Origin of the sequence: Pseudomonas sp. 28 E 9 (assembly GCF_900004785.1) — a bacterium.
In the GTDB taxonomy this organism is placed as follows: Bacteria; Pseudomonadota; Gammaproteobacteria; order Pseudomonadales; family Pseudomonadaceae; genus Aquipseudomonas; species Aquipseudomonas orientalis_A.
On the sequence record NZ_CVTK01000054.1, the window covers coordinates 263,016 to 378,358 of the forward strand.

Consider the following 115,343-nt stretch of genomic DNA (forward strand, 5'->3'; position numbering starts at 1 on the left):
TCAGTCAGGCGATTGCCGTGGGTGATGCGTTGCTCTTCGCCCTGCAACTCATGGTGCGACTCGCCGCCCACCGTAACCCGGCGCTGGTTATCGACCTGCACCTGCTGGTCACGCAACACGTGCTGGGTCCAGTCGCGCTGGGCGCGCAGGTAAATTTCCTCGGCGCCCTTGCGGTCCTCGATGCGCAGTTCGTTGTAGCCGCCACCACCGGGGCTGCTCTGGCTGCGAAAGATACTGCGAGTCTTGTCCGCCGGCAGATCGAGGGGCAAACGATTCGCCGCGTTGGGCAGGCAGCCCATCACCAGCGGCATGTCCACGTCGCCATCGACGAAGCCCACCAGCACTTCCATGCCGACGCGCGGGGTCAGCACCGCCCCGTAACGATCATGGGCCCAGCCGCTCGCCACGCGCAGCCAGCAACTGGAGTGTTCGTTGTGTTCCCCGTCGCGATCCCAGGCCATCTGCACCTTGACCCGACCGTATTCGTCGCAGTGCACCTCACTGCCGACAGGCCCGGTGACCACCGCGTTCTGGTAACCCGACAGCTGCGGCCGGGTCATGATCACAGGCGTTCGGAACGGCACCTCCCAAGGCGTCACGACAAATTCGTTGCTGTAGCCTGCGGGCACGTCATCCCCATAAGTCTCAGGCGCAGACTCCTCCAATACTTGCGGCTGCTGCCCGGTATGGTGCAGCTGGGTGACCAGCCACAGGTCATTCCACTCCTGACGCGGGTGATCGGCCATCTTCAGAAACTGTCCGGTGACCAGGGCCGGCTGGTCGCTGATGCCGCTGGCCTGGCGAAAGTCACTGCGATGGCGCTCCAACACACGTTGCGCCAGGTACTTGCCGTGCGCTCGATCCGTAAAATCACCAGGGTAGCGTTGTTCGTCGAGGGTCGGGCGTTGCCCGCTGGAGGCCGTGCCTTCCAATACCAGGCCGGGCTTTTTGAAGTCGTAGGCCCGCAGGTTCACGCCGGCAGTGCGGGTTTCGAGCCGCAACATAAAGCGCTTGATCGCGGGGGCCCCGGCCACCATCCCGGAACCGGCCAAGTAAGACGTGTCCTGGTCCGGCTGCCTGAACACGCTCTGGTCATCGCCAAACACCAGCAAGTGGCGCTCGGGACTGTGCTGAAAGTGGTAGTGAATGCCCGACTCAACGCACAGGCGCTGGATGAACTGCAAATCGGTTTCGTCGAACTGAACACAGTATTCGCGCTCGGGATATTGACCGCTCAGGCGAAACACGAAGGTATCGGCCTGGATTTCCTGAGCCTCCAGCACCCGCGCAATGATCTGCGGCACGGTTTTTTGCTGAAATATCCGTTGGTGAGTGCTGTGTTCCAGATACGCCAACTGCGGTACCAGGGTGATCTGGTAACGGGTCAGGCGCTTGCCCGAATCGCCTTGCGCGACGCGGTAAACCTGGCCATGAATGCCATGGCCCTGAGCGTCGAACCCCAGGAATGCCTGGCGGTGCAGAAGGCTGTCGAGGTCAAGGTCGGGTTGTTCGCTGACCAACTCAAGGTCAAAGCGAAAGGGCAGGCTGATAAATTCATCGCCCATGAATCCATGAACCTTGAAATCACAAGGCTCCCCATCCAGGGTCAGATTGAAGGCACTTTGATTGGCAGGAGCGAACATCCGGTGTTTCTCTGCGAAGGGTGAGTGAGCGATTCTGCAACAGCCGCTTACCGAGTCGGGCACTGCTCCGGAAAATAAGTAAGGTCCTACATCGGCGATGCCGGAATCCTCAAGGTCTGATCGCTCAGGCAAAAAAAAGGCCCGCATCCATCGGACGCAGGCCTTCTTTTCGATGACCGGGCGATCAACGCCCAGCGGTATTACTTGTTGAGGTTGTAATCTTTTTCCGCCGCATCAAAGCGCTCGACCATACCGGCAGTCGGTGCACCCATCTTGCTCACGAAGTAGATCGCCAGGCTGGCGAAGATGAAGCCTGGGATGATTTCGTACAGGCCGAGCAACTCGAAGTGTTTCCACACGATCACGGTGATTGCGCCCACCAGGATGCCGGCCAGTGCGCCGTTGCGGGTCATGTGTTTCCAGATGACCGAGATCAGCACCACAGGACCGAAGGCAGCGCCGAAACCGGCCCAGGCGTAGCTGACCAGGCCCAGCACGCGGTTTTCCGGGTTGGCGGCCATGGCGATGGCGATCAAGGCCACCACCAGCACCATGATCCGACCGACCCATACCAGTTCAAGCTGGGAAGCGTCCTTGCGCAGGAAGGCCTTGTAGAAATCTTCGGTCAGGGCGCTGGAGCACACCAGCAACTGGCAGCTCAGGGTGCTCATCACGGCCGCGAGGATGGCCGACAGCAGGACACCGGCAATCCATGGGTTGAACAGGATCTTGGCCAGTTCGATAAACACGCGCTCAGGGTTTTCGGTCACGGGACCGGCCACCTCGGGATGCGCCGAGAAGTAAGCGATGCCGAAGAAGCCCACCGCCACCGTGCCACCCAGGCACAGAATCATCCAGGTCATGGAGATACGGCGCGCGTTGGCAATCGACTTCACCGAATCCGCCGCCATGAACCGCGCGAGAATGTGCGGCTGGCCGAAGTAACCCAGGCCCCAGCCCATCAGCGAGATGATCCCGATGAAAGTGGTGTTTTTCAGCATGTCGAAGTTGGTCGGGTCCTGGGCTTCGATGGCCAGGAAAGTGGTGTCCACGCCGCCGGTGGCCAGCAATACGATGATCGGCGTCAGGATCAACGCGAAGATCATCAGCGTGGCTTGCACGGTATCGGTCCAGCTGACCGCCAGGAAACCGCCGATAAAGGTGTAGGCAATGGTCGCCGCGGCACCGGCCCACAACGCCGTCTCGTAGGACATGCCGAAGGTGCTTTCGAACAGACGTGCACCGGCCACGATGCCGGAGGCGCAGTAAATGGTGAAGAACACCAGGATCACCACGGCGGAAATGATCCGCAGCAGGCCGCTTTTATCTTCGAAGCGGCTGGAGAAGTAATCCGGCAGGGTCAGGGCGTCGCCGTTGTGTTCGGTTTGCACCCGCAGGCGACCGGCCACGAACAGCCAATTGAGGTAGGCACCGACGATCAGGCCGATGGCGATCCAGCTTTCCGACAAGCCCGACATGTAGATCGCGCCCGGCAGGCCCATCAACAACCAGCCGCTCATATCGGAAGCACCGGCGGACAAGGCTGTCACCACGCTACCGAGGCTGCGACCGCCAAGGATGTAATCGGAAAGGTTGTTGGTGGAGCGATAGGCCATCAGGCCGATCAGCACCATTGCTGCGATATAGATCACGAACGTGATCAGGGTGGGATTGCTAACGCTCATAGAAGTGACGCCCTGGCTTTGTTTTTATGTAGCGACGGTCTGTCAGACCGCTACCGGTAGTAACCGAATAAACGATGCTGAATGCCGCGCATTTATGACTGGCGTTTCCCCAGGAAAGCCGCCAGCCGATGAACCAAACCGTAGAGGTGGTTGCACCTTGGTGCGCGAATGCTATTCAACAATGCAAATAAGGTGCAACCAGTTTCTTGCGAATAAGTTGCACCTGCGCGCATTTGCGCACAAACACTGTGTTTTTGCTCCTTTTCGGAGCAAGAACATTCAATCTCAGAAGCAAATGCACCGACAATCCGCCGATTCGGTCAAAGGCCGGATTTTTTCCGATCAAGCGTCGTAAATTTCATGAACAAAAAGGGTTGCACCCGGTTGCACCTCGCCATGGGCAAAGCTAATCTTGCCGCCAGCAGATGCCACTCGGTAGTGGCACCCATGAGGATAAGAATATGGCTACGACCACCCTTGGGGTCAAACTCGACGACCCGACCCGCGAACGCCTCAAGGCCGCCGCGTCCTCCATTGATCGCACGCCGCACTGGCTGATCAAACAGGCAATTTTCAATTACCTGGAGAAACTCGAGGGTGGTGCAACCCTGAACGAGCTCAATGGCTTGAGCAACAAGGATGCCGATGATGCGGGCGAGGTGCAGGCCGACCACGCGCACCAGTGCTTCCTTGAGTTCGCCGAGAGCATCCTGCCTCAGTCCGTATTGCGCGCCTCGATCACCGCCGCTTACCGTCGCCCCGAGCCGGAAGTGGTGCCGATGCTGATCGAACAGGCCCGTCTGCCGGCCGACATGGCCGAAGCCACCAACAAGCTGGCCGCCACGATTGCCGAGAAACTGCGCAACCAGAAGAGCGCCGGCGGCCGTGCCGGTATTGTTCAGGGCCTGCTGCAGGAATTTTCCCTGTCGTCCCAGGAAGGCGTGGCGCTGATGTGCCTGGCCGAAGCGCTGCTGCGCATCCCGGACAAGGGCACTCGCGATGCACTGATCCGCGACAAGATCAGCACCGGCAACTGGCACCCGCACCTGGGTAACAGCCCATCGTTGTTCGTCAATGCCGCCACCTGGGGCCTGCTGTTGACCGGCAAACTGGTCGCCACCCATAACGAAGCCGGCTTGACCTCGTCCCTGAGCCGCATCATCGGCAAAAGCGGCGAGCCGATGATCCGCAAGGGCGTCGACATGGCCATGCGCCTGATGGGCGAGCAGTTCGTCACCGGCGAAACCATCGCCGAAGCCCTGGCCAATGCGAGCAAGTTCGAAGCCAAGGGCTTTCGCTACTCCTACGACATGCTCGGGGAAGCCGCGCTCACCGAGCACGATGCGCAGAAGTACCTGGCCTCGTACGAACAAGCCATTCATTCCATCGGCAAGGCGTCCCACGGCCGTGGGATCTATGAAGGCCCAGGCATCTCCATCAAGCTTTCCGCCCTGCACCCGCGTTACAGCCGCGCGCAGTACGAGCGGGTGATGGACGAGTTGTACCCGCGCCTCTTGTCGCTGACCTTGCTGGCCAAGCAGTACGACATCGGCCTGAACATCGACGCCGAAGAGGCCGACCGCCTCGAGTTGTCCCTGGACCTGCTCGAGCGCCTGTGCTTCGAGCCGCAACTGACCGGCTGGAACGGTATCGGTTTCGTGATCCAGGCCTACCAGAAGCGTTGCCCGTACGTGATCGACTATGTGATCGATCTGGCCCGCCGCAGCCGCCACCGCCTGATGATCCGCCTGGTCAAGGGCGCGTACTGGGACAGCGAAATCAAGCGCGCCCAGGTCGAAGGCCTGGAAGGCTACCCGGTGTATACGCGCAAGGTCTACACCGACGTTTCCTACATTGCCTGCGCACGCAAACTGCTGTCGGTGCCGGAAGTCATCTACCCGCAGTTCGCCACGCACAACGCCCACACCCTGGCCGCCATCTACCACATTGCCGGTCAGAACTATTACCCCGGCCAGTACGAATTCCAATGCCTGCACGGCATGGGTGAGCCGCTGTACGAACAGGTCGTAGGCAAGGTTTCCGAAGGCAAGTTGAACCGTCCATGCCGCGTGTACGCCCCGGTCGGTACCCACGAAACACTGCTGGCGTATCTGGTGCGTCGCCTGCTGGAAAACGGCGCCAACACTTCGTTCGTCAACCGCATCGCCGACCAATCCATCTCGATCCAGGAGCTGGTGGCCGATCCAGTGGCGAGCATCGAGCAGATGGCGACCGTGGAAGGCGGCTTCGGCCTGCCGCACCCGCGTATCCCGCTGCCGCGTGACCTGTATGGGCGCGACCGCGCCAACTCGGCCGGTATCGACCTGGCCAACGAGCATCGCCTGGCATCGCTGTCCTGCGCCCTGCTGGCCACCGCCCACAACAACTGGAAAGCCGCGCCGATGCTCGGTTGCGCCGCCAGCGAACAACCGGCTGCCGCGGTGCTGAACCCGTCCGACCTGCGCGATGTGGTCGGTCATGTTCAGGAAGCCACGGTCGAAGACGTCGACAATGCCATCCAGTGCGCTATCAGCGCCGCACCGATCTGGCAGGCCACCCCGCCTGCCGAGCGCGCCGCGATCCTGGAACGCGCCGCCGACCTGATGGAAGGCGAAATCCAGCCACTGATGGGCCTGCTCGCCCGTGAAGCCGGCAAGACCTTCGCCAACGCCATCGCTGAAGTGCGCGAAGCCGTGGACTTCCTGCGCTATTACGCGGTACAGGCACGCAACGATTTCACCAACGACGCCCACCGCCCCTTGGGCCCGGTGGTGTGTATCAGCCCGTGGAACTTCCCGCTGGCGATCTTCAGCGGCCAGGTTGCCGCTGCGCTGGCCGCCGGCAACCCGGTACTGGCCAAGCCTGCCGAACAAACCCCGCTGGTCGCCGCCCAGGCCGTGCGCATCCTGCTCGAAGCCGGTATCCCGCAAGGCGTGCTGCAACTGCTGCCGGGCCAGGGCGAAAGCGTCGGTGCCCGCCTGGTCGGTGACGAGCGCGTCAAAGGTGTGATGTTCACCGGTTCCACCGAGGTTGCACGCTTGCTGCAACGCAGTGTGGCCGGGCGCCTGGATGCCCAGGGGCGTCCGATTCCGCTGATCGCCGAAACCGGTGGCCAGAACGCGATGATCGTCGATTCGTCGGCGCTCACCGAACAAGTGGTCATCGACGTGGTGTCGTCGGCCTTCGACAGCGCCGGCCAACGTTGCTCGGCCCTGCGCGTCCTGTGCCTGCAGGAAGATTCGGCAGACCGTGTCATCGAGATGCTCAAGGGCGCCATGGCCGAATGCCGCCTGGGCAACCCGGAGCGCCTGTCGGTGGATATCGGCCCGGTGATCGACGCCGAAGCCAAGGCCGGCATCGAGAAACACATCCAGGCCATGCGCGACAAAGGCCGCAACGTTTACCAGGTGGCGATTGCCGATGGCGATGAGATCAAGCGTGGCACCTTCGTGATGCCCACCCTGATCGAGCTGGAAAGCTTCGACGAGCTGCAACGGGAAATCTTCGGTCCGGTGCTGCACGTGGTGCGCTACAAGCGTAAAGAAATCGACCAGCTCATCGGCCAGATCAACGCATCCGGCTACGGCCTGACCCTGGGCGTGCACACCCGCATCGACGAGACCATCGCCAAGGTGATCGACAACGTCAACGCCGGTAACGTCTACGTCAACCGCAACATTGTCGGCGCCGTGGTCGGCGTGCAGCCGTTCGGCGGTGAAGGCCTGTCGGGTACCGGCCCCAAAGCCGGTGGTCCGCTGTACCTGTACCGCCTGTTGTCGACCCGTCCTACCGATGCGATCGAGCAATCCTTCGTACGTGGCGACGCCTTGACCGCACCCGACCTGCGCCTGCGCGACGCCATGAGCCAACCGCTGACCGCGCTGAAAACCTGGGCCGACACTCATAAGTTCAGCGAACTGAGCGCCCTGTGCACACAATTTGCCGCACAGTCGCAAAGCGGTATCACCCGCCAACTGGCCGGCCCGACCGGCGAGCGCAACAGCTATGCGATCCTGCCGCGCGAACACGTGCTGTGCCTGGCCGAAGTGGAAGGCGACCTGTTGACCCAACTGGCCGCGGTATTGGCGGTGGGCGGTTCGGCGGTATGGCCGGAAACCGAGCTGACCAAGGCCTTGTTCCCACGTCTGCCGAAAGATATTCAGACGAAGATCAAGCGCGTGGCCGACTGGACCAAGGACGACGTGGTGTTCGACGCGGTCCTGCATCACGGTGATTCCGACCAACTGCGCGCGGTGTGCCAGCAAGTGGCGCAGCGTGGCGGTGCGATTGTTGGCGTGCATGGTCTGTCGCAGGGCGAAACGGCAATTGCGCTGGAGCGCCTGGTGATCGAGCGGGCATTGAGCGTCAACACCGCTGCGGCAGGCGGTAACGCCAGCCTGATGACCATCGGTTAAACGCGGTAAAAAATGTGGGAGGGGCAAGCCCCCTCCCACATTTGGCCCCATTTCAATTCCCTGCCTGCGTTTTGCCCCTCTATCACCCAGATCAATCTTGCTATCCACCCTCCATTCGCGCACTTAGACTCAGGCCAATTCCTTCAAAGGTAATCCGCCATGTCCGAGACGCTGCTCAGTTCCCGCAATCTGGCTTTCGAGCTGTACGAAGTCCTCGATGCCGAGGGCCTGACCCAGCGCGAGCGGTTTGCCGAGCACAATCGCGAAACCTTCGATGCCGCCATCAGCACGGCGCGCAGCATTGCCGAAAAGCACTTCGCGCCGCACAACCGCAAGAACGATGAAAACGAACCGCGCTATGAAGACGGCAAGGCGATCCTGATTCCGGAAGTAAAGCCGGCCGTGGATGCCTTTCTTGAAGCCGGTTTTCTCAACGCCGCGCGCAGTTTCGAAGCCGGTGGCATGCAGCTGCCTACATTGCTGTCCCAGGCCTGCTTTGCACACTTCCAGTCGGCCAACGCCGCGTCCACGTCCTACCCGTTCCTGACCATGGGTGCCGCCAACCTGATTGAAAGTTTTGGCACCGAGGAGCAGAAAAAACGCTTCCTGCAGCCAATGATCGACGGACGTTTCTTCGGCACCATGGCCCTCACCGAACCGCATGCCGGCTCGTCTTTGTCGGATATTCGTACACGCGCAGAGCCTGCGGCGGACGGCAGCTATCGCCTCAAGGGCAATAAAATCTTTATCTCCGGCGGCGACCACCCGCTGTCGGAAAATATCGTGCACATGGTGCTGGCCAAGCTGCCCGACGCACCGGCCGGGGTGAAGGGCATTTCGCTGTTTATCGTGCCCAAATTCCTGGTCAACGATGATGGCAGCCTGGGCGAGCGCAACGACGTGCTGCTGGCCGGGCTGTTTCACAAGATGGGCTGGCGCGGCACCACGTCCACAGCACTTAATTTCGGTGATAACGGCAACTGTGTCGGCTACCTGGTGGGCAAACCGCACCAGGGCCTGAGCTGCATGTTCCAGATGATGAATGAAGCCCGCATCGGCGTGGGCATGGGCGCGGTGATGCTCGGTTATGCGGGCTATCTTTACTCGCTGGAGTACGCCCGCGAACGTCCGCAAGGCCGCATGCCGGACAACAAGGACCCAGGCACCGCGCCGGTATCGATCATCCAGCACGCCGATATCAAGCGCATGCTGCTGACGCAAAAAGCCTATGTCGAAGGCGCCTTCGACCTCGGCCTGTATGCCGCGCGGCTGTTCGACGACACCACCACCCTGCCGACCGACGACGAACGCAAACAGGCCCACGAGCTGCTGGACCTGCTGACCCCCATCGTCAAATCCTGGCCGTCGGAGTTCTGCCTCAAGGCCAACGAACTGGCGATCCAGATTCTTGGCGGCCATGGCTATACCCGTGAGTACCCGGTGGAGCAGTACTACCGCGATAACCGCCTGAACCCGATCCACGAAGGCACCCATGGCATCCAGTCCCTGGATTTGCTCGGGCGCAAACTGGCGCAGAACGGCGGTGCCGGGCTCAAGCAATTGATTCGGCTGATCGCCGAGACAGGCGCGCGGGCACAGCAGTACCCATCGCTGACCGCGCTGAGGCAACCACTGGAGCACCTGGTCAGTCGCCTGCAAAGCGTCACCCTCGGCCTGCTGGGCGATCTCGCCCAGGGCAAGGTCAACAGCAGCCTGGCGAACTCGGCGCTGTACCTGAAGGTGTTCGGGCACACGGTGATTGGCTGGCGCTGGCTGGAACAGGCGATTCGCGCCGAAGAAGGACTGGCCAGGGACAACGCGGCCGATGTGGCCTTCTATAAAGGCAAGCTCCAGGCCGCCCGGTACTTCCTGACCTGGGAAGTACCAGGCTGCCATCATGAACTGGCGATTCTGGAGGCACGTGACGATACGTGCCTGGGCATGCAGGAGGCGTGGTTTTAAGGCTGGATTGCCTTGGAAATCACCTCGACCGTGGCGCTGACTTGCTCTTGGTAACGGTCGAGTTCCTGTTGGTGAGCCTGCTGCATTTCGATTTGCTCGGCGCACAGGTTCAGCGCGGCCAGTACCAATAATTTGTCACCGATCAGGGTCGGGTACTTTTTCTTGGTGGTGGCCAGGGAGGCCTTGAGCATAGTCACGGCGTGCATCAGGGTCTGGTCTTCCCCGGCCGGTGCCTTGATCGAGTAATCCTCTCCGAGAATCGAAACGACCTTTATCCCTTCGTTCATGCGCTGACAGGCCCTGCGCTTACACGATCAACCAGTGCCTGGATACGGGCGGCGGTGGCACCGTGTTTTTCTTCCTGTTCCATCAGGTTCAGTTGCAGGCTGTCGTTTTCGTCCCTGGCACGGGCGAGCTCCGCCTTGAGGGATTCGTTGCTGCCCAGCAGGTCTTGATTCTGCTGTACGAGGTCGCTGACCAGTTGTTCCAGTTGGCTGAGGGATGCTTCTAACATTTTGATTTCTCGAGCTTTTAAAAGGGCGGTGACGATAAAGAAAATTCACCTCGGATGCCAGGGTTATCCCCCGGCGCGCAGCCCGATTCCGAAGGCCCGGGCCGCACTTTCGAGCCTTAGTGACTGCAATTACCCAATCTGGTTCCTGAATCGCTGAAACCCCTGGTCAGATGCGACAAAAACGCACAGTCCCTTAAGACTTTAGTCGTAGGGCCGATACGCGATGCACACACCACCTCATGGCCGCACGGATCGCGCTCCCCCCAGGATTCCAGCATGTCTCTTCGTAATATGAATATCGCGCCGAGGGCCTTCCTCGGCTTCGCGTTTATCGGCGCCTTGATGTTGTTTCTCGGCGTGTTCGCGCTGAACCAGATGAGCAAGATCCGAGCGGCCACCGAAGACATCACCCTGGCCAGCGTACCCAGCATCCGCGCCCTCGACGAGTTCACCCAACTGACATTGCGCCTGCGCGTGTTGTCGTACCGCTTGCTCACCAACCGCGAGCCGGACGTGCAGCAAAAGACCCTGGAAGCCTTCGACCTGCGCAACCAGCAGATCCGCACCGCCCAAGGCGTGTATGAAAAGCTGATCGAGACCAGCGAAGAACGTTCGACCTACAACGAATACGTGCGATTGCTGGCTCAGTACCATCAGATCGAAGAGCGTATGAAGAGCCTGTCACGGGCCAATCAGGTCGATGAATTGCGCGCCCTGCTCAATACCGAACTGCTGACCAACTCCGAGCAGGTCAACGGGGTACTCAACCGCCTGCTGGAAATCAACAACGCCATGGCCCTGGACACCAACCAGCAGGCCGAAGACCAGTACAACCTGGCCTTCAACATGGTCGTGGGCCTGCTGGTGATCGCCACCGCGCTGACCCTGTTGTTCGCCTGGCTGCTGACCCGCAGCATCACCGTGCCGATCTCCCAGGCCCTGGAAGCGGCGGAAGAAGTGGCCGAAGGCAACCTCACGCGTCCGATCAAGGTCGACGGCAACGATGAAGCCGGGCGCCTGCTGGCCGCCATGGCCAAGATGCAGGACAAACTGCGCGACACCCTGCAACGCATCGCCGGCTCGGCCACGCAACTGGCGTCGGCCGCCGAAGAGCTCAACGCCGTCACCGACGAAAGCGCGCGCGGCCTGACCCAGCAGAACAACGAAATCGAACAGGCGGCCACCGCCGTCAACGAGATGACCAGCGCGGTCGAGGAAGTCGCACGCAATGCCGTGAGCACCTCTGAAGCCTCGCGCAACGCCACCACCTCCGCCGGCGACGGGCGTGACCTTGTGCAGGAAACCGTCAGCGCCATCGAACGCATGAGCGGCGACGTACAAGCCACCGCGACCTTGATCGGTGAGCTGGCCAATGAATCGCGCGATATCGGCAAGGTACTGGACGTGATCCGCGGCCTGGCCGACCAGACCAACCTGCTGGCCCTCAACGCGGCCATCGAAGCGGCGCGGGCGGGTGAGGCCGGGCGTGGTTTTGCGGTGGTGGCGGATGAGGTGCGCGCGTTGGCCCATCGTACCCAGCAGTCCACCAGCGAGATCGAACGCATGATCGGCAGCATCCAGGCCGGCACCGAGCACGCGGTGGATTCGATGCGCAACAGTACCGAGCGCGCCGAATCGACGCTGAACATCGCCAAGGGCGCGGGGCTGTCGCTGGACACCATCAACACCGCAATTGTCGAGATCAACGAGCGCAACCTGGTGATCGCCAGTGCGGCGGAGGAACAGGCGCAGGTCGCACGGGAAGTGGACCGCAACCTGGTGAATATCCGTGACCTGTCGGTGCAATCGGCGACCGGCGCCAGCCAGACCAGCGCGGCGAGCAGCGAGCTGTCGCGCCTGGCGGTGGATTTGAATGGCATGGTCGGCCGCTTCCGTCTCTGACTGACGGCACTGGCTTGAAAATGTAGGAGCGAGCTTGCCCTGATGCCAGTCTGTAGGAGCGAGCTTGCTCGCGAAAAACGTCAACGATAACGCGTGCTTCCTGAATGAACGCGGTGCCTGTGAGTTTTTCGCGAGCAAGAGCTAGGCGCCCCCCTCGCTCCTACACTGGCATCAGGGCCTGCCCCCCTCCCACATCTGGATCTGTGTAGAACCTTCATTATGGGATTCCCCCCACAAAAGCTTTTTGACAGCGCAGCAATTCAACAGGTTAGAATCCCTGGCACGCAGACTGCATGGTCAGTTTGCGCCCTGTCTTCCCTGCTCTGGAGTACTGCCTTTGAATGCGACGACCATCAACAGCCTGTTCTTGATCGGCGCGTTGCTGGTGAGTGCGAGCATTCTGGTGAGTTCTCTTTCGTCACGCCTGGGCATCCCGATCCTGGTGATCATCCTGGCCGTGGGCATGATCGCCGGCGTCGATGGCGGCGGTATCATCTTCGATAACTACCCGACCGCCTACCTGGTGGGCAACCTCGCCCTGGCCGTGATCCTGCTCGACGGCGGTTTGCGCACGCGGGTGGCGAGTTTCCGTGTGGCGCTCTGGCCGGCGCTGTCCCTGGCTACAGTGGGCGTGCTGATCACCACCGGCCTCACCGGCATGGCGGCGGCCTGGCTGTTTGACCTCAATATCATCCAGGGCTTGCTGATCGGCGCCATCGTCGGCTCCACGGACGCTGCGGCAGTGTTCTCGCTGCTGGGCGGCAAGGGCCTGAACGAACGGGTCAGCGCCAGCCTGGAAATCGAATCGGGCAGCAACGACCCCATGGCGGTGTTCCTCACCGTGACCCTGATCGACATGCTCGCCAGCGGCCAGACCGGCCTGCATTGGAGCCTGCTGACCCACCTGATCCGTGAATTCGGCATCGGCGGCCTGGTCGGCCTGGGCGGCGGCTGGCTGATGCTGCAAATGGTCAACCGCATCAACCTGGCCAACGGCCTGTACCCGATCCTGGTGATCGCCGGCGGCCTGTTCGTCTTCGCCCTGACCAACGCCTTGCACGGCAGCGGTTTTCTCGCCGTGTACCTGTGCGGCCTGGTGATCGGCAACCGTCCGGTGCGCAGCCGCCACGGCATCCTGCATATGCTCGACGGCATGGCCTGGCTGGCGCAGATCGGCATGTTCCTGGTGCTGGGCCTGCTGGTCACGCCCCATGACTTGCTGCCCATCGCCCTGCCCGCCCTGGGCCTGGCGCTGTGGATGATCCTGTTTGCGCGCCCGCTGTCGGTGATGGTCGGCCTGCTGCCGTTCAAGGCCTTCCACAGTCGCGAAAAAGCCTTTATCGCCTGGGTCGGCCTGCGCGGTGCGGTGCCGATCATTCTCGCGGTGTTCCCGCTGATGGCCGGCCTGCCCCATGCGCAGCTGTACTTCAACCTGGCGTTCTTTATCGTGCTGGTGTCGCTGCTGGTGCAGGGCACCAGCCTGCCGTGGGTGGCCAAGTTGCTCAAAGTCACCGTTCCGCCGGACCCGGCGCCGATTTCCCGCGCCGCCCTGGAAGTGCACGTCACCAGCGAGTGGGAGCTGTTCGTCTACCGCCTTGGCGCGGAAAAATGGTGCATCGGCGCCGCCCTGCGCGAGCTGAAAATGCCCGAGGGCACGCGGATCGCCGCGCTGTTCCGTGGCCAGCAACTGCTCCATCCGTCGGGTAGTACGGTATTGGAAGTCGATGATTTGCTCTGCGTCATCGGCCATGAACACAACCTGCCGGCCCTGGGCAAACTGTTCAGCCAGGCACCGCAACGAGGCCTGGACCTGCGCTTCTTCGGCGACTTCGTCCTTGAAGGCGACGCCCAGCTGGGCGCGGTGTCGGCGCTGTACGGCCTCAAGCTGGAGGGTATCGACCCGGACATGCCGTTGAGCCGCTTCATCACCCAGAAAGTCGGCGGTGCGCCGGTGGTGGGCGACCAGGTGGAGTGGAACAACACCATCTGGACCGTCGCAGTCATGGACGGGAACAAGATTGGCAAAGTCGGCGTCAGATTCCCCGAAGGAAGTCGCCCGGGCCCCGGGCTCTTCCTCTAAACTGCGGGGCGACAACGCCCCGATTCTTCACCTTGCTCGACCGGTCTCTATGCCAATCCTGCGCACTTTTCTCGCTACTGCCCTGCTGGGCCTGACCCTTTGTGTCGGCACCGTCCACGCCGCCGACCCGCCCAGTGCCGACGCTATCCAGCAAACCCTGGACAAGCTGCCCGACCGCAAGCTGCCCGACGCCGACATGAAGGCATTGCAGGGCATCCTGCAACAGACCCTGACGTACCTGGCCAACAAGCAGGATTACGAGCAGCGCCTGGCCGACCTCAAACGCCAACTTGAGGACGCGCCGCGCCAGACGGTCGACAACCAGCGCGAGCTGACCCGGCTCAAGGCCACCAAAATCGTCCCGGTGGCCCAACGCTACGCCAGCCTGCCGGTGCCGCAGCTTGAGCAATTACTGGTGCAGCGCAGTACCCAGCAAGGCGACCTGCAAAAAGAGCTGGCCGACGCCAACAGCCTGACCATCGCCGCCCAGACCCGGCCCGAGCGCGCCCAGACCGAGATCAGCAGCAGCCAGACGCGCATCCAGCAAATCAATGCGACCCTCAAGACCGGCAAGGACAACGGCAAAGCCCTCAACGCCGACCAGCGCAACCAGCTCAACGCCGAACTCGCCGCCCTGAACGCGTTGATTCCCTTGCGCCGTCAGGAACTGGCCGGCAACAGCCAGTTGCAAGACCTGGGCAACAGCCAGCACGACCTGATCCAGGAAAAAACCACACGCCTGGAGCAGGAAATCCAGGACCTGCAAACCCTGATCAACCAGAAACGCCTGGCCCAGTCCCAGCAGACGGTGACCCAACAGTCCATCGAAGCGCAGAAAGCCGGCGGCAGCAGCCTGCTGGCCACGGAAAGCGCGGCCAACCTGAAGCTCTCCGACTACCTGCTCAAAAGCACCGACCGCCTCAACGACCTGACCCAGAAAAACCTGCAGACCAAGCAGCAACTGGACACCGTGACCCAAAGCGATTCGGCGCTGGACGAACAGATCAACGTACTCAAGGGCAGCCTGCTGCTGTCCAAGATCCTCTACAAACAGAAGCAGGCCCTGCCGCGCTTGACCGTCGACCGCGACCTGGCCGACGACATCGCCAACATTCGCCTGTACCAGTTCGAGGTCAACCAGCAGCGCGAGCTGATCAGCTCTCCCAGCGCCTATGTGGATAACCTGCTGGCCAACCAGCCGCCGGACGACGTCACCCCGCAATTGCGCCGCACCCTGCTGGAACTGGCGATCACCCGCAGCGACCTGCTGGAGCGCCTGAGCCGAGAATTGAGCGCGCTGCTCAACGAATCCATCACCCTGCAACTGAACCAGAAACAACTGCTCAGCACCGCCACCACCCTGCGCGCCACGCTCGATGAGCAGATGTTCTGGATTCCGAGTAACAAACCGCTGGACACCGAGTGGCTGGAAACCGTACCGGCGCACCTGACCAAGCAAGTCACCACCCTGCCCTGGGCCTCCAGCGTCAGCGAGTTGTATGACGGCCTGACCCAGCGTCCGCTGCTGTTCCTGCCGCTGCTGCTGTTGATCGGCGCGCTGCTGTGGCGGCGCAAGGCGCTGTATCAGCGCCTGAACAAGGTTCACCTGGACATCGGTCACTTCAAGCGCGACAGCCAGTGGCACACGCCGCAGGCGATCCTGATCAATATCCTGCTGGCAATGCCGGTATCCCTGGGCCTGGCGCTGTGCGGCTATGCCTTGCAGATTGACGCCCGTGGGCAGAACGCCAACCTGGGCTCGGCCCTGCTGCAGATCGCCCAGGCGTGGCTGGTGTTCTACACCGCCTACCGCATCCTCGCGCCCGGCGGCGTGGCCGAGCTGCACTTTCGCTGGGAAAAGCCCCAGGTCGAATTCCTCCAGGGCTGGGTGCGCAAGCTCGGGCTGGTGGTACTGGCCCTGGTGGCCGTGGTGGCCATCGCCGAGCACCAACCGGCGGCACTCGCCGAAGACGTGCTGGGCATCGCCGTGGTCCTCACCTGCTACGCCCTGATGGCGTGGTTGCTCAGTCGCCTGCTGCTCAACAGCCCAACCCACGAAAAAGCCTCGCTGTTTCGCAAATCCGTGGGCCTGTTGTTCACCGCCCTGCCGATTGCGCTGTTTATTGCGGTGTGCTTCGGCTACTACTACACCGCGCTCAAGCTCAGCGACCGCTTGATCAACACCTTGTACCTGCTGATGTTCTGGCTGGTGATCGAAGCCACCTTCGTGCGCTGGCTGAGCGTGGCCGCCCGACGCCTGGCCTATGCGCGCGCCCTGGCCAAACGCCAGGCCGCCAAGGAAGCCGGTGAAGGCGAAGCGGTGGTTGAAGAGCCGACCCTGGACATCGAAAAGGTCAACGAACAATCCTTGCGCCTGATCCGCCTCGCTCTGCTCGGCGGCTTTATCGCAGCCCTGTACTGGGTGTGGTCGGACCTCATCTCGGTATTTTCCTACCTGGATAACGTCACGCTGTACGAATACACCAGCGGCACCGGTGCGAATATCAGCATGGTGCCCATCAGCATCGGCGACTTGCTCGGCGCGTTGATCATCATCGGTATCACTTTCGCCCTGGCGCGCAACCTGCCAGGTTTACTCGAAGTGCTGGTGCTGTCCAAGCTGGAACTGGCGCAAGGCAGCGCCTATGCCACCACGACATTGCTGTCCTATGTGATCGCCGGCGTCGGTTTCGTCTCCACCTTGTCCACCCTGGGCGTGAGCTGGGACAAGTTGCAATGGCTGGTGGCGGCATTGTCGGTGGGTCTGGGCTTCGGGATGCAGGAAATCTTCGCCAACTTCATCTCCGGCATCATGATCCTGTTCGAGCGCCCGGTGCGCATCGGCGACACCATCACCATCGGCAACCTGTCGGGCACGGTGAGCAAGATCCGCATCCGCGCCACCACCATCACCGACTTCGACCGCAAGGACATCATTGTCCCGAACAAGACCTTCATTACCGGGCAACTGATCAACTGGTCGCTGACCGACACCATCACGCGAGTGACCCTGAAACTGGGCGTGGACTACGGCTCCGACCTGGATCTGGTGAAGGAGTTGCTACTCAAGGCCGCCAGGGAAAACCCACGGGTACTGAAGGAACCGGAACCCCATGTGTATTTCCTCAACTTCGGCGAAAGCACCCTCGACCACGAGCTGCGCATGCACGTGCGCGACCTGGGCGACCGCAACCCGGTGCTGGACGAGGTCAACCGCTATATCAACCGTGAGTTCAAGAAGCAGCACATCAACATCTCGTTCCGACAGATGGAGGTGTACTTGAAGAACATGCACGGCCAGGAATACAAACTGGTGCCGGTGGAGGACGAACGCAAGACCATCGTCGCGCCCGAGCAGGATGCCCCCGAGCCGCCCGCCGCAAAGGTCGAAGATGCGCCTGAACCCCCGCCGAGCAAACTCGACTAACGAACTGAGCCCCAGCCAAATGCTGGGGCATCCTGCTGGAGATGCCCGGTGAAAGCCCTCGACGAACTGACCTTCGACAACCGCTTCGCACGCCTGGGCGATGCGTTCTCAACCCACGTGCTGCCCGAGCCCCTGGACGAGCCTCGCCTGGTGGTGGCGAGCGACGCCGCCATGGCCCTGCTCGACCTCGACCCGGCCGTGGCCGAAACGCCCGTGTTTGCCGAACTGTTCGGCGGCCATAAGCTGTGGGCCGAAGCGCAGCCGCGGGCGATGGTCTATTCCGGGCACCAGTTCGGCGGCTACACCCCGCAACTGGGCGATGGCCGAGGGTTGCTGCTGGGCGAGGTGTATAACCAGGCCGGCGAGCATTGGGACCTGCACCTCAAGGGCGCCGGCATGACGCCCTACTCACGCATGGGCGACGGGCGCGCGGTATTGCGCTCCTCGATCCGCGAATTCCTCGCCTCTGAAGCGCTGCATGCATTGGGCATCCCCACCAGCCGCGCCTTGTGCGTGATCGGCTCCAGCACGCCGGTGTGGCGTGAGAAGCAGGAGCGCGGGGCCATGGTGTTGCGCCTGGCCCCCAGCCATATCCGCTTCGGGCACTTCGAATACTTCTACTACACCCAGAAACCCGAGCAGTTGGCCGAGCTGGCTGAACACGTATTGAACCTGCATTACCCCGAGTGCCGCGAACAGCCTGAGCCGTATCTGGCGATGTTCCGCGAGATCGTTGAGCGCAACGCCGAGATGATCGCCAAATGGCAGGCGTATGGTTTCTGCCACGGCGTGATGAACACCGACAACATGTCGGTCCTGGGCATCACCTTCGACTTCGGGCCGTTTGCGTTTCTGGATGACTTCGACGCGCACTTCATCTGCAACCATTCCGATCATGAAGGGCGTTACTCCTTCAGTAATCAGGTGCCGATCGGGCAGTGGAACCTCAGCGCGCTGGCCCAGGCGCTGACGCCGTTTATCAGCGTTGACGCACTCAAGGAAGCCCTCGGCCTGTACCTGCCGATTTACCAGGCGCACTACCTGGACCTGATGCGTCGCCGGTTGGGTCTGACCACCGCCGAAGAGGATGATCAGAAGCTGGTGGAGCGCTTACTCAAACTGATGCAGAACAGCGGTGTGGATTACACCCTGTTCTTCCGGCGTTTGGGCGATGAATCAGCGGCGTTGGCCGTGGCGCGTTTGCGTGACGACTTTGTCGACCTGGCCGGTTTCGATGCCTGGGCCGAGCAGTACAAGGCCCGTGTCGCAAGGGACGGGGACGACAGCGAGGCACAGCGCCGCGAACGCATGCATGCCGTGAACCCGCTGTACATCCTGCGCAATTACCTCGCCCAAAACGCGATCGCCGCCGCCGAGTCCGGGGACTACAGCGAAGTGCGGCGGCTGCATGAAGTGCTGAACAAACCGTTTGAGGAACAAGCGGGGATGGAGCAGTACGCGCAGCGGCCGCCGGATTGGGGCAAGCATCTGGAGATCAGTTGTTCGTCTTGACCGCTTAGATAAAGGTCTCCACGGACACCCCGAAACGCTCGGCCAGCCAACGAATCTGACGCACGTTGAGCTGGCGTTTTCCACTCAATATTTCAGAGACGACTGATTGTGCCCCAACTCCCGGAAGGTCGCTCTGGGTGAGATTGTGCTCGCGCATCATGTAGCGCAGCACATCGACCCCGCTGGCGACGGGCATTGGGCGGTGTTCACGGTCATACGCTTCGATCCAGTCACTGAGAATGTCGACCAGGCTCATCAGCGGGCTGTCCTCGTCTTCACCCACGAGGCTCAACAACTCATCCAGACCGCATACCAGTGCGTCGTAGTCCGCCTCGTTTTCCGGCTTGCGCAGCACCGGCGAAACGAACTGCCAGTGTTCTGCCGCTACTTGCATAAGCGCGCTCATCTGTTTTTTTCCTTCCATTTGTCCTTCTCATAGTCGCGGTGGTCCAGCAGGTGCTTGATGTAAACGCGCTGCATTCGATACTGCACCGACGCGATCAACCTCAGCTTGTTACCGCCAATATCAAACACATGAAATTCACCTACCTTGTCCGTGGCGGGAAACATGGCTTTCATTGCAGCGAAGTCCTTGGGGGCGTTGCGCTTGATCACGCGATACCACTGGTCCAAAGCCGTTGCCGAGCGCGGCCATGTTTCCTTTGCTTCCCAGATCCTCTTTTCACTGATGACTCGCATGCAACGTCCCTATCGCATCTTGCTATGGAGGTTAAACCTGATTTCCGGCTATCGCAATTTGCTATAGCCGTAAACAGACCAATGGCGCACAACAGCAAGCCTAGACAGACGACTCATTCGGCGCGGGAGAAACTGTGAGCGAATGAGTCTCTGCACCCAGCCTTGATAAATCTCAGCCCCGGCACCAGATACAACCTATTGGCCAGTCCCCAGGAGCCTCCGATGTCTGAACCTCTCGTAATCCCCTGCCCTCATTGCAACGGTCTCAACCGCATCCCCGGCGCACGCCTGGGTGATGCACCCAAATGCGGGCGCTGCAAACAGCCGGTGCTGTTGAACAAGCCCTTTGAATTGAAACAGGGCGACTACGCCAGCCAGATCAAGGGCGACCTGCCGTTGCTGGTGGATGTGTGGGCTGACTGGTGCGGGCCGTGCAAGTCGTTTGCGCCGGTATTCGAGCAGGCCGCCGGGCAGCTTGAAGGCAAATGCCGGTTGGCCAAGCTGGACAGTGAGGCTAACCAGCAGTTGTCGGCGCAGTTGGGGATTCGCTCGATTCCGAGTCTGATTCTGTTCAGGAATGGCCGGGAAGTGGCGCGCCAGAGTGGGGCCTTTCCGTTGCCACAGTTGATGAGTTGGCTGAGTAGCCAAGGGGTGTGACCAATCCTTGAGAACAACACTGAACAGTGTGGGAGGGGGCTTGCCCCCGATAGCGGTGTAACAGTCACAGATGTACTGACTGACCTATTGCCATCGGGGGCAAGCCCCCTCCCACATTTGACCGCGTTTTAACTTCAGACCACGGAGACTTCTCGGTCCATCATCTGGCTGACCAGCATGACGCCAAGCTCGCTCAGTTGATGGATAGCCAAAGCCACATCGCGGTGTTCACCGGTGAGGTCGTTGGATAGATTGAGCAATAAGGCGCGGACCGAGGAGAAGGTTTCGTAGCTGTTGATCACCAGCGCTTCGGTGGGAAGGTTGGGTGTAACGGTGAATAAATTCATATTTTCGTTCTCTGCCAGGGCCATCGCCTGCTTGCTACTAAACAAGGGGCGGCAGCTGTACGCAGGTTAGTAGACCGGTAGAACGAAAGCAAAACCCGGCGCACCCGAAGGTGCCCTGCGCACAGCTACCATCGACAGGCAAAGACGCCATGCTTTTGGATCGGTGCACATGCTTTCGTCTGAGCGGGCTACTAAACCCGATCACTGAACATTCAGCGACCGGCAAACCTTAGAGACCCCCATCCAGACGCACAAGCCGGCGGATTCTGGCGTAGCTGTAGGCAAGGTTACAAGGCCGATGCCCTGCTGCCAGAGACTTCCTACAGACCTTGCGGGAAAAATCCAAATCCAAATGTGGGAGGGGGCTTGCCCCCGATAGCGGTGGGTCAGCTACAAATACGCTGGCTGACACACCGCATCGGGGGCAAGCCCCCTCCCACATTGAATCTGGGTACCGCTTGAGATCAGGCATTTTCCAGCAGGTTATGCAGTTCCACGAACTGTTGCGTCAGCTTGTGCCGTGGGTCCAGGTGAATCAGCGGCTTGTTCTCCTGGTGCGACTCACGCATGCGCACCGAGCTGGCCAGGTACACCGGCAGCACCGGCAGCCCTTCGGCAATCATTTCGTCGAGTATCTGCTGCGGCAGGCTCGCCCGGGCCTGGAACTGGTTGACCACGATACCTTCCACTTCCAGGCCTTCGTTATGGTCTTCCTTCAATTCTTCGATTTCAGCCAGCAGACCATACAGGGCCTGGCGTGAGAAGCTGTCGCAATCGAAGGGGATCAGCACGCGATCAGCGGCAATCAGCGCCGAAACCGCATAAAAATTCAACGCCGGGGGCGTGTCCAGGTAGATACGGTCGTAGTCCTCGCTCAACTCATCCAGCAGCTTTCGCAGCTTATTGATCTTGTGCTTGGCCTCGAGCTTGGGCTGCAGGTCCGCCAGTTCCGGGGTGGCGGTGATGACATGCAGGTTGTCGAAGGGCGTTTCGTAGATATCTACCTTGTTCTTCTTGGAAAACGGCCCGGAAGACAGGGTTTGCTTGAAAAAGTCGGCGATCCCCATGGGAATGTCATCACCGGTCAGCCCGGTGAGGTACTGGGTGGAGTTGCCCTGTGCATCGAGGTCCACCAACAGGGTTCGATAACCTTCGCTGGCGCTGACCGCCGCCAGGTTGCAGGCGATGCTGGACTTGCCCACGCCGCCTTTCTGATTGAACACCACGCGCCGCATGGAAAAGCCTCCGTGTATCAATGAATAACCCGAGTGTAGAGCGCAAAAGCGCCGGTTAGCTACCTCGTTCATCCATCCGCTGTGCCTGGCTCACAAATGAATGGGAACGTTCCGATAATCCGGTTCGACCTTCTGTCGCACACAGCGCGTAAATTTCAACGACTTATTTGTAATCAATAGCGAACAAATTTTAACCAGTATTTGCTAGAACCCCACGGCACCGGGATAATGCGCGCCATTCGGCCATTGCCCTCTGTCCCGGAATCCGGGGCCATTGGCCGCACATGGAAGCCCGCAGGGGCGGGATAACTTCTCAGTGATCAACTTCAACATCGCCCAATGGCGCGCCTGGGCTCCAAGCCTTGAGAGTGCGGACGACTGGCACGCCTGGTGCCGGGACCCGGTGTTGCTGCCTGTCAGCGACGCGTCCCCCGATGTGTCATTTTTGCCAGCTATGCAGCGCCGCCGCCTGAGCCGCCTGGCGCGCATGGCGTTCAGCGTCGGCTGGCCACTGGCCGAAGGCCTTGAAGACCTGCCGCTGGTGTTCATTTCCCGCCACGGCGAAACCCCGCGCACCCTCGACATCCTCAGCGACCTGGCCAACGAGCAGCCACTGTCACCGACCCAGTTCAGCCTGTCGGTGCATAACGCGGTGATTGGCCTGTGGTCGATCCTGCGCAATGAAACCAGCGAGATGACCGCCCTTGCCGCCGCCGGTGATGGCCTCGAACACGGCGTGCTCGAAGCCGCCGCATTGCTCAACGAAGGCGCCCCGGCCGTATTGCTGATAATTACCGAAGAACAACCGCCCGAGGCGTACGCCAGTTGGATTGCTGACGTGCCCTTCCCCTATGCCCTGGGCCTTTTGCTGACGCCGGGCGACGAGTGGCAACTGGAACTAAACAGCAGCGCTGTCCAACTCACTCACACCCAGTGGCCCCACGCCCTGAACCTGCTGCGCACCCTGCTGACCGAACAGGGCGCCTGCCAACATGCCTGGAAGAACCGAGTATGGAACTGGCGACCCAAGTCCTGAACGACAAACCACGGCAGGCCTATTACTGGCGCCTGTTCGCCACGGCCGCCAGCTTCTTTGTGTTCGGCGTCGGCGGGCTGTGCCTGCGCTTGCTGGTGTTCCCGCTGCTCAGCTGCCTGCCGGGCGACGCCGGGCAGCATCAACGACGCGCGCGCCACACCATCAGTTGCCTGTTCTGGTTCTTCATTCGCCTGATGAAATGGCTGGGCATCCTCACGTACAGCGTCGAGGGCGCGGAGAAACTCGGTCGCCCGGGCCAGATGATCGTCGCCAACCACCCGTCGCTGATCGATGTCGTGTTCCTGATCGGCCTGATGCGTCAGACCAATTGCGTGGTCAAGCAGAGCCTGTTCCAGAACCCGTTCACCCGCGGCCCGGTGCGCGACGCCGGCTACATCAGCAACGATGGCAGCGCCGACATGCTCGATGCCGCTGCCGATGCCCTGCGCGCGGGGCAAACCCTGATCATCTTTCCAGAGGGCACCCGCACCACGCCCGGCGCGCCACCGGCCTTTCATCGCGGCGGCGCGGCGATTGCACTGCGCGGTGCGACGATCATCACCCCGGTGGTGATCAAGGTCAGTCCCACCACCCTGACCAAGGCCGAGCCCTGGTATCGCATCCCCAAGTGCCGATTCCACTTCAGTTTGCGTGTGGGTGCCGATATAGAACCACACGCGTTTGCCGCACTGGGCCCCGCGCCCCAGGCGTCACGCAAGCTCAACGATTACCTGCATCACTATTTCATTAAGGAGCTCGCCGAAGATGAGCGACCAACACCGCCTTGAGCACGACATAAAGACGCTGATCATCGAGGCCCTGGGCCTGGAAGACATCAGCGCCGACGACATCGGCAGCGACCAGACTCTGTTCGGCGAGGGCCTGGGCCTGGATTCGGTCGACGCCCTTGAACTGGGCCTGGCGATTCAGAAAACGTACGGCATCAAGATCGACGCCGACGCCAAGGACACGCGCAATCACTTCACCAACGTGGCCAGCCTTGCGGCATTCGTCACGGCCAGACAGGCAGCTTGAGACCGGACCATGCAAACTCGTGACGATATTTTCAACACCCTGCGCGATGCCTTGGTGGAACTGTTTGAACTGGAACCTGAGCGCGTCACCCTGGACGCCAACCTGTACCAGGACCTGGAAATCGACAGCATCGATGCCGTGGACCTGATCGACCATATCAAGCGCCAGACCGGCAAGAAGATCGCCGCCGAGGAATTCAAGGCGGTGCGCACCGTCAATGACGTGGTTGAGGCGGTGTACCGTCTGGTCCAGCCCGCCGCATGAGCCGGCTGATCGGCCTTGGCCTGTTGCTGGCGGGGCTGCTGTACCCCTTCGCGGTGTATTACGGCACCGAGCATTTTGCGCCCTGGCAATTTGGCCTGCTGTTGGGCAGCCTGTGGTTGCTGCGCGCGTTCACCGCTGCACGACGCCCCGGCAGTCGCTGGATGGCGCTGGTGGTGATTGTGTTTTGCCTGGCGCTGGCCTGGTTCGATAACCCGCAATGGTTGCGCTGGTACCCCAGCCTGGTCAGTGGGTTCATGCTGGCACTGTTCGGCCTGAGCCTGAAATACGGGCCGCCGATGGTCGAGCGCCTGGCGCGCATGACTGAGCCGGACCTGCCGTCGAACGCGGTGCTGTATACGCGCCAGGTCACCGTGGTGTGGAGTGTGTTTTTTCTGTGTAATGGCCTGCTCGCTGCCGCCCTCACCTTATGGGCGCCGCTGAGCTGGTGGACGTTGTACAACGGCTTTATCGCCTACGCGCTGATGGGGCTGTTGTTTGCCGTGGAATGGCTGGTACGACAAAGGGTTCGAGGCCGCGTATGAAAGGTTTGAAACTTGAGCACCTGCTGCTCGAGCCACAGGAACAGCGTCGGGTCACCACTGAGCCGGCGCTCAATCATGCTCAATTGGTGGAGCAGTCGCTGCGCCTGGCGGCCGGCTTGCAAGCGCGTGGCATCCAGCGCCTGGCGGTGCACCTGGAAGACGCCGGCGTGCTGGCGATTGCGTTGCTCGGCGCCTGGCGTGCCGGGGTCGGCGTGTTGCTGCCCGCCGACCTGCAGCCGCAAACCCGTCAACGCTGGGACGCCGTCGTCGATGCCTGGCTGACAGAAGCGGCGGACGTTGAAGCGTTGTACCAGGCGCCTCTGAGCCCAGCCGCCCTCGACCTCGATCGCTGCCAACTGAGCCTGTGCACCTCCGGCTCCAGCGGTGCACCCAAGCGCATCGACAAGTCCCTGCGCCAGCTGGCCAATGAGGTACAGGCGCTGGAGGCACTGTGGGGCGCCGACCTGAAAGACGCCTGCATTATCGGCAGCGTCGCCACCCAACACATCTACGGCTTGCTGTTCCGCGTGCTGTGGCCACTGTGCGCCGGTCGCACGTTTTTGCGCAGGCAACTGGCATTCCCCGAGGACATGCAGCGCGCCAGTCGCGAGCATTCGCCATTCGCCTGGGTGGCCAGCCCGGCGCTGCTCAAGCGCATGGGCGATAACCTCGACTGGCCGGCGCTGAGCCAGGTCTCACGGGTGTTTTCCTCAGGGGGAGCCTTGCCTGTCGAAGCCGCCGGCAGCCTCTATGACCGCTTGCAGCAATGGCCGACGGAAATCCTCGGCAGCTCGGAAACCGGCGGCATCGCCTGGCGCCAGGGCGCACAACCCTGGCAGCCGTTTGCCGACGTGCACCTGAGCCAGGCGGCCGACGGTGCCCTGCGCATCGCCTCGCCCTACCTGCCCGCCGGGCATATCGAACAGACCGCCGACGCCGCGCGCATCCATGCCGATGGCCGCTTCGAATTGCTGGGCCGCCTGGACCGTATCGTCAAGCTGGAAGAAAAACGCATCGCCCTGCCGATGCTCGAACAGGCATTGATGACCCATCCGTGGGTCGCTGAAACCCGCCTGGGCGTGGTGCAGGAAAACCGCGCGTCACTTGGTGCCCTGGTGGTACTGAGCGCCAAGGGCCTGCATGTTCTGCGCAACCAGGGTCGGCGCACGGTGACCCAAGCCCTGCGCCAGCACCTGAGCCAGCATTGCGAAGCCCTGGCCTTGCCCCGCCGCTGGCGCTTGTTGCGCCAACTGCCGCTCAATAGCCAGGGCAAACTGCCCCAGGCCGATATCGAGGCGCTGTTGCTGGCCCCGCGCCCCAAGGCGCCGGACGTGCTGGCGCAGGTCGAAACCGACGGCGAATGGACATTGCAACTGAGCGTGCCGCCCGACCTGGCCTATTTCAGCGGGCATTTTCCAGTCACACCTGTGCTGCCGGGCGTGGTGCAAGTGGAATGGGCCTTCAACCTGGGCAAGCAACTGCTCGACTTGCCGAGCACGTTTGCCGGTATGGAAGTGCTCAAGTTCCAGCAACTGGTACGCCCCGGCGATCACATTCAATTGCACCTGCGCTTTGACCAAGAGCGCGGCAAGTTGTACTTCGCCTATCGCAATGGGGAGGCTGCATGCTCAAGCGGCCGGATCGTGCTGGAGGCTGCGCATGCATAACCCCTGCGCCCTGATCCCGGTCTACAACCATGAAACCGCCGTGCCCGCCGTGGTGCGCAGCCTTCTGAACAGTGGCCTGCCCTGCCTGTTGGTGGACGACGGCAGCAGCCCGGCCTGTGCGGCGGTGCTTATGCAACTGGCGACGCTGGATAACGTCACCCTGCTGACCCTGCCCCGCAACCAGGGCAAGGGCGCCGCCGTCATGACGGGCTTTCGCGAAGCCGCGCGCCTGGGCTACAGCCACGCCCTGCAAGTGGACGCCGACGGCCAGCATGACCTGCGCGAAGTCGAGACCTTTATCGACACGTCCCGCAGGCACCCCGACGCGATCATCTGCGGCTATCCCGAATACGACGAAAGCGTGCCCAAGGGCCGTCTCTACGCGCGCTACCTGACCCACGTGTGGGTGTGGATCAACACCCTGTCGTTGCAGATTCGCGACTCTATGTGCGGCTTTCGCGTGTACCCGCTGGCCCCCACGCTGGCGCTGATGGACTCGGCCTACATCGGCACGCGCATGGATTTCGACTCGGACATCCTCGTGCGCCTGGCCTGGCGCAACCAGCCGATGCGCTGGCTGCCGACCCAGGTGCATTACCCCGCCGACGGCCTGTCGCACTTTCGCCTGTTGCACGACAACGCGCGCATCAGCGCCATGCATACGCGACTGTTCTTCGGCATGCTGGTGCGCGCGCCCGCCATCCTGTGGCGCCGGTGGCAGGCATGAGCGAGCGCAGCAAACACTGGGCCGACCGCGAGGAGCGCGGCAGCTTCCGGCTGATGAAACTCACGGCGTTCGCAGCAAAGATTCTTGGCCGGCGCCTGTTGAGCCCGTTGCTCTACAGCATCGTGTTCTACTTCTTTGTGTTCGGCCGCACCGCGCGCCAGAGTGCCTGGCAATACCAGCAGCGCCTGGCGCAGTGGAGCGGGCGTGCCGAGCTGCAGCCGAGCCACGCCAAGGTCTTCGGCCAGTTCATGGCCTTCGCCGACTCCCTGCTCGACAAGCTCGACGTGTGGAACGGCAAGCTGCGCCTGGAGCAGATCGAGATCAACGACCCGGCGCAATTGCGCGGCCAGTTGCGTGGCGAGCGCGGGCAGATGCTGGTGGGCGCGCACCTGGGCAACCTGGAAGTGTGCCGCGCGCTGGCGGAGATCGGCGAACAGGTGACCATGAACGTGCTGGTGCACACCAAGCATGCCGAGCGTTTCAACCGCCTGCTGGGCGAAGCGGGCGCGACCCATTTGCGCCTGATCCAGGTCAGCGAGCTGGACCCGGCCACCATGCTGCTGCTCAGCCAGCGCCTGGACGACGGCGAATGGCTGGCGATTGCCGGCGACCGCATTCCGCTGCACGGCGGGCGTACGGTGCGCGTGGATTTCCTCGGGCATGACGCCGCATTCCCCCAGGGCCCGTGGCTGCTGGCCGGCCTGCTCAAGTGCCCGGTCAACCTGCTGATGTGCCTCAAGCACCAGGGCCGCTATCGCCTGACCATCGAGCCCTTCGCGCCATTGATCGAATGGAAGCGCAGCACCCGTGAGCAGGTCATCGCCCTGTGGGCCGCTCGCTACGCCGCACGCCTGGGCCAGTTCTGCCTGCAAGCGCCGCAACAATGGTTCAACTTTTACCCTTTCTGGAAGACCGATGACCACGTCTCTTGAGCCGATCACCTTTGGCGAACGCCCCCTGCGCATCGAAGACGTCCTGGCCCTGGCCAACCGTCAGGCGCCCACCCGATTGCAGGACGATGCCGCGTACCGCCGGCGCATCGCCAAAGGCGCGCAGTTTCTTGATTCGCTGCTGGACAAGGAAGGCGTGATCTACGGCGTGACCACCGGCTACGGCGACTCCTGCGTGGTGGCGGTGCCGCTCGAACACGTCGAGGCGCTGCCGCGTCATCTGTACACCTTCCACGGTTGCGGCCTGGGCAAGTTGCTCGATGCTCAAGCCACCCGCGCCGTGCTGGCGGCGCGTTTGCAGTCGCTGTGCCATGGCGTGTCCGGGGTGCGCGTGGAACTGCTCGAACGCCTGCACGGATTCCTCGAACACGACGTGCTGCCGCTGATCCCTGAAGAAGGCTCGGTGGGCGCCAGCGGTGACCTGACGCCGCTGTCGTATGTGGCAGCCACCTTGTCCGGCGAACGTGAAGTGTTGTTTGGTGGCGAGCGCCGCCTGGCCGCCGATGTACACCGCGAACTGGGCTGGGAACCGCTGGTGCTGCGCCCCAAGGAAGCCCTGGCGTTGATGAACGGCACAGCGGTAATGACCGGCATTGCCTGCCTGGCCTTCGCCCGAGCCGACTACCTGCTGCAGCTGGCCACGCGCATCACCGCGTTGAATGTGGTGGCGCTGCAAGGCAACCCGGAACACTTCGACGAACGCCTGTTCGCCGCCAAGCCCCATCCCGGGCAGATGCAAGTCGCCGCCTGGCTGCGCCAGGACCTGGCCATCGATGCACCGACAGCCCCGCTGCACCGCTTGCAGGATCGCTACTCCCTGCGCTGCGCACCCCATGTACTCGGCGTGCTGGCCGACAGCCTGAACTGGCTGCGTTCGTTTATCGAAATCGAACTGAACAGCGCCAACGATAACCCGATCATCGACGCCGAAGAGGAACGCGTGCTGCACGGCGGGCACTTCTACGGCGGGCACATTGCCTTTGCCATGGACAGCCTCAAGACCCTGGTGGCCAATGTCGCCGACCTGCTCGACCGCCAACTGGCGCTGCTGGTGGACGTGCGTTACAACCACGGCCTGCCGAGCAACCTGTCGGGCGCGCCGGCCGACCGCGCAATGATCAACCATGGCTTCAAGGCCGTGCAGATCGGCACCAGCGCCTGGACCGCCGAAGCGCTGAAAAACACCATGCCGGCCAGCGTGTTCTCGCGCTCGACCGAGTGCCATAACCAGGACAAGGTCAGCATGGGCACCATCGCCGCCCGCGATGCGATCCGCGTGCTCGAGCTGACCGAACAGGTCGCCGCCGCCACCCTGCTCGCCGCCAACCAGGGCGTGTGGCTGCGTGCCCAGGCTGACGATGCACGGCCGTTGCCACCGGCACTGGCGGCGATGCACGAAGAACTGGCCAGGGACTTCCCGCCGGTCATCGAAGACCGCGCCCTGGAAGGCGAACTGCGCCTGTGCCTGCAACGCATCGCCGAGCAACACTGGAGGCTGCATGCGTAGCCCCGGCGTGTTGCACTGCGACACTCAAATCCTCGTGCCGTTTTTCGACATCGACACCATGCACGTCGTATGGCATGGGCATTACGTGAAATACCTGGAAGTGGCGCGCTGCGCGTTGCTGGACAAGATCGGCCATAACTACACCGCGATGCTCGACGCAGGCTTCGCCTGGCCGGTGATCGACATGCAACTGCGCTACGTGCGCGGCGCCACGTTCGGCCAAACGATCAATGTGCGCGCCAGCCTGGTGGAGTGGGAGAACCGTTTGAAGATCAATTACCTGATTACCGATCTGGCCAGCGGCGAACGCTTGACCCGCGCCAGCACCGTGCAAGTGGCAGTGGAAATCGCCAGCCGCGAAATGCAGCTTGCATCGCCAACAATATTCACCAACGCCGTCGAAAGGGCCCTGAAATGAGATCCCCTGCAGGAGCGAGCTTGCTCGCGAAGATCGCCAACGATAACGCGGGGCGCCTGACACCCCGTGGGGCCCTCAGGTTTTTCGCGAGCAAGCTCGCTCCTACAGTGGCCGCCGCATTGTTGAGCTTCAGCGCCCACGCCTTCGACCTGCAACAACTGAGCGATCAACTGGCCAAACCCAGCGTGATCCACGGCAACTTTACCCAGGAAAAACACCTGCGCGCCCTGCCCCAGCCGCTGGTCAGCAAAGGCACCTTCGTGCTCGCCAAGGACCACGGCCTGTTGTGGCTGCTCAAAACCCCGCTGCAGCAGGACTATCGCATCAGCGCCCAAGGCATCGCCCGGCGTGACGCCAACGGCTGGCAAGTGCTGCCGAACAAGAGCGCCGGCACCGAGCAGAATCGCCTGTTCCTCGCGGTGCTTCAGGGCGACAGCAGCGGCTTGCAGCGTGACTTCGACCTGCAGCTGCAAGGCCAGGCGCAAGACTGGAAGCTCACGCTGATTCCGCGCTCACTGCTGCTCAAGCAAGTATTCACCCAAATCAATATCGATGGCGGCGCGCTAGTGAAGACCATCGAGCTGCTGGAAACCCAGGGCGACAGCACCGTACTGCGCATGCAGGACAGCAGCGCCGACCAACCGTTGAGCGATACGGAGCAACACGACTTTGCCCAGTGAGCGCCTGCTGCCGCGCCTGTTCCTGATCCTGCTGGTGGCCGTGCTGGCACTGGCCGGCTGGCAGTGGCGTAACGGTGCGCCTTTGTCGGCGAATCTGATGGAGCTGGTGCCCGGCAGTACGCCGGACGCACTGGAGATGCAAGCCGAGCAGCGCATGCAGGAACCGCTGAACCGCGAAATGCTGGTGCTGGTGGGGCATGCCGACCGCCAGCAAGCGCTGGCCATGGCGCAGCAACTGGCCGAGCGCTGGCAAGCCAGCGGTCTGTTTGAAAAGGTGCAATGGAACCTGCAGGCCGACTTGCCGGCGCTGCGCGAACAACTGTTGCGCGACCGACTGGCGATGCTGTCGGCCAAGGACCGCGAGCAACTGATCGAACACCCCGACGCGTTTATCCAGCAACGCGTGCAAACGCTGTTCGACCCCATCGCCGGCTTCAGCCTGGTGCCCAGCCAGGACGACTGGCTGGGCCTGACCGGGCGCATCCAGAACAGCCAGCCGCAACACGGCGCGGTACAGCTGGATATCGGCAGCGGCGCGTTGATCGCCGACGCCGACGGCAAAAGCTGGGTGCTCCTGCGGGCGCGCACCACCGGCAATGCATTCGACATGAACCTGCCGCTGCACGTGGCGGATCTGCTCCAGGCCAGTCGCGCCCAGGCCGGCGAGCAAGGCGTGCAACTGCTCGCCGCCAGTGGTCTGCTCTATGCGGCCAACGGGCAGCAGCAAGCCACACGGGAGATGACCTGGGTCGGCGGCGGTGCAACCCTGGGCATCCTGATATTGCTGCTGCTGGCATTCCGGCGCTGGCGGGTGCTGCTGGCGTTCGTGCCGGTGGTGGTCGGCATGCTGTTTGGCGCAGTGGCCTGTGTGGCGCTGTTCGGCCATATGCACGTGATGACCCTGGTGTTGGGCTCCAGCCTGATCGGCGTGGCGGTGGATTACCCGCTGCACTATTTGTCCAAAAGCTGGAGCCTGCAGCCGTGGCGCAGTTGGCCGGCATTGCGCCTGACCCTGCCGGGGCTGAGCCTGAGCCTGGCCACCAGTTGCATCGGCTACCTGGCGCTGGCCTGGACACCGTTCCCGGCGCTGACGCAAATCGCGGTGTTCTCGGCAGCCGGTCTGGTCGGCGCGTACCTGTGCGCCGTGTGCCTGCTGCCGGCACTGCTCAACGGCGTCGAACTGCGCCCGGCGCGCTGGCCGCTGCGCATCGCCGAACGCTTGTGGCAGTGGCGGGCGGGATTGATCAAGCGCGTGCCCGGCGCCGTGCTGCTGGTGTGGGTGCTGTTGTTCTGCGCCGGCGGCCTGTGGCAATTGAACAGTAAAAACGATATCCGCCAGTGGATCGGCGCGCCGCCGCAATTGCTGCAGGAAGCTCAGGCCGTGGCGCGCATTACCGGGTTCCAGCCCACCAGTCAGTTCTTCCTGGTGCGCGCCGACAATCAGCAGCAGTTGCTGGAGCGCCAGGCCGCCCTGGGCCAGCGCCTGGATCAACTGGTGAATATGGACAAGCTCCAGGGTTACCTGGCGCTGACTCAACTGGTCAACCTGCCCGCCGAACAGCAGCAACTGCGCGATGCGCTCAACAAGCTTGAGCAGCATTGGCAACCGTTGCTGGACATCGGCATCCCCGTCGACGCGCTGCAAGCTGAAGTCGCGCAGTTGCAGGCGCTGCCCACCGAAGACATCGACGCCGCGCTCAAAGGCCCCCTGGCCGAGCCCTGGCGCACGCTGTGGCTGGGCAAGGTAGACGGCGGCGTGGCGGCGATGGTCAGCCTGCAAGGCCTGAACAACCCGGCGTTGCTGCGGGTGCAGGCGGTGGATTTGCCCGGTGTGCAATTGGTCGATCGCCTGGGTGATTTGAACCGTGTGTTTGCCGACACTCAAATCAGCGCGGCCGAATTGAAATTGCTGTCCTGTGGGCTGATCGTGCTGCTGTTGATGCTGCCTTTCGGCTTCACCGGCGCCTTGCGCGTCGTCGCGCTGCCGTTGCTGGCGGCGCTGTGCAGCCTGGCCAGCCTCGGTTGGCTGGGCCAGCCGCTGACCCTGTTCAGCCTGTTCGGCCTGCTGCTGGTCACGGCCATCAGCGTCGACTACGCGATCCTTATGCGCGAGCAGATCGGCGGGGCCGCCGTCAGCCTGCTGGGAACCTTGCTGGCCGCGCTGACCACTTGGTTATCGTTCGGCCTGCTGGCCGTCTCCAGTACCCCGGCGGTGAGCAATTTCGGCCTGTCGGTCAGCCTCGGCCTGGCATTCAGCTTTATGCTGGCGCCCTGGGCCGGGCAACAAAAGCACGCCTTATGAATGTGAATATCGCCAAAGTGGCAAGGAGCCTTCGTGCCCACAGTTGAAATGGAACGTCGCCAGGTGGTGGTGATCGGTGCCGGGCCATCCGGGGCCATCGCGGCCGCGCTGCTCAAGCGCAAAGGGCATGATGTATTGATTATCGAGCGCCAGTATTTCCCGCGTTTCTCGATTGGCGAAAGCCTGCTGTCGCACTGCATCGACTTTATCGAAGAAGCCGGCATGCTCGACGCCGTGCAGGCTGCCGGCTTTCAACTGAAAACCGGTGCGGCGTTCGCCTGGGGCGAGCGATACAGTGCGTTCGATTTCGGTGACACCTTCAGCAACGGCAAACCGACCACCTTCCAGGTGCAGCGTGCCGAGTTCGACAAGCTGCTGGCCGACCAGGCGGCGTTGCAGGGTGTGGAAATCCGCTACGGCGAAAGCATCGTCGGCGTGGATTTTTCCGCCAACCATCGCTACCTGCACGTACGCCGCGAAAATGGCAGCGAGTACCACCTCAAGACCGCATTCGTGCTGGATGCCAGTGGCTATGGCCGCGTGCTGCCACGCCTGCTGGACCTCGAAGTGCCGTCCGGTTTCCCGCTGCGCCAGGCCGTGTTCACCCACGTCGAAGACCGCATCGAACACCCAGGCTTCGACCGTACCAAGATTCTGATCACCACCCATCCCCTGCAGCGTGATATCTGGTTCTGGACCATCCCGTTCAGCAACGGCCGATGCTCGGTGGGCGTGGTCGCGGCCAAGGAACATTTCGACGGCCGTGACCACGATCTGGATGCCTGCCTGCGCAGCTTTATCGACGAAACCCCAAGCCTGTCCGGCGTACTGCAGAACGCCGTGTGGGACACCCCGGCGCGCAGCATCGGCGGCTATTCGGCCAACGTCAAAACCCTGCACGGCCCGGGCTTTGCGCTGTTGGGCAACGCGGCGGAATTTCTCGACCCGGTATTCTCCTCCGGCGTCACCATCGCGATGCGCTCGGCGAGCATGGCCGCCGGCGTGCTGCATCGCCAACTGCAAGGCGAAGCGGTGGACTGGCAAACCGAGTTTGCCGAACCGTTGAAGCGCGGCGTCGACACCTTCCGCTGCTACGTCGAGGGCTGGTACGCCGGGACATTCCAGGACGTGATTTTCCACGCCGGCAGTTCGCCGCAGATTCGCCGCATGATCAGTTCGATCCTCGCCGGCTACGCCTGGGATGAACGCAACCCGTTTGTCAGCGAGCCCAAGCGGCGCCTGCGGATGCTGTCGCAAATCTGTGCGAGTGAGCCGGTATGACCAGCCCTGCGGTTGAAAAGAACTACCTGAGTAAAAACTACGTCGAAGAAACCCGCTTCGGCTTCTGGTTCCTGCGCAGCCACACCTGGCAGCATCATGTGTTGCGCGTGGCGATCGATGACCTGCGCAGCCTGTTCAGCGAACCGCTGCCGGTGGCGCCGGTATTGCTCGACGCCGGCTGCGGCCAGGGTAAATCGTTCAAGTTGCTGCAGCAGGTATTTGCGCCCGCGCGCCTGATCGGCCTGGATGCCGACCCTCACAGCCTGGCACTGAGCCGCGAAGAAGCCACTCGCCAGGGCCTGACCGTGGAGTTGATCGGCAGCGACTGCGCCACCCTCGAGATACCCGACGCCAGCGTCGATATTGTGTTTTGCCACCAGACCTTTCACCACCTGGTCGAGCAGCATCGCGCCCTCAAGGAGTTCTATCGGGTCCTCAAGCCGGGCGGCTATTTGCTGTTTGCCGAATCCACCGAAGCCTACATCGACACCTGGGTGATTCGCTGGCTGTTCCGCCACCCCATGCATGTGCAGAAAAGCGCCGAGCAGTACCTGGACATGCTGCGCGAGCAGGGCTTTGAATTCGGCGCGCAGAACGTCTCGTACCCCTATCTGTGGTGGAGCCGCTCCAGCGATTTCGGCCTGCTGGAGCGTTGGGGCCTGCGCAAGGCGCCGCCGGTCGGCCAGCGCGAGGAAACCCTGGTCAACTGCGTGGCGCGCAAGCCGGCAGAGGCCGCGCGTTCATGATCCGCTGGTTGCTGATGAGTTGCCTGTTGCTGCTCGGCGCGTGCGCCAGCCAGGCGCCGTTGCCGCAAACCCTCCCCGCCCTGAACTTGCCGATGCAACTGCATGTACAACGCCTGGAGGGCGAACTCAGCCAGGATTGGCTGCTGGTGATCCAGCGTGAAGGCACGGCGATTCGCTGGTCGATGATGGACCCGTTGGGCATTCCCCAGGCCCGGCAGAAGTTGATCGACGGCAAGTGGCAGGCCGATGGCTTGCTGCCGCCCAATCCCCAGGCACGAACGCTGTTCGCCGCGCTGTTGTTTGCCCTGGCCTCGGCGGATGACCTGCGTGCGCTGTATCCTGCGGCCCAGGCCATGGACCTTACGCGAACGCTGCCGGGCCATTGGCAAATCGTCTATCAGTCTTCAGAGGTGTTCAGCGTGAACATGGTGGGCCAACCGTTGAGCTATCACATTACCCCGCTGGGCGCGGGCAAATGAGCGCCTACCTCAACGCCCTGGGCGTGATCTGTGCCCTCGGTCGCGGCCAGGCCGAAGTCAGCCGCAGCCTGTTTGCCGGCGACTGTGGCGGCATGCGCGCCGAGAGCGGCTGGGTGCCCGAGCGCGTGGTGCCGGTCGCGGCCGTGCGCGGCGAGCTGGCGCCCCTTCCGGCACAGTTGGGCCAGCAGAGCAGCCGCAATAATCAGTTGCTGCTGGAAGCGGCGTTGCAGATCGAAGACTCGATCCGCCGGGCGATCCACACCTACGGCCCCTCACGGGTTGGCGTTGTGCTGGGCACCAGCACGTCGGGCATCGACGAGGCCAGTCGCGGCATTGCCCACTACCTGCGCGATAACGCCTTTCCCGGCGACTACGACTACCAGCAGCAGGAACTCAGCGCTCCGGCGAATTTCCTCGCCGACTGGCTGCAATTGAGCGGCCCGGCCTATGTGATTTCCACCGCCTGCACCTCCAGCGCCCGTGCGTTGATGAGTGCCCGGCGCCTGCTCGACCTGGGCCTGTGCGATGCGGTGATCTGCGGGGGCGTCGACAGCTTGTGCAGGCTGACGCTGAACGGCTTTACCGCACTGGAAGCGGTGTCTGCCGAGCGCTGCAATCCGTTTTCGGTGAACCGCAACGGCATCAATATCGGCGAAGCGGCGGTGGTGTTCCTGATGAGCCGTGAGCCGGCACCGGTCGCCCTGTTGGGCAGCGGCGCCAGCAGCGACGCGCACCATATCTCCGCCCCCGAGCCCACCGGCAAAGGAGCGTTGCAGGCCATGCGCAAGGCCCTGGCCCAGGCGAAACTCGCGCCCGAGCAGATCGGCTACCTGAACCTGCACGGCACCGCCACCCAGCACAACGACGCCATGGAAAGCCTGGCGGTCGCCAGCCTGTTTCCGGGCGGGGTGGCCTGCTCCTCGACCAAACCCATGAGCGGCCACACCCTCGGCGCGGCGGGCGCACTGGAAGCGGCGTTCTGCTGGTTGAGCCTGACGCACGGGCGAGTCCCTCCCCATGTGTGGGACGGTCACGTCGACCCGGCGCTGCCCGCCTTGCAGTGGGCACACCAGGGCGACACCTTGAAAAAACCTTATTTGATGAGCAACTCGTTTGCCTTTGGCGGCAACAACGTCAGCCTGATTATTGGAGAGGCCCCATGATCGCTTGGCCACTCGCCGAACTGCTGCCCCATGCGGGCGACATGATCCTGATCGACCAGGTGCTGTCGTTCGATGAAGAGCAGGTGCACACCCGTCTCACCGTCAAGCCCGGCGGCCTGTTCAGCCTGGCTGACGGCAGCCTGCCGGCCTGGGTCGGTATCGAGCTGATGGCGCAAAGCGTCGCCGCCTATGCCGGGTGCCGCGCGCGCCAGCAAGGCCACGCGGTGGAACTGGGCTTCCTGCTGGGCACGCGTAAATTCGAGTGCAACGTGGCGCACTTTCCCGCCGGCGTCGAGCTGCATATCCACGGCCTGCGCTCGCTGGAGGACGACAATGGCATGGGGGTGTTCGAATGCCACCTCACCGGCGACGGCATCCAGGCCAGCGCACGTTTGAACGTATTTCGACCGCCCCAGGCGGCCACCTATTTAGATGAATCGAAGGACGAAACGCCATGACTGAATCCGTACTGGTCACCGGCTCCAGCCGTGGCATCGGCCGCGCCATTGCCCTGCGCCTGGCCCGGGCCGGGCATGACCTCGTGCTGCATTGCCGCAGTGGCCGCGCCGAAGCCGACGCGGTACAGCTCGAAATCGAAGCCCTGGGCCGCCAGGCGCGGGTGCTGCAATTCGATGTCGCCGATCGCGCGGCGTGCAAGGAAATCCTGGAGGCCGACGTCGAGCAACATGGCGCCTATTACGGCGTGGTGCTCAATGCAGGCCTGACCCGCGATGGCGCATTCCCGGCGCTCTCGGAAGACGACTGGGACGTGGTGATGCGCACCAACCTCGACGGGTTCTACAACGTGCTGCACCCGGTGATGATGCCGATGATCCGTCGTCGCGCCGCCGGGCGCATCGTGTGCATCACCTCGGTGTCCGGGCTGATCGGCAACCGCGGCCAGGTCAACTACAGCGCCTCCAAGGCGGGCTTGATCGGCGCAGCCAAGGCGCTGGCCATCGAGCTGGGCAAGCGCAAGATCACCGTCAACTGTGTGGCACCGGGTTTGATCGACACCGCCATGCTGGACGAAAACGTGCCGGTCGAAGAACTGATGAAAATGATCCCGGCGCAACGCATGGGCACTCCGGAAGAAGTGGCCGGCGCGGTGAATTTCCTGATGTCGGCCGAGGCAGGCTATATCACGCGCCAAGTGTTGGCCGTGAACGGGGGCCTGTGCTGATGAAACGCGTTGTCGTCACCGGCATGGCCGGCATGACCTCCCTGGGCTGCGACTGGGACACCATCGCGGCCAACTTTCGCGCCAACCGCAGCGGCATCCGGCGCATGGATGAATGGGACCGCTTCACCGAATTGAACACGCGCCTGGCCGGGCCGATTGACGATTTCGCCGTCCCCGCGCACTGGACCCGCAAGCAGCTGCGCAGCATGGGCCGCGTCTCGCGCCTGGCGGTGTGGGCGGCGGAGCAGGCGCTGCAGGACGCCGGTTTGCTTGGCGACGCGTCGATCAAGGACGGGCGCATGGGCGTGGCCTGTGGCTCGTCCACCGGCAGCACCGATGAGATCAAGGCGTTCGGCAACATGCTGCTGAACTCGGTGGCCGAGGGGCTGAATGCCAATTCCTATGTGCGCATGATGCCGCACACCACGGCGGCGAATATCAGCATCTTCTTTGGCCTGACCGGGCGCCTGATCCCCACCTCCAGCGCCTGCACCAGCGGCAGCCAGGGCATCGGTTATGCCTACGAGGCCATCAAGTTCGGCCGTCTGCCGTTGATGCTCGCCGGCGGCGCCGAAGAGCTGTGCCCCACCGAGGCCATGGTGTTCGACGCGCTCTACGCCACCAGCCTGAAAAACGACGCGCCGCAAACCAGCCCACGCCCCTACGACAGCGGCCGCGATGGGCTGGTGATCGGCGAAGGCGGCGGCATGCTGGTGCTCGAAGAGCTGGAACACGCGCTGGCGCGAGGTGCGCATATCCATGCCGAGATCGTCGGTTTCGGCAGCAATGCCGACGGCCAGCACACCACCCGCCCGGAACAGAAAACCATGCGCCGCGCCATGGAGCTGGCGCTGGAAGACGCCGGGCTTGAACCGTCCGCCATCGGCTATGTCAATGGTCACGGCACCGCCACCGACCAGGGCGACATCGCCGAGACCCTGGCCACCAGCAGCCTGTTCGGCAGCCGCATGCCCATCAGTTCGCAGAAGAGTTTCCTGGGCCACACCCTGGGCGCGTGCGGGGCGCTGGAGTCGTGGTTCAGCATCGAGATGATGAATCGTGACCAGTATGTGCACACCTTCAACCTGGACTCGGTCGACCCGCAATGCGGTGAGCTGGATTACCTGCAAGGTGGCTTTCGCCAGATGCACAACGACTACGTGATGAACAACAACTTTGCCTTTGGCGGCGTCAACACCTCGCTGATCTTTCGCCGCTGGTCCTGACTTTTTAATCGATTGGAGAAAACGGAATGTCTTCCCTGCTACGCGCCACCCTGATCGCCCTGGCCCTGTTGACCACCGCCGGTTGCACCAGCAAACCGGTGCTCAACACCCAGCACGAGCTGCCGGCCACGCCCCAGCTCAGCGAAGAAAAAATGAAACAGGTGATCGTCGCCGCCCTGCAAAAACGCGAGTGGACGGTACAACGCCTGAGCCCGCAGTTGGTGCAGGCCGACATCACCGTGCGCGGCCAGTTCTATGCCGCCATCGACATCCGCTACACCCGCAACAGCTACGCCATCAGCTACCGCGACAGCCGCGAACTGGGCTACAAGGACGGCAAGATCCATCGCAACTACAACCGTTGGGTGAGCATGCTGGATCGGGACATTCTGGCAGGGCTGCGCTCGGCGGGGATGCAGTAAGCCAGAAACGACAAAGGGCGCCTTTCGGCGCCCTCTTCACAAACAGGTTGGCTTGTCATCGCCGCTTCCTGCCTGGCTCTGCGATGGCTGGTTGCCCAGGATCCTCAGAGTCTCACAAGCCCCTTTCGGGAACTCGGCCAGTATGCCTGAAAACAGGTTGCCTGCAATCAGTGGCAAAACGCCGTCCATCCAGAGACTGCTTTATCGCAAGCCGAGTGCACTGCGCACCGCCGCTTTTATCGCCATAAACTGGTCATGGGTAAGCTCTGCAATTTTGTAAGTTGGATCGTTCCCACGCTCCACGTGGTAACGCCGCCTGGGACGCTCTGCGTCCCGCCGCGAGTGCATGGCTCCAGCCTTCACCTGGGTGACGCGGAGCGTCACGGGATGCATTACCACGCGGAGCGTGGGAACGATCGGGTGTGAACATACCTACGCCACCGCCCTACGCGTCAACAATTCCACAAACGCTCTCGCCATCGGCGTCTGCGCACCCTTGCGCTGCACCAGCCATACCGCGGTCACCGCTTCCGGGTCCAGCAACGTGCGATACACCACGCCATCGATCCGTATCCGTTGATAGGACGCCGGCAGCACCGATACGCCCAATCCCGCCGCCACCAGACCGATGATGGTCATCGCCTCCCCCGCCTCCTGGGCGACATGCGGGCTGAAGCCGGCGTCACGGCACAGGCTGAGCAGTTGCGCATAGAGACCGCTGCCGTAGGTGCGCGGGAAAAACACGAACAGTTCTTCTGCCAATTGCGCCAGGTGCAAGCTGCGCTCGCTGCCCTGCGCCAACGGGTGCCCGGCGTTCAGTACCGCCACCAGGGGCTCGCGCATCAGCTCGACCACACACAGTGATTCGGGCAACGGCAAAGGCCGCATCAGCCCGACCTGGATCGATTCATCCACCAGCGACTCGGCCACCTCGGTGCTGCTCATTTCCTGCAGGCTCAAGTGCACGGCTGGAAAGGCTTGGCGAAACGCAAAGATCGCCTGCGGGATGCTGGCGTTGAATGGCGCCGACGAAGTGAATCCGATTTTCAGCTCTCCCAGCTCTCCCATCTGCGCCCGTCGCGCGACGTCCGCCGCTTTATCCACCTGCGTCAGCACCAGGCGCGCCTCGTGCAGAAACAGGCGTCCCGCTTCGCTCAGCTCGACCCGACGATTGGTCCGCTCAAACAACCGCGCCCCCACCTCTTGCTCCAATGCCTGGATCTGCTGGCTCAGTGGCGGTTGCGAGATGCCCAGCACCTGCGCGGCGCGGCCAAAATGCAGTTCTTCGGCGACGGCAATGAAGTACCGCAGATGACGTAATTCCATGCACACCTCATTAGGTCGTAGAACCTATCAAACAGGTCGAACAATATATTGGAAAGAATCATTAGCCAGCTATATTCTTTTTCCCATTGTCAGTCCTGGCAGACTTTCCTCCCCGAGGTCCCCCGTGAATCCTGCTGTTGCTCCACTTGCCCAACACACCCCGCCTTCAGCCCTCGATGACGTGGTGGCGCAGCTCAATGACGAGTACATCGAAAAAGGCACGCCGATGTTCATGCGCACGGTGCTGGCGCTGTTCTCCGGCGGGTTTGCCACCTTTGCCCTGTTGTATTGCGTACAGCCGATGATGCCGGCGCTGTCCCACGAATTTTCCATCAATGCCGCGCAAAGCAGCCTGATTTTGTCGGTCGCCACGGCGATGCTTGCCTTCGGCCTGCTGATCACCGGGCCGATTTCCGACAGGCTGGGACGCAAACCGGTGATGGTCGCCGCGCTGTTCTGCGCAGCGCTGGCAACCATCGCCAGCGGCTTGATGCCGAGCTGGGAGGGTATCCTGCTCATGCGTGCGCTGGTGGGCTTGTCCTTGAGTGGCCTGGCCGCCGTGGCCATGACCTACCTGAGCGAAGAGATCCACCCGCAGCACATCGGCCTGGCCATGGGCCTGTACATCGGCGGCAATGCGATTGGCGGCATGAGCGGGCGGCTGATCATCGGTGTATTGATCGACTTCGTCAGTTGGCACACCGCCATGCTGATCATCGGCGGCCTGGCGCTGATCGCCGCGACGGTGTTCTGGAAGATACTCCCGCCATCGCGCAACTTCCGCGCCAGCAGCCTCAAGCCGCGCAACCTGCTTGATGGCTTCGTGATGCACTTCAAGGACGCGGGCCTGCCGTGGTTGTTCCTGGAAGCGTTCCTGCTGATGGGCGCGTTTGTGACCCTGTTCAACTACATCGGCTATCGCCTGCTGGCCGACCCGTATGACCTCAGCCAGGCCGTGGTCGGCCTGCTGTCGCTGGTGTATCTGTCAGGCATCTACAGCTCGGCGAAAATCGGTTCTCTGGCCGACCGCCTGGGCCGCCGTCGCGTGCTGTGGGCCACCATTGTGCTGATGCTCGCCGGCATGGCCCTGACGCTGTTCACCCCGCTATGGCTGGTGGTGCCGGGCATGCTGATCTTTACCTTCGGCTTCTTCGGCGCCCATTCGGTAGCCAGCAGCTGGATCGGGCGGCGTGCGGTGAAGGCCAAGGGACAAGCGTCGTCGCTGTATCTGTTTTGCTATTACGCAGGGTCAAGCATTGCCGGGACGGCGGGCGGGTTCTTCTGGCACTTGGGCGGATGGAACGGGATTGGCGGGTTTATCGTCGCGCTGCTGATTGGCGCGTTGCTGGTGGCGTTGAAGCTGGCGAAGTTGCCGCCGTTGGCGCAGGTCTGAAGGTTTCTGGCTTTTAATGTGGGAGGGGGCTTGCCCCCGATAGCGGTGATCCAGTCAATGAATCTGGTGACTGACACTCTGCTATCGGGGGCAAGCCCCCTCCCACATTTTTGCTCTGTGTTTTATTCGTGGTATTGCGCCGACAGTTCATGCACCGCGCGCAGGAAGGCACCCGCGTGCTCCGGGTTCACTTCCGGGGTGATGCCATGGCCGAGGTTGAACACGTGACCGGTGCCCTTGCCGTAGCTGGCAAGGATGCGGCTGACTTCGGTGCGGATCGCTTCCGGCTTGGCGTACAGCACGGTGGGGTCCATGTTGCCTTGCAGTGCAACTTGACCGCCAACGCGACGGCGGGCTTCGCCAATGTCGCAGGTCCAGTCCAGGCCCAACGCGTCGGCGCCTGCATCGGCGATACTTTCCAGCCACAGGCCGCCACCCTTGGTGAACAGGATCACCGGCACCTTGCGGCCTTCGTGTTCGCGGATCAGGCCGCTGACGATCTTGCGCATGTAGGCCAGGGAGAACTCCTGGTAGGCCGCCGCCGAGAGGTTGCCGCCCCAGGTGTCAAAGATCTGCACCGCTTGCGCGCCGGCCATGATCTGGCCATTGAGGTACGCGGTGACCGACTGCGCCAGCTTGTCCAGCAGCAGGTGCATGGCGTGCGGGTTGTCGTAGAGCATGGCCTTGGTCTTGCGGAAGTCTTTCGACGAGCCGCCTTCGACCATGTAGGTGGCCAGGGTCCAGGGGCTGCCGGAGAAGCCGATCAGCGGCACGCGGCCATTGAGTTCGCGGCGGATGGTGCTCACAGCGTCCATCACGTAGCCGAGGTCTTTGTGCGGGTCCGGGATCGGCAGGGCTTCGATATCGGCCAGGGTGCTGATGACCTTCCTGAAGCGTGGGCCTTCCCCCGTCTCGAAGTACAGGCCTTGGCCCATGGCGTCGGGAATGGTCAGGATGTCGGAAAAGAGAATGGCCGCGTCCAGTTGTGGGTAGCGGTCCAGCGGCTGCATCGTGACTTCGCAGGCGAACGCAGGATTCATGCACAGGCTCATGAAGTCGCCGGCGTGGGCGCGACTGGCGCGGTACTCCGGCAGGTAGCGACCGGCCTGGCGCATCATCCATACGGGCGTGACGTCTACGGGTTGCTTGAGCAGGGCACGAAGGAAACGGTCGTTCTTGAGGGCAGTCATGTCGGCATCCGCAAAAAAAGTGCGGGCATTTTCTCAGAGCGCGACGCAAAAGGCACGGTATGTGCCGTGCCTTTTGTCTATCGGGTCAATTTGTCGCGGACTTGAAAGCGCTGCAAAACAACTGTGGGAGGGGGCTTGCTCCCGATGGCGGTGGGTCAGTCAGTGAATCTGGTGACTGATGCAGCGCTATCGGGGGCAAGCCCCCTCCCACATTTTGATCCCATTTCAACCTGGGATCGGGGTCAGACCTGCAGGTAGTCCAGGATCCCTTCGGCGGCATTGCGGCCTTCGAAGATCGCCGTTACCACCAAATCAGAGCCGCGCACCATGTCGCCACCGGCGAAGATTTTCGGGTTGCTGGTCTGGTGCTTGTACTGGCCCTGCTCCGGGGCGACGACACGGCCCTGGCTGTCGGTCTGGATCGCGAACTGCTCGAACCACGGCGCCGGGCTTGGGCGGAATCCGAAGGCGATGACCACGGCGTCGGCCGGGATGATCTCTTCGGAACCCGGGATCGGCTCGGGGCTGCGACGGCCACGGGCATCCGGTTCGCCAAGACGGGTCTCGACCACCTTCACACCTTCGACGCGGTCTTCACCGACGATGGCGATCGGCTGGCGGTTATAGAGGAATCTCACACCTTCTTCCTTGGCGTTCTTCACCTCTTTGCGCGAACCGGGCATGTTGGCTTCGTCGCGACGATAAGCACAGGTCACCGACTTGGCGCCCTGGCGGATCGAGGTACGGTTGCAGTCCATCGCGGTGTCGCCACCGCCGAGCACCACGACCTTCTTGCCTTTCATGTCGACGAAATCTTCCGGCGACTTTTCAAAGCCCAGGTTGCGGTTGACGTTGGCGATCAGGAAATCCAGCGCGTCGTACACGCCCGGCAAATCCTCACCGGCAAAGCCGCCCTTCATGTAGGTGTAGGTGCCCATGCCCATGAACACGGCATCGTATTCGGCGAGCAGTTGCTCCATGGTGATGTCTTTGCCGATCTCGGTGTTCAGGCGGAACTCGATGCCCATGCCGGTGAAGACTTCGCGGCGATTGCTCAACACGGTCTTTTCCAGCTTGAACTCGGGGATGCCGAAGGTCAGCAGGCCGCCGATTTCCGGGTTCTTGTCGAACACCACCGGGGTCACACCGCCACGTACCAGCACGTCGGCACAGCCCAGGCCCGCCGGGCCCGCGCCAATGATCGCGACACGCTTGCCGGTCGGCTTGACCTTGGACATGTCCGGGCGCCAGCCCATGGCGAACGCGGTGTCGGTGATGTACTTCTCCACCGAACCGATGGTCACCGCGCCGAAGCCGTCGTTGAGGGTGCACGCACCCTCGCACAGACGATCCTGCGGGCACACCCTGCCGCAGACTTCCGGCAGGGTGTTGGTCTGGTGCGACAGCTCGGCGGCGGCGAGGATGTTGCCCTCGGCGACCAATTTCAGCCAGTTGGGAATGAAGTTGTGCACCGGGCACTTCCATTCGCAATACGGGTTACCGCACCCCAGGCAGCGGTGGGCCTGGTCGGCCGAGTGCTGGGGTTTGAAGGGTTCGTAGATTTCCACGAACTCTTTCTTGCGTTGACGCAACAGTTTCTTCTTCGGATCTTTGCGCCCGACATCGATGAACTGGAAGTCGTTATTCAGACGTTCAGCCATGTTAAAACCTCATCAAACTCTTCAGGCGCATATCACTGCGGGTTGGCACGGATGCTGGAAAGCAACGATTTCAGGTTGGCAGCCTTGGGCTTGACCAGCCAGAAACGACGCAGGTAATCATCGAGGTTTTCGGCGAGATTGCGACCCCATTCGCTGCCGGTCTCCTCGACATACTCGTCCAGCACGTGCTGCAAGTGGTTCCGGTAGGATTCCATGGCTTCGCCGCTGATCCGCTGGATCTCGACCAACTCGTGGTTGACCTTGTCGACGAAGGTATTGTCCTGGTCGAGCACGTAGGCGAAACCGCCGGTCATGCCTGAGCCGAAGTTGTAACCGGTCTTGCCCAGTACCGCGACAAAGCCCCCGGTCATGTACTCGCAGCAGTGATCGCCGGTGCCTTCCACAACCGTATGGGCCCCGGAGTTACGCACGGCGAAACGCTCACCGGCGGTGCCGGCGGCGAACAACTTGCCACCGGTGGCGCCGTACAGGCAGGTGTTGCCGATGATGGCACTGTCCTGGCTCTTGTAGACGCTGCCTTCAGGCGGAACGATCACCAGCTTGCCACCGGTCATGCCCTTGCCCACGTAGTCGTTGGCGTCGCCTTCGAGATACATATGCAGGCCGCCGGCGTTCCACACACCAAAACTCTGGCCAGCGGTGCCCTTGAAGCGGAAGGTGATCGGCGCTTTCGCCATGCCCTGGTTGCCGTGCTTGCGCGCGATTTCACCGGAGATGCGCGCGCCGATGGAACGGTCGCAGTTGCAGATATCCAGGGCGAATTCGCCACCGCTGGCGTCGTTGATCGAGGAGCCGGCCATTTCGACCATTTTCTCGGCCAACAGGCCTTTGTCGAACGGTGGGTTGCGGTCCACCTGGCAGAATTGTGGCTTGTCGGCCGGGATGTGATCGCTGCCCAACAGCGGCGTCAGGTCCAAATGTTGTTGCTTGGCGGTCTGGCCTTCGAGCACTTCGAGCAGGTCGGTACGCCCGATCAGTTCTTCCAGCGAACGCACGCCGAGCTTGGCCAGCCACTCACGGGTTTCTTCGGCGACGTAGGTGAAGAAGTTCACCACCATGTCGACGGTGCCGATGTAGTGATCCTTGCGCAGCTTTTCGTTCTGAGTCGCCACGCCGGTGGCGCAGTTGTTCAGGTGGCAGATGCGCAGGTATTTGCAGCCCAGGGCAATCATCGGCGCAGTACCGAAGCCGAAGCTTTCGGCGCCGAGGATCGCGGCCTTGATCACGTCGAGGCCGGTTTTCAGGCCGCCGTCGGTCTGTACCCGCACTTTGCCGCGCAGGTCGTTGCCGCGCAGGGTCTGATGGGTTTCGGCCAGGCCCAGCTCCCACGGCGCACCGGCGTACTTGATCGAGGTCAACGGCGAAGCACCGGTGCCGCCGTCATAGCCGGAGATGGTGATCAGGTCGGCATAGGCCTTGGCCACACCGGCGGCGATGGTGCCGACCCCGGCTTCCGCCACCAGTTTCACCGAGACCAGCGCCTGCGGGTTGACTTGTTTCAAGTCGAAAATCAGCTGCGACAAGTCTTCAATCGAGTAGATGTCGTGGTGCGGTGGCGGCGAAATCAGCGTCACACCCGGCACTGCATAGCGCAGCTTGGCGATGAGGCCGTTGACCTTACCGCCCGGCAGTTGCCCGCCCTCCCCCGGCTTGGCGCCCTGGGCCACCTTGATCTGCAGCACTTCGGCGTTGACCAGGTATTCCGGGGTCACACCGAACCGGCCGGTTGCCACCTGCTTGATTTTCGAGCTTTTGAGCGTGCCGTAGCGCGCCGGGTCTTCACCGCCTTCGCCGGAGTTGGAACGCGCACCCAGGCGGTTCATGGCTTCGGCCAGGGCTTCGTGGGCCTCGGGCGACAAGGCGCCCAGGGAAATACCGGCGGAGTCGAAGCGCTTGAGGATAGATTCCAGCGGTTCGACTTCGGCGATGTCCATCGGCGTGTCCAGGGTCTTCACCTTGAACAGGTCGCGGATCATCGACACCGGGCGGTTATCCACCAGCGCTGTGTAGAGCTTGAACTTGGCGTAGTCGCCCTGCTGCACGGCGGCTTGCAGGGTGCTGACCACGTCCGGGTTGTAGGCGTGGTATTCGCCACCGTGCACGAACTTGAGCAGGCCGCCTTGCTGGATCGGCTTGCGCGCGCTCCAGGCTTCAGCCGCCAGGGCTTTCTGTTCGGCTTCGATATCGACGAAACGCGCACCCTTGATGCGGCTCGGCACGCCACGGAAGCTCAACTCACAGACTTCTTCGGAGAGACCGATGGCTTCGAACAACTGGGCGCCGCGATACGAGGTGACGGTGGAGATGCCCATCTTCGACAGGATCTTCAGCAGGCCTTTGGTGATGCCCTTGCGGTAGTTCTTGAACACCTCGTAGAGGTCGCCCAGCACTTCACCGGTACGGATCAGGTCGCCCAACACTTCGTACGCGAGGAACGGGTACACAGCCGAGGCGCCGAAGCCGATCAACACCGCGAAGTGGTGCGGGTCGCGGGCAGTGGCAGTTTCGACGAGGATGTTGGAGTCGCAGCGCAGGCCTTTCTCGGTCAGGCGGTGATGCACAGCGCCGGTGGCCACGGATGCGTGGATCGGCAACTTGCCCGGCGCGATATGCCGGTCGGTCAGCACGATCTGGGTACGACCGGCGCGCACGGCTTCTTCGGCCTGGTCGGCGACGTTGCGCACAGCGGCTTCAAGGCCGAGGCTCTCGTCGTAGTTCAGGTCGATGATCTGGCGGTCGAAGCCTGGACGTTCCAGGGTCATCAGCGAGCGCCACTTGGCCGGGGAAACCACCGGCGAGCTGAGGATCACACGGGAAGCGTGCTCCGGCGATTCCTGGAAGATGTTGCGCTCGGCACCGAGGCACACTTCCAGCGACATCACGATGGCTTCGCGCAGCGGGTCGATCGGTGGGTTGGTCACCTGGGCGAATTGCTGGCGGAAGTAGTCGTACGGCGTGCGCACGCGCTGGGACAGCACGGCCATCGGCGTGTCGTCGCCCATGGAGCCGACGGCCTCGTAGCCTTGCTCACCGAGCGGGCGCAGCACCTGGTCGCGCTCTTCGAACGTGACCTGGTACATCTTCATGTATTGCTTGAGCTGATCGACGTCGTAGAAAGCCGAACCGTGGTCGTTGTCTTCCATGGTCGCCTGGATGCGCAGGGCGTTCTTGCGCAGCCATTGCTTGTACGGGTGACGGGACTTCAAACGGTTGTCGATGGCGTCAGTGTCGAGGATCTGCCCGGTTTCGGTGTCCACGGCGAGGATCTGGCCAGGGCCCACGCGGCCTTTGGCGATGACGTCTTCCGGCTTGTAGTCCCACACGCCGATTTCCGAGGCCAGGGTGATAAAGCCGTTGGTGGTGGTGACCCAGCGCGCCGGGCGCAGACCGTTACGGTCGAGCAGGCACACCGCGTAGCGGCCGTCGGTCATGACCACGCCGGCCGGGCCGTCCCACGGCTCCATGTGCATCGAGTTGTATTCGTAGAACGCCCGCAGGTCCGGGTCCATGGTCTCGACGTTCTGCCACGCAGGCGGAATGATCATGCGCACGCCACGGAACAGGTCGATGCCGCCGGTGACCATCAACTCGAGCATGTTGTCCATGCTCGAGGAGTCCGAACCCACGCGGTTGACCAGCGGGCCGAGCTCTTCGAGGTCCATCAGATCGTTGGCGAACTTGGTGCGACGGGCCACGGCCCAGTTGCGGTTGCCGGTGATGGTGTTGATCTCGCCGTTGTGGGCGAGGAAGCGGAACGGCTGGGCCAGCGGCCATTTCGGCAGGGTGTTGGTGGAAAAGCGCTGGTGGAACACGCAGATCGCGGTTTGCAGGCGCTCGTCGCTCAGGTCCGGATAGAAGGCGGTGAGGTCCGCCGGCATCATCAGGCCTTTGTAAATGATGGTCTTGTGGGAAAAGCTGCAGATGTAGTGGTCGGTGTCGGCGGCGTTGAGCACCGACGAACGACGACGCGAGGTGAACAGCTTGATCGCCATGTCCTGGTCGCTCAGGCCGTCGCCTGCGATGAACACCTGTTCGATCTGCGGCAGGCGCTCGTTGGCCAGGCGGCCGAGCACGCTGGTGTCGATCGGCACTTTGCGCCAGCCGATCAGTTGCAGGCCGGCGGCGACGATCTCGCGGTTCATGTTCTCGCGAGCAGCTTCGGCTTTGACCGGGTCCTGGTTGAAGAACACCATGCCCACCGCGTATTGCTTGGGCAGGTCGACAGCGAAATGCTCTTTGGCAACGGCGCGCAGGAACTGGTTGGGCTTTTGAATCAGCAAGCCGCAACCGTCACCGGTCTTGCCGTCGGCGTTGATCCCACCGCGGTGGGTCATGCAGGTCAGGGCCTCGATGGCCGTTTGTAAAAGGGTATGACTGGGCTCGCCCTGCATGTGGGCTATCAGGCCGAAACCGCAGTTATCCTTGAATTCATCGGGTTGGTACAGACCTGCTTTCATAGACACTTTCTCACCAGGCTGCCTCTTCTATCGAGGCAAATTTCTTTTCAATTCAACCGGTTACCTTCCACGCCGAACGTACGCCGGCTTAGCGGGGGCAAAAGGGAGGTCATTGTACACACCGACACAGACGCTCACAAATTTAGCGACGAAATGTCGCAAATCTATGTCGCATTTATGAAAGGTTTAAAGCGATATGCTGTGCTAGTCAAAACTTTTTTAATTCTGACCGCTACGACTCAAAAGCTACCGTGACGCAGACACCACAAAGCGCGCGGCCTTCAGGGCTGCACGCTGTTGTCGTTTTTTTGAGGTGCTGGGAGGGCGGCCTGGGTAAGGCCGCCGGATCTTCAGCGAGTTGTCGCGAGTTCTTGTTGAACGCTGGCGACAGTTCGAGGCCAAGGTTTACCAGCCTGAACCTTCGCTGGCAAGGCTTTGATGGCAGAATCGGCTGCGGCGCGGCTTGGGAAGCTGCCGTAGGTGATCACGTAGAGAGGCTTGCCGTTGAGCACTTTCTTGAAATACCGGTACTGGCCGCCCTGCTCTTTGACGAACGCCTGGGCGTTGGCCTCGGAGCTGGTGCCGAGGATCTGCACCACGAAGTTGCCGGTGGGCTGGCTGCTGTACCAACTGCTGCCGGCGGCACCGGCCTTGGCGACGGTGGCGGCAGGCTTTTCAGCAGGCTTGGCCGCTGGCGCCGGAGCCGGAGCCGGTTTGGCAACCGGTGCAGGCTTGGCCGTGGCCACCGTCGGCGCCGGCGTCGGCTTGGCGGCCGGCGCAACCTGGGTGGCGGGGGCCACTGGGGTGGCTGGCGTGCCTGCCGGTACGCCCGCAGGCGGCGCGGTGGTCGTCACGGTTGGCGGCGTGGCGCTGGAGCCTTCCACCGGCACGCCGTCGTCGCCTTCGGAGATGCCACCGGCTTCCTCGGCCAGCGGGCCGCGCATGACCGGTTGGCCGACCATCGGCAGGTTGGTCGGTTGGCCGGAGTTGGCGAATTCGACATTTGGCGTGGGCTTGCCCAGTGGCAACTGCGCCTGTTCGGTTGGCGCGCCAGCGGTGGTCGGCGCCTTGCTGCGGCCTGGAATCAACCAGGCGGCGGCAACGGCGACCACGACAACGGCGGAAATAGCCAATACGTGCTTCTTAGGCATAGTGAACCCCATCTTTGGACGCTTGACCGCAGAGCGGCTGGCAATCATGGCTTCGATCATTGCATCGCGGGCAACCTGATTGATGTTGCCAGGCCAGCCATCGGAGCTTTCGTGAATATCAGAGATCTGCGCAGCGGAGAAAAGTTCGATACCGGCCCCCGCACCTTCGAGGCGCTGAGCCAGGTATTCGCGGGTCTCTTCTTCTTCGTAGGGCTGCAATTCGATGACGTGAAACAGCTCTTGCTCACCGCTGATCTGTTCCAGATCGGCGATCAGCGACGACTCACCGAACAGGAACACATGGGGACGACCTTCCGGCGTACCCGCCGCCAGCGCCAGCAATGCTTCGAGGGCGGATTCATCGAGTTGCTCGGCGTCATCCACCAGCAGGTAGACTTCCTGGCCGGTCAGGCCCAACTGCACCACCTGCTTGAGGATCGCGTTCGGCTCGGCGTTGGCGACGTCCAGCGCCTGCGCCACCTGGCGCAGCACGCCCGCCGCATCACCGGCGCCACGGGCCGAGACCACGACGCTCTGCACCGATTGCTTGTTGGTGCTGGCGACCAGCGCCTGGCGCAGCAATGTCTTGCCGCTGCCCAACGGCCCCGTGACCACCAGCAGCAACTGGCTGTAGCGCGCGAGGTGGTGCAATTGCCCCAGTACCGGCTTGCGCTGGGCAGGGAAGAATTTGAAACCAGGCACCCGTGGAGCGAAAGGGTCGTGGCTCAAGTGATAATGGCCGAGGAACGCCTCGTCGGCATGCAAACTAGTCATCGCGATCTTATTAACCTTTAAGCTGGGCCAGGGCGCGGTAATCCGCTCCCAGCGTGGCCTGTAAAATCTCTTTCGGATAATCGTCGGTCACCACCGCTTCGCCCATGTGGCGCAACAGCACCAGCCGCAGCCGACCGTCGATCACTTTCTTGTCTATTGCCATGTGCTCCAGGAAATCCGCTTCGGTCATCTCGGACGGCGGAATCACCGGCAAGCCGGCGCGCTGGAACAGACGGATCCCGCGATCACGCTCCTGGGCGCTGATCCAGCCCAGGCGCTGCGACATCTCCAATGCCATCACAGTGCCAGCCGCGACGGCTTCCCCATGCAGCCACACACCATAGCCCATGTGGGTTTCGATCGCATGGCCGAAGGTATGACCCAGGTTCAGGGTAGCCCGTACACCGGACTCCCGTTCGTCGGCATTGACCACCAGCGCCTTGGCTGCGCAGGAGCGGGAAATTGCCTCGGTGAGTGCCACCTGGTCGAGGGCGCGCAGGGCGTCCATGTGTTCTTCCAGCCAGGTCAGGAAGGGCTCGTCGCAGATCAGCCCGTACTTGATCACTTCCGCCAGGCCCGCCGACAGCTCGCGGGGTGGCAAGGTGTTGAGGGTGGCCGTGTCGATCAGCACGGCCTGCGGCTGATAGAACGCGCCGACCATGTTCTTGCCCAGCGGATGGTTGATGCCGGTCTTGCCGCCCACCGACGAATCGACCTGGGACAGCAGCGTGGTCGGCACCTGGATAAAGTCCACGCCACGCTGGTAGCAGGCGGCCGCGAAGCCGGCCATGTCGCCGATCACACCGCCGCCCAGGGCGACCACGGTGGTGCGGCGGTCATGCCGTGCGCGCAGCAGGCCATCGAAAATCAGCTGCAGGGTTTCCCAGCTCTTGTGGGCTTCGCCGTCGGGCAGGATTACCGAGATCACCGAGTACGCCGCCAGGCTGCGGTTCAGACGCTCCAGATACAGCGGCGCCACCGTTTCGTTGGAGATGATTGCCACCTGCCGACCGGCAATATGCGGTGCGAGCAGTTCGGGCAGGTCCAACAGACCTTCGCCAATATGGATCGGGTAGCTGCGCTCGCCTAGATCGACCTTAAGTGTCTGCATGTGTCCCCGCGTTGAAGATAGTGTGACGACCGGTAACGCCTGGATCAGACGCTGCCTGATGGCTCTACGCCATGCCCCGCAAGGTCATGGCGCGCCGCCGAGAATAGCGCATTTGCGGCCAGGCTTTAACGGGGTGCCAGCCGTTGCAGGCGCTCAAGAATATCGAGTACCACCATTCGGGGCGGCCGTTCATCGGTTTCCACCACCAGATCGGCGATCTCCCGATACAGCGGATCGCGCAGCGCAAGCAGGTCCCGCAGGGTTTTTTCCGGGTTTGCCGTGCGCAGCAATGGGCGATTGCGATCACGAGCCGTGCGGCCCACCTGCTGCTCGACCGAGGCATGCAGATACACCACCCGACCACCGGCATGCAGGGCGCGGCGATTCTCATCACGCATCACTGCGCCTCCGCCGGTGGCCAATACCACGCCATCGCAGCCGCACAGCTCGGCAATCATTGCCTGCTCGCGGTCGCGAAAGCCCAGTTCGCCTTCCTTATCGAAGATCCATGGGATATTGGCACCCGTGCGCAATTCAATTTCCTTATCGGAATCTTTGAACGGCAGGCGCAGCTCTTTGGCCAGCAAACGGCCGATGGTGCTTTTTCCAGCCCCCATCGGCCCTACAAGAATCAAATTTCGCACAGAATCAACGACTCACAGCAATCGCCTGGTTATTCATGATACGCGGAGTCAGGAATACCAGCAGCTCGGATTTTTTCTCCGACCGCACATCGCGCCGGAAAAGGCGGCCAAGATACGGCACATCGCCCAAAAATGGCACTTTATCTAGCACTTTGCTCTGGGTATTGGAGAAAACCCCGCCGATGACAATGGTCTCGCCATCCTTGACCAGGACCTTGGCATTGACCTCGTTTTTCTTGATCGGCGGCACGTCGTTGAGTTTGTTCAAATAGTCGGGTTCGTCCTTGGTGACTTTGACCACCATGATCACATGATCGTCGGGGGTGATCTGCGGCGTGACCTCCAGCGACAGCGAAGCTTCCTTGAACGAGACCGAGGTGGCGCCCTGGGACGTGGATTCCTGATAGGGAATCTCGGTGCCCTTGAGAATGCGCGCGGTTTCCTTGTCCGAGGTGACCACCTTGGGCTGTGAGACGATTTCGCCGTTGCCGGACTTTTCCATGGCGGCCAGCTCAAGGTCCAGCAGCAGGTTGTCGGTGATAAACGCCAGCCCCAGACCCGAGGTGCCGGTCAGCGAACCCAAATCGACAAAGGGTGAACTGGGTGGGTTCTGCGTTGGCTGCGCGCCATCTGCCAGGGGTTTGGGAATACCGCCGGCGCCCCAATTGCCGCGATTGAGCCGCCCACCCCAGCGCACGCCCAGGCTTTTGTCGTAATCGACATTGGCCTCGACAATGCGCGCCTCGATCATCACCTGGCGCACCGGGACGTCCAACTGCGCCACGATCCGCCGCAGCTCTTGCAGCCGCTCTGCGGTCTGGTAGGCGATGATATTGTTGGTGCGATCGTCCACCGCCACCGAACCGCGTTCGTCGGTCGCGCCTTCAAAGCCGGCCATGGACTGGAACAGCTTGGCCAGGTCCGCCGCCTTGGCGTAATTGACCTGCAGCAACTCCCGGCGCAACGGCGCCAGTTCGGCCATCTGCTTGCGCGCCTCCAGCGTCAGCAGTTCGCGTGCGGCCAATTCGTCGGCGGGGGCCACCAGCAAGACGCCGGCCATGACCCGCTTGTCCAACCCCTTGGCTTGCAACACCAGGTCCAGCGCCTGGTCCCAGGGCACGTCCTTGAGCCGCAGGGTGATCGAACCCTGCACCTCGTCTGCGGCCACCAGGTTCAGGCCGGCGACATCGGCGATTTGCTGCAATGCCGCGCGCAAATCGATGTTCTGGAAATTAAGGTTCAGTGTGTCGCCTGTGTAGCCGGCCGACGATGCGCTTTCGGGCGGCGGCAGATGGATAAGGTCGACGCGATTGGGCACAGCAACAGCCATCGGCACCGTGAACGCTATCCATAGCGCCACGCCGAAGGACAAGAAAATCCTTTTCATTGTTTGATTCCGTTATGAGTTGACGTTCAACACCAGCGTTCGCGGGCGCTCCAGCCAGAGGCCCTGTTCATCGGGAAAGCGCTCGACCAGCTCCACATGGCCGTCCTGGATGGACGTGACCTGACCATGATCCGGCCCGAGGTAATCGCCGACCGCCAGCCGATGCACCGTTGATCCGGCACGCAGCAACGCGAAGCTCTGCCCGCCGCCGGACAGCGTGCCGACCATGTCGAACTGGTCGATTGCGATGCCCTCCAGCAGCCCGCGCGGCCGTGTGAGATCCGGAGCAGGGGCGGGCCGCCCAGGCGTATGATCCGGCTGTAAGGCTGTCAGTTGAAACGGGTCGCGCAGGGAGGTCGCGTCGTACACAAAGCGCGGAGCCGGGACGCCCGCCTGTGATGCCTTGCCCCCCTGGAAAACGCCTCGATAGGCCTTGATCAGCAGCTCCAGCCGCAACAAAGCCCCTTCCGAGCGCAACGCCAGGTCATGCACCGTGACGACGCGCTGCAAACTACCCAGGGCGCTGACGAACGCCGCCAGGTCGTGATAACCCCCTGTAACGCCAACCTTCAAGGGCTGTTCGACATGGAACGGCTGCGACGCCTCGTCCATCACCTCGACGCCCTCGACCCATACGCCCTTGGCAACCGCCAGCCGAGCGATGTCTTCAAGCAAGTCCGGCACTGCAGCGTCACCGGACAGTTGCCCTTGAAGATCCGCGACGGTGTCTTCCATCACCCTGACGCGCTCGGTGTGCGCCTCAAGGTCTGCGGCCACACCGGCACTCTGTTCAAGCTGCCCGCGCAGCACTTGCTCGCGCGCCTCCAACCCGTGCAATCGCGCTCGCGAAGCGCCCAGGTATGACACCTCCGCTATCAACAGCACCAGGCCGCCGAGGGCGCAGCCAAGCAGCACCTTTCCGGGCCAGGGCCATTTTGCAGCGTTGTAGGTAAGTGCGCAAAAGTCGAGCCCGGGCAGGCTCATGGTTGCGCCTCGATGGTTTCCCCCTGGCGCACCATCAACTGAAACTGATGAGCGCCGCGCTCACCCTCTGCCTGAACACGCTCGAGCCGCGCCGAATGGCCGCCTTGCGACGCCTCCAGCCGACGCATCAACTGGGCGATATCCTGGTTGCTGTCGGCACTGCCGCGGATGCTGAGCGTGTCGCCGTTGGCGACCACCTCATGCAGGTGAACGCCATCGGGCATCGTGCGCGCCAGCTGATCGAACAGCCGAGCGCCGGAGGAGCGAGCGTCGTGCAGGTCCTGCATCACCTTCATGCGCTGCGCCAATTGCTGGCTTCGCTCCTGCAGGTCGTCGATGGTCTTGATTCGTGAGTCATGCGCGGCAACATTTCCGTCCAGGCGCACGTTGCGGGTGACCTGCCGGTCTATCGCCTGGTCGATCACTTGATCGGCCAGCCACACCGCCGCGAGCGCCAGGCAGGCAAACGCCAGCAAAAGCACCAACAAATACTTGCGGCGCCGCTCGGCCAGCAGTTGGCGCCAAGGCAAAAGATTGATTCGTGTCATCCAGCGAAACTCCTCAGGGCCAACCCGCAAGCCACTCCCATCCCGTGGGCATCGGCGGCCCATTGTGCGCCATCGACTCGATGACCTGGCGTGAAGCTGGCAAAATCCTGACGGCAAGCGCGCTCCAATGCAAATGCTTCGACATCCACCACCCGTGTCACCAGCCCGGCCAGGCCCAGGACCGCCTCGCGCGCCTCGACCTGTTCGCGCAGGCAAGCCGCCAACATGACCTGCACCCGCCCGGCGCCCTGGGACGACGGGCCGCGTACCTGAAAATCGATGGCGACTTCGTCCAGAGGATAAGGAATGTACTGGTCGGCCTCCATGTGTATCTGCCAGGCCCTCTCTTCGTCGCTGAGGCCTGCGTCCATTTCGATCACCCGCGTAATCACCGACGGGCCCGAGACGGCCACGGCTGCGTGCCTGGCGCGACTGTGCAGCCGCGATAATACCTGCTGCAGCGCCCGCCCGGCCCCTTCAAGGTCGAGCACGGTGCCATCGACCACCGCATGCGCCGGCAACCCCTGCGCGGCGTAGCCCTGAATGCTGAAACCTTGCGCCGAACGGCCCAGCTCGATCAGCTTGATACCTCGGTCATTGATGTCGACGCCGAGAACGATGGCGTGTTTTCGCCTGAAAAATCCCTTTCCCATAAAACTCCCTAAAGCTTTGCCTGTCTTACCGCCTGATTGCCTCCGGGCCGTGCATTCGGTCGACTTGTTTGAGCCGTGCGAATGACGCCCGGAGGCGAAAATGCTTTAATGCCCAGCGTTTTTTCCCGCTTTTTATCTGCCGCCCGGGTCGATCCATCGTTCGCCATGCATGCCCCGACGCGTAACTCTTTCTTTTCTCTGGAAATCCAAAAGCCTTGATTCGTCTGCTGAAGTTTTTCGGGTACTCCATTGTCGCGATCGTCTGCGGGCTGCTGCTCGTACTCAGCGGGGCCTACCTCTACCTTAGTCCGGGTTTGCCGTCGGTAGAGGCCCTCAGAAGTATCCAGTTGCAGATTCCTTTGCGGGTCTACAGCAGCGATGAAAAACTGATCGCGGAGTTCGGCGAAATGCGCCGTACACCGATCCGTTTCGCCGACATTCCGCCCAATTTCATCAACGCACTGCTGTCGGCTGAAGACGATAATTTCGCCAACCACTACGGCGTCGACCCCAGCAGCCTGGTCCGTGCAGCCACGCAATTGGTAAAAAGCGGACACATTCAATCCGGCGGCAGCACCATCACCATGCAGGTGGCGAAGAACTTCTTCCTCACCAGCGAGCGCAGTTTTTCGCGCAAAGCCACCGAGATCCTGCTGGCATTGCAGATCGAACGCCAGTTGACCAAGGACGAAATCCTCGAGCTGTACGTCAACAAGATTTACCTGGGCAACCGTGCCTACGGCATCGAGGCGGCGTCCCAGGTGTACTACGGCAAGTCGATTCGGGATGCGAGCCTTGCGCAAATGGCGATGATTGCCGGCCTGCCCAAGGCGCCGTCGCGCTTCAACCCGCTGGCCAACCCGGCGCGCAGCAAGGAGCGTCGCGACTGGATCCTGGGGCGCATGTACAAGCTCGGCAAGATCGACCAGACGGCTTACGAAAGTGCCGTGGCCGAACCATTGAACGCCAGCTATCACGTGCCGACGCCGGAAGTGAATGCGCCGTATATCGCCGAAATGGCCCGTGCGGAAATGGTTGGCCGGTATGGCAGCGAGGCCTACACCGAAGGTTTCCGCGTAACCACTACCGTTCCGAGCAACTTGCAGGAAATTGCCAACCATTCGCTGCACGATGGCCTGATCACCTATGACCAGCGCCACGGCTATCGCGGCCCTGAATCGCGCCTGCCGGGCAAGACCCTGAGCGCCTGGACCACCGAACTGGGCAAGCAACGCCCGATCAGTGGCCTGGAGCCGGCCATCGTCACCCAGGTCAAGAAAGATGGCGTGCAGGTACTGACCCGCAGCGGCGAAGCGCATGTGGCGTGGGACAGCATGAAATGGGCACGTCCATTCCTGAATACCAACAGCATGGGCCCGATGCCCAAGCAGCCGTCCGATGTGGCGCAGGTGGGTGACTTGATCCGTGTGCAACGCCAGGCCGATGACAGCCTGAAATTCAGCCAGGTACCGGTCGCCCAGGGCGCACTGGTGTCCCTGGACCCGCAAAATGGTGCGATCCGCGCGCTGGTCGGCGGCTTCGCCTTCGAGCAGAGCAACTACAACCGCGCCACCCAGGCCAAGCGCCAGCCGGGCTCGAGCTTCAAGCCGTTCGTCTACAGCGCCGCGCTGGATAACGGCTATACCGCCGCCAGCCTGGTCAACGATGCGCCGATTGTGTTCGTCGATGAGTACCTGGACAAGGTCTGGCGCCCGAAGAACGACACCAACACCTTCCTCGGCCCGATCCGCATTCGCGAGGCGCTGTACAAGTCGCGCAACCTGGTGTCGATCCGCCTGCTGCAGGCGATGGGCGTGGGCAAGACCATCGACTACATGACCCGCTTTGGCTTCGCCAAGTCTGACCTGCCGCCGAACCTGTCCCTGGCCCTGGGCACCGCGACCCTCACGCCGATGGAAATTGCCACCGGCTGGAGCACCTTTGCCAACGGCGGCTACAAGATCTCGCCGTACCTGATCGACAAGATCGAAAGCCGCAATGGCGACACACTGTTCACCGCCAACCCGCCACGGGTACCCGGCGATGTGGTCAATGGCGTGGCGGCAACCGATGGTCTCGCCGCGCCAAGTAACGGCGGCATCACCATTGAGCCGACGCCGGGTACGACACCTGCCGCAAACGCTCAAGCGCCGGACGAGCCACAGGCACCGGCGGTGGCTGAACGCATCGTGGATGGCCGCACCACCTATATTCTCAACAGCATCCTGCAGGACGTGATCAAGAAGGGCACCGGCCGACGTGCATTGGCCCTGGGCCGTGCGGACATCGCGGGCAAGACCGGTACCACCAACGAATCCAAGGATGCCTGGTTCTCCGGCTACAACGGTGACTACGTGACCACCGTATGGACCGGTTACGACCAGCCCGAAAGCCTGGGCCGTCGCGAATTCGGCGGCACCGTGGCGCTGCCGATCTGGATGAGTTACATGGGCGCAGCCTTGAAGGACAAGCCGCTGCACACCCAGCCGGAACCTGAAGGCATCCTCAGCCTGCGCATCGACCCGGTCAGCGGCCGCGCGGCCTCGCCAAGCACGCCGAACGCCTACTTCGAACTGTTCAAGAGCGAAGACACGCCGCCGTCGGTCAACGAGCTGGGCAACGGCGCCGTACCGGGCAGCCCGCTGCCGGCGGATGAAGGCGCGCCGATCGACCTCTTCTAAGGCGCAACACAGTTCCAATGTGGGAGGGGGCTTGCCCCCGATTGCAGTGTGTCAGTATCTGTCATTGATGCACCGCTATCGGGGCGTAGGTATCTACACAACTCTGTAGCGCTCAACCGTAACCACGATGCGAAGCGAGCCGCTCTTGATCTTGATCTGCTTTTGATCTCAGGCGCCCCGTTAAACCACGCTGGCCGAATGCAGGCTTGAATCCGTGGGCAACCCGGCAGGACGCCGGGTTAGCCGCACTGGGCCATGGATGGCCCATTGCGGCGGCCCACGGATTCAAGCCTGCGTTCGGGCACACCGAGCCTAAGCGAGGTGCCGAGTGGTGGGGCAAGAGCGTTTTGCTTACTTTTGCGCTTTTCAAAAGTGAGCCGCTGTAAAAGCGGAACCATTATCAGCCGTTACCGCAGAAACGGATATGCACTCGGTCCAATCCAATACCCTGGTCGGCCCAGAGGCCGCCATCGGGGGCAAGCCCCCTCCCACATTTGGACCTTCGCCAGCCTTCAGATAATTACCACCCAACAAAAAGCCCCGACTCGCGAGAGCCGGGGCTTTTTGGTGGGTGCGTTACTCAGGCTTAGCCGTTGAACACATCATCCACGCTTTGCAGCGGGTAGTTCTTCGGATACGGCAGGGTTGCCACACCAGTCTCGATTGCAGCCTTGGCCACGGCATCGGAGATCAGGGTGATCAGGCGCTTGTCCATGGGTTTCGGAATGATGTACTCACGACCGAACTCCAGCTTGGCGCCACCGTAGGCGTCGCAGACATCCTGCGGCACCGGCAGCTTGGCCAGTTCACGCAGGGCGTTGGCGGCCGCTACTTTCATTTCTTCGTTGATGCGCTTGGCGCGAACGTCCAGGGCACCACGGAAAATGAAGGGGAAACCCAACACGTTGTTGACCTGGTTCGGGTAGTCCGAACGGCCGGTGGCCATGATCACGTCGTCGCGGGTGGCGTGGGCCAGTTCCGGGGCGATTTCCGGGTCCGGGTTGGAGCAGGCGAACACGATAGGGTTCGGCGCCATCGACTTCAGGCCTTCGGCGCTCAGCAGGTTCGGACCGGACAGGCCGACGAACACGTCGGCACCGTCAAGGGCGTCAGCCAGGGTGCGCTTGGAGGACGGGTGGGCAAACATCGCCTTGTACTGGTTCAGGTCGGTACGCTCGGACTGGATCACGCCCTTGCTGTCGACCATGTAGATGTTTTCCAGCTTGGCGCCCATGCTGATGATCAGCTTCATGCAGGAAATGGCCGCAGCGCCGGCGCCCAGGCAGACGATCTTCGCCTCACCCAGGGTTTTGCCGGCGATTTCCAGGGCGTTGATCATGCCGGCCGCGGTAACGATCGCGGTGCCGTGCTGGTCATCGTGGAATACCGGGATGTCACACTGTTCGATCAGCGCCTTTTCGATCTCGAAGCACTCAGGTGCCTTGATATCTTCCAGGTTGATGCCACCGAAGGTGATGGAAATGCGTTTGACGGTGTCGATGAAGGCCTGCGGGCTCTCGGAGTCGACTTCGATGTCGAAAACATCGATGCCGGCAAAGCGCTTGAACAGCACGCCCTTGCCTTCCATGACCGGCTTGGACGCCAATGGACCGAGGTTACCCAAACCCAGGATCGCGGTGCCATCAGAAATCACTGCAACCAGGTTGCCCTTGCCGGTGTACTTGTATGCCAGCTCGGGGTCGCGGGCGATTTCACGTACGGGCTCGGCAACGCCAGGGCTGTAGGCCAGCGACAGATCACGGGCGGTGGCAGTGGCTTTGGTGAGCTCTACACTCAGCTTTCCTGGACGAGGATTGGCATGATATTCGAGAGCGGCAGTTTTCAAATCAGACATATCGGCATTCCGCTTTTACTGTTGGTCGACGGACCGCCGAGGATACGCGTGTCGTAAAGCCCCTACAAGACTGGTCAGTCACAGGTGTCAAGGCCCTGCTGCGGCGTACTTTAGTCTAAAGCCACGGGATACAAGGGCTAGACTGTTCACAATCGCATAAAAAAATGTCTACAATTTTTTATTATTGCGCTCAGCCCAGCATGCTCGGATCGGTGAGCGGCAACAGCCAACGTGCCTGAGGGTCTTTCGGCCCGCCGCGCCTGGAGCGGTCCTGCACCCAGCCACGCGCCTCGATTGTCTTGCCTTGCAGACCATTGAGCATGGCGGTATCGAATAAACGGACCCGATCAGGCGCAATGCGTAATACCAGTGAGCCCTGCAACTGGATCCAGACGCCACCGCGATTGCGCTCGATTTTGCTGACCCGTCCGCTGACCAGGGCGAACCCCGACCGCTTGAGTTGCGCCACGCTCTGTACCGGCGATTGCCGCCAAAGCCCCAACCGCGCGTTACGCGCACTGTTTTCAGCAGCCTGCTGACAGGCGACCAGCTCGACATTCGGCGCGACACCCACCTGAAACCCCAGGCCCTCAGCCAGCAATTGCGCCTCAAGGTTGTTGCCGTCGGCGCCATACAGGTGGGCAAGGGTTCGCCCGTAGCGATCTTTACCCTCGCGCCCCCGCACCAGCCCGAGGCGACCGTCACTGGCATTGACCAATGCCTGCAGACGCTGGCGCGCGGCAGCCGCAAACGGCTCGTCGGAGCGGCCCTTCTTACCGGTCTCCGGCGCGTTGATACCGATCATCCGAACGCTGCGGCCATCCTTGAGACGCACAGTGTCGCCATCCACCACGCGCTGCACGTGCACAGGCGCCACCGACGCCGGCGCGGGGCAGAACACCTGGGCCTGGGTGGCGGATAGCCAAATCGCAGGCACAAAAAAGGCGCCCGCGAGGGACGCCTTTTTCAACAGCTGGCAAAAGCCCATAAGGCTTTTGAGCCTTACTCTGCCGGAGTAGCAGCAGCAGGCTTCTTGCCGAAAGCACCAAAGCGATCTGCAAAGCGCTGTACACGGCCGCCGGTGTCCAGAGTCTTCTGCTTACCGGTGTAGAACGGGTGGCACTCGTTGCATACGTCAGTACCCAGTGGCTTGCACAGGTTCGAACGGGTTTCGAACTTGTTGCCGCAGCTGCAGGTAACTTCGATGGTTTCGTACGCTGGATGGATATCGGCTTTCATGGCACTTCCTCGGGCTAGCGTGCCGCCACTCGACACTATTGTCGAATACCGCACGTAATTAGGCCGCGAATTCTAACAGACCTTTTCAATCACGCAAGCTGCGCGTCCGACCGAAAACCGCCTTTCATCAGAAAACCACGGCATACCCAAGCCCTCCCCTGTCTGCTAGGCTCCCGCCCCTGCGCCACCACCTGCCTAGATGAGACCCTCCGCGTGCCCGACGCCATTTTGCGCCTCGCCCTGCCCTCGCCCCTGCGCCGCCTGTTCGATTACCGGGCGCCGGCGGGTGTGCCGCGTGCGCAGTTGGAGCCCGGCATGCGCGTGCGCGTGCCGTTCGGGCGTAGGGAAATGATCGGTATCCTGGTGGAAGTCACCGACCACAGCGAAGTGCCGGCCGAAAAGCTCAAGCCGGCCATCGCCATCCTCGACGCCACCGCGCCGCTGCCGCCCGCGCTGTTCAAGCTGTGCCTGTGGACCGCGCAGTATTACCAGCACAGCCTGGGCGATACCCTGAGCTGGGCGCTGCCGGTGCTGCTGCGCCAGGGCGAACTGGCCGAAGCGCGCCAGGAACGTTTCTGGTCGATGGTTCCCGGCGCGCGCCTGGACGACCCACGCATCGCCCGCGCGCCGCGCCAACGTGAAGCCCTCGCCACCCTGGCGCAGCACCCCCACGGCGTGGCTCATCAGCTATTGAGCAAGCTGATGCTGAGCAAGGACAGCCTCGACCTGCTGCTGGCCAAGGGGCTGGTGCAGGTGGAGATCCGCAAGCACGCCCCCGATCCGCGCCATGAACACTGGCTGGCCCAGCCGGAGCTGCCGCTGAATCCCGAACAACGCGCCGCCTATGAAGCGATCCGCGCAGGGTTCGACAGTTTCCATGCGTTCCTGCTGGCCGGCGTCACCGGCAGCGGCAAGACCGAAGTGTATTTGCAGTTGATCCGCGAAACCTTGCAGGCCGGCAAACAGGCGCTGGTGCTGATCCCCGAGATCAACCTCGGCCCGCAAACCCTGGCGCGGTTCGAACAGCGTTTCAACGCCCGCATCGCCCTGGTGCACTCGGCGGTCAACGACCGTGAGCGCCTGGAGTCGTGGCTGGCGGCGCGGGACGGCGAAGCCGACATTATTATCGGCACGCGCTCGGCGCTGTTCACCCCTATGAAAAATCCGGGCCTGATCATCATCGACGAAGAACACGACGGCTCGTATAAACAACAGGAAGGCCTGCGCTACCACGCCCGCGACCTGGCCCTGGTGCGCGCGCGCCAGGAAGACATCCCGATTGTGCTGGGTTCGGCCACGCCTTCCCTGGAAAGCCTGCATAACGCCTACACCGGTCGTTATGGCCTGCTACGCCTGAATGAACGCGCAGGTGGCGCCAAGCAACCGCGTTTCCTGCGCCTGGATGTCAAAAGCCGACCGCTGGACAGCGGAATTTCCGGCCCGATGCAGCAAGCCATCGGCCAGACCCTCGCCGCCGGCCAGCAAGTCCTGGTGTTCCTCAACCGCCGCGGTTTTGCGCCGACGCTGCTGTGCCATGACTGTGGCTGGATGTCTGAATGCGAGCGTTGCGATGCGCGCATGACCGTGCATCAGCGCTACGGCGAACTGCGCTGCCACCACTGCGGCCATGTGGAACCTGTGCCCCGCCACTGTCCACAATGCGGCAAGGTCGACCTGCGCCCGGTCGGCGCGGGCACCGAGCGCGCCGAAGAGCGCCTGGGCATTCTGTTCCCGGATTACCCGGTGCTGCGGGTGGACCGCGACAGTACGTCGCGCAAAGACGCGATGAACCAACTGTTCGCCACCATCCAGAAAGGCCAGCCGTGCATCCTGGTCGGCACGCAGATGCTTGCCAAAGGGCATCACTTTCCACGGGTGACCCTGGTGTCGATCCTGGATGCGGACGGTGGTTTATTCTCCGGCGACTTCCGCGCCAGCGAGCGCATGGCGCAACTGATCGTGCAGGTCGCCGGCCGCGCGGGGCGCGCCGAAGAGCCGGGCCGGGTGATTATCCAGACGCACCTGGCCGACCACCCGCTGCTGATTCAACTGACCGAACAAGGTTACTTTGCCTTCGCCGAACAGGCGTTGAGCGAGCGCCGCGCCGCCGGGCTGCCGCCGTTTGCGCACCTGGCGCTGCTGCGCGCCGAGGCGCATAAACCGGGCCAGGCCGAAGGCTTTCTGGACGAAGCGTGCAGCGCCGCTGAACGTTTGCTGGCAGAGCTGGGTCTGAGCGGCATCGAGCTGCTCGGCCCGGTGCCCGCGCCCATGGAACGCCGCGCCGGACGGTATCGCGCCCAGCTACTCTTGCAGGCAACGTCCCGTGCGCCGTTGCATCGGCTATTGAGCAGCTGGTTGCTGGCCCTGGAGCAAATGCCCAGTGGCCGGCAGGTGCGATGGTCACTGGATGTAGACCCGGTCGATTTGTATTAAGCCGTCCCCTGTAGGAGCGAGCTTGCTCGCGAAAAACTCAAGCACACTGCGTTTATTCTGGATAAACGCGACGCCCTCAGGTTTTTCGCGAGCAAGCTCGCTCCTACAGTGAGTAGGGTCACCTTAAAAGGCTCCGCAGGTCCTGCGAAGGTTGGCAAGCCCGCCCTCGCCACGGATAATGCCCAGTTTTTCCACCTGCGCATCGCGCGCCGCCGCTTGCGGTCGAAAGAGAACACCATGAAAGACACCATTCGCCAGCTGATCCAACAAGCCCTCACCCAACTCGTCAACGAAGGTGTGTTGCCTGAAGGCCTGTCGCCGGCGATCCAGGTGGAGAACACCCGCGACAAGACCCACGGCGACTTCGCCAGCAACATCGCGATGATGCTGTCCAAGCCTGCGGGCATGAAGCCTCGCGACCTGGCGGAAAAAATCATCGCCGCGCTACCGGCCGACGCCAGTGTCACCAAGGCCGAAATCGCCGGCCCGGGCTTTATCAACTTCTTCCAGAACACCCAGGCCCTGGCCGCACGCCTGGACGCCGCCCTGGCCGACGCCCACATCGGTGCACGCAAGGCCGGTGACAGCCAGCGCGTGGTCATCGACCTGTCGGCACCTAACCTGGCCAAGGAGATGCACGTCGGTCACCTGCGCTCGACCATCATCGGCGACGGCGTGGCGCGGGTCCTGGAGTTTCTCGGTGACACCGTCATCCGTCAGAACCACGTGGGCGACTGGGGCACCCAGTTCGGCATGCTGATGGCCTACCTGCAGGAAAACCCGATCACCAGCAACGAGCTGGCCGACCTGGAAAACTTCTACCGCGCCGCCAAGAAGCGCTTCGACGAATCCGAAGAATTTGCCGACCGTGCGCGCAGCCTGGTGGTCAAGCTGCAAGCCGGGGACCAGGAGTGCCTGGCGCTGTGGGGGCGTTTCCGCGATATCTCCCTGTCCCACTGCCAGGAAATCTACGAACTGCTCAACGTCAAATTGACCATGGCCGACGTGATGGGCGAAAGCGCCTACAACGACGACCTGATCAATGTGGTCAACGACCTCAAGGCCGCAGGCCTGCTGGTCGAGAGCAACGGTGCGCAGTGCGTGTTCCTTGAGGAATTCAAGACCGCCGATGGCGAGCCGCTGCCGGTGATCATCGTCAAGGCCGATGGCGGTTATCTCTATGCCACCACCGACCTGGCCGCCGTGCGCTACCGCAGCGGCGTGCTCAAGGCCGATCGCGCGCTGTATTTCGTCGACCAGCGCCAGGCCCTGCACTTCCAGCAAGTGTTCGAAGTGGCGCGCCGCGCCGGTTTCGTCACCCACCCGATGCATATGGAACACATGGGTTTCGGCACCATGAACGGCGCCGATGGCCGCCCGTTCAAGACCCGCGATGGCGGCACCGTGAAGCTGATCGACCTGCTGACCGAAGCCCAGGAGCGCGCCTACAGCCTGGTCAAGGAAAAGAATCCGGAACTGGCCGAGGCCGACCTGCGCAATATCGCCCGCGTGGTCGGCATTGGCGCGGTGAAATACGCCGACCTGTCCAAGCACCGCACCAGCGACTACAGCTTCAACTTCGACTTGATGCTCAACTTCGAAGGCAACACCGCCCCGTACCTGCTGTACGCCTACACCCGTGTGGCCGGTGTGTTCCGCAAACTGGGCAAGGACTTCAGCGAAGTCGAAGGCCAAATCGTGCTGGACGCACCTCATGAACAGGAACTGGCCGCCAAGCTCGCGCAGTTCGGCGAAGTGCTCAACAGCGTCGGCGAGAAAGGCACGCCGCATATCCTCTGCACCTACCTGTACGAAGTGGCCGGCCTGTTTTCCAGCTTCTACGAGAACTGCCCGATCCTCAGCGCCGACGATGAAGCCCAGAAGCAAAGTCGCCTGCGCCTTGCCGCACTGGCTGGACGGACCCTAAAGCAAGGCCTGGAGCTGTTGGGCCTGGAAACTCTGGAGCGCATGTAAGTTGGCAGCCAAGAAAAAACCTGCACCCAAGCGCGGCGCCAGCCGCTACCAGGCCCCGGCCAAGCAGCCGATTCCGGGATGGCTGTGGATGGCGATCGGCCTCACGGTCGGCGCATTCGTTGTCTTTCTGATGAAGCTGGAGCCCGGCCAGGGTGATGACGTCAAGCGCGTCAAACAGGAGCAGCAGAAAGCCACGAAAATCGCCGAGGCCAACAAGACTGCGCCGAGCCCGACGGTTCCGGTGAAGCCCAAGTACGATTTCTACACGCTGCTGCCGGAATCGGAAGTGATCGTGCCGCCCGACGCCGTGCCGGAGAAAACCCTGCCGACGCCGCAAGTGCCGACCACGCCGGTAACCCCAGCGGAAGCGGCGAAGATCGATACAGCACGCGCCCAGGCGGCATTGGCCGGCATCACTCCGCCTCCGGCACCGCCTGTGGCAGAGACCAAGGCCGCGCCGGTGACCAAGTTCTTCCTGCAGGCGGGCTCGTTCCCCAAACAGGCGGACGCAGACCGTGTACGCGCGCAGATCATTCTGCTGGGCCAGTCGGTGACGGTGGAATCCGGCACCGTGAAGGAAGCGACCTGGTATCGCGTGCTGGTAGGCCCGTTCAGCAACCGCGAGCAGCTGACCGTGGCGCAGAAACAATTGGCGGGCGCCGGGTTTAGCAACCTGCTGTTACAACAACGCCAGAGCCGCTGATCTCGAAGACATAGCAGGACTAATGTGGGAGGGGGCTTGCCCCCGATGGCGGTAAACCAGTCAATATATTCAGCGACTGATACACCGCAATCGGGGGCAAGCCCCCTCCCACATTTGGTTTTGCAGTGTTCCTGAACAGGTGTCGGATCAATAAACACCACTCGTCCGCACTGCCGTCCTACGGTTGAAATCCCCCTCGCCACCCCCATATGAGTTCCATCAGGGCATTTTCGCCCCGCTGCGTGGAGACTCTCCCCTTGACCACCATCGTTTCAGTACGTCGCCACGGCAAAGTCGTCATGGGCGGCGACGGCCAGGTTTCCCTGGGCAATACCGTGATGAAAGGCAACGCCAAGAAAGTGCGTCGCCTGTACCACGGCCAGGTGCTCGCCGGTTTCGCCGGCGCTACCGCCGATGCCTTCACCCTGTTCGAGCGTTTCGAAGGCCAGCTCGAAAAGCACCAGGGCCATCTGGTGCGCGCCGCCGTCGAACTCGCCAAGGAATGGCGCACCGACCGTTCCCTCAGCCGCCTCGAAGCCATGCTGGCGGTCGCCAACAAAGACGCGTCCCTGATCATCACCGGCAACGGCGATGTGGTTGAACCTGAACACGGCCTGATCGCCATGGGTTCCGGTGGCGGCTATGCACAGGCTGCGGCCAGCGCGCTGTTGAAGAAGACCGACCTGTCGGCCCGTGAAATCGTCGAGACCGCCCTGGGTATCGCCGGCGATATCTGCGTGTTCACCAACCACAACCACACCATTGAGGAGCAGGACCTCGCCGAGTAAGCCGTAGGCTTATTCCCGCTTGAGGCCGCCAAACACTATGTCCATGACTCCCCGCGAAATCGTCCATGAACTCAATCGCCATATCATCGGCCAGGACGATGCCAAGCGCGCCGTTGCCATTGCGCTGCGTAACCGCTGGCGCCGGATGCAACTGCCCGAAGAACTGCGCGTTGAAGTAACGCCCAAGAACATCCTGATGATCGGCCCGACCGGCGTCGGTAAAACCGAAATCGCCCGGCGCCTGGCCAAATTGGCCAATGCCCCGTTCATCAAGGTCGAGGCCACCAAATTCACCGAAGTCGGCTATGTGGGCCGCGATGTCGAGTCGATCATTCGTGACCTGGCCGACGCCGCCCTGAAGATGCTGCGCGAGCAGGAAGTGACCAAGGTCAGCCATCGCGCCGAAGATGCTGCCGAAGAGCGCATCCTCGACGCGCTGTTGCCACCGGCTCGCATGGGCTTCAACGAAGACGCCGCGCCGTCATCGGATTCCAACACCCGCCAGCTGTTCCGCAAGCGCCTGCGTGAAGGCCAGTTGGACGACAAGGAAATCGAGATCGAAGTGGCCGAAGTGTCGGGCGTCGATATTTCCGCGCCCCCGGGCATGGAAGAAATGACCAGCCAGTTGCAGAACCTGTTCGCCAACATGGGCAAGGGCAAGAAGAAAAGCCGCAAGCTCAAGGTGAAAGAGGCCCTGAAGCTGGTGCGCGACGAAGAAGCCGGACGCCTGGTCAATGAGGAAGAACTCAAGGCCAAGGCCCTGGAAGCGGTCGAGCAGCATGGCATCGTGTTTATCGATGAGATCGACAAAGTGGCCAAGCGCGGCAACTCCGGCGGCGTCGATGTGTCCCGCGAGGGCGTACAGCGCGACCTGCTGCCACTGATCGAAGGCTGCACGGTCAACACCAAGCTGGGCATGGTCAAGACCGACCACATCCTGTTTATCGCCTCCGGTGCTTTCCACCTGAGCAAGCCAAGCGACCTGGTGCCGGAGCTGCAAGGCCGTCTGCCGATCCGCGTGGAACTCAAGGCGCTGACCCCGGGCGACTTCGAGCGCATTCTCAGCGAGCCGCATGCTTCACTGACCGAGCAGTACCGTGAGTTGCTGAAAACCGAAGGCCTGGGCATCGAATTCCAGCCGGACGGGATCAAGCGCCTGGCGGAGATTGCCTGGCAGGTCAACGAGAAGACCGAGAACATCGGTGCGCGTCGCCTGCACACCTTGCTTGAGCGCCTGCTCGAAGAGGTGTCCTTCAGTGCCGGCGACATGGCCGGTGCGCAGAATGGCGAAGCGATCAAGATCGACGCGGACTACGTCAACAGTCACCTGGGCGAATTGGCAGAGAACGAAGACTTGTCGCGCTATATTCTGTAAGCCTCACACAGAATTGCTTCGCTTCAATGTGGGAGGGGGCTTGCCCCCGATAGCGGTCTGTCAGACAGATGTATGCTGACTGACACACGGCTATCGGGGGCAAGCCCCCTCCCACATTGTTAGGCCGGTTCCTTCAGGGTTATCTCCAATGTCGAAATTTCCTACTGCTGTAAACCTGCATAAAACCTCCAACACCCTGGGCCTCACCTACGGCCCTAATGAAACCTACCAACTGCCCGCCGAATTCCTGCGCGTGCACTCGCCTTCCGCCGAGGTCCAGGGCCACGGCAAACCCATCCTGCAATTCGGCAAGCTCAACGTTAAATTGATCAAGCTGGAACCGGCCGGCCAGTACGCACTGAAATTGACCTTCGACGACGGCCATGACAGCGGATTGTTCACCTGGGACTACCTTTATCAACTGGCCGTGCGTCAGGACGCGCTGTGGGCCGATTACCTGGCCGAGCTCAAAGCGGCCGGAAAAACCCGCGACCCGAGTCAGTCGGTCGTGCGGCTGATGCTCTAGTCCAGGCCTCTTGCTCTTTAGAGGGCATTTTCTAATTTCATCTGCTTGAATGCCCTGTCTCGTGGTCAACGATTGGCCCGCTTGCGAAAAAAATTAAACTCGGGTAACCAATGGAACTGGCAAGTTCCCTGCATTTGACGATGTGGTATCAACGGTCACCCGAGCGCAGTACCAGGCTGGTGTCGTGTATCGAAATGGGTGCGCGGAAATCGCCGGTACTCGTCTTTCGGACAATGGAGCGTCGTAGATGAGTAACAAGAATAACGATGACTTGAAACGCCAGGCCTCGGAAAACACCCTGGGGTTGAACCCGATCATCGCGTTACGCAAAAAGGACTTATTGGCCTCGGCGAAGATGGTGCTCACCCAAGCCATCAAGCAACCGTTACACAGCGTCAAACACGTCGCCCATTTCGGGGTGGAGCTCAAGAACGTCATGTTCGGCAAATCGGCGCTGGTGCCGGAGAGCGATGACCGTCGCTTCCATGACCCGGCCTGGAGCCAGAACCCGCTCTACAAGCGCTACCTGCAGACTTACCTGGCGTGGCGCAAGGAGCTGCACGACTGGATCGGTGACAGCAATCTATCGGAACAGGACATCAGTCGCGGCCACTTCGTGATCAACCTGATGACTGAAGCCATGGCCCCCACCAACAGCGCGGCCAACCCGGCGGCCGTCAAACGCTTTTTTGAAACCGGCGGCAAAAGCCTGCTCGACGGCCTGTCCCACCTGGCCAAGGACATGGTGCACAACGGCGGCATGCCAAGCCAGGTCAACATGGGCGCCTTTGAAGTGGGCAAGAGCCTGGGCACCACCGAAGGCGCCGTGGTCTTTCGCAATGATGTGCTGGAGCTGATCCAGTACAAGCCCATCACCGAGCAGGTACACGAGCGACCGCTGCTGGTGGTGCCGCCGCAGATCAATAAATTCTATGTATTCGACCTGAGCCCGGACAAGAGCCTGGCGCGCTTCTGCCTGCGCAATGGGCAGCAGACCTTTATCGTCAGCTGGCGCAACCCGACGAAGGCCCAGCGCGAGTGGGGCCTGTCGACCTATATCGAAGCGCTCAAGGAAGCCGTCGATGTGATCACGGCGATTACCGGCAGCAAGGACGTGAACATGCTGGGCGCCTGCTCCGGCGGCATCACCTGCACCGCGCTGCTGGGCCACTACGCGGCGCTGGGGGAGAAAAAAGTCAACGCCCTGACCCTGCTGGTGAGTGTGCTGGACACCACGCTGGACACCCAGGTGGCGCTGTTCGTCGATGAGCAGACGCTCGAAGCGGCGAAGCGCCATTCCTATCAGGCCGGCGTACTGGAAGGCCGTGACATGGCCAAGGTGTTTGCGTGGATGCGGCCCAACGACCTGATCTGGAATTACTGGGTCAACAATTACCTGCTGGGCAACGAGCCGCCGGTGTTCGACATCCTGTTCTGGAACAACGACACCACACGCCTGCCGGCCGCCTTCCATGGCGACCTGATCGAGCTGTTCAAGAACAACCCGCTGGTACGCGCCAATGCGCTGGAAGTGTGCGGCACGCCCATCGATCTCAAGCAGGTCACGGCCGATATCTATTCGCTGGCCGGCACCAACGACCACATCACGCCCTGGCAGTCCTGCTACAAGTCGGCGCAGTTGTTTGGCGGCAAGGTGGAGTTCGTGCTGTCCAGCAGCGGGCATATCCAGAGCATCCTCAACCCGCCGGGCAACCCCAAGTCGCGCTACCAGACCAGCGACGGCCTGGCGGGCACGGCACTGCAATGGCAGGAAAACGCGACCAAGCATACCGATTCGTGGTGGCTGCACTGGCAGGCATGGCAGGCGGAGCGAGCGGGGAAGTTGAAGAAGGCGCCGACGACATTAGGCAATAAAACCTACGCTGCGGCGGAAGCTGCACCAGGCACCTATGTACACGAACGCTAAATTGAAATGCGGTCAATGTGGGAGGGGGCTTGCCCCCGATAGCAGTGGATCAGCCAAGGATGTATCTCCTGGTAAACCGCCATCGGGGGCAAGCCCCCTCCCACATGTTGATCTCACTCCGGCTGTAGTACTTCACAGGGCTTGAGCATGCCGCAACCGTTCATCTTCCGCACCATCGACCTGGATGGCCAGGCCATCCGCACGGCGGTACGACCGGGCAAGCCGCACTTGACGCCGCTGCTGATCTTCAACGGCATCGGCGCCAACCTGGAGCTGGTGTTTCCGTTCGTCCAGGCCCTGGACCCGGACCTGGAAGTGATCGCCTTCGATGTGCCAGGGGTGGGTGGCTCCTCCACGCCCAACCGACCCTATCGCTTCCCCGGCCTGGCCAAGCTGACGGCGCGCATGCTCGATTACCTGGATTACGGCCAGGTGAATGCGGTGGGGGTGTCCTGGGGCGGTGCACTGGCGCAGCAGTTCGCCCATGACTACCCCGAACGCTGCAAGAAGCTGATTCTGGCGGCCACGGCTGCCGGCGCCTTTATGGTGCCCGGCAAGCCCAAGGTGCTGTGGCTGATGGCCAGCCCCCGGCGCTATATCCAGCCGTCCCACGTGGTGCGCATTGCGCCGATGATTTACGGCGGCTCGTTCCGCCGCGACGCCAAACTGGCCGCCGAACATGCCAGCAAAGTGCGCTCGGCCGGCAAGCTGGGTTATTACTGGCAGCTGTTCGCGGGGCTGGGCTGGACCAGCATTCACTGGCTGCACAAGATACGCCAGCCGACCCTGGTCCTGGCCGGGGACGACGACCCGCTGATTCCGCTGATCAACATGCGCATGCTCGCCTGGCGCATCCCCAATGCGCAGCTGCATATCATCGATGATGGCCATTTATTCCTGATCACCCGGGCGGAAGCCGTGGCACCGATCATCATGAAGTTTCTCGAGGAGGAGCGCCTGCGTGCCGTGATACATCCGCGACCGGCGGTGTGAAGGACCACACCGCCGCGCAACTTGCCAGGAACCGACTATGGTTCTGAATTGGCGTGCCCCTTGATGGCTTGACGAAGGAGTGTTGGCTCATGCGAGACAGACCCGTGACGAACCCGGCGCCCACCCCCGCCGCGTTCATCAACGCGCAAAACGCGATCACCGGCCTGCGCGGTCGCGACCTGCTGTCGACCCTGCGCACCGTGGCGGCCCACGGCCTGCGCAACCCGCTGCACACCGCGCCACGCTCTGGCCCTGAGCGGCCAACTGGGCCGCGTGTTGCTGGGGGACACGGTGCATGAGCCCAACCCCAACGACGGCCGCTTCAAAGACCCCACCTGGACGCTCAACCCGCTGTACCGGCGCAGCCTGCAAGCGTACTTGAGCTGGCAAAAACACACGCGCAACTGGATCGACGACAGCACCCTCAGCGCGGACGACCGTGCACGCGCACAGTTCGCGTTCGCCCTGCTCAACGACGCCGTATCGCCCTCCAACACGCTGCTCAACCCGCTGGCCATCAAGGAGTTGCTCAACTCAGGCGGCAACAGCGTGGTGCGCGGCGTCAGCCATTTGTTCGAAGACCTGCTGCACAACAACGGCCTGCCGCGTCAGGTCAGCAAGCACGCTTTCGAAGTGGGCAAGACCGTTGCCACCACGCCGGGCTCGGTGGTGTTTCGCAATGAGCTGCTGGAGTTGATCCAATACAAGCCCATGAGCGAAAAACAATACGCCAAGCCCCTGCTGGTGGTGCCGCCGCAAATCAACAAGTACTACATATTCGACCTCAGCCCGGCCAACAGCTTTGTGCAATACGCGCTGAAAAACGGGCTGCAGACCTTTATGGTCAGCTGGCGCAACCCGGATGTGCGGCATCGCGAATGGGGCCTGTCCACCTACGTTGCGGCGCTGGAGGAAGCCCTCAACGCCTGCCGGGCAATTACCGGCGCACGCGCGGTCAACCTGATGGGCGCCTGCGCCGGCGGCCTGACCATCGCCGCACTGCAAGGCCATCTGCAAGCCAAGCGCCAGTTGCGGCGCATCGCCAGCGCCAGTTACCTGGTGAGCTTGCTCGACAGCCAGATCGACGGCCCGGCCATGTTGTTCGCCGATGAACAGACCCTTGAAGCCGCCAAGCGCCGCTCCTACCAACAAGGTGTGCTGGACGGTCGCGACATGGCCAAGGTGTTCGCCTGGATGCGCCCCAATGACCTGATCTGGAACTACTGGGTCAACAACTACCTGCTGGGCAAGGAACCGCCCGCCTTCGACATCCTGTACTGGAACAACGACAACACGCGCCTGCCCGCCGGGCTGCACGGCGACCTGTTGGATTTCTTCAAGCACAACCCGCTGAGGCATCCGGGAGGCCTTGAGGTGTGCGGCACCCCCATCGACTTGCAGAAGGTCACGGTCGACAGCTTCAGCGTGGCCGGCATCAACGACCACATCACGCCGTGGGACGCGGTGTACCGATCCACCCAACTGCTGGGCGGCGAGCGGCGCTTCGTCCTGTCCAACAGCGGGCATATCCAGAGCATCCTCAACCCGCCCGGCAACCCGAAGGCCAACTACGTCGAGAACCCCAGGCTGAGCAGCGACCCGCGTGCCTGGTACTACGACGCCAGCCACGTCGAAGGCAGCTGGTGGCCGCAATGGCTGGAGTGGGTCCAGCAACGTTCGGGCGTGCAACGCGAAACCCTCACCGCCCTGGGCAACCAGAACTACCCACCGATGGAAGCGGCGCCAGGCACCTACGTGCGCGTGCGCTGAGCTCAACGATCAGACTAAGAGGCTGGATGAAGACCCGCGACCGTATCCTTGAATGTGCCCTGCAGTTGTTCAACCACAAGGGCGAGCCGAATGTGTCGACCATGGAGGTGGCCAATGAAATGGGGATCAGCCCCGGCAACCTCTACTACCACTTCCATGGCAAGGAGCCATTGGTGCTGGGGCTGTTCGAACGTTTTCAAGGCGAGTTGGCGCCGCTGCTCGACCCTCCTGCCGATGCGCAGCTGCGGGCCGAGGATTACTGGCTGTTCCTGCACCTGATTGTCGAGCGCATGGCCCACTACCGGTTCCTGTTCCAGGACCTGTCGAACCTGGCCGGGCGCCTGCCGAAGCTGGCCAAGGGCATTCGCAACCTGCTCACGGCGCTCAAGCGCACCCTGGCTTCATTGTTGGCGCGGTTGAAAACCGCAGGGCAACTGGTCAGTGACACCCAGGCGCTGGGACAGTTGGTGGAGCAGATCACCCTGACCCTGCTGTTTTCCCTGGATTACCAGCGAATCCTGGATCGCAAGGGTGAGGTGCGGGTGGTGGTGTACCAGGTCATGATGCTGGTGGCGCCGCATCTGCTGATGCCGGCACGGCTGGCGACCGAGAGCTTTGCACTCAAATATCTGGATGACGTGGATTGAAGCCCCCCTGATCGTGATCGCGGCGTTATAAAAAATGCCCGACCTTTGCAGGTCGGGCATTTTTTGTTGTCCTGGGAAGAATCAGGACTGACTGGATGGCGTCGAGGTTGTCGACGTCGCAGTCGCAGCAGCGGGGGTCGGAGCGGACACTGAGTTGGCAGTGGAAGCGGTTGTCGCCGCCGCCGCAGGTTTAGCTGCCGCTGGCTTTTTCGCTACCGCTGGCTTCTTCGCGGCGGTGGGCTTTGCCGCTGGCTTGGCGGCAGCAGGTTTGGCGGCAGCTTTTGCAGCTGCAGGTTTGGCAACGGCCTTGACCGCAGGCTTGGCCGCTACAGCTTTTGCGGCTGGCTTGGCGGCTGCAGTCTTCGCCGCTGGCTTGGCGGCAGGTTTTGCAGCAGCTTTGGCGGGCGCCTTGGCCGCAGGTTTTGCAGCCGGTTTGGCGGCCGCTTTAACCACAGGCTTGGCGGCCGTTTTCGCGGCGGGTTTTGCCGCTGCGGTTTTAGCCGCAGGTTTGGCGGCCGGTTTTGCCGCAGGCTTGGCCGCAGCCGTCTTGGCTGGCGCCACTTTGGCGCCTGTGAGTTTTTCGATTTGCCTAGTCAGGGTGTCGACCTTGCTGTGCAGCGTTTTCAGCTCAGCCTTGCTCGGCACGCCCAGTCGCGAAATGGCACTGTTGAGGCGTTTGTCGAAGGTTTCTTCCAACTTGTTCCACGTGTCGGAAATGCTCGACTTGGCCGAACCTGCGCTCGCCTTGGCCGCATCGACTTTTTTACCCACAGTGCTCTTGGTCAACTTCTCGGCTTTCTCACCGTCCTTGACCAGCGTCTCGAAGTATTTGCCGCCGTCACTGCTCACCTTCGAATACACGCCTAAACCAGCAAGCCAGATCTTTCGGGAATATTTTTCAACTTCCCCGACCCACGAGCTGCTTTCTTTCTGAGTAGTTTTTTTAACAGCCATCCCGATGTCTCCTTAGTGTTTACGCGCGACACGTTCGAGCAATGCCGTCAGCTCTTCGAGCTTAGCAGAGAGTGTCTCAACGTCATGTTTAGACGCAATGCCGATTCGATTCAAGGCACTTGCAACACGCGAGTCAAATGCTTTTTCAACTTTATCCAGTTGAACTTCAACCCGGCGGCCGACACTCGAGACGTTACTCTTTACTTGATCAATCTGACTGATAGCGGCATCAAGTTGTTCAATGGCAACTTTTTTGCTTTCACTTTCAATATGTTGACCGCTCTTAACCAGCTCATTGAAGTATTCGCCGCCCTCGTTGCCGACCTTGGCGTAGGCACCAAGACCCGCCAGCCAGATCCTGCGGGCATAGCGTTTGACCTCACTCAGGGCAGTGGTCTGACTGTCGATTTTTTTCTGCAAAATAACGTTGGCCATGGTGCACCTCACATAGAACCGGGTGGAGGAACCGCCCGCCGGAGTTGGGGGCTTGGGCACAACGTAGGGTGAAAAATTAGAATCGGCACCCTAAGAGCGTCGAATCAGGCCAGCGCCTTATCCAGGGCTTTTTCGATTTCGGACTTTAGGGTACCGCTCATGGCCGACATCAACAGGCCCAGTTCCACATCGATGCGCAATGCATCATCAAAGACCTGAACGGTGCCTTTAACGCCCGACCGCTTGAGGTTCAGGGTATCGCCGGACCACGACGACTCCACGCCGTATTTATCCTTGAGTTTCTGCGCCAGCGTGTCGGCCTTCGCCCGTGCGGCGGCTTTACCCAGGGAATGCTCACGCTCAACGGTTATACGCGCCATTGCAATGGCTCCTTTCTATGAGGGCTTGGAAACCTTCCATGCGGCAAAAGGTCTCGATAAGCACCTATCTTACCTTCAGCCTTGCCAAGACAAAGCAGGCCCCGGGGATTATCATGTCCCGCATTCTCTTTTGGTGACAGCGATATGACTGATCAGCGCAAAGGCAGCGATGCCGAACCCACCACTCACTTCGGCTTCAAGAACGTCCCGGAAAGCCAGAAAGCGGAAAAAGTCGCTGAGGTGTTCCACTCCGTAGCCGCCAAGTACGACTTGATGAACGACGTGCTCTCCGGTGGCATGCACCGCCTGTGGAAGCGTTTCACCATCGAATTGTCGGGCGTACGCACCGGCAATCGCGTGCTCGACATCGCCGGCGGCACGGGCGATTTGGCCGCCAAGTTTTCCAAGCTGGTAGGGCCTACCGGCCAGGTGGTACTGGCCGATATCAACGGCTCGATGCTCAAGGTCGGTCGCGACCGCCTGCTCGACAAGGGCGTGGCCGGCAATATCGAATTCGTCCAGGCCGATGCGGAAAAACTGCCGTTCCCCGACAACCACTTCGATTGCGTGACCATCGCCTTCGGCCTGCGCAACGTCACCCACAAGGAAGACGCGATCCGCTCGATGCTGCGCGTGCTCAAGCCGGGTGGCCGCCTGCTGGTGCTGGAATTCTCCAAGCCGACCAACGCGCTGATGTCCAAGGTGTACGACACCTATTCGTTCGCCTTCATGCCGTTGATGGGCAAGCTGATCACCAATGATGCCGAGAGCTACCGCTACCTGGCCGAATCGATCCGCATGCACCCCGACCAGGAAACCCTGAAGTCGATGATGGTGGAGGCCGGTTTCGACCGCGTGACCTACCACAACATGACCTCGGGCATCGTCGCCCTGCACCGCGGCATCAAGCCCTGATGCTGCTCGCAGGCCTTCTCGCAAGCACAGAACACGGCCTCAACCGTGTTTTGCGCCTGGACAGCACCGCCCTGGCGCGGCTTGCGCACCTGACCGGCAAAGTCATCGCCGTCGATTGCCGCAGCCCTGCCCTGCAGCTGTTCATCCTGCCCAGCGATGAGGGCCTGCTGCTCGCGTCGCAATGGGCCGCCGAGGCCGACTGCACCCTGCGTGCGCCCGCCGCCAGCCTGGTGCACCTGGCCCTGAGCCGCAACAAGACCGCTATCCTGCACAGCCCCGAAGTGGCGCTGGAAGGCGACAGCGCGGTGCTGATGGACCTGGCCGCCGTGCTGCAGGACCTGGAGCTGGACTGGGAATACGAACTCTCGCGCTGGCTCGGCCCCGTCGCCACCCAGTTACTCGGCGGGCACCTGCGCAGCCGTTCGCGCTGGTACCAGCAAGGGTTCGCCAGCATCAACCAGAACCTCGCCGAATACCTGAGCGAAGAATCGCGCACCCTGGTCGGGCAACGGGAAGCGCAAGCGCGCTTTCGTGAGCTCGACAAGGCCAAAATCGACCTGGAACGTCTCGAGGCCCGCTTCGAGCGCCTGAGCCGTTCCCTTGATCCAAGCGATAACGCATGAAGCTGCTCGCCGTCCGCCGTTTGTTTCGTATCCAGCGCGTCGTAATCCGCTACCGCCTCGATGACCTGCTGTTTGCCCTGCCCCTGCCATGGTTCCTGCTCGCGGTGCGCTATGCGCTGCCGTGGCGCTGGTTGCCGCGCAGAAAACTGGAACTGAGCCGAGGTGCTCGCGTGCGCCTGGCGTTGCAGGACCTGGGGCCGATCTTCATCAAGTTCGGGCAGATTTTGTCGACCCGCCGCGACTTGCTGCCCGAAGACATCGCCGATGAGCTGATGCTGCTGCAGGACCGCGTGCCGCCGTTCGATTCGCAGTTGTCGATGAAGCTGATCGAAGAGCAACTGGGCAGGAAGATCAGCGAGGTGTTCAGCCGCTTCGATGTCGAGCCGCTGGCTTCGGCCTCGGTTGCGCAGGTGCATGCCGCGCAGCTCAAGAGCGGTGAAGAAGTGGTGGTGAAGGTGATTCGCCCGGGCCTCAAGCCGATCATCGGCCAGGACCTGGCATGGCTGTTCATTCTGGCCCGCGCCGCCGAGCGGTTCTCCGCCGATGCGCGCCTGCTGCATCCGGTGGATGTGGTGGCCGACTACGAAAAAACCATCTACGACGAACTCGACCTGCTGCGCGAAGCGGCCAACGCCAGCCAGCTGCGCCGCAATTTCGAAGGCTCGCAGCTGCTGTACGTGCCGCAAGTGTATTGGGACTGGTGCCGCCCCAAAGTGCTGGTGATGGAGCGCATCTACGGCGTGCAAGTCACCGACCTCGCGACCCTGGCCGACCAGCGCACCGACATGAAAATGCTCGCCGAGCGCGGCGTGGAAATTTTCTTCACCCAGGTGTTCCGCGACAGTTTCTTCCACGCCGACATGCACCCGGGCAACATCTTCGTCAGCACCGTCAACCCGTGGAGCCCGCAGTACATTGCGATCGACTGCGGCATCGTCGGCAGCCTCACGCCGGAAGACCAGGACTACCTGGCGCGTAACCTGTTCGCTTTTTTCAAGCGTGACTATCGCCGCGTGGCGCAGTTGCACATTGATTCGGGCTGGGTGCCGGCGGAAACCAAGCTGAATGAATTCGAAGCGGCGATCCGCACCGTGTGCGAACCGATCTTTGAAAAACCGTTAAAGGATATTTCCTTCGGTCAGGTGCTGATGCGCCTGTTCCAGACCGCGCGGCGCTTCAATATGGAAGTGCAGCCGCAGTTGGTGCTGCTGCAGAAAACCCTGCTCAACATCGAAGGCCTGGGCCGCCAGCTGTACCCGGACCTCGATCTGTGGAACACCGCGCAGCCGTTCCTGGAACGTTGGATGCGTGAGCGGATGAGCCCGAAGACCATGCTGGGCAACCTGCACAGCCAGATGGAACAGCTGCCGCACCTGGCCAACATGACCCGCGACCTGCTTGAGCGTATGTCCCAGCCTCACGCCAGGGACCCTGAGCCGCCATGGCGCAAGCGCAAGGACGACTGGTTCCTGCGCCTGCTCGGCGCCGCGCATCTGGTGGGCGGGGTCATGCTGGCGATTGGCGGACCGTTGAATCAACTGAGCTACTGGCCGGCCGCGATCATGGTCGCCGTGGGCGTTTATCTGATCGTGCGTCGATAACCCATCCGGTTATACACTGTCGCAAATTGCCGGAGCCGAACATGAAAGACTGGCTGGACGAGATCAAGTGGGACAGTGACGGCCTGGTGCCGGCCATTGCCCAGGACTACAAGACCGGGCGCGTGCTGATGATGGCCTGGATGAACCGCGAGGCCCTGAGCCTGACCGCCGCCGAGCAGCGCGCCATCTACTGGTCACGTTCGCGTGGCAAACTGTGGCGCAAGGGCGAAGAGTCCGGGCATGTGCAAACCCTGCACGAGCTGCGCCTGGACTGCGATGCCGACGTGGTGATCCTCAAGGTCGAACAGATCGGCGGCATCGCCTGCCACACCGGCCGTCACAGTTGCTTCTATCGCGTGTTCGAGAACGGCGAATGGAAGGTGGTGGAACCGGTGCTCAAAGACCCGCACGCCATTTATTCGGCAGGACACTGACCATGAGCGATACCCTCAACCGCGTGGCCCAGGTGCTGGAAGAGCGCAAGGGCGCGGATGCCGACAGTTCCTACGTCGCCAGCCTGTATCACAAGGGTCTGAACAAGATCCTGGAAAAACTCGGCGAAGAATCCGTCGAGACGATCATTGCCGCCAAGGATGCGCAGATCAGCGGCGATTGCAGCGATGTCATCTATGAGACCGCCGACCTGTGGTTCCATAGCCTGGTCATGCTCGCCCAACTGGGGCAGCATCCACAGGCCGTGCTGGATGAACTGGACCGTCGCTTCGGCCTGTCCGGGCACGCCGAGAAGGCTGCACGCCCGTCCACCTGAACAACTTTTATCGAGGATTTGCAGCATGGGTATTTTTGACTGGAAACACTGGATCGTCATTCTGGTGGTCGTGGTACTGGTGTTCGGCACCAAGAAACTCAAGAACCTGGGCACCGATGTCGGCGAGTCGATCAAGGGCTTTCGCAAAGCCATGAACGACGACGAAAAGCCGACCGAACCCACTGCAAACCCGGTTCCACCGGCCCAGCCTGTGCACCCGCAGGCCGCCCAGCCGATCACCGAGCGTCGTACCTTCGACGTGCAGGCTGAAAAAGTCGAAGAGCCGACCCGCAAAGACTCGTGAGCACTGACTAATGTTTGGTATCAGCTTCTCTGAACTGCTGCTCGTCGGCCTCGTGGCCCTGCTGGTATTGGGCCCCGAACGTCTGCCCGGTGCAGCGCGCACGGCCGGCCTATGGATCGGGCGCCTGAAACGCAGTTTCAACGCGATCAAACAGGAAGTTGAGCGGGAAATCGGTGCCGACGAGATCCGCCGGCAATTGCACAACGAGCACATCCTGTCGTTGGAGCAGGAGACGCGCAAGATTCTGTCGCCGGTGCAGGAGCCCGCCAAACCGGTGGAACCTGTGGCCCAGAACAGTATCGCGCCTGCGACTGAAGCCGCGCCCCCGGCACCGACCGCGCCAACCGAGCCTGCGCCGACGCCCGTTGCGTCGCCCGCGCCCCATGACCCTACATTGCCGCCGCGAGCCCCATGAGCGCTGATAAACCGGAAAACGACCAGCACATGCCGCTGGTCTCGCACCTCACCGAGCTGCGTACCCGCCTGCTGCGTTGCGTAGCGGCCATCTTCATCATCTTTGCCGGGCTGTTTGCCTTCACCCAGCAGATCTATACCTTCGTCTCCACGCCGCTGCGCCAGTATCTGCCGGCCGGCGCGACGATGATCGCCACCGACGTGTCGTCGCCGTTCCTGACGCCGTTGAAGCTGACCATGATGGTCTCGCTGTTCCTGGCGATCCCGGTGATCCTGCATCAGATCTGGGGCTTCATCGCGCCGGGGCTGTACAAGCATGAGAAGCGCATCGCCGTGCCGTTGCTGGTGTCGAGCATCCTGCTGTTCTATACCGGCATGGCTTTCGCCTACTTCCTGGTGTTCCCGCTGATCTTCAAATTCTTCGCCGCCGCCACCCCGGCCGGCGTGGAGATGATGACCGACATCACCAGCTACCTCGACTTCGTGATGACGCTGTTCTTCGCCTTCGGCGTGGCCTTCGAAATTCCGGTGGCGGTGGTGTTGCTGGTGTGGATCGGCGTCGTCAACGTGGCTTACCTGAAGAAGATCCGCCCCTACGTGATCATCGGCTGCTTCGTGGTCGGCATGATCCTTACCCCGCCGGACATCTTCTCCCAGACCCTGCTGGCCGTGCCTATGTGGATGCTGTTCGAGATCGGCATCCTGTTCAGCGGCTTGATCAGCAAGCGTGGCGAGCACCCGGACGACCAGACTGCCGACGACGACCAGCCGCCAGCGACCCAGCCGTGAACCTGCTGCTGCTGGAGGACGCCGACTTTATCGCGGCCGACCGGGTGGTGCTGCGTGATCGGCGCCTGGTGCATATGCAGGAGGTGCATCGCGCCGTGGTCGGCGACAACGTGCGTGTGGGCCGCATTGGCGGGTTGATGGGTAATGCCCAACTGCTGCGCCTGGAAGCCGGGGAAGCCGAGCTGCACGTCAGCTTCGACCAGGCGCCGCCGGGCAAACTGCCGCTGACCCTGCTGCTGGCCCTGCCCCGCCCGAAGATGCTGCGTCGGGTGCTGCAAACGGTAGCCGCCATGGGCGTGCCGAAGGTCGTACTGGTCAACAGCTACCGCGTGGAAAAAAGCTTCTGGCAGACCCCATTCCTGGAGCCTGAAGCGATTCGCGAGCAGCTGATCCTCGGCCTGGAACAGGCGCGGGACACGGTATTGCCCGAGATCATTATCGAGAAGCGCTTCAAGCCGTTCGTTGAAGATCGATTGCCGGCCATGACCACCGGCACGCTTGGCCTGATCGGCCACCCCGGCGACTACCCGCCCTGCCCTCGCGGCCTGGATGAACCGGTGACCCTGGCGATCGGGCCGGAAGGTGGCTGGATACCCTATGAAGTCGAATTGCTGAGCAAGGCCGGCCTGCAGCCGGTGCAACTCGGTGCGCGCATCCTGCGGGTTGAAACCGCCGTGACCGCCCTGCTCGCCCGCTTGTTCTGACACCAGTCCAGTGGGAGGGGGCTTGCCCCAATGCCAGTCAGCTAAGGCTTTTTGTAGGAGCGAGCTTGCTCGCGAAAAACGTCAACGATAACGCGTGCTTCCTGAATGAACGCGGTGCCTGTGAGTTTTTCGCGAGCAAGCTCGCTCCTACAGGGGGTGGTGTACGCTTAAATGATTGGCATTAGGGCAAGCCCCCTCCCACATTGGATCGTGTTGCTACAGAATCCTGCGTAGATGCCGATAACCCCGGAATAAGTCCAAGCCTTGTTCCAGGGGAGTTTGCAGCATGTATCGTTGGTTAGCCGAAAAGCTGGGGAATGTCAGCGTCAAAACCAAGTTGGGCGTCGGCTTCGGCCTGGTGTTGCTGCTTACATTGATCATCACACTCACCGGCTGGGCCGGGCTCTCGGGCGTGATCAGCCGTGGCGACAAACTGGGCTACATCGCCAGCCTCAACGACTTGAGCAAGGAACTGCGCATCGCGCGCCTGGACTTTGAAATGCGCCGTGGCGAGCAGGGCCCGGGGGCAGTCAATGGTTTTCTGGGCCAGCTGGAAAGCGGCTTGAAAACGGCCCGGGCGCTGATTGAACAGCCCGCCGATATCGCACTGGTCGATGACCAACTCGCCGCCGTTGACCAGTACAAGCGCGCTTTCGACGCCATGGTCCAGGCGGGTGCCAATCGCGAAAACGCGCGCAGCAAGCTCGGCGATACTGCTGACAATGCGGTGCTCAAAGTCGGCGAAGTGGAAAAGACCCTGCTACAGGGCGACAGCGTCAGCCAGTTCAACAGCATCGTCGACCTGAGCAAGCTGATCCAGCAGGCGCGGTTCCAGGTGCGCGGCTACACCTACAGCGGCAAAGTCGAAGCCGAGCAGCCCGCGCTGGATGCCATCGATAATGCCCTGAAGAAAATCGCCGCGCTCAACGGCCAGCTACCTGATCAATTTTCCACCAACCTGCAACAGGCCGGCACCTCGCTGCAAGCCTACCGCGCCGCTGTCAGCCAGTACCGTGACTCGCAGGTGGCCAGCGCCGCCGCGCTGAAAATCATGAATGTCCAGGGCGACATTCTGTTGGACCGCAGCAGCAAACTCACTGCCTCGCAAACCGTGGTCCGCGACAGCGACGCCGCCCAAGCCAAACAGCTGTTGCTGCTGTCTACCCTGCTGGCGCTGCTGTTTGGCCTCGTCGCCGCCTGGGCCATCACCCGCCAGATCATCATCCCGCTCAATCAAACTCTCAAGGTCGCCGAGCGCGTGGCCTCGGGCGACCTCAGCCACAACCTGGAGTCCTCCCGCCAGGATGAACTGGGCCAACTGCAACGCGCCATGCAGAGCATGACCGTGGGCCTGCGCGAGCTGATCGGTGGTATCAGCGACGGCGTGACCCAGATCGCCAGCGCCGCCGAGCAACTGTCGGCCGTCACCGAGCAAACCAGCGCCGGGGTCAACAGCCAGAAGGTCGAGACCGACCAGGTCGCCACGGCCATGAACGAAATGGCCGCCACCGTGCAGGAAGTGGCGCGCAATGCCGAAGAAGCGTCGGAAGCCGCCGTAGCCGCCGATGTGCAGGCCCGCGAAGGCGACAGAGTGGTCGGTGAAGCTATCGCCCAGATCGAACGCCTGGCCACCGAAGTCGGCAACTCGACGATCGCCATGGGCGATCTGAAGCGCGAAAGTGACAAGATCGGCAGCGTGCTTGACGTTATCAAGTCCGTGGCCCAGCAAACCAATCTGCTGGCGCTTAACGCGGCCATTGAAGCGGCGCGTGCCGGTGAAGCCGGGCGTGGCTTCGCCGTGGTGGCCGACGAAGTGCGCAGCCTGGCCCAGCGCACACAGAAGTCCACCGAGGAGATCGAGGAGCTGATCGTCGGCCTGCAAAACGGCACGCAGCAGGTGGCGACCATCATGGACAACAGTCGCGGCCTGACCGACAGCAGTGTCGAACTGACGCGCCGGGCCGGCAGCGCGCTGGAGAGCATTACTCGCACCGTGTCGACCATCCAGGCGATGAACTCGCAGATCGCCACCGCCGCCGAGCAGCAAAGCGCCGTTGCCGAAGAGATCAACCGCAGCGTGTTGAATGTGCGCGATGTCTCCGAGCAGACGTCTTCGGCCAGCGAAGAAACGGCGGCGTCCAGTGCTGAGCTGGCGCGCCTGGGCATCTACCTGCAAACCCTGGTGGGTCGCTTCCGCATCTGACCCAACCTGCGCGGCAGCCGATTGCGGCTGCCGCATCTTGTGAAATTTCCTACACGGTTATCAGCCCGCCCTCACTCCAATTCGAATTAGCGTTCATCTGTCGCGAAACGCTTTTTTCTGAATGGGAGGTGCGCCATGTTATCTCGGCTGACCCGCATGCTGGCGAACGCCAGCGTACGCCTCAAGCTCGCGCTGGGTTTTGGCCAAGTGCTGATGCTCAGCTTCATCATCTCTGCAACGGGCTGGCAGGCCTTGAACGCCATCCTTTATCGCTCCGACAGCCTGACGAGCCTGGGCGAGCTGGCCGTCCAGGCGCAGGCCATGCGCGCCGACCGCATCGTGTACCGCACCCTGGCGGACAAGGCCAGCCTGGACCAGATGACGCAGAAGATCGAGAAAATCGACCAGCATCTGACAGACCTTTCGCAGCGCCTGATAGACCCGGTCGATCTGCAACGCATTGCAGAGGCGGCAAGCCTGGTAGCCGACTTCAAGACGGCGCTGGCGCAGCTACCGGCCTTGATCGAGCAGCGCGAGAACATCCGCCCGGCGCTGAAGACATCTGCCCTGCAAGCCAGTGACACCCTGGCCCAATTCGCCAGCGACTTGCCCGACCAGAATGACGAAAAGGCGCTCGATGCCATCGAGCAATTGCGTCAAGCCATGGAGCAGGCCGAGGATCGCGCCCAGAACCCCGCCTGGGCGGCCGACTCATTGCAAGCCTATGCCGAGGCCGCCAACCAGACGCTGGACGCATTGGATGCCGCACAGGCCGCCGTCACCACACTGCCGGTGGACTCCACACTGCTCAAAACCGACCTGGCCAACTACCGCGCACAACTGGTCAAGCTCAAGGAAGCCCAACTCAGCGTCGAAACCGTGCAAAACCGCTTCGAGCAGCAGCTCAACGAGTTGCGCGAGAAAAGCGACTTGCTGAGCCAGAGCCAAAACACCAAGCGCAATCAGGAGGCGGCCCAGACTCATACATTGCTGATCGGCGTCACTCTGGCTGCGCTGGTATTGGGAGCGCTGGCCGCGTGGTGGATTGCCCGGCAGATCGCCTCGCCGTTGCGTGGCATCCTGATCGCCGCCAACCGTGTGGCCGAGGGCGACTTGAGCCACGACATCCAGGTGGAGCGTCGCGACGAGCTGGGCCAACTGCAACACAGCATCGGGCAAATGACCCGCAGCCTGCGCAGCCTGATCAGCGGCATCGGTGACAGCGCCCGCCAGATCGCCGGTGCGGCGACGCAGTTGTCCACCGTCACCGAGCAGACCCGCAACGGGCTCAACCAGCAGAAAGATGAAACCGACCAGGTGGCAACGGCGATGAATCAAATGCTCGCCACCGCCCAAGAGGTTGCACGCCATGCCGAACGCGCATCCGTTGCCGCCAACGAAGCAGATCAGCAGGCCGACGTCGGCGAGCAGGTGGTCACTCAGGCCGTTGAGCAAATCGGCAACCTGGCCAGTGAAATGGCTTTGTCCGGCCGCGCAATGCTGACCCTGCAGCAGGAAAGCCAGAAGATCGCCAGCGTGCTGGACGTTATCAAGTCCGTGTCCCAGCAGACCAACCTGCTGGCCCTGAACGCCGCGATCGAAGCGGCGCGCGCGGGCACTGCCGGCCAAGGCTTCGCCGTGGTCGCCGATGAAGTACGCAGCCTGGCCCAACGCACGCAGGAATCGGCTGAAGAAATCGAAGGGCTGATCCTCGGCCTGCATAACGGTACCCAGCAGGTAGCCGACATCATGGACAGCAGCCGCACCCTGACCGACAACAGCGTTGCCCTGACCCGCGACGCCGGCGAGGCCCTGGCGGCGATTGCCCGCACGGTGGCGGTGATCCAGGAAATGAACCCGCAGATTGCCGCCGCCGCCGAGCAGCAAAGCGCAGTGGCCGAGGAAATCAATCGCAGCGTATTGAAGGTGCGGGATGTGTCGGAACAGACCGCTGCCGCCAGCGAGGAAACGGCGGCGGCGAGTGTTCAATTGACCAGGTTGAGCGTGGATCTGCAGACGCTGGTCGGCAAATTCAAGCTCTGAAGAACCATCACTGTAGGAGCGAGCTTGCTCGCGAAAAGCCCAAGGCCGCCGCGTTCATTTAAGGTGCGCTGCGTTATCGTTGACGATCTTCGCGAGCAAGCTCGCTCCTACAGTCATAGCACCTGGCGCAGGAAAGCCTGGGCGCGTGGGTCCTTGGGCGCATCGAAGAACTCGGCCGGCGCCGCGTCTTCCAGCAACTTGCCGTGATCGAAAAACAACACCCGGTCCGCCACCTCACGGGCAAAGCCCATCTCGTGGGTGACGCAGACCATGGTCATGCCTTCCAGGGCCAAGGTCTTCATGACGTCGAGCACTTCGCCGACCATTTCCGGATCCAGCGCCGAGGTCGGTTCGTCAAACAGCATCACCTTGGGCTCCATTGCCAGGGCTCGGGCAATCGCCACCCGCTGCTGCTGGCCTCCGGAAAGGCGCGACGGAAACTCATTGGCTTTCTGGGCGATACCGACCTTTTCCAGCAACGCCAGGGCCTTGGCCTCACGCTCTTGCTTGCCGCGCTTGCGCACGACCTTTTGCGCCAGGCACAGGTTCTCCAGCACGGTCATGTGGGGGAACAGGTTGAAATGCTGGAACACCATGCCGACTTCACGGCGGTAGGCATTCACATCGGTCTTCGGGTCGGCCAGTTGCAGGCCGTCGATGCTGACCGAACCTGAATCGAATTCCTCCAGCCCATTAAGACAGCGCAGAAAAGTGGACTTGCCGGAACCGGACGGGCCGATCACCACCAGCACTTCGCCCCTGGCTACCTGGGTGGTGACATGGTCCACGGCGCGCACCACATGGCCACGGGTATCGAAGACTTTTACCAGATCGCGGACTTCAATCACTTTGCGCGAGCCTCCGCTCAAGCCGGCTGGCCATCTTCGACAGCGGCAGGTTGATCAGCAGGTACAGGCCTGCCACACAGAACAGAATTTCAAACGGCGAAAACGAGGTGGTGATCACTTCGCGCCCGCTCTTGAGCAGCTCGGTGATCGCGATCACCGAGACCAGCGAGGTGTCTTTCACCAGGCTGATGAATTGACCGGCCAGCGGCGGCAGGACGCGCTTGAACGCCTGCGGTAATACCACATGCCGCATCGACTGGCTGGCGCTCAAGCCCAGGGAGCGCGCGGCCTCGTCCTGGCCACGGGTAATCGACTGCACACCGGCACGCACGATTTCCGCCACGTAGGCGCCGGTGAACAGTGACAGCGCCGCGATCCCGGCAAACTCCCGGGACAGGTTGAGCACCGTGCCGATAAAGAAATAGAAAATGAAGATCTGTACCAGCAGCGGCGTACCGCGCACCAGTTCGACGTAGATCGTCGACAGGTCGCGCAGGGTCGGGTTGCTGGACAGCCGGCACAAGCCGGTGGCCAGGCCAATCGCCAGGCCCAGGATGCCGGACACCACCGACAACCACAGCGTGGTCCACAGGCCCCACATCAACGGGCCCAGTGCCCAATGGCGGTTGACACCGATGACGTCACCTTCAGCCACATCGTCGCCACGCGCCACTTGCAGGCTGTTGTCGGCGACCGTCACCTTTTGCTCTGCACCGGCATCACTGCGCAGCGTCACCTCGGCCACATCGCCTTTGCGGACCAGCTCGATGACGGTGGAAATATCGGCTGCACGCTGCGCTTCTTCGGCCTGATAGGCGAAATACTGCGGCACGCGGTTCCAGCGCCACTCGTAGGACATCAGCGAGGTGGCGTAGTACAAGGCGCCGGCCAGGCCGACCAGCACGACCACGGTCAGCAGGTGCCAGGGCCATTGGGCTTTTTTCTGTTTCATTTCACTGTCCGCATAGGTGTTGCCTGGTCGGCCGCCATCGGGGGCAAGCCCCCTCCCACAGGGAAACGCATTGCAAATGTGGGAGGGGGCTTGCCCCCGATACAGGCAACTCGGTCTTAAGCCTTATTCCATGTCCTTGAGCCACTCGGAGCTCTTGAACCACTTGTCATGGATGCGATCGTAGGTGCCGTCGTTCCTGATCTGGTGCAGGAAGTTGTTGATGAAGTTGATGCTGTCGTAGTCGCCTTTCTTCAAGCCGAACGCCAGGGGCTCAAAGGTGAAGGGTTCTTCCAGGAACACCAGCTTGCCGTTACCGACTTTCTTCTCGGCCACCACGTTGTACGGGGCGTCGTAGACAAAGGCGTCCGCCTTGCCGTTGACCACGTCCAGCACGCCTTCCTGCTCGTTGTCATAGCCGTGGTACTTGGCTTTGGCGATCAGCTTCTTGGCGACCATCTCACCGGTGGTGCCCAGCTTGGAGGTCAGGCGGTATTTTTCATCGTTCAGGTCTTTGTAGGACTTGATGGTGCCTTCCAGCTCCTTGCGAATCAGCAGGGTCTGGCCGACCACGATGAAGGGTTCGCTGAAGTTCAGGCGCAGGTTGCGTTCCTGGGTCAGGGTCATGCCGCTGCCGATCATGTCGAACTTGCCGGTCAGGAAGGCCGGGATGATGCCGTCGTAGCCGGTGGACACCAGCTCAAGCTTGACGCCCATGGACTTGGCCATGGCCTTGAGGATGTCGACTTCAAAGCCGATGATTTCACCGCGCTTGTCGGTCATTTCGAACGGCATGTAGGTCGGGTCCATGCCGACTTTCAGCGTGCCGCGCTTGACCGCATCATCGATGGCGCCAGCCTGGGCCGCAGTGGCCGCCACCAGTGCGGTGACGCCGAGCATCAGCATCGAAAGATACTTTTTCATCATCAAGACCCCTGAACGGTTTTTATAAAGTTGGCGCACGAAGGGCTGCGCCATTTCGGGGTGCGATCCTAACCCACTCGTTGCCCGTCACAAAGGTTTCACGACTAAATGTTATCGACGCAGGTAAGAGAAGCACTACGGCGCTGCGCCTGACTAAACGCCTGGACGGCTCGACGCGCAGACTCGCTAATGAGTTGATGTGTAAGTAGTTATGACCATCAGTCGATCTCCGCCATCCAGGCAGTGTCCCTGAACCACTTGTCATGCAGTTGATCGTAGGTGCCGTCCTGGGCCACCTGGTTGAGGAAATGATTGATCCAGTTGAGGCTGTCGTAGTCACCTTTCTTCAGGCCGAACGCGAGGGGCTCAAAGGTAAACGGCTGCTCCAGCGTCAACAATGCACTGTTCTCGGGCCGTGTCATGGCGATCAGGTTGTAGGGCGCATCGTAGACAAAGGCGTCGGCCTTGCCCTCCACCACGTGGCGCACGCCCTCCTCCGGCGTAGTGAAACGCTTGAGCCGGGCCGCCCCCAGGAAGCGCTGCGCCGCTGCCTCGCCGGTGGTGCCTTCGGTGACTGCGATCAGATAGCCTGACTCGTCCAGGTCTTCGATACTCGATGCTTTGCCGGCCAGGCGCGGGTGCAGCAGGACCGACTGTCCCACCACGATAAAAGAGTCACTGAAGTTGAGGTACAGGTTGCGCTCCTGGGTGACCGTCATGCCGCTGCCGATCAGGTCGAACTTCTCCGCCATCAGCCCCGACAGCAACTCCGTGTAAGGCACCGCGACCAGTTCGAGTTCTACCCCCAGCGCGCGGCTCATCGCCTGGAGCAGGTCGATCTCGAAGCCGATGATGCGTCCCTGCTTATCCGTCATTTCGAACGGTACGTAAGTCGGCGTGGTGCCCACTTTCAGCACGCCACGGCGCACTGCGTCGTCAATCGCCCCGGCACAGAGCAAGCCGGTGTGAAGCAATGCGACAACACCTATCAGCAGTGCCGAACAATACCTTTTGAACATGTGTGCCCCCGTGGCGCGTCAAATTTGGGGGGCGATGCTACCCCAGCCACAGGCACGGCAATACGCTTCGAACGAAGGTCTTTTGTTTCGAAATAACAAGGAGTTAGGGAGGAAAGGAAGCGGCGCCAAACGCTGTAGGACCAGCGCTTGAAACGCCCCCGAGGTGAGCCCTCGGGGGCGTCTGAATCAGGCCGGTTGAGCCTGGGACGACAGTGGTTGCAGCGGGAGCAATGGCGCGTGCGGATCAGCCTTGATCGAAGCACGCCAAGCATCCAGCCACTCGGCGTGGCCTTCGCTCCACACCTGTTCATGCAAACGAGCCAGGGCTACCGGGTCGCTGAGCAAAGCCAGGCGCTCGCTGTTGGTGAGGCCGGCCGGGCCGACTTTCAACGCGTGGCGAACACGCTCCACCCGCAGGTACTCGATCGGCTCCGCCTCGCGGTGACGCGAGGTCGCCAGGGCACAGGCCAGGGCGTTCTGCTGCGGGTCGACCACCGAACGCACAAACCCGTCATTGAGCGCGTGCCAACGGTTTTCGTGGGTGTACTTCTCGGTCGACAGCAGTGCCTGCGGCGGATTGTATTCCTCGGGGATCAGGAACAGGCTCTCATCGCGGGACTTGAGGCCCAGCTTGACCCGGCTGGAAATCACCGACACCGGGATCGACAGCATCAGCGAACCGACGATCGGGATCAGCCACCACAAGAAGCTCGGGTTGAGCCACACCACCAGCAACGCCCACAAAAAGCCCAGCAAGGTCTGCGGACCGTGACGCTTGACCGCTTCGCTCCACGGCGTGGAGTCGTCGTCGCGCTGCGGCGAGTTCCAGGTCGCGGCCCAGCCGAGGAACGCGGCCAGTACGAAGCGGGTGTGGAAGATCATGCGCACCGGCGCCAGCAGCATGGAGAACAGCATCTCCAGCAGCATCGACAAGGTCACCTTGAACTTGCCGCCGAACTCTTTGGCGCCCTTGGCCCAGATCAGGATGATGCTCAGCAGTTTAGGCAGGAACAGCAGCACGATGGTGGTGGAGAACAGTGCCACCGCCTTGTCCGGATGCCATTGCGGCCACAGCGGGTACAACTGGCGCGGCGCCATGAAGTACTGCGGCTCCATCAGGGTGTTCACCGCCAGCAACGCCGTCGACAGCACCAGGAAGAAGAACCACAACGGCGCCGACAGGTAGGACATCACGCCGGTCAGGAACACCGCACGGTGCACCGGGTGCATGCCCTTGACCAGGAACAGGCGGAAGTTCATCAGGTTACCGTGGCACCAGCGACGGTCACGCTTGAGTTCGTCCAGCAAGTTGGGCGGCAGTTCTTCGTAGCTGCCCGGCAGGTCGTAGGCAATCCACACGCCCCAGCCGGCGCGGCGCATCAGCGCTGCTTCAACGAAGTCGTGAGAGAGGATCGCACCGGCAAACGCACCCTTACCCGGCAACGGCGCCAGAGCGCAGTGCTCGATAAACGGCTTCATGCGGATGATCGCGTTGTGGCCCCAGTAATGGGATTCACCCAACTGCCAGAAGTGCAGGCCGGCGGTAAACAGTGGACCATAAACGCGGGTGGCGAACTGCTGCATGCGCGCATACAGGGTGTCCATGCCCGACGCACGCGGCGCGGTCTGGATAATCCCGGCATCCGGCGTGGCTTCCATCAGGCGTACCAGGCTGGTCAGGCATTCGCCGCTCATCACGCTGTCGGCGTCGAGCACCACCATGTACTTGTAGTCACCGCCCCAGCGACGGCAGAAGTCGTCGAGGTTGCCGCTCTTGCGCTTGACGCGACGGCGACGGCGGCGATAGAAAATCTTGCCGAAACCACCGGCTTCGCGGCACACGTCGAGCCAGGCTTGCTGTTCGGCAATGCAGATATCCGCTTCATTACTGTCGCTGAGCACGAAGAAGTCGAAACGGTCCAGGTCGCCGGTCGCGGCCACCGATTCGAACGTGGCGCGCAGACCGGCGAACACCCGGGGCACGTCCTCGTTGCAGATCGGCATCACCAGCGCGGTACGTGCATCCTTGGGAATCGGCTCGTCGCCGGCACTTTTACCGGAGATACGGTATTTGTCGTGACCGGTCAGCAGCTCGAGGAAGCCCATCAGCGCGGTCCAGAAACCGGCCGACACCCAGCAGAACAGAATCCCGAACATGATCAGGATGCTGGTCTGCAGTGCATAAGGCAGTACCTGGGTAGCGGTTTGCAGCAGGGTCTGGTTGCGGATCTCGTCGAAGTCGACCAGCGACCAGCCCTGGTACGGCATGATGCCTTTCATGTACCAGCCGGCCACGATGGTCTGGCCCAGCATCAGCACCAGCAGGATATAGCGGCGGATCGAACCCACGGTACGCCAGCGCGCAGCGGGCAATACCCGTTCGTCTTTCGGCGGCTTCGGCGGGTTGGTGCGCCCGGTCATCCGGCGCCAGCCGCGTACCAGGATGTTGGTGCGCCAGGGCTCGGGCACCACTTTGGTCCGACGGATCGGCGGCGTGGCCTTCAGGCACACGCGGCCGCTGGCGTCGAGCGCCAGCATCTCCGCGTCCTGCAGCTCTTCGGCCGTGCTGAGGGTCAACCTGCGGCCCACCGACGCCTGGGCGGCATCGGTGGGTGCGTCGAAGGTGGCGGACGACAGGCGTTCGTGCAGCTCGCTGAAGGAGCTGCAGCCCGCCAGCTCGGCGCGCTGCTCAGCCGTCATGGGGAGATGCGCCAGATACTCGGTCAGAGTTTCCGGCTTGACTTGTGAATTACTCATCGGCGGGCAACTGGTAGCTCCAGGTTTCGGTCAGGACTTGTTCGGTCTTGGCCGGCTCCGGCGTGACAGGGGCCGGTGCAGCTTCTGGCTGCTTGGCGTCCTTGTCCTTCGCCTCTTTGGCGTCTTTCTTGGCCTGTTTCTCGTGTTGCTTGGCCAGGACCTTGTCAGCCTTGAGCACGTGGGTCGAGACCTGTTCAGGCTCGGCCTGTGCAATTTCCTGCACCAGCGCCGCACGCATTTCAGTCGGCTTGCTCGCGTCCTTGATCTTCATGCGCAGGGTCAGGCGCCAGCCTTTGGTGTGCTCGTTGTAGCGCACGCTGTTTTCAACCAGCTCGGCGTTGTCGCCAACGCTGACCTGGCTGCGTACCGGGGCGTCAGGCAGCAGTTTCTTCAGGGCCGGGCCCTCGAAGTCCACCAGGTAGGCCACGGTGCCGTCCGGCTGACGGATCAGGTTGGATTGCTTCACGTCACCGGTGGAACGCAGGGTCTGCTTGACCCAGGCGCTGTCCGGCGAATGGAAGGCGGAATCGTCCAGCGTCCAGTGCAGACGGTAGGACACATCCAGCGGCTTGCCGACTTCCGGCAGTTCGGCCGGGCTCCAGAAGGCAACGATGTTGTCGTTGGTTTCGTCAGCGGTCGGAATCTCTACCAGGTCGACGGTGCCTTTGCCCCAGTCGCCCTCAGGTTCGATCCAGGCGCTTGGGCGCTTGTCGTAGTTGTCGTCCAGGTCTTCGTAGTGGCTGAAGTTGCGACCGCGTTGCAGCAGGCCGAACCCACGCGGGTTTTCCACGCTGAAGTTACTGACCGACAGATGTTTAGGGTTGTTCAGCGGGCGCCAGATCCACTCGCCATTGCCGGCATGGATCGACAGGCCGCTGGAATCGTGCAGTTCACGGCGGTAGTTGAGGACCTTGGACGGCTGGTTGGCGCCGAACAGGAACATCGAGGTCAGCGGGGCCACGCCCAGCTTGCTCACCTTGTCGCGCAGATACATCTGGGACTTGACGTCGACCACAGTGTCGGTGCCCGGACGCAGGATCAGGCGGTAGGCGCCCGTCGCACGCGGGGAATCGAGCAGGGCGAAGATCACCAGGTGCTTGTCGCCCGGCTTCGGACGCTCGATCCAGAACTCGGTGAAACGCGGGAATTCTTCACCGGACGGCAGCGCCGTGTCGATCGCCATGCCACGGGCGGACAGGCCATACACCTGGTCCTTGCCGACGACGCGGAAATAGCTGGCGCCGAGCATGGTCATGATTTCGTCTTGCTTGTCGGCCTTGTTGATCGGGAACAGCACCCGGAAGCCGGCATAACCCAACTGTTCGGTGGCTTTTGGATCAAACTTCACGTCGCCGAAATCGAAACGATTGGGGTCGTACTTGATTTCCTGGACGCTGTCGGCGGTGACTTCATTGATTTTCACCGGCGTATCGAAGTGCATACCCTGGTGATAGAAGGACAGCTTGAACGGGGTGTTCTGATCGGCCCACTCGGCTTTTTCATTACGGAAACGAATCTTCTGGTAGTCAGCGAATTTCATTTCGCGGAATTCGTTCGGCAGATTGCTGCGCGGAGCTTCGTATTTCTGCCCGGCCAGCTCTTTTGCCTTGGCCGATACATCGTCCAGACTGAATGCCCACAGTTGACCCGCGCCGAACAGGCAGAACAGGGCAGAGCCCGTCACCAGTGCGTTTCGTAACCGTTTGGCAGACAATTTTGGTGCATTACAGGGACTAACAATCACGAGCAACCCTCGCCGAAAACAGATCAAAAAACCAACGGCCAGCTATCTATATGCCAGGTTGGCGAGCATTGTTCCGACTCCGCAGGGGCAAAATGATTCCCCACTGGTTCGTCGGACAAGTCTCTACCTAAGTCAAAAATGGACCAAACAACGCTGATCCCCGTAGCGCGCGATTATCTAGCAGCCCGCGAGACAACGCATCAGGGACAACGAAGTATTTGTAGCGAAACCCTGCGTTTTTAGGCATTAAAGTCGTTTTTCATACATTCAGGTCTGCAAGAGAAAGGTCACAGGGCCATCATTGACCAAATGCACCTGCATATCTGCGCCAAAACGCCCTGATGCCACCTTGCCATGCAATTGTTGCGCTTGTAACAACAAGTGATCAAAAAGCGCCGCTCCGAGGGCCGGCGGGGCTGCCGTGGAGAAGCTCGGCCGCAGTCCGCTTTTGGTATCCGCCGCCAGGGTGAACTGCGATACAAGCAACAGCCCGCCGTCGACATCCTTCAACGACAGGTTCATCTTGCCCTCATCGTCGCTGAACACCCGATAGTTAAGCAGCTTGTGCAGCAGTTTGTCGGCGCTTTCAGGCGTATCTGAAGGTTCGACGGCCACCAGCACCAGCAAACCCTGGTCAATTGCCCCAACTATTTCACCGCCCACCTCGACACGGGCGCCTCGCACCCGTTGCAACAAGCCCTTCATGCTTCCTCAGGCGGTAAATCAAGCAGGCGTCGTGCCATTTCGCCGGTTGCGCGCACCAGCGCATCGGTAATGCCAGGCTCGGACGCCGCATGCCCCGCCTCGCGGATCACCTGCAACTCGCTGTTCGGCCAGGCCTGATGCAGCGCCCAGGCGTTATCCAGCGGGCAAATCATGTCGTAGCGGCCGTGGATGATGACCCCGGGCAGATGGGCGATCTTGTGCATGTCGCGAATCAGCTGGTCAGGCTCCAGGAACGAGTTATTGGTGAAGTAATGGCATTCGATGCGGGCGATGGACAACGCACGCTGCGGCTCGGAGAAGCGCTCGACATGCTGCGGGCTCGGACACAGGCCCAGCATGCGCCCTTCCCAGCCGGACCAGGCCTTGGCCGCGTGCATCTGGGCGATCTGGTCGTTGCCGGTCAGACGCTTGTGATACGCCGCGATCATGTCGTGACGCTCTTCCACCGGGATCGGTGCCAGGTAGTCCTGCCAGTAATCCGGGAACAGCCGGCTCGCGCCCTCCTGGTAGAACCAGTGAATGTCCTGAGGACGCGCCAGGAAAATGCCGCGCACGATCAAGCCATGCACACGCTCGGGGTGGGTTTGCGCGTAGGCCAGGGACAGCGTCGACCCCCAGGAACCACCGAACAGCACCCATTTGTCGATACCCAGGTGCTCGCGGATGCGCTCAAGGTCGGCGACCAGGTCCCAGGTGGTGTTGTTCTCAAGGCTCGCGCGGGGGGTGGAGCGTCCGCAACCGCGCTGGTCGAAGGTGACGATGCGGTACAGGTTCGGATCGAAGTAGCAACGGCTCTGCGCGTCGCAACCGGAGCCGGGGCCGCCATGGATGAACACCACAGGCAGGCCCTCGGGGGAGCCGCTTTCATCGACGTACAGGGTGTGAACATCATCGACTGCCAGATCGTGCCGGGCATAGGGTTTGATCTGCGGGTACCAAGTCTGCATTGCGCGCTCCGTAGGGTGTCGGGTTCATCCCTGGGGGGACGTCTATTATTCTGCCGTCCAGCATCATAAACCCGAATTGTGCAATGAGCATGTCCTTGAGCGCCTGGACCCGCGTCAGCCTTTATCGATAGTGCGCTTGCCCCCACGCCAGCAAGGCTTGCAGCAATTGTTTCAACACCACCTGGGTCGGCTCGGCCAAATCGGGGCGATAGCGGAACGGCTCAACCTCTTCCATATACGTGCTCTGGCACAACTCCAACTGCACCGCATGAATATCCTGCGCCGGATCACCGTAGTGGCGGGTAATGTGACCGCCCTTGAAACGCCCGTTCAGCACGTGGGTGTACTGAGGATGCCGGGCGCAGATGGCTTCCAGCTGGCCGGCCAGTTCGGGATCGCAGGCGGCGCCATTGAAGGTGCCGAGGTTGAAGTCCGGCAATTTGCCCTCGAACAGGTGCGGGATCACCGAGCGGATCGAGTGCGCGTCGAACAGCAGCGCGTAGCCGAATTCGGCCTTGAGGCGCGCCAGTTCTTCTTGCAGCGTGCGGTGATACGGGCCCCAGATTTTCTGCAGGTAGGTGGCGCGCTCGGCATCGGACGGTGTCTGCCCTTCACGGAACAACGGCACGCCATCGAACAGCGTCTCCGGGAACAGGCCGGTGGTGGCGCCCGCATAGAGCGGCTTGTTATCGGATGGCCGGTTCAGGTCGATGACGAACCGCGAATACTCGGCCGCCAGGGTGCTGGCGCCCAGTTCTTCGGCAAAGTCATACAGCAAGGGAATATGCCAATCGGTGTCCGGCAGGCTTTGCGCCTCGGGGATCAACCCGGCCTCGACCGCAGGCGTCAGGCGCAGGCCGGCGTGGGGCATGCTGATCAGCAGCGGTACGCGGCCTTGTTTGAATGTCAGAACCTTATCCACAACGCTTCTCCTCAAACAGTGACATCGACGCCATGGCGCACAACGCGTTTATCCAGATCGCCACCCAGCCAATAGGCCAGGTCGGCGGGGCGATCGATCTGCCAGGCGACAAAATCCGCGACCTTGCCCACTTCCAGCGAACCATGGGTGTCGCCCATGCCCAAGGCGGTAGCCGCGTGTTGCGTGGCGCCGGCCAGGGCTTCTTCCGGGGTCATGCGGAACAGGGTGCAGGCCATGTTCAACATCAGGCGCACCGACAGGGCCGGCGAAGTGCCGGGGTTGAGGTCGCTGGCGATGGCAATCTTCACACCGTGTTTGCGCAGGGCGTCCATCGGCGGCAATTGGGTTTCGCGCAGGAAATAGAAGGCCCCTGGCAGCAACACGGCAACGGTGCCGGCAGCGGCCATGGCGATGGCATCTTCCTCGGTCATGAACTCCAGGTGGTCCGCCGACAACGCCTGGTAACGCGCGGCCAGGCTGGAACCGTGCAGCGATGAGAGTTGCTCGGCATGCAGCTTCACCGGCAAGCCCAGTTGCCGGGCGACCTTAAACACGCGCTCGACCTGCTCGGTGGAGAACGCCAGGTATTCACAGAACGCATCCACCGCATCCACCAGCCCTTCTGCCGCCAGGGCCGGCAGCATCTCATTGCAGATGTGCTCGATGTAGTCATCGGCGCGGTCCTTGTACTCCGGCGGCAGCGCATGAGCCGCCAGGCAGGTGGCGCGCACGCTCACCGGCAGCGCTTCACCCAGGCGCCGCGCCACGCGCAGCATCTTGCGTTCGTTGGCCAGGTCCAGGCCGTAGCCGGACTTGATCTCCACCGTGGTCACGCCGTCGCGCAAAAGACTGCGCAGGCGCTTTTCGGCACTGGCAAACAATTGATCTTCCGTCGCAGCACGGGTGGCCCGCACGGTGCTGGCAATACCCCCGCCCCGGGCCGCGATGTCGGCGTAGCTGACGCCTTCAAGGCGCTGCTCGAATTCGCCGCTGCGGTTGCCACCGAACACGGTGTGGGTGTGGCAGTCGATCAGTCCAGGCGTGACCCACGCGCCTTGCAGGTCATGCACCTGGGCGTAATCCGCCGTCGGCGCCTGGCTGCGCGGGCCGATCCACTCGATCAGCGAGCCCGCAGTCACCATGGCGGCATCCTCGATAATCGAGTATTTGCCCTGGGCCATGGTTGCGACGTGGCAGTGTTGCCAAAGGGTTTTCATTAACGCCTCCCTAAGTTATCGATGAGACAAGACCGATTCGAGCGTTGAGCCCGCGTTTCAAACCTTTTTCTGGCGGATGCATTTCTCTTCCCTGGTTATTTTTATCCCGAGAAAAAACGACCTCACCTGTAGGAGCGAGCTTGCTCGCGAAAAACCTGAGAACGCCCAGGGGTGTCAGGTTTCCCGCGTCATCGTTGGCGATTTTCGCGAGCAAGCTCGCTCCTGCAGTGGGGGCGGCGACGTGTTAGAGACTTGGCAGCAGCTTGGCCGGCACCAGCTCATTCAGGCAGCGGCTGGCAAGCAGTTCGCTGGCGGCGATGATGTCCGGGGCGAAGAAGCGGTCCTTGTCGTAGAACGCCACTTTGTCACGCAGCAGGCCACGGGCCTTTTCAAGCGCGGGCGAGGTTTTCAAGCCGTCGCGCAGATCCAGGCCCTGGCAGGCGGAGAGCCATTCCACGGCGAGAATGCCACGGGTGTTCTCGGCCATTTCCCACAGGCGCTTGCCCGCAGCCGGGGCCATGGACACGTGGTCTTCCTGGTTGGCCGAGGTCGGCAGGCTGTCGACGCTATGGGGATGGGCCAGTGCCTTGTTCTCGCTGGCAAGCGCCGCAGCGGTGACCTGGGCGATCATGAAGCCGGAGTTGACCCCGCCATTGCCCACCAGGAACGGCGGCAGTTGCGACATGTGCTTGTCCATCATCAACGAGATACGGCGCTCACTGAGCGAGCCGATTTCGGCAATCGCCAACGCCATGTTGTCGGCAGCCATGGCCACCGGCTCGGCGTGGAAGTTACCGCCGGAAATCACATCGCCTTCGGCCGCGAACACCAGCGGGTTGTCCGACACGGCATTGGCCTCCACCACCAGCACCTCGGCGGCCTGACGGAACTGGGTCAGGCAGGCGCCCATGACCTGCGGCTGGCAGCGCAGGGAGTAAGGGTCTTGCACCTTGTCGCAGTTCTGGTGCGACTGGGACACCTGGCTGCTTTCACCGAGCAGGTTGCGATAGGCCGCAGCGGCGTCAATCTGCCCACGTTGGCCGCGTGCGGCGTGAATCCGCGCGTCGAACGGCGAGCGCGAGCCGAGCACCGCTTCCACGGTAAGGCCACCGCACGCGAGAGCGCCGGCGAACAGGTCTTCGCCTTCAAACAGGCCGCGCAAGGCATAGGCGGTGGACACCTGGGTGCCGTTGAGCAGGGCCAGGCCTTCTTTGGCGGCGAGGGTCAGCGGCGTCAGGCCGGCGACTTTCAGCGCGTCGGTCGCCTCCAGCCATTCGCCCTTGTAGCGCGCCTTGCCTTCGCCGAGCAGCACCAGGGACATATGGGCCAACGGCGCCAGGTCACCGGATGCACCGACCGAACCTTTAAGTGGAATGTGCGGGTACACCTCGGCGTTGATCAGCGCGATCAGCGCGTCGATCACCTGCCGACGAATCCCGGAGAACCCACGGCTCAGGCTGTTGACCTTGAGCACCATGACCAGCCGCACCAGCGCATCGCTGATCGGCTCACCCACCCCGGCGGCATGGGACAGCACCAGGGAACGCTGGAGGTTTTCCAGGTCTTCGCTGGCAATGCGAGTCGAGGCCAGCAGGCCGAAACCGGTGTTGATGCCATAGGCGGTGCGGTTCTCGGCGAGAATCTGCTCGACGCAGGCAACACTGGCTTCGATCTGCGCCGTGGCGCTGTCATCCAGGCTGAGGGTTACCGGCTGCTGGTAGATGGCCCGCAGTTGGGCAAGGCTCAGTTGGCCTGGAATCAGGGTTAGCGCAGTCACATTCATTCTCCTTGTGAATTGTTCTTCTAGGCATTCAATACAAATTCGGTAATGCGGTGTCTTTGATCAGGTTGGCGGCCGCAGCAATATCCGGCGCCAGCCAGCGGTCCTGCTCGTAAGCGGGGACCCCTTCGCGCAGCAGGCGCCAGGCGCGGTCGGTGCCGGCGCCGAAGCGCTGGCCCTTGAGAAACTCGAACGCCTGGGCCGCCAGCAGGTATTCGATGGCCAGAATCTGGGTAACGTTGAGCAATACCTGATGCAGCTTGAGCGCCGCATTGGTGCCCATGCTCAAGTGGTCTTCCTGCAGGCCCGAGGTGACGAAGTTATCGAGCACCGCCGGTTGCGCCAATTGGCGGTTCTGCCCGCACAACGACGCGGCGACGTACTGCACGATCATCATTCCGGAGTTGACCCCGGGATTGCTCACCAGAAACGCCGGCAGGCCGCTGACGTGCGGGTTGATCAGGCGGTCCAGGCGGCGTTCGGCCACCGAGCCGATTTCGGCCATAGCGATGGCCAGCATGTCCGCCGCCAGCGCCACGGACTGGCCGTGGGGGTTGGCCTGGGACACTACGCGATAGTTGTCCGGCGTGCCGAGCACCAGCGGGTTGTCGGTGGCGCTGTTGAGTTCGGTCTCGATCTGGCGCGTGGCGTGCGCCACCTGATCGCGCGCCGCGCCGTGGATCTGCGGGATCGAGCGGATGCTCAGGGCGTCCTGGGTACGGATGCCCCGGCTGGCGGCGATCACTTCGCTGCCGTCGAGCAAGGCGCGCAGGTTACGCCCGACTTCCTGCATGCCCGCATGGGGCTTGAGGGCAATGATTTCTGCGTCGAAGGCATCGATCTGGCCGCGCTGGGCTTCGAAACTCATGGCGCCGATCACATCGGCCCATTGCAGCAAGTGATGCGCATCGGCCAGGGCCAGGCAGCTCAGGCCGGTCATGCACGGTGTGCCGTTGACCAGGCACAGGCCGTCCTTGGCGCCCAGGACGACGGGCTGCAAACCTTCGGCGGCCAAGGCTTCTTGTGCGGTCACAACCTGGCCGCGATAGCTGACGTTGCCGACGCCGAGCAGCGCCACGCCGACATGGGCCATGTGGGTCAGGTAGCCCACCGAGCCCTGGGACGGTACTTGGGGCGTGATGCCGTGGTTGAGCAGCGCCAGCAGCGCCTGCACCACTTGCCGATGCAAGCCGGATTTGCCGTGGCTGTAGTTGATGATGGCGGCGCAGATGATCGCGCGGGTCTGCTCGTCGCTCAAGACAGGGCCGACGCCGCAGGCGTGGCTGAGCAAGGTGTTGCGCGACAACTGGCGCAGTTGCTCGCCCTCGAGCGACACGTTGCACAGCGCGCCCAGGCCGGTGTTCACGCCATACGCGCGTTCACCGCTGGCGACGATGCACTGCACGACGGCCTGGGCATTGTCGATCCGCGCCCAGGCCTGGCTCGAGAGTTCGAGCACGGCGCCGTGGCGGGCGACGGCGGCGACGTCCTGCCAGCGCAGGGGGGTGTCGGCGATGATGATTGTTGTTGCCTGGGGCATCTTTGTACCTTCTTCAATTCTTGTGCAGCTTTGCCGGCCCTATCGGGGGCAAGCCCCCTCCCACATTTTGATCTGTGAATACTTTCAAGTGTGGGAGGGGGCTTGCCCCCGATGAGGCCAGTAGCCTCACCACCAAACCCGGATCAGACCACCGCCGCCCGCCGCTGAACAAAGCGATCCACATACTCATCCGCCGGCGAGTGCAGGATCTCGCGCGGCGTGCCGACCTGGATCAGCTTGCCGTCCTTGAGGATCGCAATGCGGTTGCCGATGCGCACCGCCTCGTCGAGGTCATGGGTAATAAACACGATGGTCTTGTGCAGGGTCTTTTGCAGCTCGAGCAACTGGTCCTGCATCTCGGCGCGGATCAGCGGGTCGAGGGCGCTGAAGGCTTCGTCCATCAGGATGATGTCGGTGTCGGCCGCCAGTGCGCGGGCCAGGCCCACACGTTGACGCATGCCGCCGGAGAGCTGGTGCGGGTATTTGTTTTCATAGCCTTTGAGGCCCACGGTTTCGATCCAGTGCAGAGCGCGTTCGGCGCAGACCTGCTTGGTTTCGCCACGCACTTTCAGGCCATAGGCGACGTTGTCGAGCACGCTTTTGTGGGGCAACAGGCCGAAGCTCTGGAACACCATGCTGATCTTGTGGCGACGGAATTGACGCAGGGCTTCCATGTCCAGTTGCAGGATGTCTTCGCCATCCACCAGGATCGCGCCGCTGGTGGGGTCGATCAGGCGGTTGAAGTGACGCACCAGGGTGGACTTGCCGGAGCCGGACAGGCCCATGATCACAAAGATTTCACCGGTAGCGATGCTCAGGGACAGGTCGTTCACACCGACCACGCAGCCGGTCTCGGCCAATACCTGGTCCTTGGTCTTGCCCTGGCCAATCAGCGCCAGCGCTTCCCTGGAGCGGTTGCCGAAGATCTTGAAGACGTTTTTGACTTCGATTTTGCTGACGGTAGTCATTTGCTCGCCTCATGCCGTGGACGACCATAGGCCTGGGTAATGCGGTCGATGACCACTGCAAGAATCACGATCGCCAGACCGGCCTCCAGGCCACGCCCGACGTTGAGGGTCTGGATGCCGACGAGGACATCTTCACCCAAACCACGCGCGCCGATCATCGAGGCGATCACCACCATCGACAACGCCATCATGGTGGTCTGGTTGATGCCCGCCATGATGCTCGGCAGGGCCAGCGGCAGTTGCACGCCGAACAATTGCTGCCAGCGGTTGGCACCGAAAGCGTTGATGGCTTCCATGACTTCGCCATCGACCTGGCGAATGCCCAAGTCGGTCAGGCGGATCAGCGGCGGCGCGGCGTAAATGACCGTGGCGAAAATCGCCGGCACCTTGCCCAGGCCAAACAGCATCAGCACCGGGATCAGGTACACGAAGCTGGGCATGGTTTGCATGATGTCGAGCAACGGCATCAGCACCGAGCGCAAGCGATTGCTGCGCGCGGAAAGGATGCCCAGGGGAATGCCGATCAGCACCGAGATCACCGTGGCGACCATCATCAGCGCCAGGGTCTGCATCAGTTTGTCCCACAGGCCGACCGCGCCGACGAGGAACAACAAACCGACGATCACGGCCGTGGTCACCACCTTGCGGGTGGCATGCCAGGCGATCACGCCAACGATGGCCAGCATCAACCACCAGGGCGCCGCGCGCAGCAGCCCTTCCAGATTGACGATGGCCCACAGCAGGGTGTCGGAGATGTGCCGGAACACATCGCCGTAGTTGGTGACCAGCGAGTCCACCCAACCGTTGACCCAGTCGGCGATGGAAAACGTAAAACTCTCGGGAAACATAGCGTGCTCTCGATCCAGTGGGTTGAGGCCAGGCGTCCGGCTGCCTCTCAGGGTAGCCGGACACGCTTTACCTACAAGGCCGCGTCGATTTTCCTGGCGGCGTCTTCGCTCACCCAGGCGTGCCAGACTTCAGGATGTTCCTTGAGGAAAATTTTCGCCAGCTTCGGCGACTCGATCCGTTCCTTGGCCATGCGGCCCAGGTTCTGGTTCAGCAGGTCGATGGGCAGGTTGACCTTTTCCAGCACGGCCACCAGTTCCGGCGCTTGTTCGTGGAAGGTCTTGGACAGGCCGACCTTGATGCTCACGCTTTTATCCACACCGGGCTTTTCTTCCAGCTTGACCAGGTCCACCTGGCCCATCAGCGGCGTCGGCGACCAGTAGTAGAACAGGATCGGCTCGCCGCGCTTGTAGCTCGACAGTACCGCCGCGTCCAGCGCCGGGCCGGTGCCGGGGCGGAAGTTGGTGTAGGTGCTTTCCAGGCCGTAGCTCTTGAGCATTTCGCTGTTGTCCAGTTCACAGGTCCAGCCGGCCGGGCAGTTGTAGAAGCGGCCCTTGGACGGTTCTTCCTGGTCCTTGAACACGGCGGCGTACTTGGCCAGGTCAGCGATGTTCTTGAGGTCAGGCGCCTTGGCTTCCAGCTTGCGCTTGGCGTCACCTTCGATCACATAGCGCGGCACGTACCAGCCTTCAACCGCACCAACCACCGGCGCACCGACGCCGACGACCTTGCCGGCCTTCTCGGCCTTGTTCCAGACTTCGCTGCGGCCCACCCACTCCTCGGCAAACACCTGGATGTCATTACTGCTCAGGGCGTTTTCCATGGTGATGGAGTTGCCCGGCAGGCTGTCGGTTTTGCAGTCGTAGCCTTTCTCCAGCACGGTTTGCAGGATGTCGGTGAGCAACATGCCGCTTTCCCAGTTCAGCCCGGCGAATTTCACCGGCTTGCCGGATTCGCACCAGCCGGCCGCCTGGGCGCCGGCGCTTGCCAGCAAGCCCGCAGACAGCAACGTGGTCAGCAGGGTCTTATGCATTTTCATTATGTGACGCTCCCAATCATGAAATGGATTACGGCAGTCAAAAGGCGTCCTGCCTTGTCCACGTCCCATCAGGCTTGCGCAGGCAGCCCGTCTGTTGTGAGTAAAGCGCCCTGCTCTTTCGGCAGGATCAGATGATCGGGCACCGTGCCGTGCCATTTTTTCGCACACACGTAATACACGGCAGCAGGCAGTACCAGGCCGATGATCCAGGAAATATCCACGTCCCCCAGCGCAGCCACCAGGGGCCCCGTGTAGAACTTGGTTGAGATGAACGGCAACTGCACCAGCACGCCGAACACATAGACGCTGATCCCCAACAGGTTCCAGCGACCGTAGCGTCCGTTCGGGTCGGACAAGGCCGGCACGTCGTAGCGCTCGCGGGTGATGCAGTAGTAATCCACCAGGTTGATCGCGCTCCAGGGCGTGAAGAACGCCAGCAGGAACAGGATGAACGACTTGAACGCACCGAGGAACGAGTGCTGGCCGAGCAACGCGATCAGGGTTGCCGCACCTACGATGACGAGCACGAACACCAGGCGCTGCAAACGGGTGACCTCAAGGCGGCCACGAAAACCGCTGATGATCGTCGCAATGCACATGAAGCTGCCGTAGGAGTTGAGCCCGGAGATAGTGACCTTGCCGAACGCGATGCTGAAGTACAGCAACGCCGCAGTGGCCCCCGTCCCGCTCAAGCCAACGATGTAGGCCACTTCATGCCCGGCGAATTGGCCGTTGGACATGGCGGCGGCAAACACACCGAGCACCATCGCCACCTGTGCGCCAATCACTGAGCCCGCACCCGCGGCGAAGAAGGTTTTCACCGATGACGTCTGGCTCGGCAGGTAACGCGAATAGTCCGCCACGTAGGGGCCGAAGGCGATCTGCCAGGAGGCCGCGAGCGACACCGCCAGCAGAAAACTGCTCCAGCTGAAGTGACGGATCTGCAGGAGCGCGCCAACATCGGTCTGGCTCATCAGGCGACTGAACAGGTAGACAAAGGCAATCACGCCGATGACGCTGGCAACACGCCCGATGAAATGGATCACCCGGTAACCGAGCACCGTGACCAGCACGATGACACTGGCGAAGATCAGGATGCCCACGCTGTCGCTGACCCCGAACAACTGGCCCAGCGCCTGCCCGGACAACACGGTGCCGGTGGCGGTGAAACCCAGGTACATCAGGCACACCAGCACGATCGGGATGGCCGCGCCATATACGCCGAACTGCACCCGGCTGGAGATCATCTGCGGCAGGCCAAGCTTGGGCCCTTGCGCCGCATGCAACGCCATGACGCCGCCGCCGATCAGTTGACCGATCAACAGCCCGATCAACGACCAGAACACATCACCGCCCAGCACCACGGTCAGGGCCCCGGTGACAATCGCGGTGATTTGCAGGTTGGCCCCCATCCACAGGGTGAACTGGCTCAGTAGACGACCATGTCTTTCCGCTTCCGGGATGTAGTCGATCGAACGCCTTTCGATCAACGGGGTGGTGTCGTTCGCAGCCATGCTGTTCAACCTCTGATGGATTGTTCGATGCTTTTCTGTGGGAGCGAGCTTGCTCGCGAAAAACGTACATTCAATGCAGCGATGTGCCTGGAATACCTTCGCGAGCAAGCTCGCTCCTACAGTGAGTGCGTCAGCCGTTGATCATCGGCAGATTCAGGCCCTGTTCCCTGGCGCAATCGATCGCGATCTGGTAACCCGCATCCGCGTGACGCATCACCCCGGTCGCCGGGTCGTTATGCAGTACGCGCGCAATGCGTTCGGCCGCTTCGTCGGTGCCGTCACACACGATCACCATGCCCGAGTGCTGCGAGAAGCCCATGCCGACGCCGCCACCGTGGTGCAACGAAACCCAGGTCGCGCCGCTGGCGGTGTTGAGCAAGGCGTTGAGCAGCGGCCAGTCGGACACGGCGTCGGAGCCATCCTGCATGGATTCGGTTTCGCGGTTCGGGCTCGCGACCGAGCCGGAGTCGAGGTGGTCACGGCCGATCACCACCGGTGCCGACAATTCGCCGCTGCGCACCATTTCGTTGAAGGCCAGGCCGAGCTTGGCGCGCTGGCCCAGGCCGACCCAGCAGATACGCGCCGGCAAACCCTGGAAGCTGATGCGTTCGCGGGCCATGTCCAGCCAGTTGTGCAGGTGGGCGTCGTCCGGGATCAGTTCTTTGACTTTGGCGTCGGTCTTGTAGATGTCCTGCGGGTCACCGGACAGCGCCGCCCAACGGAACGGGCCGATGCCACGGCAGAACAGCGGGCGGATGTAGGCCGGTACGAAACCCGGGAAGTCGAAGGCATTTTCCACGCCTTCTTCCTGGGCCATCTGACGGATGTTGTTGCCGTAGTCGAACGTTGGGATGCCCTGCTTCTGGAACTCCAGCATGGCTTTGACGTGCACGGCCATCGACTGCTTGGCGGCCTTGATCACGGCGGCGGGTTCGGTCTTGGCGCGGGCGCGGTATTCGTCCCAGGTCCAGCCGGCCGGCAGGTAGCCGTTGAGCGGGTCGTGGGCGCTGGTCTGGTCGGTGACCATGTCCGGGCGCACGCCACGCTTGACCAGCTCAGGCAAAATTTCGGCGGCGTTGCCCAGCAGGGCGATGGAGATGGCTTTGCCTTCCTGGGTGTACTTGGCGATGCGCGCCAGGGCGTCGTCGAGGTCGGTGGCTTGCTCGTCGACATAGCGGCTGTTCAAGCGGAAATCGATGCTGACCTGCTGGCACTCGATGTTCAACGAGCAGGCACCGGCCAGGGTCGCGGCCAGCGGTTGCGCGCCACCCATGCCGCCCAGACCTGCGGTGAGCACCCAGCGGCCCTTGAGATTCGAATCGTAATGCTGGCGACCGGCTTCGACGAAGGTTTCGTAGGTGCCCTGGACGATGCCCTGGCTGCCGATATAGATCCAGCTGCCGGCGGTCATCTGGCCGTACATGGCCAGGCCCTTGGCATCCAGTTCGTTGAAGTGTTCCCAACTGGCCCAGTGCGGCACCAGGTTGGAGTTGGCGATCAACACGCGCGGGGCGTTGCTGTGGGTCTTGAACACGCCGACCGGCTTACCGGATTGCACCAGCAGGGTTTCGTCGTCATTGAGGTGGGTGAGGCTCTCGACGATCTGGTCGTAGCATTCCCAGTTGCGCGCCGCACGACCAATACCGCCGTATACCACCAGTTCCTTGGGGTTCTCGGCCACTTGCGGGTCGAGGTTGTTCATCAACATGCGCAGCGGCGCTTCGGTCAGCCAGCTTTTGGCGGTGAGCGTGTTACCGCGGGCGGCGCGGATTTCGACGTCACGGTATTTTGTAGGCCTTGCTTTCGAAAAATCGGTCACAACTGGACTCCTCGGCGATCGATGCGCGGACTTGGACGGTGCGAAGAAGAGTCTTACGCACACACCTTTACTTGTATGTACAAGCATATGCAATCGAGCGGCCAACTTTCCGCGAGAGGGATTTGGATTTTTTGCACAGCGCGCGGGAGCCTTGGAAATTAAGGCTTCCAGGCTTGATGAAATTTCTTACAGAGGAATTTACGACCGGGGAAAGGTAGTCACGACAGCATGGCTTTGCGTCACGCTGGGGCATTCGGTAACAAATTGGTGCACAGGCTGGAAACGCCGCAGAAACAAATGTGGGAGGGGGCTTGCCCCCGATTGCAGAGTGTCAGCCACCAGATCTTTGGCTGATACAGCGCTATCGGGGGCAAGCCCCTCCCACATGTTTTAACCGCGCTGTGTCAGTTCGATCAGGCAGCAGCGACCACTGACCGAGATATCCAGCAGGCCGGTGTTACCGTCCACTTGCAGGCAATCGTGATGGCCGAGTTTCTCGCCCAGCACCTTCACCTCATCGGCAACGCTGAACACCAGCACCGTCCGGGCCGTGCTGAAAAAGCGTTGCACGCCATCCACCCACTGCAAGCGTGCGTGGTAACGCTCAGGCGAGTAGATCAGGTTGAAATCGCGGATCGGCCCGGTGATCAAGCGGCATGACACCTGGCTGTCGCCGGCGAAGGCGAACGGCTGCAGCGGTAACAAACCGCGCTGCTCCTCACCGTCGACGGTCAACACCATGCCCGCGCCCTTGATCACCGTAATCACGCGCTGGTAACCGGCGAAGGTGGAAAACCCGCCCGACTCGGCAATATCGGCAATCGACAGGCGCCAGCCGAAACCCTCAAGGCCGGTGCCCGCGTCGCGGGTGATTTCTTCGGTACTGCCGCCGCCGTTCTTCCACGGCATGCGCACATAGTCGGCGGCGCGCCAGACGTTGACTGAACTCATTTACTGAAGCGTCCTTCGAGGCTGTGCCGGGAACCGGGGTGAATCAGGCGCGCTGCCGTGACCGGCTGGCGGCCGGACCAGGTGCGCCGGCGAATCAGCAGGCAGGGCTCGCCCGCTTCGATCTGCAGCAGCTTGCATTCGGCGGCATCGGCGAGGATCGCTTCAACCACGTGCTCGCCTTCGGTCAGCGGCGCGACCTGGTTGAGGTAGGCGTAGGGCGTTTGCTGGGTGAAATCCTGCTGCAAGTATTCCGGGGCGACCAGCGCGTTGACGAAACGGTCTTCGATCTGCACCGGAATGTCGTTTTCGAAATGCACGATCAACGAGTGAAACACCCGCCCACCTTCGCGCATTTCCAGGGCGACGGCACGTTCGGAACCGGCCGCTTCCTCGCCCAGGGTAATGACCTGGCACGTATGGCGATGGCCGCGGGAGGCGATCTCATCGGCAATGTTGTGCACTTCAAACAGCGCCGACTGACTCTTGGGCTCGGCGACGAACGTACCCACACCTTGCATACGCACCAGCAACCCTTCGGCCGTCAGCTCACGCAACGCGCGGTTGATGGTCATGCGGCTGAAGCCCAGTTGGCTGACCAGCTCGCTCTCCGACGGCACGCGGTAATGGGGCGGCCAGTTGCCGTTGAGGATCTGCTGGCTGATCATCTGTTTGACGCGGGCATACAAGGGCGCCGGACTTTCGTCCATGTGGGCAGCCAGCGAAGACTTGGCAGGCGGAGTCGGCACGAGGAATCCTTGCAGGGGAAAAAAGATGCATAGATTGCCGGAGTTTACCGAGCAGGCAAACGTCTGTATATGTATATACAAATAAACACACGACCGGGGTGACTTGATCATGTCTGCTTTCTTCGCCGAACGCGCGCTCCTGCCTGATGGATGGGCCAATGATGTACGTCTTGAAATCAGCGCCGATGGCCGGCTGACGAAGGTAGAGGCCAATGCCACGGCAGACGGCGCCGAGCGGCTCAGGGGGCCGGTACTGGCCGGCATGCCGAACCTGCATTCCCACGCCTTCCAGCGCGCCATGGCGGGCCTGGCTGAAGTGGCAGGCAATCCGAACGACAGTTTCTGGACCTGGCGCGACCTGATGTACCGCATGGTCGGCAAAATCAGCCCGGACCAGTTGCAGGTCATCGCCCGCCAGCTGTACATCGAAATGCTCAAGGCCGGCTATACCTCGGTGGCCGAGTTTCACTATGTACACCACGACGTCAGCGGCCAGCCCTATGCCGACCGCACAGAGCTGTCGCGCCAGATCAGCCAGGCAGCCGCCAGCAGCGGGATCGGCTTGACCCTGCTGCCGGTGCTTTATACGCATTCGGGGTTCGGTGGCCAGGCGCCCAATGACGGGCAGCGCCGGTTTATCAACAGCACCGAACACTATCTCGACCTGCAGGCGCGCCTGCAGCCGATACTTGCCGCGCAACCTGCGCAGCACCTGGGCCTGTGTTTCCACTCCCTGCGGGCAGTCACGCCCGAGCAGATCAGGGACGTGCTGGCCGCCGGCGACACGGCTTGTCCGGTGCACATCCACATTGCCGAACAGCAAAAGGAAGTCGACGACTGCCAGGCCTGGAGCGGCAAACGCCCATTGCAGTGGCTGTATGACAATGTCGACGTGAATGAGCGCTGGTGCCTGGTTCATGCCACTCATGCCGATCCCGATGAAGTGACGCGCATGGCCAGGAGCCGGGCGATTGCCGGTTTGTGCCTGACCACCGAAGCCAACCTGGGCGATGGCATTTTCCCGGCAGTGGATTTTCTGGCCCAGGGCGGCCGCATGGGTATCGGCTCCGACAGCCATGTATCACTGAGCGTGGTGGAAGAATTGCGCTGGCTGGAATACGGCCAGCGCCTGCGCGATCAACGGCGCAATCGTCTGTATCGCGACGACCAGCCGATGGTGGGCCGCACGCTGTTCGATGCGGCACTGGACGGTGGCGCCCAAGCGCTGGGGCAGCCGGTTGGTCGGCTGGAAGTGGGCAAGCGTGCGGACTGGATCGTGCTGGACGGCAACGATCCGTACCTGGCCACGGCCAGTGAGGACGGGATTCTCAATCGCTGGCTGTTTGCCGGTGGTGATCGGCAGGTACGTGATGTGCTGGTCAACGGCCAGTGGGTGGTGCGCGATGGGCGTCATGCTGGCGAAGAAGACAGCAGCCGGGCATTCACCCAGGTCTTGAGGGATTTGTTGAGCTAAAGGCCACCATCTAACCAATGTGGGAGGGGGCTTGCCCCCGATTGCTATATGTCAGCCAGCTCATCTGATACTGACACACCGCTATCGGGGGCAAGCCCCCTCCCACATTTTGATTACTGCGAACTCTTGGCCATCTGCTTATCTGGAGTACGGAAGATCAACCGCGTCGTGTCATACCCCTGCTGCCGCGCCCTGCTCAGCAGGTCTTCACGGGTTTCGGCGCTCACCGTCGGCGTACGCGACAGGATCCACATGTAACGCCGGCTCGGGCTGCCGACGATGGCCGTCTTGTAGTCATCGCTGACATACAACACCCAGTAATCGCCCTTGGCGACGCCGGGCAGTAACGACGTAAACCAGTTGTCGAATTCCACCCAGAGCTTGTCGGTCTTGCCCGGCACCTGCGGCGTGGCCGTGCCTTTGGCTTCCTGCCATTTCCATTCAGGCGTCAGGCAGCGGTTGAACACCGACATGTCGCCATCGGGCAACAAGGTGTAGCGCGCTTCGGACTGCGCACAGTTGCGCTGGAAGTACATCGGCAAGCGGGCCAGCTCATACCAGGTGCCCTGGTAACGCTTGAGGTTGACGTGACTCGCGGTCTTGGGTTGCAGATCATCGCCAGAATGGCTGGCACAGCCCGCCAAAAACAGGCTGGCGCAAAGGAACACAACAAAACGCATCATTCTTCTTCTCCCGCAGGCTCGCGCCCCGGTTTACTTCAGGCCTTGCCCGGAAAACATCAGAACCTTGTCACCGGCATACTGCACGCTGATAAAGCTGTTTTTATCGCCCCAGGTGCAACTGGACATGCCCAGTGCGCCGGAACAATCGGTCGGCTTGCCCAGCAACGACTCCACCTCGGCCTTGGCCATGCCGGCCGACAGCTTCTGGTAATTTTCTTGGTTGACCTTGCTGCAAGCGGCCAACAGCACGCAAAAAGCCAGCAGGGCGAGACGGCGTAAAGACATGGAAAAGCTCCTGGAGAGACAAAGCAGCTGGGGTATCTGCCAGAAGCTTAGAAGGGAAAAGAGGTGTCTGGTTCCCGACGAGCGAAAACAAAAAAGCCCCGAAAACGCTGAAACGTTTCGGGGCTTTTTCAAGAAGAACGTTAATGATGACGCGGGCTGTCTGGATGCCCGCGTCGCCTGTCAGCTTTTCGCGAGCAAGCTCGCTCCTACTTGTGATAAGCCGTCACACGCTCAACTTCTTCCTTCGAACCCAGGAACACCGCCACACGCTGGTGCAGGCCTTCGGGCTGGATGTCGAGGATACGCTGGTGGCCGTCGGTGGACGCACCGCCCGCCTGCTCAACCAGGAACGACATCGGGTTGGCTTCGTACATCAGGCGCAGCTTGCCCGGCTTGGAAGGCTCGCGGCTGTCACGTGGGTACATGAACAGGCCGCCACGGGTCAGGATACGGTGTACGTCGGCCACCATGGCTGCGACCCAGCGCATGTTGAAGTTTTTCTTCAACGGGCCTTCTTCGCCTTCCATCAATTCGTTGACATAGCGTTTCACCGGCTCTTCCCAGTGACGCTGGTTGGACATGTTGATCGCGAATTCCTGGGTGGAGGCAGGAATGGAGATGTCTTCGTGGGTGAGTACGAAGCTGCCCATTTCGCGGTCCAGGGTAAAGCCCTTGACGCCATCGCCCAGGGTCAGGACCAGCATGGTCTGTGGGCCGTAGATCGCGTAACCGGCGGCGACCTGCTCGGTGCCGGGCTGCAGGAAGGCCTTTTCGTTCAGGGCTTCGTTCTGGCTCAGGTATTCGTTCGGGCAACGCAGTACCGAGAAGATGGTGCCGACCGGAGCGTTGATGTCGATGTTGGACGAGCCGTCCAGGGGGTCGAATACCAGCAGGTACGCGCCTTTAGGGTATTTACCCGGGATCTGGTAGGCATTGTCCATTTCTTCGGACGCCATGCCGGCCAGGTGACCGCCCCATTCGTTGGCTTCGAGCAGGATCTCGTTGGAGATGACGTCGAGCTTCTTCTGCACTTCGCCCTGCACGTTTTCAGTGCCCATGCTGCCCAGGACACCACCCAGTGCGCCTTTGGACACGGCGTGGCTGATTTCCTTACAGGCACGCGCCACCACTTCGATAAGGAAGCGCAGATCGGCAGGCGTGTTGTTGCTGCGGGTCTGCTCGATCAAATAGCGACTCAAGGTAACGCGGGACATGGAAGGCTCCGGAGAATGGGGGGCTGAAAACCCGCGCAGTTTAACGCGAGTCGGGGCGTATTTCCTCTAATCAGAGGATTTAACGCCAATAGAGTTCACGGCTTGGCGCAACGACCCTCTGTAGGAGCGAGCTTGCTCGCGAAAAACTTAAAGACGCCGCGTTCGTTCAGGAAGCAAGCGTTATCGTTGACGTTCTTCGCGAGCAAGCTCGCTCCTACAGTGGCATCAGGGGGCTAGTCGAGGGCTTTCCAGATTTCGGTGGCGTATTCGCGGATGGTACGGTCCGAGCTGAACCAGCCCATCCGCGCCGTGTTCAACACCGCCGAGCGCCACCAGGCCTTGGAGTCGTGCCAATGCGCCTCGACCCGCGCCTGGGCGTC

At 62.0% G+C, this 115,343-nt stretch carries 96 protein-coding genes and 5 pseudogenes (2 of these 101 cut by a window edge); 53 read left to right on the forward strand and 48 right to left on the reverse strand.

All coding sequences use genetic code 11. The features are described 5' to 3' along the window. On the reverse strand, positions 1-1,643 hold the 5' portion of the coding sequence (locus tag BFQ00_RS22910; RefSeq protein WP_065934843.1) for a type VI secretion system Vgr family protein. The gene continues 376 nt to the left of window position 1, outside the view; only the first 1,643 of its 2,019 coding nucleotides appear in the window; it begins with the start codon at positions 1,641-1,643; its stop codon lies off the left edge, out of view. Positions 1,644-1,843: 200 nt separating this feature from the next. Continuing rightward, positions 1,844-3,328 carry a sodium/proline symporter PutP gene (putP, locus tag BFQ00_RS22915; RefSeq protein ID WP_065934844.1) on the reverse strand — a complete coding sequence of 495 codons (1,485 nt, stop codon included), beginning with the start codon at positions 3,326-3,328 and terminating at the stop codon, positions 1,844-1,846. Between the two features lie 461 nt (positions 3,329-3,789). Here putP and putA point away from each other — a divergent pair, with 461 nt between their 5' ends. Next, complete coding sequence (putA, locus tag BFQ00_RS22920) at positions 3,790-7,743, forward strand: trifunctional transcriptional regulator/proline dehydrogenase/L-glutamate gamma-semialdehyde dehydrogenase (protein WP_065934845.1); 3,954 nt, start codon at positions 3,790-3,792, stop codon at positions 7,741-7,743. A gap of 159 nt (positions 7,744-7,902) precedes the next feature. Beyond that, complete coding sequence (locus BFQ00_RS22925) at positions 7,903-9,705, forward strand: acyl-CoA dehydrogenase (RefSeq protein WP_065934846.1); 1,803 nt, start codon at positions 7,903-7,905, stop codon at positions 9,703-9,705. Here the strand turns inward: BFQ00_RS22925 and BFQ00_RS22930 are convergent. Then, a complete protein-coding gene (locus BFQ00_RS22930) occupies positions 9,702-9,992 on the reverse strand; it encodes a cell division protein ZapA (RefSeq protein ID WP_057724383.1) in 291 nt (96 codons plus the stop codon). The genes BFQ00_RS22925 and BFQ00_RS22930 overlap by 4 nt on opposite strands. Next, entirely contained in the window at positions 9,989-10,219 is a 231-nt protein-coding gene (locus BFQ00_RS22935) for a hypothetical protein (protein WP_065934847.1), read from the reverse strand. The genes BFQ00_RS22930 and BFQ00_RS22935 overlap by 4 nt, the downstream gene beginning before the upstream one ends. 291 nt (positions 10,220-10,510) lie before the next feature. Here BFQ00_RS22935 and BFQ00_RS30530 point away from each other — a divergent pair. The 5 genes and pseudogenes from BFQ00_RS30530 to selO all read left to right on the forward strand — a co-directional run. Next, positions 10,511-11,266 (forward strand): annotated as a pseudogene (locus tag BFQ00_RS30530) (MCP four helix bundle domain-containing protein); the annotation flags it as partial. Beyond that, the gene (locus BFQ00_RS30535; RefSeq protein ID WP_371914206.1) at positions 11,258-12,121 is read left to right on the forward strand and encodes a methyl-accepting chemotaxis protein; all 864 of its coding nucleotides are present in this window, start codon (positions 11,258-11,260) and stop codon (positions 12,119-12,121) included. The pseudogene BFQ00_RS30530 and the gene BFQ00_RS30535, both read left to right, overlap by 9 nt. A 337-nt stretch (positions 12,122-12,458) precedes the next feature. After that, on the forward strand, positions 12,459-14,201 hold the full coding sequence (locus BFQ00_RS22945; RefSeq protein ID WP_065886587.1) for a potassium/proton antiporter: 1,743 nt from the start codon (positions 12,459-12,461) through the stop codon (positions 14,199-14,201). 49 nt (positions 14,202-14,250) lie between these two features. Further along, entirely contained in the window at positions 14,251-17,628 is a 3,378-nt protein-coding gene (mscK, locus tag BFQ00_RS22950) for a mechanosensitive channel MscK (RefSeq protein ID WP_065934849.1), read from the forward strand. 48 nt (positions 17,629-17,676) lie between these two features. Next, complete coding sequence (gene selO, locus BFQ00_RS22955; RefSeq protein WP_065934850.1) at positions 17,677-19,140, forward strand: protein adenylyltransferase SelO; 1,464 nt, start codon at positions 17,677-17,679, stop codon at positions 19,138-19,140. Positions 19,141-19,144: 4 nt separating this feature from the next. Here selO and BFQ00_RS22960 read toward each other — a convergent pair whose 3' ends face one another. Then, a complete protein-coding gene (locus tag BFQ00_RS22960) occupies positions 19,145-19,546 on the reverse strand; it encodes a helix-turn-helix domain-containing protein (protein WP_057724389.1) in 402 nt (133 codons plus the stop codon). Next, positions 19,543-19,839, reverse strand: a complete 297-nt coding sequence (locus BFQ00_RS22965; protein ID WP_065934851.1) for a type II toxin-antitoxin system HigB family toxin — start codon at positions 19,837-19,839, stop codon at positions 19,543-19,545. The genes BFQ00_RS22960 and BFQ00_RS22965 overlap by 4 nt, the downstream gene beginning before the upstream one ends. Positions 19,840-20,061: 222 nt before the next feature. On the opposite strand from BFQ00_RS22965, the gene trxC reads away from it, so the two are divergent. After that, positions 20,062-20,496 (forward strand): thioredoxin TrxC, encoded by a 435-nt coding sequence (gene trxC / locus BFQ00_RS22970; protein WP_065934852.1) that lies wholly within the window; start codon positions 20,062-20,064, stop codon positions 20,494-20,496. A gap of 134 nt (positions 20,497-20,630) precedes the next feature. Here trxC and BFQ00_RS22975 read toward each other — a convergent pair whose 3' ends face one another. Next, on the reverse strand, positions 20,631-20,843 hold the full coding sequence (locus BFQ00_RS22975) for a DUF6124 family protein (protein WP_170827585.1): 213 nt from the start codon (positions 20,841-20,843) through the stop codon (positions 20,631-20,633). 464 nt (positions 20,844-21,307) lie between these two features. Next, positions 21,308-22,078 carry a ParA family protein gene (locus BFQ00_RS22980; RefSeq protein WP_057724393.1) on the reverse strand — a complete coding sequence of 257 codons (771 nt, stop codon included), beginning with the start codon at positions 22,076-22,078 and terminating at the stop codon, positions 21,308-21,310. Positions 22,079-22,394: 316 nt separating this feature from the next. Between BFQ00_RS22980 and BFQ00_RS22985 the strand changes: the two genes are divergently transcribed. Genes BFQ00_RS22985 through BFQ00_RS23080 form a run of 20 tightly spaced genes read left to right on the forward strand, consistent with a single transcriptional unit; the run spans position 22,395 to position 39,706 of the window. Next, positions 22,395-23,114: a beta-ketoacyl synthase chain length factor gene (locus tag BFQ00_RS22985; protein ID WP_065892064.1), complete on the forward strand. Its 720-nt coding sequence runs from the start codon at positions 22,395-22,397 to the stop codon at positions 23,112-23,114. Then, positions 23,090-23,902, forward strand: coding sequence for a lysophospholipid acyltransferase family protein (locus BFQ00_RS22990; RefSeq protein WP_065886593.1), 813 nt, complete (start codon positions 23,090-23,092; stop codon positions 23,900-23,902). The genes BFQ00_RS22985 and BFQ00_RS22990 overlap by 25 nt, the downstream gene beginning before the upstream one ends. Continuing rightward, complete coding sequence (locus BFQ00_RS22995; protein ID WP_065886594.1) at positions 23,880-24,149, forward strand: phosphopantetheine-binding protein; 270 nt, start codon at positions 23,880-23,882, stop codon at positions 24,147-24,149. Before BFQ00_RS22990 ends, BFQ00_RS22995 begins: the two co-directional genes overlap by 23 nt. A 9-nt stretch (positions 24,150-24,158) precedes the next feature. Beyond that, positions 24,159-24,413: an acyl carrier protein gene (locus tag BFQ00_RS23000; RefSeq protein WP_003209389.1), complete on the forward strand. Its 255-nt coding sequence runs from the start codon at positions 24,159-24,161 to the stop codon at positions 24,411-24,413. Beyond that, entirely contained in the window at positions 24,410-24,955 is a 546-nt protein-coding gene (locus tag BFQ00_RS23005; RefSeq protein ID WP_065886595.1) for a COG4648 family protein, read from the forward strand. Before BFQ00_RS23000 ends, BFQ00_RS23005 begins: the two co-directional genes overlap by 4 nt. Next, the gene (locus BFQ00_RS23010; RefSeq protein ID WP_065934854.1) at positions 24,952-26,622 is read left to right on the forward strand and encodes an acyl-CoA synthetase family protein; all 1,671 of its coding nucleotides are present in this window, start codon (positions 24,952-24,954) and stop codon (positions 26,620-26,622) included. The genes BFQ00_RS23005 and BFQ00_RS23010 overlap by 4 nt, the downstream gene beginning before the upstream one ends. Continuing rightward, the gene (locus BFQ00_RS23015) at positions 26,615-27,349 is read left to right on the forward strand and encodes a glycosyltransferase family 2 protein (RefSeq protein WP_065934855.1); all 735 of its coding nucleotides are present in this window, start codon (positions 26,615-26,617) and stop codon (positions 27,347-27,349) included. The genes BFQ00_RS23010 and BFQ00_RS23015 overlap by 8 nt, the downstream gene beginning before the upstream one ends. After that, positions 27,346-28,281: an LpxL/LpxP family acyltransferase gene (locus BFQ00_RS23020; RefSeq protein WP_065897117.1), complete on the forward strand. Its 936-nt coding sequence runs from the start codon at positions 27,346-27,348 to the stop codon at positions 28,279-28,281. The genes BFQ00_RS23015 and BFQ00_RS23020 overlap by 4 nt, the downstream gene beginning before the upstream one ends. Next, positions 28,265-29,806 (forward strand): HAL/PAL/TAL family ammonia-lyase, encoded by a 1,542-nt coding sequence (gene hutH / locus BFQ00_RS23025; RefSeq protein ID WP_065934856.1) that lies wholly within the window; start codon positions 28,265-28,267, stop codon positions 29,804-29,806. The genes BFQ00_RS23020 and hutH (BFQ00_RS23025) overlap by 17 nt, the downstream gene beginning before the upstream one ends. Then, positions 29,799-30,224, forward strand: coding sequence for an acyl-CoA thioesterase (locus tag BFQ00_RS23030; protein ID WP_065934857.1), 426 nt, complete (start codon positions 29,799-29,801; stop codon positions 30,222-30,224). The genes hutH (BFQ00_RS23025) and BFQ00_RS23030 overlap by 8 nt, the downstream gene beginning before the upstream one ends. Continuing rightward, on the forward strand, positions 30,221-30,904 hold the full coding sequence (locus BFQ00_RS23035) for an outer membrane lipoprotein carrier protein LolA (RefSeq protein WP_065934858.1): 684 nt from the start codon (positions 30,221-30,223) through the stop codon (positions 30,902-30,904). The genes BFQ00_RS23030 and BFQ00_RS23035 overlap by 4 nt, the downstream gene beginning before the upstream one ends. Then, positions 30,894-33,206: an MMPL family transporter gene (locus BFQ00_RS23040; RefSeq protein ID WP_065934859.1), complete on the forward strand. Its 2,313-nt coding sequence runs from the start codon at positions 30,894-30,896 to the stop codon at positions 33,204-33,206. Before BFQ00_RS23035 ends, BFQ00_RS23040 begins: the two co-directional genes overlap by 11 nt. 33 nt (positions 33,207-33,239) lie before the next feature. After that, on the forward strand, positions 33,240-34,487 hold the full coding sequence (locus tag BFQ00_RS23045) for an NAD(P)/FAD-dependent oxidoreductase (RefSeq protein ID WP_083227417.1): 1,248 nt from the start codon (positions 33,240-33,242) through the stop codon (positions 34,485-34,487). Then, a complete protein-coding gene (locus BFQ00_RS23050; RefSeq protein WP_065934861.1) occupies positions 34,484-35,233 on the forward strand; it encodes a class I SAM-dependent methyltransferase in 750 nt (249 codons plus the stop codon). Before BFQ00_RS23045 ends, BFQ00_RS23050 begins: the two co-directional genes overlap by 4 nt. Next, positions 35,230-35,712 carry a hypothetical protein gene (locus BFQ00_RS23055; RefSeq protein WP_065934862.1) on the forward strand — a complete coding sequence of 161 codons (483 nt, stop codon included), beginning with the start codon at positions 35,230-35,232 and terminating at the stop codon, positions 35,710-35,712. The genes BFQ00_RS23050 and BFQ00_RS23055 overlap by 4 nt, the downstream gene beginning before the upstream one ends. Then, complete coding sequence (locus tag BFQ00_RS23060; RefSeq protein ID WP_065934863.1) at positions 35,709-36,875, forward strand: beta-ketoacyl-[acyl-carrier-protein] synthase family protein; 1,167 nt, start codon at positions 35,709-35,711, stop codon at positions 36,873-36,875. The genes BFQ00_RS23055 and BFQ00_RS23060 overlap by 4 nt, the downstream gene beginning before the upstream one ends. Then, on the forward strand, positions 36,872-37,333 hold the full coding sequence (locus BFQ00_RS23065) for a hotdog family protein (RefSeq protein WP_065934864.1): 462 nt from the start codon (positions 36,872-36,874) through the stop codon (positions 37,331-37,333). Before BFQ00_RS23060 ends, BFQ00_RS23065 begins: the two co-directional genes overlap by 4 nt. Beyond that, on the forward strand, positions 37,330-38,058 hold the full coding sequence (gene fabG, locus BFQ00_RS23070) for a 3-oxoacyl-ACP reductase FabG (RefSeq protein WP_065934865.1): 729 nt from the start codon (positions 37,330-37,332) through the stop codon (positions 38,056-38,058). The genes BFQ00_RS23065 and fabG overlap by 4 nt, the downstream gene beginning before the upstream one ends. Then, positions 38,058-39,284: a beta-ketoacyl-ACP synthase gene (locus tag BFQ00_RS23075; RefSeq protein WP_065934905.1), complete on the forward strand. Its 1,227-nt coding sequence runs from the start codon at positions 38,058-38,060 to the stop codon at positions 39,282-39,284. The genes fabG and BFQ00_RS23075 overlap by 1 nt, the downstream gene beginning before the upstream one ends. A gap of 26 nt (positions 39,285-39,310) precedes the next feature. Further along, positions 39,311-39,706, forward strand: coding sequence for a hypothetical protein (locus BFQ00_RS23080; protein WP_065883094.1), 396 nt, complete (start codon positions 39,311-39,313; stop codon positions 39,704-39,706). A 432-nt stretch (positions 39,707-40,138) separates the two neighbouring features. On the opposite strand, the gene BFQ00_RS23085 is transcribed toward BFQ00_RS23080, so the two are convergent. Next, the gene (locus tag BFQ00_RS23085; protein ID WP_065934866.1) at positions 40,139-41,032 is read right to left on the reverse strand and encodes a LysR family transcriptional regulator; all 894 of its coding nucleotides are present in this window, start codon (positions 41,030-41,032) and stop codon (positions 40,139-40,141) included. 181 nt (positions 41,033-41,213) lie between these two features. Between BFQ00_RS23085 and BFQ00_RS23090 the strand changes: the two genes are divergently transcribed. Then, positions 41,214-42,425, forward strand: coding sequence for an MFS transporter (locus BFQ00_RS23090; protein WP_371914207.1), 1,212 nt, complete (start codon positions 41,214-41,216; stop codon positions 42,423-42,425). A 122-nt stretch (positions 42,426-42,547) separates the two neighbouring features. Here BFQ00_RS23090 and hemE read toward each other — a convergent pair whose 3' ends face one another. The 10 genes and pseudogenes from hemE to pilM all read right to left on the reverse strand — a co-directional run bounded on the left by hemE (position 42,548) and on the right by pilM (position 57,006). Continuing rightward, positions 42,548-43,615: a uroporphyrinogen decarboxylase gene (hemE, locus tag BFQ00_RS23095; protein ID WP_065934868.1), complete on the reverse strand. Its 1,068-nt coding sequence runs from the start codon at positions 43,613-43,615 to the stop codon at positions 42,548-42,550. Positions 43,616-43,857: 242 nt separating this feature from the next. Further along, positions 43,858-45,276, reverse strand: coding sequence for an FAD-dependent oxidoreductase (locus tag BFQ00_RS23100; RefSeq protein WP_065892113.1), 1,419 nt, complete (start codon positions 45,274-45,276; stop codon positions 43,858-43,860). A 32-nt stretch (positions 45,277-45,308) separates the two neighbouring features. Next, positions 45,309-49,754 (reverse strand): glutamate synthase large subunit, encoded by a 4,446-nt coding sequence (gltB, locus tag BFQ00_RS23105; protein WP_065934869.1) that lies wholly within the window; start codon positions 49,752-49,754, stop codon positions 45,309-45,311. A 350-nt stretch (positions 49,755-50,104) separates the two neighbouring features. Then, entirely contained in the window at positions 50,105-51,679 is a 1,575-nt protein-coding gene (locus BFQ00_RS23110; RefSeq protein WP_065934870.1) for an SPOR domain-containing protein, read from the reverse strand. Positions 51,680-51,689: 10 nt separating this feature from the next. Beyond that, on the reverse strand, positions 51,690-52,790 hold the full coding sequence (aroB, locus tag BFQ00_RS23115) for a 3-dehydroquinate synthase (protein ID WP_065934871.1): 1,101 nt from the start codon (positions 52,788-52,790) through the stop codon (positions 51,690-51,692). 125 nt (positions 52,791-52,915) lie between these two features. Further along, a complete protein-coding gene (aroK, locus tag BFQ00_RS23120) occupies positions 52,916-53,434 on the reverse strand; it encodes a shikimate kinase AroK (RefSeq protein WP_065885698.1) in 519 nt (172 codons plus the stop codon). Between the two features lie 4 nt (positions 53,435-53,438). Next, positions 53,439-54,686: pseudogene (locus BFQ00_RS23125) on the reverse strand (type IV pilus secretin PilQ); the annotation flags it as partial. Between the two features lie 147 nt (positions 54,687-54,833). Continuing rightward, positions 54,834-55,805: a pilus assembly protein PilP gene (locus tag BFQ00_RS23130; protein ID WP_065934872.1), complete on the reverse strand. Its 972-nt coding sequence runs from the start codon at positions 55,803-55,805 to the stop codon at positions 54,834-54,836. Then, entirely contained in the window at positions 55,802-56,353 is a 552-nt protein-coding gene (locus BFQ00_RS23135) for a PilN domain-containing protein (protein ID WP_065885700.1), read from the reverse strand. The genes BFQ00_RS23130 and BFQ00_RS23135 overlap by 4 nt, the downstream gene beginning before the upstream one ends. Continuing rightward, a complete protein-coding gene (gene pilM, locus BFQ00_RS23140; RefSeq protein ID WP_065934873.1) occupies positions 56,350-57,006 on the reverse strand; it encodes a type IV pilus assembly protein PilM in 657 nt (218 codons plus the stop codon). The genes BFQ00_RS23135 and pilM overlap by 4 nt, the downstream gene beginning before the upstream one ends. A gap of 218 nt (positions 57,007-57,224) precedes the next feature. Here pilM and BFQ00_RS23145 point away from each other — a divergent pair, with 218 nt between their 5' ends. Further along, on the forward strand, positions 57,225-59,687 hold the full coding sequence (locus tag BFQ00_RS23145; RefSeq protein ID WP_371914208.1) for a penicillin-binding protein 1A: 2,463 nt from the start codon (positions 57,225-57,227) through the stop codon (positions 59,685-59,687). Positions 59,688-60,273: 586 nt separating this feature from the next. Here the strand turns inward: BFQ00_RS23145 and BFQ00_RS23150 are convergent. From BFQ00_RS23150 to rpmE, 3 genes are all read right to left on the reverse strand, one after another. Further along, entirely contained in the window at positions 60,274-61,542 is a 1,269-nt protein-coding gene (locus BFQ00_RS23150) for a malic enzyme-like NAD(P)-binding protein (RefSeq protein ID WP_065893697.1), read from the reverse strand. Positions 61,543-61,732: 190 nt separating this feature from the next. After that, positions 61,733-62,530, reverse strand: a complete 798-nt coding sequence (locus BFQ00_RS23155) for a thermonuclease family protein (RefSeq protein WP_065934875.1) — start codon at positions 62,528-62,530, stop codon at positions 61,733-61,735. A 14-nt stretch (positions 62,531-62,544) separates the two neighbouring features. Next, positions 62,545-62,781 carry a 50S ribosomal protein L31 gene (gene rpmE, locus BFQ00_RS23160; RefSeq protein WP_003237330.1) on the reverse strand — a complete coding sequence of 79 codons (237 nt, stop codon included), beginning with the start codon at positions 62,779-62,781 and terminating at the stop codon, positions 62,545-62,547. Between the two features lie 213 nt (positions 62,782-62,994). Here rpmE and BFQ00_RS23165 point away from each other — a divergent pair, with 213 nt between their 5' ends. The 10 genes and pseudogenes from BFQ00_RS23165 to BFQ00_RS23210 all read left to right on the forward strand — a co-directional run bounded on the left by BFQ00_RS23165 (position 62,995) and on the right by BFQ00_RS23210 (position 75,917). Next, positions 62,995-65,214: a primosomal protein N' gene (locus BFQ00_RS23165; RefSeq protein ID WP_065897893.1), complete on the forward strand. Its 2,220-nt coding sequence runs from the start codon at positions 62,995-62,997 to the stop codon at positions 65,212-65,214. 237 nt (positions 65,215-65,451) lie between these two features. Next, the gene (gene argS / locus BFQ00_RS23170; protein ID WP_065934876.1) at positions 65,452-67,188 is read left to right on the forward strand and encodes an arginine--tRNA ligase; all 1,737 of its coding nucleotides are present in this window, start codon (positions 65,452-65,454) and stop codon (positions 67,186-67,188) included. A 1-nt stretch (position 67,189) separates the two neighbouring features. Continuing rightward, entirely contained in the window at positions 67,190-67,891 is a 702-nt protein-coding gene (locus BFQ00_RS23175) for an SPOR domain-containing protein (protein WP_065885706.1), read from the forward strand. A 257-nt stretch (positions 67,892-68,148) separates the two neighbouring features. Continuing rightward, positions 68,149-68,679 carry an ATP-dependent protease subunit HslV gene (gene hslV, locus BFQ00_RS23180; RefSeq protein WP_065885707.1) on the forward strand — a complete coding sequence of 177 codons (531 nt, stop codon included), beginning with the start codon at positions 68,149-68,151 and terminating at the stop codon, positions 68,677-68,679. A gap of 37 nt (positions 68,680-68,716) precedes the next feature. Further along, positions 68,717-70,054, forward strand: a complete 1,338-nt coding sequence (gene hslU / locus BFQ00_RS23185) for an ATP-dependent protease ATPase subunit HslU (RefSeq protein ID WP_065885708.1) — start codon at positions 68,717-68,719, stop codon at positions 70,052-70,054. 148 nt (positions 70,055-70,202) lie between these two features. Then, the gene (locus tag BFQ00_RS23190; protein WP_065897896.1) at positions 70,203-70,580 is read left to right on the forward strand and encodes a gamma-butyrobetaine hydroxylase-like domain-containing protein; all 378 of its coding nucleotides are present in this window, start codon (positions 70,203-70,205) and stop codon (positions 70,578-70,580) included. A 247-nt stretch (positions 70,581-70,827) separates the two neighbouring features. Further along, entirely contained in the window at positions 70,828-72,507 is a 1,680-nt protein-coding gene (phaC, locus tag BFQ00_RS23195; protein ID WP_065885710.1) for a class II poly(R)-hydroxyalkanoic acid synthase, read from the forward strand. Between the two features lie 147 nt (positions 72,508-72,654). Beyond that, complete coding sequence (gene phaZ / locus BFQ00_RS23200; protein ID WP_065934877.1) at positions 72,655-73,500, forward strand: poly(3-hydroxyalkanoate) depolymerase; 846 nt, start codon at positions 72,655-72,657, stop codon at positions 73,498-73,500. A gap of 89 nt (positions 73,501-73,589) precedes the next feature. Continuing rightward, a pseudogene (phaC, locus tag BFQ00_RS23205) lies at positions 73,590-75,270 on the forward strand (class II poly(R)-hydroxyalkanoic acid synthase). 26 nt (positions 75,271-75,296) lie between these two features. Beyond that, positions 75,297-75,917: a TetR/AcrR family transcriptional regulator gene (locus BFQ00_RS23210; RefSeq protein ID WP_065934878.1), complete on the forward strand. Its 621-nt coding sequence runs from the start codon at positions 75,297-75,299 to the stop codon at positions 75,915-75,917. Between the two features lie 81 nt (positions 75,918-75,998). On the opposite strand, the gene BFQ00_RS23215 is transcribed toward BFQ00_RS23210, so the two are convergent. From BFQ00_RS23215 to BFQ00_RS23225, 3 genes are all read right to left on the reverse strand, one after another. After that, on the reverse strand, positions 75,999-76,871 hold the full coding sequence (locus BFQ00_RS23215; protein ID WP_065934879.1) for a phasin family protein: 873 nt from the start codon (positions 76,869-76,871) through the stop codon (positions 75,999-76,001). A gap of 12 nt (positions 76,872-76,883) precedes the next feature. Continuing rightward, positions 76,884-77,306 carry a phasin family protein gene (locus BFQ00_RS23220; protein WP_065934880.1) on the reverse strand — a complete coding sequence of 141 codons (423 nt, stop codon included), beginning with the start codon at positions 77,304-77,306 and terminating at the stop codon, positions 76,884-76,886. A 104-nt stretch (positions 77,307-77,410) separates the two neighbouring features. Continuing rightward, the gene (locus tag BFQ00_RS23225) at positions 77,411-77,686 is read right to left on the reverse strand and encodes a polyhydroxyalkanoic acid system family protein (protein WP_065885716.1); all 276 of its coding nucleotides are present in this window, start codon (positions 77,684-77,686) and stop codon (positions 77,411-77,413) included. Positions 77,687-77,830: 144 nt separating this feature from the next. Between BFQ00_RS23225 and ubiE the strand changes: the two genes are divergently transcribed. From ubiE to BFQ00_RS23280, 12 genes and pseudogenes are all read left to right on the forward strand, one after another. Then, entirely contained in the window at positions 77,831-78,601 is a 771-nt protein-coding gene (gene ubiE / locus BFQ00_RS23230) for a bifunctional demethylmenaquinone methyltransferase/2-methoxy-6-polyprenyl-1,4-benzoquinol methylase UbiE (protein WP_003171186.1), read from the forward strand. After that, entirely contained in the window at positions 78,601-79,224 is a 624-nt protein-coding gene (locus BFQ00_RS23235; protein WP_065934881.1) for a ubiquinone biosynthesis accessory factor UbiJ, read from the forward strand. The genes ubiE and BFQ00_RS23235 overlap by 1 nt, the downstream gene beginning before the upstream one ends. Then, positions 79,221-80,825, forward strand: coding sequence for a ubiquinone biosynthesis regulatory protein kinase UbiB (ubiB, locus tag BFQ00_RS23240; protein WP_065934882.1), 1,605 nt, complete (start codon positions 79,221-79,223; stop codon positions 80,823-80,825). Before BFQ00_RS23235 ends, ubiB begins: the two co-directional genes overlap by 4 nt. A 41-nt stretch (positions 80,826-80,866) precedes the next feature. Beyond that, positions 80,867-81,259 (forward strand): phosphoribosyl-AMP cyclohydrolase, encoded by a 393-nt coding sequence (hisI, locus tag BFQ00_RS23245; protein ID WP_065893709.1) that lies wholly within the window; start codon positions 80,867-80,869, stop codon positions 81,257-81,259. A 2-nt stretch (positions 81,260-81,261) separates the two neighbouring features. Beyond that, positions 81,262-81,594 carry a phosphoribosyl-ATP diphosphatase gene (locus BFQ00_RS23250; RefSeq protein ID WP_057724443.1) on the forward strand — a complete coding sequence of 111 codons (333 nt, stop codon included), beginning with the start codon at positions 81,262-81,264 and terminating at the stop codon, positions 81,592-81,594. A gap of 25 nt (positions 81,595-81,619) precedes the next feature. Next, positions 81,620-81,898: a twin-arginine translocase TatA/TatE family subunit gene (locus BFQ00_RS23255; protein ID WP_065934883.1), complete on the forward strand. Its 279-nt coding sequence runs from the start codon at positions 81,620-81,622 to the stop codon at positions 81,896-81,898. Between the two features lie 10 nt (positions 81,899-81,908). Continuing rightward, complete coding sequence (tatB, locus tag BFQ00_RS23260) at positions 81,909-82,313, forward strand: Sec-independent protein translocase protein TatB (RefSeq protein WP_065893710.1); 405 nt, start codon at positions 81,909-81,911, stop codon at positions 82,311-82,313. Then, on the forward strand, positions 82,310-83,101 hold the full coding sequence (gene tatC / locus BFQ00_RS23265; RefSeq protein ID WP_065885722.1) for a twin-arginine translocase subunit TatC: 792 nt from the start codon (positions 82,310-82,312) through the stop codon (positions 83,099-83,101). The genes tatB and tatC overlap by 4 nt, the downstream gene beginning before the upstream one ends. Then, positions 83,098-83,805, forward strand: coding sequence for a 16S rRNA (uracil(1498)-N(3))-methyltransferase (locus tag BFQ00_RS23270; RefSeq protein ID WP_065934884.1), 708 nt, complete (start codon positions 83,098-83,100; stop codon positions 83,803-83,805). Before tatC ends, BFQ00_RS23270 begins: the two co-directional genes overlap by 4 nt. 286 nt (positions 83,806-84,091) lie before the next feature. Next, positions 84,092-85,102: pseudogene (locus BFQ00_RS30540) on the forward strand (methyl-accepting chemotaxis protein); the annotation flags it as partial. A gap of 201 nt (positions 85,103-85,303) precedes the next feature. Next, positions 85,304-86,008, forward strand: a complete 705-nt coding sequence (locus tag BFQ00_RS30545; RefSeq protein ID WP_370671216.1) for a methyl-accepting chemotaxis protein — start codon at positions 85,304-85,306, stop codon at positions 86,006-86,008. Positions 86,009-86,143: 135 nt separating this feature from the next. Further along, positions 86,144-88,051, forward strand: coding sequence for a methyl-accepting chemotaxis protein (locus BFQ00_RS23280; RefSeq protein ID WP_065934886.1), 1,908 nt, complete (start codon positions 86,144-86,146; stop codon positions 88,049-88,051). 113 nt (positions 88,052-88,164) lie between these two features. Here the strand turns inward: BFQ00_RS23280 and BFQ00_RS23285 are convergent, their stop codons facing one another. The 19 genes and pseudogenes from BFQ00_RS23285 to hutC all read right to left on the reverse strand — a co-directional run bounded on the left by BFQ00_RS23285 (position 88,165) and on the right by hutC (position 111,268). Beyond that, positions 88,165-88,899 (reverse strand): amino acid ABC transporter ATP-binding protein, encoded by a 735-nt coding sequence (locus tag BFQ00_RS23285; RefSeq protein WP_065934887.1) that lies wholly within the window; start codon positions 88,897-88,899, stop codon positions 88,165-88,167. Further along, the gene (locus tag BFQ00_RS23290; RefSeq protein WP_065885727.1) at positions 88,892-89,851 is read right to left on the reverse strand and encodes an amino acid ABC transporter permease; all 960 of its coding nucleotides are present in this window, start codon (positions 89,849-89,851) and stop codon (positions 88,892-88,894) included. The genes BFQ00_RS23285 and BFQ00_RS23290 overlap by 8 nt, the downstream gene beginning before the upstream one ends. Positions 89,852-89,974: 123 nt before the next feature. Continuing rightward, a complete protein-coding gene (locus tag BFQ00_RS23295) occupies positions 89,975-90,772 on the reverse strand; it encodes a transporter substrate-binding domain-containing protein (protein ID WP_065934907.1) in 798 nt (265 codons plus the stop codon). A 218-nt stretch (positions 90,773-90,990) separates the two neighbouring features. Then, a complete protein-coding gene (locus BFQ00_RS23300) occupies positions 90,991-91,791 on the reverse strand; it encodes a transporter substrate-binding domain-containing protein (RefSeq protein WP_065885728.1) in 801 nt (266 codons plus the stop codon). 184 nt (positions 91,792-91,975) lie between these two features. Continuing rightward, positions 91,976-94,548, reverse strand: a pseudogene (gene mdoH / locus BFQ00_RS23305) (glucans biosynthesis glucosyltransferase MdoH); the annotation flags it as partial. Next, positions 94,541-96,292, reverse strand: coding sequence for a glucan biosynthesis protein G (locus BFQ00_RS23310; RefSeq protein WP_065885770.1), 1,752 nt, complete (start codon positions 96,290-96,292; stop codon positions 94,541-94,543). The pseudogene mdoH and the gene BFQ00_RS23310, both read right to left, overlap by 8 nt. A gap of 267 nt (positions 96,293-96,559) precedes the next feature. Beyond that, a complete protein-coding gene (dtd, locus tag BFQ00_RS23315) occupies positions 96,560-96,997 on the reverse strand; it encodes a D-aminoacyl-tRNA deacylase (RefSeq protein ID WP_065934888.1) in 438 nt (145 codons plus the stop codon). Beyond that, complete coding sequence (gene pip / locus BFQ00_RS23320) at positions 96,994-97,965, reverse strand: prolyl aminopeptidase (RefSeq protein WP_065885731.1); 972 nt, start codon at positions 97,963-97,965, stop codon at positions 96,994-96,996. Before pip ends, dtd begins: the two co-directional genes overlap by 4 nt. Positions 97,966-98,086: 121 nt before the next feature. Then, positions 98,087-98,887 carry an N-formylglutamate deformylase gene (hutG, locus tag BFQ00_RS23325; protein ID WP_065934889.1) on the reverse strand — a complete coding sequence of 267 codons (801 nt, stop codon included), beginning with the start codon at positions 98,885-98,887 and terminating at the stop codon, positions 98,087-98,089. A gap of 11 nt (positions 98,888-98,898) precedes the next feature. Next, complete coding sequence (gene hutI / locus BFQ00_RS23330; RefSeq protein ID WP_065934890.1) at positions 98,899-100,104, reverse strand: imidazolonepropionase; 1,206 nt, start codon at positions 100,102-100,104, stop codon at positions 98,899-98,901. A 244-nt stretch (positions 100,105-100,348) separates the two neighbouring features. Beyond that, a complete protein-coding gene (gene hutH / locus BFQ00_RS23335; RefSeq protein WP_130183741.1) occupies positions 100,349-101,887 on the reverse strand; it encodes a histidine ammonia-lyase in 1,539 nt (512 codons plus the stop codon). 28 nt (positions 101,888-101,915) lie between these two features. After that, on the reverse strand, positions 101,916-103,424 hold the full coding sequence (gene hutH / locus BFQ00_RS23340; protein WP_065934891.1) for an HAL/PAL/TAL family ammonia-lyase: 1,509 nt from the start codon (positions 103,422-103,424) through the stop codon (positions 101,916-101,918). A gap of 143 nt (positions 103,425-103,567) precedes the next feature. Further along, positions 103,568-104,392: a quaternary amine ABC transporter ATP-binding protein gene (locus tag BFQ00_RS23345; RefSeq protein ID WP_065885735.1), complete on the reverse strand. Its 825-nt coding sequence runs from the start codon at positions 104,390-104,392 to the stop codon at positions 103,568-103,570. After that, positions 104,389-105,240 carry an ABC transporter permease gene (locus BFQ00_RS23350; protein ID WP_065885736.1) on the reverse strand — a complete coding sequence of 284 codons (852 nt, stop codon included), beginning with the start codon at positions 105,238-105,240 and terminating at the stop codon, positions 104,389-104,391. Before BFQ00_RS23350 ends, BFQ00_RS23345 begins: the two co-directional genes overlap by 4 nt. 71 nt (positions 105,241-105,311) lie before the next feature. Continuing rightward, positions 105,312-106,277 (reverse strand): ABC transporter substrate-binding protein, encoded by a 966-nt coding sequence (locus tag BFQ00_RS23355; protein ID WP_065885737.1) that lies wholly within the window; start codon positions 106,275-106,277, stop codon positions 105,312-105,314. 68 nt (positions 106,278-106,345) lie between these two features. Then, positions 106,346-107,791 carry a purine-cytosine permease family protein gene (locus tag BFQ00_RS23360; protein WP_065934892.1) on the reverse strand — a complete coding sequence of 482 codons (1,446 nt, stop codon included), beginning with the start codon at positions 107,789-107,791 and terminating at the stop codon, positions 106,346-106,348. Between the two features lie 130 nt (positions 107,792-107,921). Further along, positions 107,922-109,610: a urocanate hydratase gene (gene hutU / locus BFQ00_RS23365; RefSeq protein WP_065885739.1), complete on the reverse strand. Its 1,689-nt coding sequence runs from the start codon at positions 109,608-109,610 to the stop codon at positions 107,922-107,924. A gap of 390 nt (positions 109,611-110,000) precedes the next feature. Then, positions 110,001-110,561 carry a HutD/Ves family protein gene (locus tag BFQ00_RS23370; RefSeq protein ID WP_065934893.1) on the reverse strand — a complete coding sequence of 187 codons (561 nt, stop codon included), beginning with the start codon at positions 110,559-110,561 and terminating at the stop codon, positions 110,001-110,003. After that, positions 110,558-111,268 (reverse strand): histidine utilization repressor, encoded by a 711-nt coding sequence (hutC, locus tag BFQ00_RS23375; protein ID WP_170827588.1) that lies wholly within the window; start codon positions 111,266-111,268, stop codon positions 110,558-110,560. Before hutC ends, BFQ00_RS23370 begins: the two co-directional genes overlap by 4 nt. A gap of 148 nt (positions 111,269-111,416) precedes the next feature. Here hutC and BFQ00_RS23380 point away from each other — a divergent pair, with 148 nt between their 5' ends. Further along, positions 111,417-112,781, forward strand: a complete 1,365-nt coding sequence (locus tag BFQ00_RS23380) for a formimidoylglutamate deiminase (RefSeq protein WP_065934894.1) — start codon at positions 111,417-111,419, stop codon at positions 112,779-112,781. Between the two features lie 113 nt (positions 112,782-112,894). Here BFQ00_RS23380 and BFQ00_RS23385 read toward each other — a convergent pair whose 3' ends face one another. The 4 genes from BFQ00_RS23385 to BFQ00_RS23400 form a co-directional block, all read right to left on the reverse strand. After that, a complete protein-coding gene (locus tag BFQ00_RS23385) occupies positions 112,895-113,464 on the reverse strand; it encodes a lipocalin family protein (RefSeq protein ID WP_065885743.1) in 570 nt (189 codons plus the stop codon). 30 nt (positions 113,465-113,494) lie between these two features. After that, entirely contained in the window at positions 113,495-113,749 is a 255-nt protein-coding gene (locus tag BFQ00_RS23390) for a lipoprotein (protein ID WP_033897714.1), read from the reverse strand. A 206-nt stretch (positions 113,750-113,955) separates the two neighbouring features. Next, positions 113,956-114,963, reverse strand: a complete 1,008-nt coding sequence (locus BFQ00_RS23395; protein ID WP_065885744.1) for a class 1 fructose-bisphosphatase — start codon at positions 114,961-114,963, stop codon at positions 113,956-113,958. Positions 114,964-115,196: 233 nt separating this feature from the next. Then, positions 115,197-115,343, reverse strand: partial view of a glycogen/starch/alpha-glucan phosphorylase gene (locus BFQ00_RS23400; RefSeq protein ID WP_065885745.1) — the final stretch only. Its footprint extends 2,304 nt past the window's final position; 147 of the gene's 2,451 nt are visible here — the last part of the coding sequence; the start codon falls outside the window, past its right edge; the stop codon is at positions 115,197-115,199.

Excerpts from the sequence above, each read along its gene's own strand:
- trxC (WP_065934852.1), top strand. The coding sequence starts at position 20,062 with ATGTCTGAACCTCTCGTAATCCCCTGCCCTCATTGCAACGGTCTCAAC.
- BFQ00_RS23380 (WP_065934894.1), top strand. The coding sequence starts at position 111,417 with ATGTCTGCTTTCTTCGCCGAACGCGCGCTCCTGCCTGATGGATGGGCC.
- BFQ00_RS23300 (WP_065885728.1), bottom strand. The coding sequence starts at position 91,791 with ATGTTCAAAAGGTATTGTTCGGCACTGCTGATAGGTGTTGTCGCATTG.
- BFQ00_RS23085 (WP_065934866.1), bottom strand. The coding sequence starts at position 41,032 with ATGGAATTACGTCATCTGCGGTACTTCATTGCCGTCGCCGAAGAACTG.
- tatB (WP_065893710.1), top strand. The coding sequence starts at position 81,909 with ATGTTTGGTATCAGCTTCTCTGAACTGCTGCTCGTCGGCCTCGTGGCC.
- BFQ00_RS22935 (WP_065934847.1), bottom strand. The coding sequence starts at position 10,219 with ATGTTAGAAGCATCCCTCAGCCAACTGGAACAACTGGTCAGCGACCTC.
- hutH (WP_130183741.1), bottom strand. The coding sequence starts at position 101,887 with ATGAATGTGACTGCGCTAACCCTGATTCCAGGCCAACTGAGCCTTGCC.
- phaC (WP_065885710.1), top strand. The coding sequence starts at position 70,828 with ATGAGTAACAAGAATAACGATGACTTGAAACGCCAGGCCTCGGAAAAC.
- putA (WP_065934845.1), top strand. The coding sequence starts at position 3,790 with ATGGCTACGACCACCCTTGGGGTCAAACTCGACGACCCGACCCGCGAA.
- BFQ00_RS30535 (WP_371914206.1), top strand. The coding sequence starts at position 11,258 with ATGCAGGACAAACTGCGCGACACCCTGCAACGCATCGCCGGCTCGGCC.
- fabG (WP_065934865.1), top strand. The coding sequence starts at position 37,330 with ATGACTGAATCCGTACTGGTCACCGGCTCCAGCCGTGGCATCGGCCGC.
- BFQ00_RS23255 (WP_065934883.1), top strand. The coding sequence starts at position 81,620 with ATGGGTATTTTTGACTGGAAACACTGGATCGTCATTCTGGTGGTCGTG.
- BFQ00_RS23215 (WP_065934879.1), bottom strand. The coding sequence starts at position 76,871 with ATGGCTGTTAAAAAAACTACTCAGAAAGAAAGCAGCTCGTGGGTCGGG.
- BFQ00_RS22975 (WP_170827585.1), bottom strand. The coding sequence starts at position 20,843 with ATGAATTTATTCACCGTTACACCCAACCTTCCCACCGAAGCGCTGGTG.
- rpmE (WP_003237330.1), bottom strand. The coding sequence starts at position 62,781 with ATGAAAGCCGATATCCATCCAGCGTACGAAACCATCGAAGTTACCTGC.
- BFQ00_RS22995 (WP_065886594.1), top strand. The coding sequence starts at position 23,880 with ATGAGCGACCAACACCGCCTTGAGCACGACATAAAGACGCTGATCATC.
- BFQ00_RS23005 (WP_065886595.1), top strand. The coding sequence starts at position 24,410 with ATGAGCCGGCTGATCGGCCTTGGCCTGTTGCTGGCGGGGCTGCTGTAC.
- BFQ00_RS23110 (WP_065934870.1), bottom strand. The coding sequence starts at position 51,679 with ATGACTAGTTTGCATGCCGACGAGGCGTTCCTCGGCCATTATCACTTG.
- BFQ00_RS23290 (WP_065885727.1), bottom strand. The coding sequence starts at position 89,851 with ATGAAACAGAAAAAAGCCCAATGGCCCTGGCACCTGCTGACCGTGGTC.
- hutH (WP_065934856.1), top strand. The coding sequence starts at position 28,265 with ATGACCACGTCTCTTGAGCCGATCACCTTTGGCGAACGCCCCCTGCGC.
- BFQ00_RS23350 (WP_065885736.1), bottom strand. The coding sequence starts at position 105,240 with ATGTTTCCCGAGAGTTTTACGTTTTCCATCGCCGACTGGGTCAACGGT.
- pilM (WP_065934873.1), bottom strand. The coding sequence starts at position 57,006 with ATGGGAAAGGGATTTTTCAGGCGAAAACACGCCATCGTTCTCGGCGTC.
- BFQ00_RS23055 (WP_065934862.1), top strand. The coding sequence starts at position 35,230 with ATGATCCGCTGGTTGCTGATGAGTTGCCTGTTGCTGCTCGGCGCGTGC.
- BFQ00_RS23010 (WP_065934854.1), top strand. The coding sequence starts at position 24,952 with ATGAAAGGTTTGAAACTTGAGCACCTGCTGCTCGAGCCACAGGAACAG.
- hutC (WP_170827588.1), bottom strand. The coding sequence starts at position 111,268 with ATGGACGAAAGTCCGGCGCCCTTGTATGCCCGCGTCAAACAGATGATC.
- hemE (WP_065934868.1), bottom strand. The coding sequence starts at position 43,615 with ATGACTGCCCTCAAGAACGACCGTTTCCTTCGTGCCCTGCTCAAGCAA.
- BFQ00_RS23385 (WP_065885743.1), bottom strand. The coding sequence starts at position 113,464 with ATGATGCGTTTTGTTGTGTTCCTTTGCGCCAGCCTGTTTTTGGCGGGC.
- BFQ00_RS23395 (WP_065885744.1), bottom strand. The coding sequence starts at position 114,963 with ATGTCCCGCGTTACCTTGAGTCGCTATTTGATCGAGCAGACCCGCAGC.
- BFQ00_RS23020 (WP_065897117.1), top strand. The coding sequence starts at position 27,346 with ATGAGCGAGCGCAGCAAACACTGGGCCGACCGCGAGGAGCGCGGCAGC.
- hslU (WP_065885708.1), top strand. The coding sequence starts at position 68,717 with ATGTCCATGACTCCCCGCGAAATCGTCCATGAACTCAATCGCCATATC.
- BFQ00_RS23100 (WP_065892113.1), bottom strand. The coding sequence starts at position 45,276 with ATGGCTGAACGTCTGAATAACGACTTCCAGTTCATCGATGTCGGGCGC.
- BFQ00_RS23280 (WP_065934886.1), top strand. The coding sequence starts at position 86,144 with ATGTTATCTCGGCTGACCCGCATGCTGGCGAACGCCAGCGTACGCCTC.
- BFQ00_RS23235 (WP_065934881.1), top strand. The coding sequence starts at position 78,601 with ATGCTGCTCGCAGGCCTTCTCGCAAGCACAGAACACGGCCTCAACCGT.
- pip (WP_065885731.1), bottom strand. The coding sequence starts at position 97,965 with ATGCAGACTTGGTACCCGCAGATCAAACCCTATGCCCGGCACGATCTG.
- ubiE (WP_003171186.1), top strand. The coding sequence starts at position 77,831 with ATGACTGATCAGCGCAAAGGCAGCGATGCCGAACCCACCACTCACTTC.
- BFQ00_RS23075 (WP_065934905.1), top strand. The coding sequence starts at position 38,058 with ATGAAACGCGTTGTCGTCACCGGCATGGCCGGCATGACCTCCCTGGGC.
- ubiB (WP_065934882.1), top strand. The coding sequence starts at position 79,221 with ATGAAGCTGCTCGCCGTCCGCCGTTTGTTTCGTATCCAGCGCGTCGTA.
- argS (WP_065934876.1), top strand. The coding sequence starts at position 65,452 with ATGAAAGACACCATTCGCCAGCTGATCCAACAAGCCCTCACCCAACTC.
- aroB (WP_065934871.1), bottom strand. The coding sequence starts at position 52,790 with ATGCAGACACTTAAGGTCGATCTAGGCGAGCGCAGCTACCCGATCCAT.
- BFQ00_RS23155 (WP_065934875.1), bottom strand. The coding sequence starts at position 62,530 with ATGGGCTTTTGCCAGCTGTTGAAAAAGGCGTCCCTCGCGGGCGCCTTT.
- BFQ00_RS23015 (WP_065934855.1), top strand. The coding sequence starts at position 26,615 with ATGCATAACCCCTGCGCCCTGATCCCGGTCTACAACCATGAAACCGCC.
- BFQ00_RS22980 (WP_057724393.1), bottom strand. The coding sequence starts at position 22,078 with ATGCGGCGCGTGGTGTTCAATCAGAAAGGCGGCGTGGGCAAGTCCAGC.
- BFQ00_RS23000 (WP_003209389.1), top strand. The coding sequence starts at position 24,159 with ATGCAAACTCGTGACGATATTTTCAACACCCTGCGCGATGCCTTGGTG.
- BFQ00_RS22965 (WP_065934851.1), bottom strand. The coding sequence starts at position 19,839 with ATGCGAGTCATCAGTGAAAAGAGGATCTGGGAAGCAAAGGAAACATGG.
- hutH (WP_065934891.1), bottom strand. The coding sequence starts at position 103,424 with ATGCCCCAGGCAACAACAATCATCATCGCCGACACCCCCCTGCGCTGG.
- BFQ00_RS23190 (WP_065897896.1), top strand. The coding sequence starts at position 70,203 with ATGTCGAAATTTCCTACTGCTGTAAACCTGCATAAAACCTCCAACACC.
- BFQ00_RS23050 (WP_065934861.1), top strand. The coding sequence starts at position 34,484 with ATGACCAGCCCTGCGGTTGAAAAGAACTACCTGAGTAAAAACTACGTC.
- BFQ00_RS22930 (WP_057724383.1), bottom strand. The coding sequence starts at position 9,992 with ATGAACGAAGGGATAAAGGTCGTTTCGATTCTCGGAGAGGATTACTCG.
- BFQ00_RS23035 (WP_065934858.1), top strand. The coding sequence starts at position 30,221 with ATGAGATCCCCTGCAGGAGCGAGCTTGCTCGCGAAGATCGCCAACGAT.
- putP (WP_065934844.1), bottom strand. The coding sequence starts at position 3,328 with ATGAGCGTTAGCAATCCCACCCTGATCACGTTCGTGATCTATATCGCA.
- BFQ00_RS23080 (WP_065883094.1), top strand. The coding sequence starts at position 39,311 with ATGTCTTCCCTGCTACGCGCCACCCTGATCGCCCTGGCCCTGTTGACC.
- BFQ00_RS23355 (WP_065885737.1), bottom strand. The coding sequence starts at position 106,277 with ATGAAAATGCATAAGACCCTGCTGACCACGTTGCTGTCTGCGGGCTTG.
- hutI (WP_065934890.1), bottom strand. The coding sequence starts at position 100,104 with ATGAAAACCCTTTGGCAACACTGCCACGTCGCAACCATGGCCCAGGGC.
- BFQ00_RS23065 (WP_065934864.1), top strand. The coding sequence starts at position 36,872 with ATGATCGCTTGGCCACTCGCCGAACTGCTGCCCCATGCGGGCGACATG.
- BFQ00_RS23135 (WP_065885700.1), bottom strand. The coding sequence starts at position 56,353 with ATGACACGAATCAATCTTTTGCCTTGGCGCCAACTGCTGGCCGAGCGG.
- BFQ00_RS23370 (WP_065934893.1), bottom strand. The coding sequence starts at position 110,561 with ATGAGTTCAGTCAACGTCTGGCGCGCCGCCGACTATGTGCGCATGCCG.
- BFQ00_RS22960 (WP_057724389.1), bottom strand. The coding sequence starts at position 19,546 with ATGAGCGCGCTTATGCAAGTAGCGGCAGAACACTGGCAGTTCGTTTCG.
- BFQ00_RS23225 (WP_065885716.1), bottom strand. The coding sequence starts at position 77,686 with ATGGCGCGTATAACCGTTGAGCGTGAGCATTCCCTGGGTAAAGCCGCC.
- BFQ00_RS23360 (WP_065934892.1), bottom strand. The coding sequence starts at position 107,791 with ATGGCTGCGAACGACACCACCCCGTTGATCGAAAGGCGTTCGATCGAC.
- dtd (WP_065934888.1), bottom strand. The coding sequence starts at position 96,997 with ATGAAGGGCTTGTTGCAACGGGTGCGAGGCGCCCGTGTCGAGGTGGGC.
- hisI (WP_065893709.1), top strand. The coding sequence starts at position 80,867 with ATGAAAGACTGGCTGGACGAGATCAAGTGGGACAGTGACGGCCTGGTG.
- BFQ00_RS23150 (WP_065893697.1), bottom strand. The coding sequence starts at position 61,542 with ATGTCTGATTTGAAAACTGCCGCTCTCGAATATCATGCCAATCCTCGT.
- BFQ00_RS22925 (WP_065934846.1), top strand. The coding sequence starts at position 7,903 with ATGTCCGAGACGCTGCTCAGTTCCCGCAATCTGGCTTTCGAGCTGTAC.
- BFQ00_RS23295 (WP_065934907.1), bottom strand. The coding sequence starts at position 90,772 with ATGAAAAAGTATCTTTCGATGCTGATGCTCGGCGTCACCGCACTGGTG.
- gltB (WP_065934869.1), bottom strand. The coding sequence starts at position 49,754 with ATGAAAGCAGGTCTGTACCAACCCGATGAATTCAAGGATAACTGCGGT.
- BFQ00_RS23130 (WP_065934872.1), bottom strand. The coding sequence starts at position 55,805 with ATGAGCCTGCCCGGGCTCGACTTTTGCGCACTTACCTACAACGCTGCA.
- BFQ00_RS23250 (WP_057724443.1), top strand. The coding sequence starts at position 81,262 with ATGAGCGATACCCTCAACCGCGTGGCCCAGGTGCTGGAAGAGCGCAAG.
- BFQ00_RS22990 (WP_065886593.1), top strand. The coding sequence starts at position 23,090 with ATGGAACTGGCGACCCAAGTCCTGAACGACAAACCACGGCAGGCCTAT.
- tatC (WP_065885722.1), top strand. The coding sequence starts at position 82,310 with ATGAGCGCTGATAAACCGGAAAACGACCAGCACATGCCGCTGGTCTCG.
- BFQ00_RS23345 (WP_065885735.1), bottom strand. The coding sequence starts at position 104,392 with ATGACTACCGTCAGCAAAATCGAAGTCAAAAACGTCTTCAAGATCTTC.
- BFQ00_RS23060 (WP_065934863.1), top strand. The coding sequence starts at position 35,709 with ATGAGCGCCTACCTCAACGCCCTGGGCGTGATCTGTGCCCTCGGTCGC.
- BFQ00_RS23030 (WP_065934857.1), top strand. The coding sequence starts at position 29,799 with ATGCGTAGCCCCGGCGTGTTGCACTGCGACACTCAAATCCTCGTGCCG.
- BFQ00_RS23220 (WP_065934880.1), bottom strand. The coding sequence starts at position 77,306 with ATGGCCAACGTTATTTTGCAGAAAAAAATCGACAGTCAGACCACTGCC.
- phaZ (WP_065934877.1), top strand. The coding sequence starts at position 72,655 with ATGCCGCAACCGTTCATCTTCCGCACCATCGACCTGGATGGCCAGGCC.
- BFQ00_RS23210 (WP_065934878.1), top strand. The coding sequence starts at position 75,297 with ATGAAGACCCGCGACCGTATCCTTGAATGTGCCCTGCAGTTGTTCAAC.
- BFQ00_RS23390 (WP_033897714.1), bottom strand. The coding sequence starts at position 113,749 with ATGTCTTTACGCCGTCTCGCCCTGCTGGCTTTTTGCGTGCTGTTGGCC.
- mscK (WP_065934849.1), top strand. The coding sequence starts at position 14,251 with ATGCCAATCCTGCGCACTTTTCTCGCTACTGCCCTGCTGGGCCTGACC.
- BFQ00_RS30545 (WP_370671216.1), top strand. The coding sequence starts at position 85,304 with ATGGCCGCCACCGTGCAGGAAGTGGCGCGCAATGCCGAAGAAGCGTCG.